This window comes from Nocardia sp. bgisy134 (assembly GCF_965341865.1).
Taxonomy (GTDB): Bacteria; Actinomycetota; Actinomycetes; order Mycobacteriales; family Mycobacteriaceae; genus Nocardia.
Genome location: NZ_CBDQZP010000017.1, coordinates 112,764 through 207,638 on the forward strand (window position 1 = coordinate 112,764; position 94,875 = coordinate 207,638).

Annotated in this window: 62 protein-coding genes, 4 tRNA genes and 2 pseudogenes (1 of these 68 cut by a window edge); 49 read left to right on the plus strand and 19 right to left on the minus strand. The window is 68.2% G+C overall.

What is annotated here, in order from left to right:
- Nucleotides 1-687, minus strand: the 5' portion of a protein-coding gene (locus tag ACRWNM_RS27135; protein WP_431970931.1) for an SDR family oxidoreductase. The gene continues 195 nt to the left of window position 1, outside the view; 687 of the gene's 882 nt are visible here — the first part of the coding sequence; its start codon is at nucleotides 685-687; its stop codon lies off the left edge, out of view.
- Nucleotides 688-773: 86 nt separating this feature from the next.
- Here ACRWNM_RS27135 and ACRWNM_RS27140 point away from each other — a divergent pair, with 86 nt between their 5' ends.
- Entirely contained in the window at nucleotides 774-1,346 is a 573-nt protein-coding gene (locus ACRWNM_RS27140) for a TetR/AcrR family transcriptional regulator (protein WP_431970932.1), read from the plus strand.
- A gap of 38 nt (nucleotides 1,347-1,384) precedes the next feature.
- Here the strand turns inward: ACRWNM_RS27140 and ACRWNM_RS27145 are convergent, their stop codons facing one another.
- Complete coding sequence (locus ACRWNM_RS27145; protein WP_431970933.1) at nucleotides 1,385-2,293, minus strand: CPBP family intramembrane glutamic endopeptidase; 909 nt, start codon at nucleotides 2,291-2,293, stop codon at nucleotides 1,385-1,387.
- A 568-nt stretch (nucleotides 2,294-2,861) separates the two neighbouring features.
- Here ACRWNM_RS27145 and ACRWNM_RS27150 point away from each other — a divergent pair.
- The 4 genes and pseudogenes from ACRWNM_RS27150 to ACRWNM_RS27165 all read left to right on the plus strand — a co-directional run.
- Nucleotides 2,862-3,276, plus strand: a pseudogene (locus ACRWNM_RS27150) (Tn3 family transposase); the annotation flags it as partial.
- Between the two features lie 198 nt (nucleotides 3,277-3,474).
- Nucleotides 3,475-4,929 (plus strand): ArnT family glycosyltransferase, encoded by a 1,455-nt coding sequence (locus ACRWNM_RS27155; protein WP_431970988.1) that lies wholly within the window; start codon nucleotides 3,475-3,477, stop codon nucleotides 4,927-4,929.
- A 1,393-nt stretch (nucleotides 4,930-6,322) separates the two neighbouring features.
- Nucleotides 6,323-6,493 (plus strand): hypothetical protein, encoded by a 171-nt coding sequence (locus ACRWNM_RS27160; protein ID WP_431970934.1) that lies wholly within the window; start codon nucleotides 6,323-6,325, stop codon nucleotides 6,491-6,493.
- A gap of 36 nt (nucleotides 6,494-6,529) precedes the next feature.
- Nucleotides 6,530-7,966 carry a CHAD domain-containing protein gene (locus tag ACRWNM_RS27165; protein WP_431970935.1) on the plus strand — a complete coding sequence of 479 codons (1,437 nt, stop codon included), beginning with the start codon at nucleotides 6,530-6,532 and terminating at the stop codon, nucleotides 7,964-7,966.
- Nucleotides 7,967-8,114: 148 nt separating this feature from the next.
- Here ACRWNM_RS27165 and ACRWNM_RS27170 read toward each other — a convergent pair.
- The 4 genes and pseudogenes from ACRWNM_RS27170 to ACRWNM_RS27185 all read right to left on the minus strand — a co-directional run.
- Nucleotides 8,115-8,417 (minus strand): annotated as a pseudogene (locus tag ACRWNM_RS27170) (ArsR/SmtB family transcription factor); the annotation flags it as partial.
- Between the two features lie 39 nt (nucleotides 8,418-8,456).
- A complete protein-coding gene (locus tag ACRWNM_RS27175) occupies nucleotides 8,457-9,119 on the minus strand; it encodes a recombinase family protein (RefSeq protein WP_431970936.1) in 663 nt (220 codons plus the stop codon).
- A 162-nt stretch (nucleotides 9,120-9,281) separates the two neighbouring features.
- On the minus strand, nucleotides 9,282-10,295 hold the full coding sequence (locus tag ACRWNM_RS27180) for an NADPH:quinone reductase (RefSeq protein WP_431970937.1): 1,014 nt from the start codon (nucleotides 10,293-10,295) through the stop codon (nucleotides 9,282-9,284).
- Nucleotides 10,292-11,209: an aldo/keto reductase gene (locus ACRWNM_RS27185; protein WP_431970989.1), complete on the minus strand. Its 918-nt coding sequence runs from the start codon at nucleotides 11,207-11,209 to the stop codon at nucleotides 10,292-10,294. Before ACRWNM_RS27185 ends, ACRWNM_RS27180 begins: the two co-directional genes overlap by 4 nt.
- Before the next feature lie 150 nt (nucleotides 11,210-11,359).
- Between ACRWNM_RS27185 and ACRWNM_RS27190 the strand changes: the two genes are divergently transcribed.
- The 4 genes from ACRWNM_RS27190 (at nucleotide 11,360) to ACRWNM_RS27205 (ending at nucleotide 15,054) form a co-directional block, all read left to right on the plus strand.
- Complete coding sequence (locus ACRWNM_RS27190; protein WP_431970938.1) at nucleotides 11,360-11,947, plus strand: TetR family transcriptional regulator; 588 nt, start codon at nucleotides 11,360-11,362, stop codon at nucleotides 11,945-11,947.
- A 283-nt stretch (nucleotides 11,948-12,230) separates the two neighbouring features.
- Nucleotides 12,231-14,246 (plus strand): recombinase family protein, encoded by a 2,016-nt coding sequence (locus ACRWNM_RS27195; RefSeq protein WP_431970939.1) that lies wholly within the window; start codon nucleotides 12,231-12,233, stop codon nucleotides 14,244-14,246.
- Between the two features lie 2 nt (nucleotides 14,247-14,248).
- A complete protein-coding gene (locus ACRWNM_RS27200; RefSeq protein WP_431970940.1) occupies nucleotides 14,249-14,590 on the plus strand; it encodes an AAA family ATPase in 342 nt (113 codons plus the stop codon).
- Nucleotides 14,591-14,727: 137 nt separating this feature from the next.
- On the plus strand, nucleotides 14,728-15,054 hold the full coding sequence (locus tag ACRWNM_RS27205) for an ATP-binding protein (RefSeq protein WP_431970941.1): 327 nt from the start codon (nucleotides 14,728-14,730) through the stop codon (nucleotides 15,052-15,054).
- A gap of 108 nt (nucleotides 15,055-15,162) precedes the next feature.
- On the opposite strand, the gene ACRWNM_RS27210 is transcribed toward ACRWNM_RS27205, so the two are convergent.
- The 4 genes from ACRWNM_RS27210 to ACRWNM_RS27225 all read right to left on the minus strand — a co-directional run bounded on the left by ACRWNM_RS27210 (nucleotide 15,163) and on the right by ACRWNM_RS27225 (nucleotide 17,598).
- A complete protein-coding gene (locus ACRWNM_RS27210; RefSeq protein ID WP_431970942.1) occupies nucleotides 15,163-16,803 on the minus strand; it encodes a pentapeptide repeat-containing protein in 1,641 nt (546 codons plus the stop codon).
- Between the two features lie 530 nt (nucleotides 16,804-17,333).
- Nucleotides 17,334-17,408: transfer RNA gene (locus tag ACRWNM_RS27215), tRNA-Val, on the minus strand.
- A gap of 1 nt (nucleotide 17,409) precedes the next feature.
- A tRNA-Cys gene (locus tag ACRWNM_RS27220) sits at nucleotides 17,410-17,480 on the minus strand.
- A gap of 45 nt (nucleotides 17,481-17,525) precedes the next feature.
- Nucleotides 17,526-17,598 (minus strand) — tRNA-Gly (locus ACRWNM_RS27225).
- 501 nt (nucleotides 17,599-18,099) lie between these two features.
- On the opposite strand from ACRWNM_RS27225, the gene ACRWNM_RS27230 reads away from it, so the two are divergent.
- A tRNA-Val gene (locus ACRWNM_RS27230) sits at nucleotides 18,100-18,171 on the plus strand.
- A 693-nt stretch (nucleotides 18,172-18,864) separates the two neighbouring features.
- Here the strand turns inward: ACRWNM_RS27230 and ACRWNM_RS27235 are convergent.
- Nucleotides 18,865-19,980 (minus strand): alpha/beta hydrolase family protein, encoded by a 1,116-nt coding sequence (locus ACRWNM_RS27235; RefSeq protein WP_431970990.1) that lies wholly within the window; start codon nucleotides 19,978-19,980, stop codon nucleotides 18,865-18,867.
- A gap of 114 nt (nucleotides 19,981-20,094) precedes the next feature.
- Here ACRWNM_RS27235 and ACRWNM_RS27240 point away from each other — a divergent pair, with 114 nt between their 5' ends.
- Nucleotides 20,095-20,991, plus strand: a complete 897-nt coding sequence (locus tag ACRWNM_RS27240; RefSeq protein WP_431970943.1) for a PaaX family transcriptional regulator C-terminal domain-containing protein — start codon at nucleotides 20,095-20,097, stop codon at nucleotides 20,989-20,991.
- On the opposite strand, the gene ACRWNM_RS27245 is transcribed toward ACRWNM_RS27240, so the two are convergent.
- Nucleotides 20,936-21,481, minus strand: a complete 546-nt coding sequence (locus ACRWNM_RS27245; protein WP_431970944.1) for a hypothetical protein — start codon at nucleotides 21,479-21,481, stop codon at nucleotides 20,936-20,938. The genes ACRWNM_RS27240 and ACRWNM_RS27245 overlap by 56 nt on opposite strands.
- Before the next feature lie 52 nt (nucleotides 21,482-21,533).
- Here ACRWNM_RS27245 and ACRWNM_RS27250 point away from each other — a divergent pair, with 52 nt between their 5' ends.
- The 18 genes from ACRWNM_RS27250 (at nucleotide 21,534) to ACRWNM_RS27335 (ending at nucleotide 68,163) form a co-directional block, all read left to right on the plus strand.
- Nucleotides 21,534-22,778, plus strand: coding sequence for a saccharopine dehydrogenase family protein (locus ACRWNM_RS27250; RefSeq protein WP_431970945.1), 1,245 nt, complete (start codon nucleotides 21,534-21,536; stop codon nucleotides 22,776-22,778).
- Nucleotides 22,771-23,124, plus strand: coding sequence for a hypothetical protein (locus ACRWNM_RS27255; protein WP_431970946.1), 354 nt, complete (start codon nucleotides 22,771-22,773; stop codon nucleotides 23,122-23,124). The genes ACRWNM_RS27250 and ACRWNM_RS27255 overlap by 8 nt, the downstream gene beginning before the upstream one ends.
- 358 nt (nucleotides 23,125-23,482) lie before the next feature.
- Nucleotides 23,483-24,244: an IS21-like element helper ATPase IstB gene (gene istB / locus ACRWNM_RS27260; RefSeq protein ID WP_431970991.1), complete on the plus strand. Its 762-nt coding sequence runs from the start codon at nucleotides 23,483-23,485 to the stop codon at nucleotides 24,242-24,244.
- Between the two features lie 630 nt (nucleotides 24,245-24,874).
- Complete coding sequence (locus ACRWNM_RS27265; RefSeq protein WP_431970947.1) at nucleotides 24,875-25,612, plus strand: IPT/TIG domain-containing protein; 738 nt, start codon at nucleotides 24,875-24,877, stop codon at nucleotides 25,610-25,612.
- A gap of 811 nt (nucleotides 25,613-26,423) precedes the next feature.
- Nucleotides 26,424-50,891 carry a non-ribosomal peptide synthase/polyketide synthase gene (locus ACRWNM_RS27270; protein ID WP_431970948.1) on the plus strand — a complete coding sequence of 8,156 codons (24,468 nt, stop codon included), beginning with the start codon at nucleotides 26,424-26,426 and terminating at the stop codon, nucleotides 50,889-50,891.
- Between the two features lie 405 nt (nucleotides 50,892-51,296).
- Nucleotides 51,297-52,769: a glyceraldehyde-3-phosphate dehydrogenase gene (locus ACRWNM_RS27275; RefSeq protein ID WP_431970949.1), complete on the plus strand. Its 1,473-nt coding sequence runs from the start codon at nucleotides 51,297-51,299 to the stop codon at nucleotides 52,767-52,769.
- A gap of 490 nt (nucleotides 52,770-53,259) precedes the next feature.
- Nucleotides 53,260-55,467 (plus strand): SulP family inorganic anion transporter, encoded by a 2,208-nt coding sequence (locus ACRWNM_RS27280; protein ID WP_431970950.1) that lies wholly within the window; start codon nucleotides 53,260-53,262, stop codon nucleotides 55,465-55,467.
- Between the two features lie 287 nt (nucleotides 55,468-55,754).
- Entirely contained in the window at nucleotides 55,755-57,989 is a 2,235-nt protein-coding gene (locus tag ACRWNM_RS27285; RefSeq protein WP_431970951.1) for a SulP family inorganic anion transporter, read from the plus strand.
- Between the two features lie 112 nt (nucleotides 57,990-58,101).
- Nucleotides 58,102-58,533, plus strand: a complete 432-nt coding sequence (locus tag ACRWNM_RS27290) for a TIGR02611 family protein (protein ID WP_431970952.1) — start codon at nucleotides 58,102-58,104, stop codon at nucleotides 58,531-58,533.
- The gene (locus tag ACRWNM_RS27295) at nucleotides 58,530-59,144 is read left to right on the plus strand and encodes a (2Fe-2S)-binding protein (protein WP_431970953.1); all 615 of its coding nucleotides are present in this window, start codon (nucleotides 58,530-58,532) and stop codon (nucleotides 59,142-59,144) included. Before ACRWNM_RS27290 ends, ACRWNM_RS27295 begins: the two co-directional genes overlap by 4 nt.
- A gap of 314 nt (nucleotides 59,145-59,458) precedes the next feature.
- Nucleotides 59,459-61,519 carry a threonine--tRNA ligase gene (gene thrS, locus ACRWNM_RS27300; RefSeq protein ID WP_431970954.1) on the plus strand — a complete coding sequence of 687 codons (2,061 nt, stop codon included), beginning with the start codon at nucleotides 59,459-59,461 and terminating at the stop codon, nucleotides 61,517-61,519.
- Nucleotides 61,516-62,097: an HIT family protein gene (locus tag ACRWNM_RS27305; RefSeq protein WP_431970955.1), complete on the plus strand. Its 582-nt coding sequence runs from the start codon at nucleotides 61,516-61,518 to the stop codon at nucleotides 62,095-62,097. Before thrS ends, ACRWNM_RS27305 begins: the two co-directional genes overlap by 4 nt.
- A 53-nt stretch (nucleotides 62,098-62,150) precedes the next feature.
- The gene (pgsA, locus tag ACRWNM_RS27310) at nucleotides 62,151-62,813 is read left to right on the plus strand and encodes a phosphatidylinositol phosphate synthase (RefSeq protein WP_431970956.1); all 663 of its coding nucleotides are present in this window, start codon (nucleotides 62,151-62,153) and stop codon (nucleotides 62,811-62,813) included.
- Between the two features lie 70 nt (nucleotides 62,814-62,883).
- On the plus strand, nucleotides 62,884-63,843 hold the full coding sequence (locus tag ACRWNM_RS27315) for a phosphatidylinositol mannoside acyltransferase (RefSeq protein WP_431970957.1): 960 nt from the start codon (nucleotides 62,884-62,886) through the stop codon (nucleotides 63,841-63,843).
- Complete coding sequence (locus ACRWNM_RS27320; RefSeq protein WP_431970958.1) at nucleotides 63,840-64,964, plus strand: glycosyltransferase family 4 protein; 1,125 nt, start codon at nucleotides 63,840-63,842, stop codon at nucleotides 64,962-64,964. The genes ACRWNM_RS27315 and ACRWNM_RS27320 overlap by 4 nt, the downstream gene beginning before the upstream one ends.
- A complete protein-coding gene (locus ACRWNM_RS27325) occupies nucleotides 64,964-66,007 on the plus strand; it encodes an NUDIX hydrolase (RefSeq protein ID WP_431970992.1) in 1,044 nt (347 codons plus the stop codon). The genes ACRWNM_RS27320 and ACRWNM_RS27325 overlap by 1 nt, the downstream gene beginning before the upstream one ends.
- A 457-nt stretch (nucleotides 66,008-66,464) precedes the next feature.
- Nucleotides 66,465-67,385: a pyridoxal 5'-phosphate synthase lyase subunit PdxS gene (gene pdxS / locus ACRWNM_RS27330; protein ID WP_431970959.1), complete on the plus strand. Its 921-nt coding sequence runs from the start codon at nucleotides 66,465-66,467 to the stop codon at nucleotides 67,383-67,385.
- A 280-nt stretch (nucleotides 67,386-67,665) separates the two neighbouring features.
- The gene (locus ACRWNM_RS27335; protein ID WP_431970960.1) at nucleotides 67,666-68,163 is read left to right on the plus strand and encodes a hypothetical protein; all 498 of its coding nucleotides are present in this window, start codon (nucleotides 67,666-67,668) and stop codon (nucleotides 68,161-68,163) included.
- Nucleotides 68,164-68,409: 246 nt separating this feature from the next.
- Here ACRWNM_RS27335 and ACRWNM_RS27340 read toward each other — a convergent pair whose 3' ends face one another.
- The gene (locus ACRWNM_RS27340) at nucleotides 68,410-69,021 is read right to left on the minus strand and encodes a hypothetical protein (protein ID WP_431970961.1); all 612 of its coding nucleotides are present in this window, start codon (nucleotides 69,019-69,021) and stop codon (nucleotides 68,410-68,412) included.
- Nucleotides 69,022-69,229: 208 nt separating this feature from the next.
- On the opposite strand from ACRWNM_RS27340, the gene ACRWNM_RS27345 reads away from it, so the two are divergent.
- The 4 genes from ACRWNM_RS27345 (at nucleotide 69,230) to ACRWNM_RS27360 (ending at nucleotide 72,615) form a co-directional block, all read left to right on the plus strand.
- Nucleotides 69,230-70,048, plus strand: coding sequence for an acyl-CoA thioesterase (locus tag ACRWNM_RS27345; protein WP_431970962.1), 819 nt, complete (start codon nucleotides 69,230-69,232; stop codon nucleotides 70,046-70,048).
- Between the two features lie 59 nt (nucleotides 70,049-70,107).
- Nucleotides 70,108-70,758 carry a pyridoxal 5'-phosphate synthase glutaminase subunit PdxT gene (pdxT, locus tag ACRWNM_RS27350; RefSeq protein ID WP_431970963.1) on the plus strand — a complete coding sequence of 217 codons (651 nt, stop codon included), beginning with the start codon at nucleotides 70,108-70,110 and terminating at the stop codon, nucleotides 70,756-70,758.
- Nucleotides 70,759-70,898: 140 nt separating this feature from the next.
- Nucleotides 70,899-71,732 (plus strand): C1 family peptidase, encoded by an 834-nt coding sequence (locus tag ACRWNM_RS27355; protein WP_431970964.1) that lies wholly within the window; start codon nucleotides 70,899-70,901, stop codon nucleotides 71,730-71,732.
- A 130-nt stretch (nucleotides 71,733-71,862) separates the two neighbouring features.
- On the plus strand, nucleotides 71,863-72,615 hold the full coding sequence (locus ACRWNM_RS27360) for a YebC/PmpR family DNA-binding transcriptional regulator (protein WP_431970965.1): 753 nt from the start codon (nucleotides 71,863-71,865) through the stop codon (nucleotides 72,613-72,615).
- A gap of 224 nt (nucleotides 72,616-72,839) precedes the next feature.
- Here ACRWNM_RS27360 and ACRWNM_RS27365 read toward each other — a convergent pair whose 3' ends face one another.
- Entirely contained in the window at nucleotides 72,840-73,046 is a 207-nt protein-coding gene (locus tag ACRWNM_RS27365; RefSeq protein WP_068066866.1) for a DUF5988 family protein, read from the minus strand.
- Nucleotides 73,047-73,120: 74 nt separating this feature from the next.
- On the opposite strand from ACRWNM_RS27365, the gene ACRWNM_RS27370 reads away from it, so the two are divergent.
- From ACRWNM_RS27370 to ACRWNM_RS27390, 5 genes are all read left to right on the plus strand, one after another.
- Nucleotides 73,121-73,627, plus strand: coding sequence for an O-acetyl-ADP-ribose deacetylase (locus tag ACRWNM_RS27370; RefSeq protein ID WP_431970966.1), 507 nt, complete (start codon nucleotides 73,121-73,123; stop codon nucleotides 73,625-73,627).
- 278 nt (nucleotides 73,628-73,905) lie between these two features.
- The gene (gene ruvC, locus ACRWNM_RS27375) at nucleotides 73,906-74,475 is read left to right on the plus strand and encodes a crossover junction endodeoxyribonuclease RuvC (protein WP_431970993.1); all 570 of its coding nucleotides are present in this window, start codon (nucleotides 73,906-73,908) and stop codon (nucleotides 74,473-74,475) included.
- Nucleotides 74,472-75,077, plus strand: a complete 606-nt coding sequence (gene ruvA / locus ACRWNM_RS27380; protein ID WP_431970967.1) for a Holliday junction branch migration protein RuvA — start codon at nucleotides 74,472-74,474, stop codon at nucleotides 75,075-75,077. Before ruvC ends, ruvA begins: the two co-directional genes overlap by 4 nt.
- A 6-nt stretch (nucleotides 75,078-75,083) precedes the next feature.
- A complete protein-coding gene (gene ruvB, locus ACRWNM_RS27385) occupies nucleotides 75,084-76,169 on the plus strand; it encodes a Holliday junction branch migration DNA helicase RuvB (RefSeq protein WP_431970968.1) in 1,086 nt (361 codons plus the stop codon).
- Between the two features lie 94 nt (nucleotides 76,170-76,263).
- Entirely contained in the window at nucleotides 76,264-76,779 is a 516-nt protein-coding gene (locus tag ACRWNM_RS27390) for a GtrA family protein (protein WP_431970969.1), read from the plus strand.
- A gap of 18 nt (nucleotides 76,780-76,797) precedes the next feature.
- Here the strand turns inward: ACRWNM_RS27390 and ACRWNM_RS27395 are convergent, their stop codons facing one another.
- Both ACRWNM_RS27395 and ACRWNM_RS27400 read right to left on the minus strand, forming a co-directional pair.
- Complete coding sequence (locus ACRWNM_RS27395; RefSeq protein ID WP_431970970.1) at nucleotides 76,798-77,364, minus strand: DivIVA domain-containing protein; 567 nt, start codon at nucleotides 77,362-77,364, stop codon at nucleotides 76,798-76,800.
- 169 nt (nucleotides 77,365-77,533) lie between these two features.
- Entirely contained in the window at nucleotides 77,534-78,184 is a 651-nt protein-coding gene (locus ACRWNM_RS27400; protein WP_431970971.1) for a TetR/AcrR family transcriptional regulator, read from the minus strand.
- Nucleotides 78,185-78,261: 77 nt separating this feature from the next.
- Here ACRWNM_RS27400 and ACRWNM_RS27405 point away from each other — a divergent pair, with 77 nt between their 5' ends.
- From ACRWNM_RS27405 to ACRWNM_RS27435, 7 genes are all read left to right on the plus strand, one after another.
- Nucleotides 78,262-79,752 carry a flavin-containing monooxygenase gene (locus tag ACRWNM_RS27405; RefSeq protein ID WP_431970972.1) on the plus strand — a complete coding sequence of 497 codons (1,491 nt, stop codon included), beginning with the start codon at nucleotides 78,262-78,264 and terminating at the stop codon, nucleotides 79,750-79,752.
- 242 nt (nucleotides 79,753-79,994) lie between these two features.
- Entirely contained in the window at nucleotides 79,995-80,345 is a 351-nt protein-coding gene (gene yajC / locus ACRWNM_RS27410; protein WP_431970973.1) for a preprotein translocase subunit YajC, read from the plus strand.
- Nucleotides 80,346-80,448: 103 nt separating this feature from the next.
- Nucleotides 80,449-82,170 (plus strand): protein translocase subunit SecD, encoded by a 1,722-nt coding sequence (secD, locus tag ACRWNM_RS27415; protein WP_431970974.1) that lies wholly within the window; start codon nucleotides 80,449-80,451, stop codon nucleotides 82,168-82,170.
- Nucleotides 82,167-83,399 carry a protein translocase subunit SecF gene (gene secF / locus ACRWNM_RS27420; protein ID WP_431970975.1) on the plus strand — a complete coding sequence of 411 codons (1,233 nt, stop codon included), beginning with the start codon at nucleotides 82,167-82,169 and terminating at the stop codon, nucleotides 83,397-83,399. The genes secD and secF overlap by 4 nt, the downstream gene beginning before the upstream one ends.
- Nucleotides 83,400-83,458: 59 nt before the next feature.
- Complete coding sequence (locus tag ACRWNM_RS27425) at nucleotides 83,459-85,147, plus strand: ABC transporter substrate-binding protein (protein ID WP_431970976.1); 1,689 nt, start codon at nucleotides 83,459-83,461, stop codon at nucleotides 85,145-85,147.
- A gap of 37 nt (nucleotides 85,148-85,184) precedes the next feature.
- Nucleotides 85,185-85,757, plus strand: a complete 573-nt coding sequence (locus ACRWNM_RS27430; protein WP_431970977.1) for an adenine phosphoribosyltransferase — start codon at nucleotides 85,185-85,187, stop codon at nucleotides 85,755-85,757.
- Nucleotides 85,758-85,990: 233 nt separating this feature from the next.
- Nucleotides 85,991-87,955: a CocE/NonD family hydrolase gene (locus ACRWNM_RS27435; RefSeq protein WP_431970994.1), complete on the plus strand. Its 1,965-nt coding sequence runs from the start codon at nucleotides 85,991-85,993 to the stop codon at nucleotides 87,953-87,955.
- Between the two features lie 170 nt (nucleotides 87,956-88,125).
- Here the strand turns inward: ACRWNM_RS27435 and ACRWNM_RS27440 are convergent, their stop codons facing one another.
- On the minus strand, nucleotides 88,126-88,566 hold the full coding sequence (locus ACRWNM_RS27440; protein WP_431970978.1) for a nuclear transport factor 2 family protein: 441 nt from the start codon (nucleotides 88,564-88,566) through the stop codon (nucleotides 88,126-88,128).
- 81 nt (nucleotides 88,567-88,647) lie between these two features.
- Between ACRWNM_RS27440 and ACRWNM_RS27445 the strand changes: the two genes are divergently transcribed.
- The 4 genes from ACRWNM_RS27445 (at nucleotide 88,648) to ACRWNM_RS27460 (ending at nucleotide 92,211) form a co-directional block, all read left to right on the plus strand.
- Nucleotides 88,648-89,148: a winged helix-turn-helix transcriptional regulator gene (locus tag ACRWNM_RS27445; RefSeq protein WP_431970979.1), complete on the plus strand. Its 501-nt coding sequence runs from the start codon at nucleotides 88,648-88,650 to the stop codon at nucleotides 89,146-89,148.
- A 201-nt stretch (nucleotides 89,149-89,349) separates the two neighbouring features.
- The gene (locus ACRWNM_RS27450) at nucleotides 89,350-90,969 is read left to right on the plus strand and encodes an ABC-F family ATP-binding cassette domain-containing protein (protein ID WP_431970980.1); all 1,620 of its coding nucleotides are present in this window, start codon (nucleotides 89,350-89,352) and stop codon (nucleotides 90,967-90,969) included.
- Nucleotides 90,970-91,092: 123 nt separating this feature from the next.
- Nucleotides 91,093-91,311: an excalibur calcium-binding domain-containing protein gene (locus ACRWNM_RS27455; protein ID WP_431970981.1), complete on the plus strand. Its 219-nt coding sequence runs from the start codon at nucleotides 91,093-91,095 to the stop codon at nucleotides 91,309-91,311.
- 108 nt (nucleotides 91,312-91,419) lie between these two features.
- Nucleotides 91,420-92,211, plus strand: coding sequence for a class I SAM-dependent methyltransferase (locus tag ACRWNM_RS27460; RefSeq protein ID WP_431970982.1), 792 nt, complete (start codon nucleotides 91,420-91,422; stop codon nucleotides 92,209-92,211).
- Between the two features lie 25 nt (nucleotides 92,212-92,236).
- Here ACRWNM_RS27460 and ACRWNM_RS27465 read toward each other — a convergent pair whose 3' ends face one another.
- The gene (locus tag ACRWNM_RS27465) at nucleotides 92,237-93,415 is read right to left on the minus strand and encodes an acyl-CoA dehydrogenase family protein (protein WP_431970983.1); all 1,179 of its coding nucleotides are present in this window, start codon (nucleotides 93,413-93,415) and stop codon (nucleotides 92,237-92,239) included.
- Nucleotides 93,412-94,791 (minus strand): FAD-binding oxidoreductase, encoded by a 1,380-nt coding sequence (locus ACRWNM_RS27470; RefSeq protein ID WP_431970984.1) that lies wholly within the window; start codon nucleotides 94,789-94,791, stop codon nucleotides 93,412-93,414. The genes ACRWNM_RS27465 and ACRWNM_RS27470 overlap by 4 nt, the downstream gene beginning before the upstream one ends.
- Between the last annotated feature and the right edge of the window lie 84 nt (nucleotides 94,792-94,875).

The window sequence follows — 94,875 nt, forward strand, 5'->3', positions numbered from 1 at the left end:
GGCGTCGCCGTTGTCGGCCACGGCGTGCCACGCGGTCCCGGCCGGTGCCTTCTCCAGGGCCAGCCGGAGGAGTACGGCCGCGTCGAGCGCATGCACGGCGGGCCAGCGCTGGGTGCCGTCGCCCGGGTAACCGGCCACTCCATTGCGGCGCGCGGCGTCGGTCAGCAGGCCGGCGAATCCGCCTTTGCCCTCGTTGTGCACCGTGCGCGGCATGCGGACGGCCGCGCTGCGGACGCCGCGTGAGGCCAGGTCCAGCACCGACATGACCGAGTGGCTGCGCCCGCCGACGAGTCCGTCGGTCGACAGCGGATCAGCCTCGGTGGAGACGCGGCCCGGCACGAGCGGCGTGCCCGAGACAGTGACGAACGGACGGTCGCTGTCGACGAGTTCCTGGCCCAGAGCCGCCAGAGCGGCGCTCTCCTCGGCGACCGCCTCCGCGACTGCGGCGTGGGTGCTGAAGTCGTGGGTGAAGGCCAGGTGGATCACGCCGTCGGACCGGGCGGCAGCCGCGCGGAGTATGGGCAGATCGGCAAGGTCGCCACGAATCGGCTCGGCACCGGCGGTCTCGAGGGCCGTCGCGGAGGAGTCGGAGCGGGCGAGCGCGAGGACGGTGTGACCGTTGTCGAGCAGTTCGGCAACGACAGCGGAGCCGATCAGGCCGGTTCCACCGGTGATGAAGACGTGCACGTTCTCTCCCTCGAAAGTGATGGGACTGTTGTCTCATCACCGTAGCAGAGTGATGAGACAACAGTCCCATCAATTACGATGACCCCATGGCGCGATGGGAACCTGGAGCACGTGAGCGGCTCGTCGTGGCTGCGGTGGATCTGTTCACCGAGCAGGGATACGACGCCACGACGGTGACGCAGATCGCCGAGCGCGCCGGAGTCACCAAGAGCACCTTCTTTCGGTACTTTCCCGACAAGCGCGACCTGCTGGTGGCCGGACAAGAAGCGCTGAGCCGGCTGCTGGCCGAGGGGATCGCCGCGGCACCCGAGAGAGCTACCCCGCTCGAGGCCGTCGCGGCCGGGCTCGAGCGCGCCTCGAGCGCGATGGGCCCGATGAACCGCGAACTCGGCCCCCGCCTGAAGGCCGCGATCGCCGCCAACGTCGAACTCCAGGAGCGCGACGCCCTCAAGAGCGTCGGTCTCGCGGCAGCCATGACCGACGCCCTGGTCGCCCGAGGTGTGCCGGACCCCCTCGCACACCTCGCGGGCGAGCTGGGCGTGCTCGCATTCAAACGGGGCTATGCCCAGTGGCTGGAAGCCGACCATGACGCCGCGCTGGCGCCGTACACCCTGGCCGCCCTGGAAGGCCTGCGAGCGGCGAGCCAGTCCCTCACCTGAGTGGATCCCACGTGCGGCGCCCGGGCCCCTGCGGCACCTCAGGGGCCGCAGTGCCGACCGGAGCGGCTTCGACGTCCGTGGAGTTCCAACTGCGCAGTCGCGCAGGCCTTACGCAGCAGGACGGCGGTGGGCACCAGGCAGACCAGCAGCGCGAACAGGCTGGTCTCCGGCCCGAATGCGCCGCCGGTCAGCAGGGAGGGCCCGGACAGTGTGGTTTGCAGCAGGCCGTGGGACGCGGTGCCCGAGCCGGACACCGTGACACCGAAGACACCGGCCTGGATGAAGTTCCAGCCGAAGTGCAGGCCGATCGGCAGCCACAGTGAGCGGGTCGCGACGTAGGCGGCGGCGGTCAGGGTTCCGCCGGTCACGGCGATCGAGAGCGTGCCCAGCAGCGTGGCGTCGACATTGACCAGGTGTGCCGCGCCGAACAGCAGCGCGGACACGACCAGCGCCACCACGGTGCCGGTACGTTCCTCCACGATGCGGAACACGATCCCGCGGAACAGGGTCTCCTCGGCGACCGCAACGGCTGCCATCGCGCCAGCGGTCGCGAGGAACCCGCCGACCGAGCCCCAGGACAGGCCCTGCCAGCCACCGAACGCCGCGATGAGCAGCATCACCGCGGTGAACAGGCCGGACCCCAGCAACATCCCACGCCACAACCAGGACCACGTGCCCGCGGTCGCGAGTTCGGGGACGCTCGGGCGCGACTCGACGGTTCGCGACAGCCAGCGGTAGCCGACCACCCCGGCGCCGGCCAGACCGATCCCCACCGGCAGCGCGAGCGCCGGGACGGGCGCGACGAGCCGGTCGATCCCGGCGTACGCCGCGATCACGCCGAGCAACACCAGCACCAGGACGGGGAACCGGAACCTGCGCAACCGGCGCCGGCCGGTGGACAGTTCAGCGTGGGGGAGCGCGCTGCCCGCACGATCTATGGGTCTCATGATTCCGATCCCTGTCTGCTGGAGGTTTTCGCAATGGCCACGGACGGCGCAACCGACAGTAGGCAGCCGGCGCCCGCCGTGACATCACGCTGGAGGGGGCGATGGCGGTAGCTCTGGAGGGGGACGACGACGGTGCCGGATAGCTTCAGAGGTGCGCAAGGTGTCGTCGAGTCACTCGGACTAGAACCGCTCGCTGTCTTCGAACCGCCGATGTCAGTCGTCCTGGCTGGGGGTGTCCGGGTCGCGCAGCGGCCGGCGGGGGTCTCGGAGTCGACGAAAATCCAACGAAGTTCGGGATGTGCACTGGTAGAGGGTGATTCGACAGTTCCGGGTGCGGCGTGGGGTGGTTGGTGCATGGCTTGGCTGCCGATGAGGTTGGTCGGGGTGCCGGAGGGCTGGGTTCGTGGCAACGCGGGTATTCGCGGACGAGGAGTTGCAGCGGCTTCGGGAATTCCCGGAGATCATGGGAGCCGCAGCGCGTCGAATTCTGCCGCCTGGTCCGCAAATCCGCTGATCCGGCCCACGCGCTGGCGGCCGCCACCGACGAATTGCACGAGGCCCTCGGCGAGCGAAGGAATACGGGGCACTGCGCAGAACGATCTACGCCGCGAGTACCTGTCGGATCCGGACTATCGGCGCAAGATCTCTCGCCAGCTCAACAAGCGCGAATCCCTGCACGCCTGGCGGCGCGACTTGCTCTACGCCCACGAAGGCATGATCCGCGCCCGGCATCTGGAGTCCCAGACCGAACAGGCATGGTGTTCGACCTTGGCCACCAACGCCGTGATCGCCTGGACCGCAGAGTATTACGGGCTGGCGGTGGAACAGATGCGCCAGGAAGGGCGGCGCATCGACGACGAGGTGCTCGCGCACGTTTCGCCTGGGCACAGCGAGAACATCAACTCTTCGGCGCGATCGAGGTCGACATCGACGCCGAACTGGGCCGGCTGGGCCCCACCGGCTACCGACCGCTCCGGGTCCGACGACACCTTGTTCTGATCGACGCTCGACGCCAACTGTGGGCCCGCGATCCCGAAGCGATTGGCGCAGGCCAGGTCTGGATTGTTTCCATTGCTTACCATTTCGCGGCTGGGCCGGTAGCGTCGGGCACCGTGACAGGGGTGGATATCGTCTCAGCTGAATCTCCTTCTACGACCGATGACCCGTGCCCGCCGTTCGCGGTGGGCACGGTCGCAGCAGTGGCGGTGGTCGCCGGGGTCGTGGCGGCATTGTCCGCGACGCGGTACGGCTACTACTACGACGAGCTGTATTTCATTGCCGCCGGGAAGCGGCCGTCGTTCGGATATGTCGACCAAGGTCCGCTGGTGCCGTTGCTGGCGCACGCGATGGACTGGTTGTTTCCCGGATCGTTTGCGGCATTGCGTATTCCGGCAGTCGCGGCGTCGGTAGCGGTGGTGGTGTTGGGCGCGGTCATCACCCGCGAGCTGGGTGGCGGGCGCGCAGCGCAGGCGCTGACAGCGACGGCTTGCGCGACGTCGGCGTTCGTCCTGGGCCAGGCGCAGACGTTGTCGACCAACGGCATCGACACCCTCTTGTGGGCAGTGCTGGCGTGGCTGCTGGTGCGTTGGGTGCGGACTCGTCACGACGCGCTGCTGCTGACAGCCGGGCTGGTGACCGCAGTGGCAGTGCAGGTCAAATGGCTTGTCCCGGTGTTCTGGATCGCGGTGATCATCGCCGCGGGCTGGTTGGGGCCGAGGGTGTTGTTGCGACGACCGGCACTGTGGTGGAGTGCGGGCATCGTGGTGTTGGCGGCGACGCCGGGCCTGATCTGGCAGGCTCGCCACGGCTGGCCGCACCTGGGGATGGGGTCGGTGGTCCGCGGCCAGACCGGTGGTTTCACCGGCACCTTGTGGTTCGTCCCGTTGACATTGCAATGGTGGGGGCTGCTGGGCGCGGTGGTCATCGCGTGCGGTGTGTGGCAGCTGCTTCGGTCGCCACGCCTTCGTCCCTACCGGTTCTTGGGTGTGGCGTTCCTGCTGACGGTGGCGGTCTTCGCGATCAGTGGCGGGCGCAGCGCCTACGGTGCCGGTGCCTACCCGATGGTGATGGCGGCCGGCGCCGTGGGACTGACCGCCGCGCGCAAGCGTTGGCTGACGATCGCCGCGGTACCGACGGTGGTGCTGTCGGTGCTGGCAGCCGTGGTGTATGCGACGCCGTGGCGGGCCGCGTCACAGTACACCCCCGCGCCCAATCGCGCTGCGGCGCTCAGCCCGTCGGCCTACAGCGAGCTCGGTTGGTCAGAACTGGTAGATGCGACGGCAGATGCCTACCGCACGTTGACACCGCAACAGCAACGCACCGCCGCAGTCGTCACAGAGTGGTACGTGCAGGCGGCCGCTCTCGATCACGGTCGGGCGGGTGCGGGTCTGCCGTCGGTTTTCAGTCCGAATCGCGGCTTCGGCTATTTCGGTGCCCCGCCGGACACAGCCGACACGGTTCTCTACGTCGGCAGTACCGACGCGGATCTGAGCCGCTGGTTCACTTCCGTTGTCCCAGTGCGCCGAATGGACTATCCGCTCGGGATTCCCGGCATCACCAGCGACATCACGATCTGGGAATGCACCGGCCCGAAGCAGCCGTGGTCGGTCATGTGGCCGACGATGCGCAGACTCTGATAATCAGGCCAACGGGTTGAGGGTGTCTCGGTAACGGTGCTGCGCTCAAATGGTCAGCGCATCACCGCTGCTGAGATGCTCAGCGTAGACCGATGCGGCCCAGGCGGCTTGCCTCGTCGGGTTGGTTGGAACTTGTGCTCCTATGGTGCCGAGGATGGTGAACCGCATATACGTCGTTGCTCCTGCAGGCGGCGGGCATACTCAGCGGCTTCAACGGGATCCAAGCTGCGCGGTGGTGTCACAAGGGCACCGCATTCGATAGGGCGCTCGATGGTCGACGAGCCGCCCGGGCCAGTCGACGGGCTACTGGAGCTGCAACCGATCAGCGCGATGGCTGCTCCTGACACCGCAAAGATGAGAATGTGCTCTGTTCCACCGGTCGAGGTGTGACCTCGCTGCCGATGCCCCCCGCGCTTCGCTCATGAAGCGACGCTATCTTCAGGCGATTGAAGCGGACGTCACCCGCCGGTATGAATCGCACCCCCTCCTGCGGAATGACGAGAAGAGGATCGCCCGTCGCCGAGGTGCGCGGCGTAAACCTCTGCGGGACTTCGGAAGCCGTGGATCTTCCGAGGCCGATGCGGGACGGGCCGGGACAGAAACCAAGGACAGCGGGGGACCAAATCGGGGAGGGAAGGGGGCGGGGCGGCGGCCGGTGCAGCGCTGCGGCAGGGCGCGAGCCCGCACGAAAATGTCAGCCGTCAGGCCGCACGAAAATGTCAGTGAGACACGCGCACTGGAGCGCCGCGGCGCCGTAGACAGTCCGGGCGTGAACAGTCAGCTGACCGGAGATTCCGGGGGCATCGAACGAAGCGTTAGATCGATGCCATCGGAACTACAGCCACTGGTGCCCGTGGGCAACCGATGTACCGATCATCTGGGCTCCGGGGATCTTCGCCATTGCGGCGAGACTGCGCTCGTTGTCGGCCCGCACCTCGGTGTGAAAGCTTCTGGCGTGCACCGCCACCGGGTGATCGATTGCGGCCAGCTTGGCGGCGGTTGGGCACGGTGATCGTGTCCAACCGGTCCATTCGACGTGGTCAGCTGACGCTTCGGTCCGGCAGGGCTCAGCCGCGGCCCAGACCGGCGCTCGTGCTCGGGCGGCCGGTGCCGCCGGTCGGCGTGTCAGCGTCCCCGTTCCACGGCCACCAGCGTCTTCCGTTCGTGGTCGACCCGGTAGGACTGCCCGCGCTTCAGTTGCTGCGGGTCGACGCTCAGGACCGCCAGACCGGCCGACGAGCGTGTCGTCGACTGGGGCTATGTCCCCGTCGACGACCTCGAGATCGCCCTGTCCGACGACGAGATCGACAAGGTTGTCCGCCGCGCTGACGGCCGCGGTTACACGCCGCTGTACCTCGCGGTTGATCATGTCGCCGAGCGCATCGGCGTGGACGTGGCTACGGTCCGCTCCTACCGGCACAAAGGGATGCTGCCGGAGCCGGATATGGAGCTGGGCGACCGGGTCGGCTGGCAGTGGCGCACCATCGAATCGTGGATCAAGACCCGCCGTGGCCAGGGCTGGGCTGCTGGGACCACCGCCGACGAGTCCGGCCGCCGACACTGACGGTTTTATGTGCTCTGAGCGGGGAACGCAGTATCGGTGAAGGACGAATTGGAACGTGAAAGCAAATGGGAGGTCGACCAGGTCTTCACTCTTCCGATGCTCGACGACTTCGTCCCCGATAGTCGCGTCGAGGAAACGTCGGTCGAACTCACCAGCACCTATTTCGACACCGCCGAGCACGATCTGCTCTCGCACAACGTCACCCTGCGCCGCCGTGAGGGCGAGGACGAATCGGGATGGCAGCTGAAGATCCCGCACCCACGCGGTCGCCTCGAACTACTCGCCCCGCTGTCGAAGGATCTGCCCGACGATCTCACCGAGATCGTCACCGGAGTCTGCCTGGGAAAGAAGCTGCGAGCGGTCACGCGGATCGACACCCAGCGCAGCCGGCACCGTGTCCTCGGGTCGGATGGTGAACTGATTGTCGAGGTCGATGACGACACCGTGCGAGCGACACCGGCCGACGGGCCCGCGAACGTCCTTGCCTGGCGCGAGGTCGAGATCGAACTGGGCCCGCATACGAACAAGGTCCCGACGGTGCTGGTGGACAGTCTCGCCGAGGCAGGCGCGCACTCGGCGCACTATCCGTCCAAACTCTCGCGCGCTATGCCCGACCGGTCCGAGCCCGCCGTCGGCGACTCCGCGGCGGAAGGTGCGATACGCGCATATCTCTGCACCCAGATCGACGCGATCTTCACCGGCGACGTAGAGCTGCGCCGGGGCCGGGATCCGATCCACGACACCCGCGTCGCGGCGCGACGACTGCGCAGCACGCTGCGGGTGTTCGGCAAGCTGTTGGATCCCCGCGCCGTCGGCGATACGGAGAACGAGCTGAGGTGGTTCGCGGGCCTGCTCGGCGAAGTACGTGACTGCCACGTCCAGCGTCGCCGCCTCGCCGACCGGCTCGAGAAGTTGCCGCCCGAACTCGTCTTGGGTCCGGTGGCGGCGCGTATCGACGCGACGTTGCTGGAGCGGCAGCTGCCGAGCCGCAACGCGCTCGCCGAGGCCATGAATACGCCCCGCTACCTGAAGTTGCTCGCAACCCTGCAGGCGTGGCAGTCGGAGCCGCCGTTCGGTCCTCGGATTCGTCGACGCGAACTGGTCACCCGCGCCCACAAAGCCGCGCGCAAAGCCGATCGCCGCCTCGCGACCGCCCTCGACGATCAGCGAATCGCGTCATTGCACCGCGCACGCAAAGCCGCCAAACGGGCCCGCTACGCCGCCGAATTGCATAAGCCGGTGCGAAAGTCCGGCCGCGCGAAGTCGAACATCGCGTTTTACAAGAAATTGCAACGCGTGCTCGGCGATTACAATGACGGCGTTGTATCGGCCGAATTCCTCTGGCGCACTGCGACATCCGCAGGCACGACCGTCGGCGAGAACGGCTTCACCTTCGGCCTGCTGTACGCCGATGAGAAGTATGCGGCCGAACGCGCACGGGAGAAGGTCGCCGAGATCGCCGCCGCACGATAGATATCGCGGGCGCGCAGAGGGTGTGACCGCCAACGCGATGCACCGCTGATCGTGATTGTTCGGCAGCGGCGAATCAGATTGTCGCAGTCCGGTTCCCGTCGGGTGTCTTTTTGCCGCAATCAGCGTTCTCGCAGAAGATCGACGTCGCTCACTCCGGATCCGTCAAGTCCAGTCCGAGGTGTTCGATGTGGTAGACGGCTTCGTCGAGCAGTAGCGCGACGTGATTGTCGTACAGGCTGTAGATCACGCTGCGTCCGTTGCGTGTGCCGGTGACCAGGCCCATGGCCCGTAACAGCCGAAGTTGATGCGATATGGCGGATTGTTCCATCTCGACCGCCTCGACCAGGTCGCCGACCGAGCACGGCCCGTGCCGTAGCCGCGTCAGTATCCGCAGCCGACTCGGCGTCGCCAGCGCTTGCAGCGTCGCAGCGACGGTCGCCGCCGAGTCCGCAGAAGGATCTAGGTCAACTCGTCACGGAAGCAGACATCATCAGGTAAGCAACTGCTGGTCACCCCTGCTGAGCTCAGGCAGATGCTTGTAGATCGTCGAGCGCGAGACACCGAGCAGCCGGGCCACCGACGAAACGGTCTCCTCCGGCCGAGTCAAGATCGCGCGGGCCTGTCGGATCTGTTCGGCGCTCATAGCTGGCGGCCGGCCGAGTCGTTGCCCGCGGGCGCGGGCAGCAGCCAGGCCCTCGTTGGTGCCTTGGACAATCAGCTCACGGATGAACTCGGCCAGGGCGGCGAAGACGTGGAAGACCAGCCGACCGCCGGGGGTGGTGGTGTCGAGGGCTTCGTGCAGGCTACGGAATCCGATGCCGCGCTTGCGGAGTCCAGCCACGATCGAGATCAGGTCCTGTAGGGATCGGCCGAGCCGATCCAGCGACGGCACGACGAGGGTGTCGCCGGGACGCAGGTACTCCAGGCACGCCACCAGCTCTTCGCGCTCGGCGTTCTTCCCGGACTTCTTGTCGGTGAAGATCCGCTGGCACCCGGCAGCGGTGAGCGCGTGGATCTGACGATCCAGGTTCTGATCCTTGGTGGAGACACGGCCGTAGCCGACCAGGGCGCCGCCTCCACCGATCGGATCGAGGGCGTCGCCGTCGAGAGTGAGCGGAGCGGGGATGTCGAGATCACCTGCAGCGGTGGCCATGTCACGGAGTGTATGAGAAAGGGCGGACAAGAATTGTTGGACACCAATCTTTTTCGACATGTTTTATCGACACATGACCGGTTCGTGCGACCTGGGTGTGACTCGCAGCGATATGTGGCGGTGTTCTCGCACCGTTGGATGGCGCGCCGATGACGAGGACCGTCACGACGTGACGTCGACCAGGACCTTGCCGACCGCGCCGCCTTCGACTGCCCGATGGGCATCCGCGATGCGGTGGAGGGGAAAGCGGACCAGGGGCAGGCCGTGTTGCTCGCCGACCGGCAGGGCGCCGTCGCGGACGGCGGCGGAGACGTCTGCGACGGCAGCGGCGCGGACGTCAGGACCGGCGGTGTAGAGCACTATGAACTGCAGGCGGGTGTTGCGCACCATGTTCTGCGCAACGTTCAGTTCGACCGGTTTGCCGCCGTCGTTGGCGTAGATCGAGATCGTGCCGCGCGGACGCAGCACGGCCAGGTCCAGGGGGAGGTTCGTGCCGAGTGCTACCTCGGCGACGATGTCCACGCCGTCAGCAGCGATCGCGCGAATCTCGGCGGCCGGGTCGCCCTCGCGGTAGTTGACCACGTGGTGGGCCCCGGCGGCGGCGGCCAGCCGGGCCTTCTCGGTGTTGCTGACTGTGCTGATCACGGTGGCACCGGCCCAGCGGGCGAGCTGGATCACCGCGTGCCCGACCGCCCCGGCCCCGCCCGCAGCGAGTACCACCTTGTCCGCCAGTGCGCCGGGCCGCAGCCGGCGCGGCCCGTCTTCGGCGACGGTGAGTGCGCGGTGCGCGGTCAGTGCGGGAACACCGAGGGCTGCGCCGACATCGAAACTGGCCTCGTCCGGCAGTGGCACGGCCTGCCCGGCCGGTACGACGGTGAATTCCGCGGCGGTGCCGGTGGGCCGGCCCGCTGCGGCCATGAACAGCCACACCCGCTGGCCGACCACACTCGTATCGCCCCTTTCGCCGACGGCGTCGATCACACCGGCGCCGTCGAGGTGCGGCGTGATCTCCGGGAACGCCATGGCCTGGCCGGCGCGGGCCTGCCAGTCGGTGGGGTTGACCCCGGACACGGCCACTCGGACGCGGACCTCGCCGGGGCCGGGCACGGGCGGTTCGCGGTCGACCAGGTGGAGAACGTCTGGACCTCCGTTGTCGCGGTAGACCACGGCCTTCACGACGCCGCGCCGATCGCGACGTTGTTGGAGCGGGACTCGACGGCGTCGAGGAAGGCCAGTGTGTGCGCGTCGAAGGTGATCTCGCCGACCGCCATATTGACCTCCATGTGGGCGGGGTCGACGGTGCCGGGAATGAGCAGGATATTCGGCGCATGGTGCAGCAGCCAAGCGAGAGCGACCTGGGATGGGGTCACCTCCAGGGATTCGGCCACGGCGTGCACAGCTGGCTCGTCACCGACCTTCGGCAAGCTCGGGAATCCTCCGCCGAGCGGGAAGAACGGCACCCACGCGATGCCCTCGGCCATGCACAGTCGCAGCGTGTCCTCGTCGTCACGGGAAACGAGGCTGTAGGCGTTCTGCACGCAGGCGATGCCAGCCGGCAGGGCGCGGCGCAGGCCGTCGAGGGTGACGCTACTCAGGCCGATTGCGCCGATCTTGCCCTCGTCACGCAGGGCGGTCATGGTCGCCAGCTGGTCGTCGAGGTCGACTACCTGGTCGCCTTCCGGACGCAGTCCGGGGCCGGTATCCAGGCGTCGCAGGTTGACCACCGGGAGTTGGTCGAGGCCAAGGCTGCGCAGGTTGTCCTCGACGCTGGCCCGCAGCTGTTCGGGCCGCTGCGCGATCCGTAGCGGCACAGGCCCGACCGGGTTGGGGTCGGCGCCGATTTTGGTGACGACCAGCACGTCGTCCTCGGGGCGCAGGGCCTGGCGGATCACGGTGTTGGCGAAGCTGAAGCCATAGAACTCGGCGGTGTCGACATGATTGACGCCCAGCTCGACGGCACGCCGGAGCAAGGCGACGGCCTCGTCGTGGCGGTCATGCAGCCGCGAGAGTTGGGCCGCGCCGTAGCCGATCCGAAACACGGAGCGACCGGCAATGGAAGCAGTGGATGTGTTGATGACGAGTCTCCTCAGTCGGTGGTAGTGCGATACCCCACCTTATAGAATTGTAATGACAGATTTCAATAATTGTCAGTCATGCGAGAATATTGACCGATGACTCGTCGCGACATAGGTCCGCGACGCTGGTGACGCGACCAGCCGACAAGGAGACAAGGAGACCCGATGCGCGGGGAGCCGCTCGACGCGGAGACGATTGTGTCGGCCACCGAGGAGCTGCTGCGCCGACACGGTCCGGACAAGACGACGGTGCTCGACGTCGCACGGCAGCTGGGCGTGAGCCACGGCAGCGTGTACCGGCACTTCGCATCCAAGGCCGCGCTCCGCGAGGCCGTGATCCGGCGCTGGCTCGACCAGGTGCGGAACGAACTCGCCATCATTGCGCAGAACTCCGAACTGCCTCCGGCCGAGCGGTTGCGAGCACTGCTCACCACCATGTTCGCCATGAAGTGGGCGAAAGCCGGGGCGGACCCGGAGCTGTTCGCCACCTTCCGAGTGCTGGCGGTCGAGCACAGCGCCGTGTCCAGCGACCATGTCGGCTTTCTGGTCGCCCAACTGCGGGACATCATCATCGACGGTGTCGCCGCCGGCGACTTCGTTACGGACGAACCGGAGATGATCGCACGGGCCGTCCTGAACGCGACGAGCCGCTTCCATGATCCGAAACACGCTGCGGAATGGGACTTTCCCGAGACCGAAGCCGAATCCGCTGCGGTCGTCTCACTTGTCCTCGATGGCCTCCGGGCCCGGTGACGTCCCCAAAGTGACGTTGGTCCGCAGTGACGGGGCAGCTGCTGCCCTGAACTAGAGGTGCCTGACGCGCAGACCGTCCTGCAATCGGCTACTTATGGAGGTTCACGTCAACGGGTGAGAAAGTGCGACGGTTCGGACAACTGCCATCAGCGTCCGGATACGAACGTCACGAGACACTCTGGGGTGCTGAAGATTCCCGCAGGTCGGATGCCGCCGAATCTGTAAAGGTTGCCGTGTACGCGGCAATGTCAACATGTCGGGGGTTCGCAATACACTGCGCCGCATGCGAATCGGCTATGGACGGGTCTCGACCCGCGATCAGCATCCGGAGGCCCAGCACGACGCACTCACCGCGGCCGGCTGCGAGCAGATCTTCCTCGACAAGGCGTCGGGGAAGCTGGCCTCGCGGCCTGAGCTGAGCAAGGCGCTGCTGGTGGCCAACCGGCCCGAAGACCAACTGGTGGTAACCAAACTCGACCGGCTCGGCCGCTCCCTCGAGCACCTGATCGAACTGTCGAAGACCCTGCAGGACCGCGGTGTGGATCTGGTGGTCCTCGACCAAGGCATCGACACCTCCACCGCTGTCGGGCGCATGTTCTTCCAGATCCTCGGCGCCATCGCCGAATTCGAGCACGCCCTGATGTCCGAACGCACCCGTGACGGCCTGGCCGCCGCCCGCGCCCGCGGCCGCACCGGCGGACAGAAACCCAAACTCGGACCCCGACAGGTGGATCTGGCGCGGCAGATGTACGACGAGCGCGGCAAGCGCCGCTACACCGTCGAGCAGATCGCGGCCGAGTTCGGTGTCACCCGCCCACCATTTACCGGCATCTCACCGCTGCCACAGCGAAAATGGAGGCGTGACTGCGGTCGGGTTGGCCGAACTGACCGACGCGGCTCGTCGGCAGGCGATGAGCCGCTTCGAGGTACTGCGGCCTCATATCGAGGACGGGGTTCCACTGATCCGCGCGGCGGGACAGGCGGGCGTGCCGCCCGGACCGCGCAGCGGTGGCTGCAGCGCTACCGAACTGCCGGCCTGGCCGGGCTTGCCCCGGCCCGACGACGGGCGACCGGCCGGCGCACCGACCCGGAGTTGGTGCGGCTGATCGAGGGCATGGCGCTGCACCGACCGTGCCCGTCGCTGGCGACGATCACCCGCCGCGCCGCGCGCGTCGCCGCGGCACAGGGGTGGAAACCGGTGTCCTACAACACTGTCCGATCGATCGTCACCGCGATCGACCCGGCGATGACGACCCTGGCACACGACGGCGCCGCCGCCTTCCGCGACACCTGCGAACTGGTCTACCGCCGCCGCGCCGACCACCCGAACGCGATGTGGCAGGTCGACCACACCCAGCTCGACATCCTCATCGACGACAGCGGGACTGCGAAGCGGCCCTGGCTGACAGCGGTCCTCGACGACTGCTCGCGGGCAGTGCCCGGCTACACCGTCACCCTGGGCGCACCCTCGGCGTTGAACACATCCCTGGCACTGCGCCAAGCGATCTGGACCAAACCCGATCCCACGTGGCCGATGTGCGGGATTCCCGAGATCCTCTACGTCGATCACGGCGGCGACTTCGTCAGCGATCATCTCGCTCAGGTCGCCGCCGACCTGAAGTTCCAGATCGTGCACTCGGCCGTGCCGCGACCCCAGGGACGCGGGAAGGTCGAGCGGTTCTTCGGCAGCATCAACACCGAACTGCTGACCGAGCTGCCCGGCCACCTCGTGGGCGGCAAGCCGGTTACCCCGCCGGCGCTGTCGCTGCGTCAGCTCGACGAGGCGATCGGGGCGTTCATCACCACCTATCACCGGCGCGTCCACTCCGAAATCGGTGTCACTCCACAGGATTGCTGGGTCGGACACGGCTGGTTGCCGCGCCTGCCCGAGGCCCTCGAGCAGCTCGATCTGCTGCTGGTGCGGGTCGCCGCAGCGCGTGTCGTGCACCGCGACGGCCTCCACTTCCAGGGTCTGCGCTACCTGCATCCCGCCTTGGCCGCCTACGTCCGCGAATCGGTCACCATCCGCTACGACCCGCGCGACATCACCGAGATCCGGGTCTTCCACAAAAACCGGTTCCTGTGTAAGGCCGTCAGCCCCGACCACACCGGAGACACCATCGGGCTCAAAGACATTCAGGCCGCCCGCCGCGCCTATCGACGCCGGATCCGCGACCAGATCAACGAACGCATCGCTGTGGTCACCGACTACCTGCCCGCACCCGATTGCCCGCCTGTGCCATCGAAACCGGCGAAACCTCCTCCAGCACCGCCGCTGCGCGCCTACCGCGAGGACTGACTATGCCCGCGCCACGGAACTGGCCGTTCATCGCCACCAAGGAACACCGCCGCTTCGTCGAGTTCGCCGACACCGTCAGACGCGACCGGACCATCGGAATCTGCTACGGCGCAGCAGGAATCGGGAAGACACTCTCGGCAACCCGCTACGCACGCTGGGACAAGGCCGAACACCTGCTCACCAGCTGGGGGTCGCGCGAGGAATCCGACAAAGACGTCTACGCCGCCCTGTCCCGCTCGCGCACCGTGTTCTACACACCCACCGTCGCCGGACCCCTGCGCGAACTACGCGACGACATCAACAGCTCTACAGCCGCGTCAACATCTGCATCGACCAGCATGTAGCCCCCGGCCGGCGCGTACACGAGACGGTCGACTACATCGAGCTGGTCGTCATCGACGAGTCCGAACGCTCGGCCAACGCCATCGAACACCTGCGTGACCGCTACGACCGCGGGGATCACGGGCTGCTGTTCATCGGCATGACCGGCATCGAGAAGACCTTCTCCCGCTACCCGCAGCTCTACAGCCGCGTCGGATTCGCCCACCACTACCGGCCCCTGTCCGGTGAAGAACTCACCTTCGTACTGTCCCGGCACTGGCACAAACTCGGCCTCGAACTCGACCCCGACGACTTCACCGACGCACAGGCCGTCGCCGCGGTCGCCCGCATCACCGGCGGCAATTTCCGCCTCCTGCAACGACTCTTCGCTCAGATCCACCGCGTCATGAAGATCAACGAGCTTCACACCGTCACAGCGGACGTCGTCGAAACCGCCCGCAGCACCCTCGTCATCGGCGCCAGCTGACAATGCGAGAACACCGCCATCTTCCGCTGCGAGTCACAACCTTGGCCAACCGACACGTGCCCGGGGTGTCCAAGAACCGAACGATTCTCAACACCCCTTCGGCGGGAGCTACATCGAAGTCGCCAGCGCTGGCGGCCAGTCCGTCGGCTCGATGTTCGCGGGCTTACCATCACCGTTCTCGCCCCAGTCGAACTCGGGAGGCGGCGGACCCCACTGTCTTGGGGTGGTGAAGACAACTCGTCCCGAACCGAAATCAGTGGACTGGAAACCTGTCTGGCCCGCGAACACAACACCTTCGAACGAAGTGCCGTCGCTGAACGAGGCCGCGACGAATGAGGTCTCGCCGTTGAGCGTGGCGTCGTCGAATCGAGCGTTGCCGCTGAACGTGGCGTTGATGAACCATGCGCTGCGGCTGAACGTGGCGTTGGCGAACGAGGTGTCGCGGCGGAAGCTGGCGTTGGCGAACGAGGCGTTGCCGCTGAACGTGGCGTCGCGGAAGGAGGCGTCGCGAAACGAGGCGTTGCCGAACGAGGCGTCGTCGCCGCGGAACTTGGCATGTTCGAACCAGATGTCGCCCTTGAACATGGCCTCACCGAACGCGGCGTTGCCGCTGAACGTGGCGCCGCGGAAAGAGGCGTTGCCGAACGAGGCGTCGCTGAATGAGGCGTCGCTGCGGAACGTGGCGTCGCTGAACGAGGCGTCGCTGAATGTGGCGTTGCGGAACGAGGCGTCGCTGAACGTGGCGTGGCTGAACCAGGCGTAGCCGCTGAACGTGGTGTAGTCGAACGTGGCGCCGCCGCTGAACGTGGCCTGGTTGAACGTGGCGCCGCCGCTGAACGTGGTGTAGCCGAGCCAGGCGTGTCCGCTGAACGTGGCGTTGGCGAACGTGGCGCCGCCGCTGAACGTGGCCTGGTTGAACGTGGCGCCGCCGCTGAACGTGGTGTAGCCGAACCAGGCGTGGTCGCTGAACGTGGCCTCGTCGAACGAGGCGTAGCCGCTGAACGTAGCCTTTTCGAACCGAACGGAGCCGACGAACACAGCGTGGTTGAAGTCGACGTCTTCGAGGTGGGCGGTGCGAAAGTCGAAGTTGCTTGTCGACCAGCGGTATTCGGCATCAGGGCGCAGGTGGTCTGCGATGACGCGGACGATGGTTGCGCGCACCTCATGGTCGTTCTGCCGGTACTCGAAGTGGTCCTCGTCTTCTCCAGCATCTCCTCCGACTATGCGTTTCTGCACGTGTTTGGTCTGGTGGTTGCCGCCGAGTTCGGGGCTGTAGGGCAGCCGCAAGTAGCCGCACAAAACGTCGATGCACTGCTGGCGGTGTAGCCCGTCGGATTCGTCGGCGACACCGGCCATCGCGTACACCCCGGCGATGCGAACCGCGACATCGGTGGCACCGAGTTGGGCGGCCGCGGCGCCGAAGCGTTCGACGAACCGGCTCTGCTCGAGATCACGCTGGCGCCGGTAGGCGATGACCAACGCGACCACACCACCGACTCCGGCGACGACGGTCAACGCGACCCGGGTGACGTCGATCTCGGCTGCGGCCTTGCTCGCGTCTACCGGGGTGATCCAGCGCAGGAACCCGTAGGCGGCGAAGGCCACGACCAGCCCGGCGGCCAGCGCAAGACCGACCGCGGGAAACAACCGGATCCGACCCGCCCAGCGACCCGCGCCCTTGCTGCTGGTGTCCATCCGCGCCCGCAGCGCGGTCGACTTCGTACGTGCTTGCGCGCCAATGACGCTCACCCACCCGAGCATCGCTCGATTCTGCTCGAAACCGCGCTATCCCACCCGCTAGTTCGCACTCTCCAGGCGGGCCTCTCCGGGACACCAGTGGCTGAAAATCGATCGATTCTCAACATCCGGTGCCACCGGCAACTACTCATTTGGAGGCAAACCCGGAGGTCCGGGGCCTGTTACGGGTCATCGCTCTCGCCCACCCGGCGCTCAGCGAAACGACCGACCGAACCGACGGGGCCAGGCCCAGTAGGTGATCGACATTGCGGGTCGACACCACCTGCTGGCCCTGGGCGTGTGTCGGGTCAGCCTCCGGCTCCCTGGTAGGAACGTGGAGCTTGTCGGCCGGGTTCTTCGCGCTGCGCGCGTCGCTGATGGCCGTAGCAGGCTCCAGCTGGCGGTGTTGCTGGTGGCGGTGGGCCATAGGTTTCGGTGGCGCCGAAGGGCAATGCCTTGCGTGCTGGGGGGTGTTTGGGCGTACTCGCTGGGCACAAACAAAATCAGACCCGGTGGAAACCGGGTCTGACCTCGTGAGACGGTGGTGCGCGATACTGGGATTGAACCAGTGACCTCTTCCGTGTCAGGGAAGCGCTCTCCCGCTGAGCTAATCGCGCGAGGTGGAGACGGGAATCGAACCCGTGTGCACGGCTTTGCAGGCCGTTGCCTCACCACTCGGCCACTCCACCGCGCAAAGGGGGAAGGCTGTTTACACTGCCTGGCCCTACCTCTCGAGCGGATGACGGGATTCGAACCCGCGACCCTCACCTTGGCAAGGTGATGCGCTACCAGCTGCGCTACATCCGCATTTGCATCTCGGGGGCTTTCGTTCTGGCCTCCTCGGTGCGAGACAGAACATTAGCCGACGCCCGGTGAAAGGTACAAATCCGCTGGTAGAACGCCTGGAAACGGCGAAGTTGCGAGTGTGGCGGGTGCGGCCGGTGGGGTGTGGGGGACTGGGGAGGTGTGTGCGCCGCGTTCCGAACGCTCCCACCGACGGTCATCGCGAGTGTCATCGGGCGGGCCGGAGCTCTCCAGGTGCCTGCCGACTCGCGGCTGTCGGTTCGAAGGGCGGCGGGCCTCTACCGGGCGGCGAGAATTCCCTTCGGGACGGACACTCGGGATTCGGTCGGTCGCCTCGACGTAGAGCCGCGGGGGCGGTACGGGGCCGCGCCAAGTCTCACGAGTCTCATCCGCAACACGACGAATCGGTGCTGTCCAGGTGGCGATTTGGTGGCTGACCGGTAGAGCGTGCTAATGTTCCATCTCGTTCGGACGGCACCGAGTCGCCGCTCGAACGGAGAGTTCGGTCTCATAGCTCAGCGGGAGAGCGTCCGCCTCACACGCGGAAGGTCGCTGGTTCGATCCCAGCTGGGACCACTCGAAAAGAAGGCCCTCTACCAGGTGATTGCTGGTAGAGGGCCTTTCTTTATCTCGGTCACTGTATCCAAGCCTGTATCCCATCCGCCATTTTTGAGGTTCGGCACTCGCTCGTCCATTGGTATCGCGCATGGCGGCGGCTCGGCGGCAAGGGGGAGACATGATCTTCACCACAACACAGGGGTTGGGGGCGGGTTGTGCCAACCGATCCCGGCAGGCGCTCCAGCTTGCGGCCATGCTGACCGAACGCACGGGAACCGAGGTCGCGCTCGACTATGACGACAGCGTCCACATCCGTGTCCGTGCACGGCACACCGACGGACCGACAGATGATCACGCTCGCCGGCCGCGTCCCATTCCTCGACATCGGCCAGATGTGTTTTGCCCGCTGGGAGCGGGCCGCCGCCGCGTGCGGCGTGGGCGTATGCGACGGCGTATCCGAAGTTGCGCTCGACCCAGGTGGGGATGGTGTGGCGAAGCCCGTGTGTGGTGATGTGTTTCGCCTGCGCTGGTGCACCCTCATCCGGCGGTGCGCAGAGTCGCCTCCCGTCGGTCCCTCGGGCACGGTTGGCCGAAACGGAAACCGCGTCGCCGCAAGGGATCTGGTTCGCGCGCTCGACAGTACGCCACGAGTAGCCATGCACCCCATGGGATCTCGATGGAGGTTCGCCGACCCTCGCGACACGGCGGCCTTCACGACTCGTGGTACGCCTGGCCCAGCTCCACGGAGGCCCACTGGCTTCGAGCCCCTCGGATTCGAGGACATGTCACCGAGGGGTGCCCTCGGGATTGATGGATGCTCGCCAGTTCACGCGCAGGCATGTGTGTCTTGGATGAAGCGGCGTTGGTCGGCCAGAAACCCTCCGCGAACAGTTTGCGTGGTGCGGCGAGCGCGATGAGGTAGGGCTTCACCGCACTGTCCTCGATGCTTTTGCGTACCAGCGAGTGTCGTGCGTCGCTGTAGCGTCGCACCTGAAGCTGGTCCGGCCGGGCGAGTTGCGCCCGATAGGTGCGTTCGGTGTCGGCGATGTCGACGTTGAGGTCGTGCTCGGCCAGTATCAGCAGTACCGGGATCCGTACTTGCGCCAGGTCGGCGGTGGCGTCGGCGGTGTAGTTCTTCTGGATGAACCGCCAGCGGTTGGCTGTGAGCCCGGTTACGCCCGCGGCTTCGGCTTCCGGGAAAGTCGCGGCCCGCTCGAGCAAGGTCAGCGTGTGCTCCCGCCGGGTGAGTGCGTCGTCGACCTCTGCTCGGGTGGCGCCACGCTCGCGGAGTTCGGCAAGCGTGTTGTACCGGCCCTGCTGTAGCCAGTTGACCGCGGGGGAGACCGCGATCATGAACCGCAACCGGGAATCCTGTGCGGCGACCTCGGGCAGTACCCAGCCGGCTTGGCTGGCGCCCCACAGTCCGATCCGGTCTGGATCGATCCGCGTTCGCATGCGTGCCCATTCGATGGCCGCGAGCGTTTCCGCGGCCCGGTCGGCCATGCTCTGGTCGAGCCAATTGCCCTGCGCCCCATTGATTCCCGGCTTGCCCCAGGACAACGAGGCGTATCCGGCGGCGGCGAACGACTCCCATATCGGCCGATAGAACGTCTCGCCGGTGGCACCCCTGGGCCCGTCGCCGTGCACGAACACCACCAGACCGAAGGGGCCCTCGCCGTGCCCGGGGAGAGCGAGTACGCCTTGTAGTGGTTGCCGCGCACCCGGGATGGTGACGCGCTCCTCTCGCAGGTCGTAGGTGTGCTGATACACCACCCCCCTGCCTGCCGTCGCGCACGCCGCGACGACGGCCAGGATCGACATCAGGATGCGGATGGACTTCCGTCGGTGCGACTGCATCACCCCACCGTAGCGTTCAAATCAGAAACTATCGTTGTAGAGTTGAACGAATAGCCGGGGTTGCTGCTGCGAGAGGGAGAGAACGTGGACGTCGAGGTCGATATACCGACCAGGGTGCTTGTCGAAAGCATGATCCGGGAGGATGCGACCATCGACGCGGCCGAGCTCTATGCGGTGGCGAACGCCCTCGGCATGACCGATCAGCAGGTGCGCCTGCACATTCGGCGACTCGTCGCCGAGGGGCAACTCGTGCAGCAGGGGCGCGGCCGTCGCGCGTCGCTGCGGGTCGATGCGGAGATCCGCGGCGCGGTCGAACCGAACGTCGAGTTCATCCGCTTCATGTACGACCAGGACCGTGGCGCCGCGCCCTGGGATGGGAACTGGCATCTGGTCGCGTTCGCCATTCCCGAGGTCGAGCGGCAGGCGCGGGACGCAATGCGCGATGGCATCGTCCACCTCGGCGGCGCGGCCATTCAAGGCGGGCTCTATGTCTCGCCGAATCCGTGGGAACCCTACATCGAGGCATTGGTCGACGAACTCGGTGTCGGCGGCTACACGACCCGCCTCACCACCACGAATCTCCGCATGGGCGAGCTCGATTCGCCGCGGGAGATCGTCGCCCGGCTGTGGCCGCTGGAGGAGATCGCCGCGCGCCATGACCGGCTGCTCGGTGTCGCCCGGGCCCGGCTCGATCGACTCACCGGTCCGCGGGAGCTGTCCTCATCGGAGATCCTCACCGTAGCCATCGAACTCGCCGCCGAGTTCACCAGGGCCACCGACCCCGACCCGCTGCTGCCGCCGGAGTTGGTGCCGCAACCGTGGCCCGGCGTGCACGCCCGCGCGGTGGTAGCCGAATGCTGGGCACAGCTGCTGCGCCGGCAATCATCGCAGGATCGGCTGCGCCTCTTCCGGCTCTATGCCGAGGTCATCGGAGACGTGGTCGAGGACGCGGGCCGAGAGGCCGGCGGCGCGCAACGGTAGCCGTCTGCTGGGCGACCAGCGTCATCGCTGCCAGGGCAATGGTCGCGACGCCCAGCGCGAACCAGAATCCCACCCAGGTCGGTGGAATCGGCAGTAGTGCCACGGTCGCACCCCCGACCGCGAAAGCGCCCAGGCGAATACGGCGTTCGCCTCGCACCTGCTCGCGCAGCCGGGCCGAAGCGGGCATTCCCGACCGTCTCAGCCCCTGTGCTATCAGCTCACGCCAGCAGTGCAACCTCAGCATCAGCGCGCGCACCAGCATGGCCAGCCCGAGCAACTGCGCCCAGTCCGGTACCGCGGCGGCGGCCGGGGTCATGTAGGGCAGCGTCACCGAACCGATGACGATGCCGCACCACGCCTCTCGTGCGACAAGCCTGCGGATCGGCCACGACGGGTCGTGATCGTGTGCGCCGCAGTGATCTTCGAACCGACCGACCGAGAGGCGGGCGCCCATGTGTTCCTCCGGGGGTGTGATACCGAATGTGATCATGATACATTCGTTCGTATCAAAAACGATCGTTTGTATTTTGATAGGAGGTGCCATGCGAGTTCTCGCACTGGGCGGGTCCGGGGCAATGGGAGCGGCGGCCGTCCGAGCTGCCATCACCCTGCCCGCCGTGACCGAAGTCGTTGTGGCCGATCGCGACCTCGCCGCGGCGCAAGCGCTGGCCCAGGCGTTGGCCGGACACGGTGCTGTCGTCCGCGCGCGCCGGGTGGATGTGACCGAGTCCGACGATCTGCACGGCGCGCTGGGCGACGCCGACGTGGTGCTCAATACGGTCGGGCCGTATTACCGCTTCGGCTTGTCGATACTGGCGGCGGCGATCCGGACGCGGACGCACTATCTCGACATCTGCGACGACTGGGAGCCGACGTTGCGGATGCTCGAACTCGACGCCGCGGCCCGCGGCGCCGGGGTGTGCGCGATCATCGGCATGGGAGCCAGCCCCGGGGTGAGCAACCTGCTCGCGGCCCGAGCCGCCCGAGACCTCGATCGCGTCGAAAACGCTTACACCGCATGGCCCGTCGACGTTCCCGAGGCGCTAAACACCGCCGAAACGCTGGGCGCGGGAGGCGAACCATCGGCTGCCGCGGTGCACTGGATGCAGCAGATCAGCGGCGCCATCACCGTCGTCCGCGGCGGCCTCCTGACCGAGGAAGCGCCCTTACGCGCGGTCACCTTGGCCCTACCCGGCCGGCGCCGCGGCACCGCCTACACCGTGGGACACCCCGAACCGGTCACCCTGCACCGATCCCTCGCGCCCTCCGGGGACGCCGCAAACCTCATGGTCGTCACGCCGGGCACCGCGGCCTACCTGGATGTGCTGCGCACCGACATCGACAAAGGCAGACTCACCAACGAATCCGCGGCGAGGGAGCTGGCCGAGCCCAGCTTGCGGCGGACGCTTCGAGCCATACCCCGCGCCACCACGTTCGGCTCGCACGGCACCCTGCCGCCGTTCTTCGCCGCGGTCACCGGTAGCGCGGGAGGCGAACACCGCACGGTCCTAGCCCATCTCACCCATACCGCCGAAATCGCCCGATTCACCGCCGATATGGCCCGATTCACCGGAATCCCCCTGGCACTGGGCCTCGCCCAGCTCCTCGACGGCACCGCACAAGCGCCCGGAGTCCATCCACCGGAAGCGGTCATCGACCCCAACCGCTTCTTCGCCGACCTCGGCGCCCGCATCGGCTCGACCGCGAATGTGGTCAGCGTCGAACAGGCGCCCAGCGCCGCCCTCGCGGACAGCGGCAAGCCTGACCGAAGAGCTCGCCATGGATGATGCGATCGACTTCGACGCCCAGGAGATTCACCACATGCGCTCGAACAACACGCAATGCTTCACTCGTGGCGCCGGTATCGCGGTCGCCGCGGCCGTGGCCGTCGTGATCGGTTTCGGAGTTCACAGCGCCACAACCGACGACTATGTCGACATCGCAGCCCATCATGGTGCCGTCGACGACTCGGCCTGGGCGACAATGCCGGGCGCTGGTGTCCGTCGGCAGGTGCCGCGTTCCGAACCGTCCACGAAACCCGGCGGCAACTCCGGGCAGTCGAAGTGGCATCGAGTACCGCGCCCCGACGGCAGAGGATGGACCGTCTGTCCCGCCAGAGCCAAGTGGTGCTGAATCCACGCGCACGAGCAGTAGTACGGCCTGTTCATCAACCGTGACAGCGTTTGCTCACGAATCTCGACGGGGGCGTTGCGGAGTCACGGATTCGCGGCAGAACCTGCGGTTATAGTGGAATTACGGGTCGCGGGGTGAGGGGAGCCTGCCGGTGTCTGACATGTCGAAAGTTGAACTGTACGCGGCGATCCGCCAGGATCTTCGCGCCGGAATGTCCATGCGTGCGATCGAGCGCAAGCACAGGGTCGGGTGGCGTACGGTGGCCAACGCGACGGAGTCGGTGTGGCCTGAGCCGCGTAAGGAGTATCCGCCGCGACCGCAGAAGCTGGATCCCTACAAGCCGTTCATCGACGATGTGCTGCGCGCCGATCTGGATGTGCCTCGTAGGCAACAACACACGGCGACCCGGATCTATCACCGTTTGCTCGAGGAGCACGGCATGAGGGACGTGTCGTATCAGCGAGTCAGTGCCTATGTCCGCGAACGGAGACCACAGCTACAGACGGAACAGCTGACAGCCCGCCGCCGCTCCGAATGGCTCGTCAAGGCCGCGGGGTTCCCTCGCTCCAAAACGTTGCGCGACTTCGATTTCGGTGCCAACCCGAGTGTCGACCCTGCCGTGATCCGTACTCTCGCTACCTGCGAATGGGTCAAGGACGGGCAGCCGTTGTGCCTGATCGGTGACTCCGGCACCGGGAAGTCCCATCTGCTCATCGCGTTGGGCACCGAGGCGGCGAAGGCCGGATACCGCGTCAGGTACACCCTGGCTGCCAGGCTGGTCAACAAACTGATCGAGGCCGTCGACAACAAACGGCTCACCAACACCATCGCCCGCTACAGCGGCGTCGACCTCCTCTGCATCGACGAACTCGGCTACACAGAGCTGGACCGACGCGGCGCCGAATTGCTGTTTCAGGTATTGACCGAACGTGAGGAGGGGAAGTCGGTCGCGATCGTCTCCAACCGCACCTTCGCCGACTGGTCGGCAACATTCACCGACGCGGGGCTCTGCGCCGCCATCATCGACCGACTTACCTTCGGCGGCAACATCATCGAGACCGGCACTCACAGCTATCGCGGTGCCCGTGCCAAGGCAACCGAACCCACCGACCCCCGCTGACCGACCGATCCCCCCGACTCGCACCGCACCTGCCGCTGCGCTGCTCGGCAAATGGCTCGCCGGCGCCCCGCTTCGGACCCATCGGAGGGCCCGGACCGTATGTGAGAAACAAACGTTCCGGATTCGGAAATGGTGTGCATCGCCCATGTTGTCGCAGGTTGTCGATAACTCGAGCCGAAGTGCTGTCGAAATTGGTGATAAAACGCCGTTGGAATTCACGATAAATTGACGTTGGAAATCGTGAAAACTACCCGGAAACCATCGCTGACCTGCTCGTACTCGCGGCTCGCATTCGGGACGGATTCTTGCGCTCCGATTTTCTCAGGCGTATGTTGGGGATGGTTTTATTCCAAGTCGAATTTCTGCGAGGGGAAATGTAGCCAATTCCAAAACAATGGCGAGAGTGGCGGCGTGAACCTGGCGACGCCTCCTGCTCGAAATGCAACTGCGTCACCGTACCGGTGAGCCGCATTACCGACCGCTGGCAACGTCATCGGCAGTACCGCTATGGCAGCGGTCGGGCTCTCGTGCCACTGCCCGGGACCGGCTCCCGGCAGCGTCACACTCTGCCCCGGCCCACTGCCTCAGGGTCGGACCGGGCTCTGATCGACTCTCGAAGGAAAGATACTCATGCCCACCATCACTTCCCTCTCTCCGACCTCCGGGCCTGCGTCGGGGAATACCAGTGTCACGATTACCGGCACCGGGTTCGTCCCTATCGTCACCAGCGTGAAGTTCGGTACGGTGGCGGCCAGCTTCACGGTGGACTCCTCCACGCAGATCACGGCTATCGCCCCTCCCGGGTCGGGTACGGTGCAGGTCACCGTCACCACATCCTCGGGGGGAACCAGTAACGGCGTGTCCTACACCTATCTTCCGGTTCCTTCCCTGACCAGTGTGAGTCCCACACAGGGGCCGACCACCGGCGGGAACACGGTCACCCTCACCGGCACCAATCTGACAGGCGTCACCGCAGTCAGCTTCGGTGGCACGGCCGCAACCTCATTCACGGTCGACTCGGACACGCAGATCACTGCTGTCGCGCCCGCCGGAACCGGCATCGTGCAGATCACGGTCACCGCCCCGGGCGGAACCAGCAACGGGGTGACCTACACCTATGTCGTCGTGCCCACCATCACGTCCCTCTCTCCGGCTACGGGGCCCGCCTCGGGCGGCAACAGCGTCACGATCACCGGCACCGGGTTCACCGGCCCCCTCACGGTGCGGTTCGGCTCCACCGCCACTACCTTCACCGTGGATTCCAGCACGCAACTCACCGCGATCGCGCCTCCGGGGACGGGCACGGTGCAGGTCACCGTCACCGGCTCGGGTGGAACCAGCAATGGGGTGTCCTACACCTACGTCTGATCGGGCGTCCGGGTGACCGGCGCCCGCGCACCGGCTGACGCCGAACCATCGTCCCGGGCAGGCACGCGTTCCCTGCCCGGGACGATGGTTCGGCAGCGCTTCGCCCTGGCACTGCACGCCTGGCTGCGACGATCGCCCTGCGCGACCGATCAACCCGCCGCTGGGAGTCCAAAACCCTACGCCTGCAACCATTCTTGTCACCGGCCGAACTCGCATGGCACGCCCGCGGCACCCACCTGCGCCTGTCCCGGCATGCTCCCCGCACCAGCCTGCTGATCACCGCACCCGACCGCCTGCCGCAGGGCCGACTCGCACGACTCTCCTGCAACCCGCGAAAGGACGTACCCCCGCGCCCGTGGAACCCGGCAGACACCTGCGGAGCGGGCCACCCTGTGTTGCCCGCCGGTCGCCGATCAGCCGCCGGAAACCGATCCGAACCCGACCACGCACTGCCGAAGGCCCGGCGAAAGATCGGAAGTAAGTGCTGCGAAGTCGCTAGACTGCGCGAGATTGCTGTTTGCATGTGAGCCCGCGTTGCTTCACCAGATGTTCGAGATGTCCGATTTCAGATTTCGAGATGCTGGGAGACGTCAATGAGTGGGAGCTTGGGGATTCGTCGCACGACCGTCGGCGTCCGAGTGATTCCGGGTGCGGACGAGGTGAGCCGCACGCTGTGCTGATCGGCGCGTTCCAGACCAGAGATTTGGGCGCTGCTTCGACGTAGACGAAGTGCATATACAGGCGATTTCGAGCACGGGCAGGGGCGGGGTCCGCCGTGTTCTATGCCTCCGAGTCCGAGCGAGAGGTTTAGATGAACCCAAAGTCAGCCGAAACTGCCGACCAGCTGGATCTGATTCCGCTCTCGAGGGCGCAGTACGGCATGTGGCTCGCGGACAACCTGTCGGGGGGGCCGACGGTGAACATCGCACATTACATCGAAATCGCGGGGCCGATCGACCACGACGTATTCACCAAGGCGGTGAACGACGCCAGCCGCGAAACCGAATCTCTCGTCGTCCGGGTGGTCGAGTCGAACGGCGTCCCCTATCAATTCGTCGACCGCAGCATCACCTACAACGAGTCCATTCTCGACGTCAGCGGCGAGGACGACCCGTTCGCCGCGGCAATGGAATGGATGCGGCGCGATTACAACACCAAGGCTGTCGATTTGAGCCGTGACCGGCTCACCGCGACGCGGCTGATCCGGCTCGCCGAAGATCGGTACCTGTGGTACGGGCGTGCCCATCACCTCATCGTCGATGGCTACGCCGCGTTCAACGTCATCACCCGGATGGCCGAGCACTACAACGCCTTGCTCGAAGGCAGGCCGCCCGTGCCGTCGGAGGCGGCCGGATTGCGCGACATCGTCGAGGCGGAGCGCGCCTATCGCGTCAGCTCGCGGTTCGAGACCGACAAGGCGTACTGGCTCGACAAGGTTGCCGATCTTCCGACGCCGCCGAGCCTGTCCGGTCGCACAGCCCGGTGGAGCAAGGTCGATCATGTCGCGGGCCAGCAGCTTCCGTCGCAATTGTCCACCATGCTCGACCGTTTCTCCGACGACCTGCACGCATCGCCCGCGCAAGTGGTCATCGCGGCCTTCGCCGCGTTCCTCGCCAGAATGACCGGTACCGACGACGTGGTGTTGTCGATGCCGGTCAGCGCTCGTGTGACGAAAGCCCTGCGCAATTCTGCCGCGATGCTGGCGAATATGGTGCCGATTCGGTTCACCGTGGACGCGACGACCACTGTGGAGCAAGTGATCCGCGCGTCGGTGTCCGAACTCGTCTCCGGGATGCGGCATCAGCTCTACAGGTTCGAGGATCTGCGTCGCGATTCGAATGCGTTGGACGCATCCGCGACCTCGTTCGGACCGATTGTCAATATCCTCTTCTTCGACTCGGAGATCCGCCTCGGGTCGGCCGTCGGCCGTTACCGCGCACTGACGTCGGGCGCATTGGATGATCTGCAGCTGAATCTGTACCGTTCCGGGGCCGACGCGCCGCTGCTGATCGAACTGCACGGGAATGCGAATTTGTACAGCCAGGACGAACTCGATGCGCACGCAGGTCGGTTCATCGCCTTCCTGCATCGTTTGATGGATTCGCCCATCGAAACCCCTCTGGTCGAGATCCCGCTCGTGGACCCCGCCGAAGAGGCGCGCATCGTCGGGCAGCTCGCCGGTCGTGACGGCGCAACGAGCACAGCGACGCTCGTAGATTTGCTGACGCGGCAGGCCGCCGCCACACCCTCCGCGGTGGCCGTCGGATCGGGTGAGACCGCCCTGACCTATCGCGAGCTCGACGAGCGATCCAACCGGTTCGCCCGTACGCTCATCGCCCTCGGAGCGGGTCCGGAATCACTGATAGCCATCGCGATGCCACGGGACGCCGATCTCATCGTCGTTGCGCTGGCCGTCCTGAAGTCGGGTGCGGGGTATTTGCCCTTGGACGTCGCGCATCCGGCCGATCGGCTGGAATATGTGCTGAACGATGCCGATCCGATCGCCGTCGTGACGACCCGCGGTATGCGCGAGCACGTGCCGGGCGATCCCGGTCGTGTGGTGCTGTTCGACGGCGCGGCCTGCGACGAATCGGCGGCGCCGATCACGGACGCCGATCGGCCGAGCCCACTGTGCCCCGACAACGTCGCCTACGTCATCTACACCTCCGGATCGACAGGCAGGCCGAAAGGCGTGGCGATCACCCATCGCGCCGTCGCGACCTACCTGGTGAACGCGTGCGCCGAGATCGGCGTCCGGACCGGAGACGTGTGGACGTTGTTCCATTCGTTCGCGTTCGACTACTCGGTGTGGGAGATCTTCGGCGCATTGGTCAGCGGCGGCCGGGTGGTCGTCGTGGACAGCCTCACCACTCGCTCGCCGGACGATGTCGTGCGCTTGGTGGCACTGGAGAAGGTGACCGTCTTCAACCAGACGCCCTCCGCGTTCCACCAATTCGCCGCGGCACGACAGCGTTACGCGGACGCCGGTGAGCCCGACGGTGAGCTGTCGATGCGACTGGTCGTTCTCTCGGGCGAACGTCTCGACCCGGCGGCGCTGGCGGACTGGTACGAACACAACCCGAAGCTGCCTGTGTTGGCCAACAGCTACGGCATCACCGAAACCACTGTCTTCGTCACCTATCTCGGCCTGACACCGCAGATCGCGATGCCGGGCGCGCCGAGCACGATCGGCCCGGCGCTGCCGGGGCTGCGCGCGTATGTCCTGGACGAACGATTACGTCCGGCGCCACTGGGCGCCTGGGGTGAGATCTATGTCGCCGGAACGCAACTCGCCCGCGGCTATCTCCACCGGCCTTCACTCACCGCCGGACGTTTCGTGGCCAACCCCTTCGGCAAGCCGGGCGAGCGACTCTATCGCAGCGGCGATGTCGCGCGCTGGAACCACACGGGCGAGCTGGAATACCGTGGCCGTGGCGATCAGCAAGTGCAGCTGCGCGGGTTCCGCATCGAGCTGGACGAGATACGTAACGCGCTGCTGACCCACAGCGCAGTCTCAGCGACAGTCGTTGTCGTGCATCTGCCCGGCACGGAGGCGGCGCGGCTCGTTGCCTATGTCGTGCCCATCGGCGAAATCGCCGGTGGGGCCGACACCCTGCGCGCGCATGTCGCGACGATCCTGCCGGAATACATGGTCCCCGCCGTCGTCGTGGTGTTGCCCGAGTTGCCGCTGACCGTCAACGGCAAGGTCGACCATCGGGCGCTGCCCGAGCCTGTCTTCGATTCGGCCGCGGCGTACGTCGCGCCGAGCACGGTGATGGAGGAGACGATCGCGGACGTCTTCGCCGAGGTGCTGGGCTTGGAGCGGGTAGGCGTGCTGGACAACTTCTTCGAAGCGGGTGGTAATTCGCTCACCGCGACCAGCGCCGCCGTACGGATCGCCGAGCTGACCCGATCCGATCTGTCGGTCCGGGATCTGTTCGGCAAGCCGACCGTCGTCGAACTCGCCGCGCTCATCGACGCCGAGCACCGCCCCGGCCGCCTCGCGTTGCGCGCGCAGCCACGCGTCGAGCCGATCCCGCTGTCGCCGGCGCAGAACCGAATGTGGCTGATCAATCAGGTCGATCCGGCCTCGGCGGCGTACAACATTCCACTGGTGGTGCAGCTGACCGGCCGTCTCGACGTCGCTGCGCTGCGCACGGCCCTGACGGATGTGATCGATCGGCACGAGTCCCTGCGGACCGTCTATCCCGTCGTGAACGGAGAAGGGACACAGGTCGTTCTGCCTGCCGAGGACGTTGTCGCCGGTCTCGATCTGTCACCCGAACCGATCGACTCCGCCGACCTCGCGCAGCGGCTCCGTGACCTGGCGTCGATCGGATCCGACGTGCGTACGAGTCCGCCGATCCGGGTCACGCTGCTCGCGTCCGCGGACCGGCATCGGCATGTCCTGGTCATCGTCTTGCACCATATCTGCTGCGACGGATCGTCCCTCGGACCGCTCGCGGCCGATGTCGTGACGGCCTACGAAGCGAGGTCGGAAGGAAAGAAGCCGGCCTGGCAGCCCCTGACGGTGCAATATGCCGACTACAGCATCTGGCACCGCAACTTGCTCGGTGACGAGAACGATCCGGAGTCCGTGGCGGCACGCCAGTTGCGTTTCTGGGCAAAGCAGTTGGCGGGGATGCCGCCGTTGCTGGAGCTGCCCGCCGACCGTCCGCGCCCTGCGCACCAGTCCATGCGCGGCGACGTCGCCGACACCGTGATACCGGCCGAGACCTTCGCCGGGATCGAGCGGTTGGCTCGCACGGCCAACGTCACTACTTTCATGGTCGTCCATGCCGCCCTGGCGGTTCTGCTGGCCCGGCTGTCGGGCTCGAAGGACATCACCATCGGGACGCCGGTCGCGGGCCGCGGCGAGCGTGCGCTGGAACCGCTCATCGGCATGTTCGTGAATACCGTGCCGCTGCGCACCGAGGTGCGTTCCGGCGAATCCTTCACCGCCTTTCTGGCGCGGGTGAAAGATGTCGATCTCGATGCCTTTGCCAACAGCGACCTGCCCTACGAACGCGTGGTGGAGGAAATCGATCCCCAGCGGTCGACCGCGTACGAACCGCTGTGCCAGGTGTACCTCGCCTTCGAGAACATGGACCGCCCGAGCCTGGAGCTCCCCGACCTCACCGTCGAGATCCTGGATCCCGGGCCGCAACCGGCGAAGGTGGACATCATCGTCACCGTCGCCGAAAACACCGCCGCGGGAGGCGATGTCGCACTGCGGATCGACTACGCCACGGATCTGTTCGATCGGGCGACGGTCGAGGAGCTGGCCGCGCGGCTGAATCGGGTCCTCGAGGCGGTCGTGTCCGATCCGCAGGTCCGGGTGGGTGGTGTGAATGTGCTGTCGGGGGTCGAGCGGGCAGGGTTGCTGCCCGCGTCGGGTGGCCGTGCCGAGGCGCCGCGGGTGTTGGCGGAGTTGTTGTCGGTACGGGATCTGGGCGCGGCGGCGGTGGTCTCGGGTGATCGCACGGTGTCGTACGCGGAGTTGGATGCTTGGTCGAACCGTCTTGCCCGGCAATTGATCGGGTGGGGTGTAGGCCCGGGTGATCAGGTCGCGTTGGCGATGGCGCGGTCGGTGGAGTTCGTGGTGGCGATATGGGCGGTGACCAAGGCGGGCGCGGCGTTCGTGCCGGTGGATCCGCGAAATCCGGCCGATCGGGTCGCGCTCATGGTGGCCGATGCCGACGCGCGGGTGGGGATCACCGTCGAGGCTTCGCAGCACCTGCTTCCGGACTCGGTCCGGCGGTTGGTGCTCGACGAGCCCGACACCACGGTCTGCATCGCGTCACGGTCCTCGGCGACGGTGACGGATGCGGACCGGGTGCGGCCCTGCCGTATCTCGGACACGGCGTACGTGCTGCACACCTCGGGGTCGACGGGGACGCCGAAGGGTGTCGCAGTCACCCACCAGGGGTTGGCGAATTTCGCGGCCGAGCAGCGGGAGCGCTATCGGGTCGACGGTTCCTCGCGGGTGTTGCAGCTGGCGGCGCCGGGCTTCGACGCGGTGGTGCTGGAGTTGCTGATGGCTCATGCGAACGGCGCGGCGTTGGTGGTGTCGCCGCCGGAAGTCTTCGCAGGGCGCGACTTGGCGGAATTGGTTCGGGCGCAGCGGGTGTCCCACGCGTTCGTGACGCCGAGCGTGCTGGCGACCATGTCGCCGGACGGTTTGGATTCACTGCGGGTGCTGGTGGCCGGTGGGGAGGCGGTGTCGGCGGAGACGGTCTCCGTCTGGGGACCCGGTCGGCAGCTGTTCAATGGGTACGGGCCGACCGAGACCACGATCATGGTCGCGATCAGCGACCCGCTGTGTGTCGGGGAGCGAGTCACCCTCGGTGGCCCGATTCGTGGTGTCGAGGCCGTGGTCCTGGATACCGGCCTGCAGCCCGTGCCGGTCGGAGTGACCGGACAGCTGTATGTGTCCGGAGTGCAGCTGGCCCGCGGATACCTCGACCGGCCGGTCGCCACGGCCACCGCGTTCGTCGCCAATCCGTACGGTCCCCCCGGTACCCGTATGTACCGGACCGGCGACTTGGCCCGCTGGACACCGGAGGAAACGCTCGAATACCTCGGTCGCACCGACTTCCAGGTCAAGATCCGGGGTCAGCGCATCGAACTCGGCGAAATCGAGGCCGTCCTCGCCGCGCACCCCGCCGTGGCGGTGGCGGTGACGGTGGGCGTCGAGACCGACGGTGGATCGAGACTGGCCGCCTACGTCGTGCCTGCGATCGAGACCGTCGATACCGCGGAGCTGCTGAGGTACGCCGCGCAACGCCTGCCCTCGCACATGGTCCCGGACACGGTGATGCTGCTCGACACGCTGCCGCTGTCGTCGGTGGGCAAGATCGACCGTGCGGCCTTGCCCGAACCGGTATTCGCCGCTGGCATCGTCGAATTCGTCGCACCGCGAGACGCTGCCGAGCAGATCGTCGTCGACGTCTGTGCCGCGGTGCTGGGGCTCGAGCACGTCGGCGTCCTCGACAGCTTCTTCGATCTGGGCGGCAACTCGTTGTCGGCCACTCGGGTGGCGGCGCAACTGAGCGTCGCGTTCGGTGTCGATGTCTCGTTGCGCGCGGTCTTCGATGCGCCGACCATCGCCGCCTTGGCGGAGAATCTCCGGACCAGCGACACGGCGGGACGGGAACCTCTTGCGCCGCAAGAGCGCCCGGTCCGAATCCCGCTGTCGCCCGCGCAGGCGCGCATGTGGTTCCTCAATCAGTTCGATACGAGCTCGGCGCTGTACAACATTCCGATGGTCGTCCACATGTCGGGAGAACTCGACGTCGCCGCCATGCGCGCGACGATCGCGGATGTGCTCGACCGGCACGAATCCCTGCGAACCGTCTACCCGGACAGCGACAGCGGACCGCACCAGGTGGTCGTGTCGGTGGAGACGGCACTGCCCCGGCTGGAGCCGTTGCCGGTCGCGGCGAGCGACGTCGAGGCACACATTGCCGCGGAGGTGGCCGCTGGGTTCGATGTCACGGCCGAGGTTCCGTTCCGGATCACCTTGCTGCGCAGCGCACCCGACGACCACACCCTGGTCCTCGTCGTCCATCACATCAGCTTCGACGGGTCGTCGCTCGCGCCGCTCGCCGCAGACCTGATGACCGCGTACAAAGCCCGCGTCCGGCAACAGGAACCGCCGTGGGCGCCGTTGCCTGTGCAATACGCGGATTACGCTCTGTGGCAACGCGCAATGCTCGGCACCGAGAGCGATCCGCACAGCCAGACCGTCGCCCAAATCGACTACTGGCGCGCGGCTCTCGCCGATGTGCCCGAGGTGCTCGACCTGCCCACCGATCGCCCGCGGCCGGCGAAACAGTCGTTCCGTGGTGCGACGGTGTCGACGAAGGTGCCCGCGGAACTCCATCGTGAGGTGGTCGCGTTGGCCCGCCGCCACGATGCGACGGTCTTCATGGTGATGCACGCGGCGTACGCTGCGCTGCTGGCGCGGCTTTCGGGAAGCGGTGATATCGCGGTCGGCACACCGATCGCCGGTCGCGGCGAGCCCGGACTCGATGCCCTGGTCGGAATGTTCGTCAATACGCTGGTATTGCGGACACGCATCGAGCCCGCCGCGTCCTTCCTCCGGATACTCGATCAGGTCCGGGCCACCGATCTGGCCGCCTTCGAGAACGCCGACATCCCGTTCGAGCGGCTCGTCGAGGTGCTGAATCCGCCACGTACGACAGCGCATGCGCCGTTGACGCAAGTCGGATTCTCGTTCCAGAACATCGAGATCCCGACCGTGGCGTTCGAGGGCCTGACGGTTTCGGCCCGGATGGCTGATTCGAGCGTCGCCAAGTACGACCTGCATCTGAATCTCGTCGACGCGCTGGAGCCGGACGGTGAACCGGGCGACATGGAAGTCGAATTCGCTTATGCGACAGATCTGTTCGACGAAGCGACGATCACCTCGATCTTCGACCGTTACTTGCAGCTGCTACAAGCGATCGTCGCTGATCCCGCCCGCGCTGTCGGTGATATCGATCTACTGACCGCGAACGAGGCGCGCGAGCTGATGGCGCGGTCGACCGGGGAGACGACCCGTCCTTCGTCCGCGACGATCGCCCACCTGTTCACCGCGCAGGCAGCGGCGACCCCGGGGAACACCGCCGTGATCGATGCCGAGGGTGGCGACCGGATCGGTTACCGAGAATTCGCGGCGAGGGTGAATTCGCTGGCGCGTGTGCTGATCGGACGGGGGATCGGTCCGGGAACCGTTGTTGCCGTTGCGATGCGTCGATCCGTTGACCTGCTGACCACGCTGTACGCGATCCACGCGGCGGGCGCGGCCTATCTGCCGCTGGATCCGGATCACCCGGTCGATCGGGTGCGCGCGGTCCTCACCGACGCGATGCCGACTGCCGTCCTCACCCGAGCGGTCGACAGGGCGAATGTGCCCGATGGCGTTCCGGTGTGGACGTTCGAGCAGCTCGGTACCGAGCACGCGGATACGTCGGAGGTGACAGACGCCGACCGGATCCGGGCTTTGCGCCCGGACGATCTGGCGTATGTCATCTACACCTCCGGCTCGACGGGTGTGCCGAAGGGCGTGGCGGTAACGCATGCGGCGGTGGTGAATCAACTGCGGTGGCTGCGCGACCACTACGGGTTCGGCGGCGACGATGTCATGCTGTTGCGCACGCCGTTCACCTTCGACCTGTCCGTCTGGGAGCTGTTTTCCGCATTGACCTGCGGCGCGGCGTTGGTTGTCGCGGGTTCCGACGCGCATGTCGATCCCGCCGCCGTGGCCCGGCTGATGGCCGAATATCGCGTCACGACCGTGGATTTCGTGCCGTCGTTGCTCTCCGCATTCCTCGAGCAGGCTGCCGAACACGAATTCCCGGACCTGCGGCGGGTGCTGTGCATCGGCGAGGCGCTGCCTGCCGACACCGTCCGTCGCTTCCGGGATCTCGGCGCGGCGCGCATCGACAATCTGTACGGGCCGACGGAGGCCGCGGTCAGCGTCACCTCGCACCGCATCGACGCGCTCGACGGCGGCGCAGTGCCGATTGGCATTCCCGAGGCGAATGTGGTGGTGCGCGTTCTGGATTCGCGACTGCGTCCCGTTCCCGTCGGGGTGACCGGTGAGCTGTACCTCGGCGGCGTCCAGCTGGCTCGCGGCTACCACGGACGGCCGGGTCTGACGGTGGCGACGTTCGTCGCCGATCCTTTGTCCGGTGCGAGCGGTTCCCGGCTGTACCGCACCGGCGACCTGGTCCGCTGGGGCGCGGATGGCAGCCTGCGCTATGTCGGCCGCGCCGACACCCAGGTGAAGATTCGCGGTCTGCGGATCGAACTCGGTGACATCGAAGCCGCGTTGGTCGCCCACGAGCAGGTGAACGCGACCGTCGTGCAGGTGCGCACCGATCGCGGCGAGCAACGCTTGGTGGCCTACGTGGTGGCCACCGAGGCGTTGGATGTCAAGGGAGTCAGGGGCTTTCTGCTCGAACGGCTGCCGGCGTATATGGTGCCGTCTTCGCTGATCCGGATCGACGCGATCCCGGTCACGGCCAACGGCAAGGTCGACTACCGAGCGTTGCCGGCGCCGGACCCGGGAAACCAGGAATCCGAGTACCGCGCGCCGCAGGGACTCGTCGAGCAGACAGTCGCCGGGATCTTCGCCGAACTGCTCGATCGCCCGGAGATCGGCGCGGACGACAACTTCTTCGACCTGGGCGGAAATTCGCTCGTCGCGACGCGCGCGCTGAGCCGGATCGGCGAGGTCGTCGGCGTGGCCGTACCGGTGCAGGTGATATTCGAGGCGCCCACCGTTGCCGACCTTGCCGAACGTATCTCGCGGCTGCGTGCGGTACCGAATCTGCCCGAGCCCGCTCCGAAGCAGCGCCCGGACCGCGTTCCGCTGTCGCAGGCACAGGCGCGGATGTGGTTCCTCAACCAGTTCGATCCGGATTCACCCGGATACGTTGTACCGCTGGCGATCCGGCTCGACGGTGTGCTCGACATCGATGCGCTCGCCGCGGCTGTCGGCGATGTCGTCGAGCGGCACGAGAGCCTGCGCACCATGTATCCGGCGGTCGACGGCACGCCCACACAGGTTGTGCTCGACGCGGCCGACGTTGTCGCGACCTGGGACCTCACGCCGCAGCCGGTCGGCGAGCGCGAGCTGTCGGACCGGTTGGCCGAGTTCTCGGGTGCCGGATTCGACGTGTCGAAGGGCGTGCCACTGCGCATTGCGCTGTATCAGCTGTCGGACCAGGCGTGGGTGGTCGCGTTGGCCGTCCATCACATCAGTTGCGACGGCTTTTCGGTGGCGCCGCTGGCCGCCGATATCGTGACGGCCTATCGTGCGCGGTCCAGCGGTAACCCGCCGGACTGGGCTCCGCTGGCCGTCCAGTTCGCCGATTACGCCCTCTGGCAGCGCGAGGTGCTCGGCTCGGCGGACGACCCGGACTCGTACCTGGCCCGCGACGTCGGCTATTGGCGCACTCAGCTCGCGGGCATCCCCGATGTGATCGAATTGCCGACCGATCGGCCGCGACCGATCGTGCAGACGCAACGTGGCGCGGTCGAACATGTCACGATCCCCGGTGAGTTGCAGGGCAGGGTCGAGGCGCTGGCGCGGCGAGCGGGCGCGACGACGTTCATGGTCGTGCACACGGCGCTGGCGGTGTTGCTGTCGAGGCTTTCGGGCAGCGGCGACATCACCATCGGTGTGCCCTATGCGGGCCGCGGTCACCGATCGCTCGACAACCTTGTCGGGATGTTCGTCAATACCTTGGTGATGCGCACCCGGGTCACGGTGGATCAATCGTTCTCCAGCTTGCTGAACCAGGTGCGGCGCACGGACATCGAGGCCTTCGACCATGCCACCGTCCCCTTCGAGCAGGTGGTGGAGGCCGTGAATCCCGCCCGGTCGACGGCCCATACGCCGTTGTTCCAGGTCATGCTCGCCTACCAGAACATCGCGCAGGCGCGTGTCGAACTTCCGGGTCTCACCGTCGAGAACGTGGATCCGGGCGACAGTGCCGCGATCTACGACCTGCTGCTGATGATGACGGAGGGGCACGGCACCCACAACGAGCCGACCGGCATGACGCTGCGCCTGACGTATGCCGCGGACCTTTTCGATCAGGACTCCGTCCGGCGTTTCGCCGAACAATTCGTGCGCGTACTCGACGCTGCCGCGACCGACGCCGATGCGGCGGTCGGCGGGATGGAGTTGCTCGATGCCGCGGAGCGGCACTTGGTGCTGGAGCAATGGAACGCCGCCGCCGTTCCCGCCGCGGCAGTCCGGACACTGGTCGACGCCTTCGACGAACAGGTCACCCGCACCCCGGATGCTCCGGCGATTCGCGTCTCGGACGGCACCGTGTCGACCTATCGGGATTTCGACACCCGCGTCAACCGTGTCGCCCGATGGCTCATCGCGCGCGGGGCTGGCCCGGAAACTGTTGTGGCGGTCTGCATTCGGCGATCGGTCGAGCAAATCACGGCGCTGTATGCGGTGGTGAAGGCGGGGGCGGCGTTCCTTCCGATAGATCCGGATACTCCAAGCGCGCGAATTGCCGGCGTGCTGAACGCGGCGCGGCCGTTGATGGTGCTCACCACATCCGCGGACGGCGACGAACTTCCGGAGGGGTTCGAGACCGCGCGGATCGATCGAGTGGACCTGGCAGGTCTTGCCGATGCCCCGATCACCGATTCGGAGCGCCGCGCGCCGCTGCGGCCGACCAATGTGGCCTACGTCCTGTTCACCTCCGGCTCCACCGGCGTTCCCAAAGGCGTCGCGCTGACCCATGCCGCGACCGTGAGCCAATTGGCGTGGGCACAGCGGGAGTGGCCACACGACGCGTCCGACACGGTCCTGTACAAGACTCCGATCACGTTCGACATCGCGGTATGGGAGTTGTTCTGGCCGTTGCAGACCGGTGCGCAGATCGTGGTCGCCGAACACGACGGGCACCGCGACCCGGCGTACCTCGCGGGCGTCATCGCGCGACACCGGATCAGTACCGTGCACTTCGTCCCCTCGATGCTGGACGTTCTCCTCGAAACCACCGCCGGCACGGAGCTGTCGTCGATCCGGCGAGTACTCGTTGCCGGTGAGGCGCTGGCGCAGCGCACCGTCGACGCGGCGGCGCGCGTGTTCGCGAAGGCCGAGGTGGTGAACTGGTACGGCCCGGCCGAGGCGGAAGTCGTCACGGCTGCACGCTGTGTGCCGGATGTGACGACCCGCGCGATGGTCCCGATCGGCACACCGGTGTCCGGCATGCGGGTCTACGTTCTGGACTCGCGGCTGCGGCCGGTGCCGGTGGGTGTGGTCGGCGACCTGTACATCTCGGGTGTCCAGCTGGCCCGCGGTTATCACGCTCGTGCCGATCTCACCTGCGGTGTCTTCGTGGCGCACCCGTTCGGCGCGGCGGGCGAGCGGCTCTATCGCACCGGTGATCTCGTCCGGTGGACGAAAGCCGGCGAGCTGGAGTACCTGGGCCGCAGTGATTTCCAGGTCAAGGTCCGCGGTCAGCGGGTCGAACCGGGTGATGTCGAAGCGGCGCTGTCCGCGCTCCCGGATGTCGCACGCGCCGTCGCGGTCGCCACGGCGGAACACATCGTCGGATACGCGACGCTCGTACCCGGTGCGGTGACCGATGGGCGCGCGATTCGCGACCAGCTCACCCGTGCACTGCCGTCGTACCTGGTTCCGGCCGCCGTACAGGTGCTCGATGCGATGCCGCTGACACCGAACGGCAAGCTCGATCGAGCCGCCTTGCCGCAGCCGGTCTTCGACGACGGCGAGGAATTCGTGCCGCCGCGCACCGAATACGAAGCGGCCCTTGCCGAAATCGTCGCCGAGATCACGGATATCGACCGAGTGAGCGTGACGGCGAACGTTTTCGAGATCGGGGTCAACTCGCTGACCGCCGCCCGCATCGCGGCGAGGGCCGCCGCGGCGCTCGGTATCGAGGTCGGCATCCGCGACATCTTCGACGAGCCGACGATCGCCGGATTGGCCGAATGCCTCGGCGAGCGAACCGGTTCGGCGGTGGTTCCGCTCGCCGCCCGGCCACGTCCGGCGGCGGTCCCGTTGGCGGCGGCGCAACGACGGATGTGGTTCCTCAACCAGTTCGACACCGCTTCGGCGGCGTACAACATCTGCCTCGCGGCCCGGTTGACGGGCCGGCTGAAGGTAGCCGCGTTGCGGGCGGCATTGCTCGATGTGGTGTCCCGGCACGAGCCGCTGCGCACGGTGTATCCCGCTGTCGACGGCGAGCCGTGCCAGGTCGTGCAGGACGTTGCGGCGGTGGCCAGGGACCTGGTGCCGGATCCGGAGCCGGTCGCCGACGAGGCGGAGCTGGCCGACCGGATCCGGCAGGCCGTCGGGACGGGTTTCGATGTCGCGGAATCGGCGCCCGTGCGGACACGGCTGTACCGCACCGGCGCCGACGAGCATGTGATCGTGCTCGTGGTCCATCACATCGCCGCCGACGGCTCATCGATGGCGCCGCTGGCCCGCGATGTCTTCGCCGCCTACGAAGCGCGGGTGAACGGCGAAGCGCCGCAATGGGAACCACTGGACGTCCAGTACGCCGACTACGCGCTGTGGCAGCGCGAGATGCTCGGCGCCGAGGACGATCCGGCGTCGCTGATCGCGCGGCAGATCGTCTACTGGACCGAGGTTCTCGACGAGGCCCCGGAGCTGCTCGAACTGCCGACCGATCGGCCACGGCCTGCCGCCATGTCGATGGCCGGTGGCAGCGTTCCCTTCGCGATCTCGGCGGGGCTGCACGACGACATCGTGCGGCTGGCACACCGTGAGGGCGTCACCGTGTTCGTCGTGCTGCACACGGCGTTGGCGATCCTGTTGGCGCGCACCGCGCACAGCGAGGACATCGCGGTCGGCACCCCGGTCGCCGGTCGAGGCGACCAGGCGCTGGACGATCTGGTCGGCATGTTCGTCAACACCGTGGTGTTGCGCACGCGTGTCCGCGAGAACCGGTCGTTCCGGGAACTTCTGGTGGAGGTCCGCGACGTGGACCTCGAGGCCCTCGCGCACGCCGATGTGTCCTACGAACGGCTGGTCGATGTCCTCGACCGCCCCCGATCGACGGCGTATACGCCGCTGTATCAGGTGATGTTCGGGTTGCAGAACATGCGTGCGGCCCGGTTCGAGCTGCCCGGTATCGATGTCGAACTGCTCGACCCCGGACTGGCACAGGCCAAAACCGACCTCACCGTGCTGATGACCGAACGCGTCGACGGCCGGCGGCCTGCCGGAATCGATGGCGAGATCACCTATGCGACAGACCTGTTCGTCGCATCGACCGCGGAATCGCTCGCCGAGCGGTTCGTGCGGGTCCTCGAAGCGGTCGCCGCCGACCCGGCGCGCGCGGTGGGCGACATCGATCTGCTCAGTGCGAGGGAGGCCGAACGGCTGGTCCCGGCACATGGTGGGAAGACCACGTCGCCGTGCCTGCTGCCCGAACTGCTGGCCGCGGCCGTGGCAGCGGATCCGGCGGCGGTCGCCCTGATCGGGGAGACCGAGACCCTCACCTACGCCGAGCTCGATCGCCGGTCGAGCCAGCTCGCCGGGCACCTGCTCGCCCGAGGGGTCGGACCGGGGGTGTTCACCGCGCTGGCCGTGCCGAGGTCGGTCGACTACCACGTCGCCATGTGGGCGATAGCGAAGACCGGCGCCACCTTCGTCCCCGTGGATCTGCGATATCCCGTGGAGCGGATCGCGCACATGGTGAACGATTCCGGTGTCACCGTGGGGATCACCATTGCGGCCGTACAAGAGTCGCTGCCGGGAGATGTCGGATGGGTCGTGCTCGACGATCCCGATGCGGCCGCCGAGATCGCCGCACAGCCGGGCCACGCTGTCACGGATGCGGAGCGCGCACGGGCACTACAGATTCGGGACGCGGCGTATCTGGTCTACACGTCCGGTTCGACCGGAACACCGAAAGGTGTCGTGGTGACGCACGAGGGCTTGGCCGGATTCGCGGCCGAGCAGCGGGCGCGCTATCGCGTGGACGCCACGTCGCGTGTACTGCAAGTGGCGGCGCCCGCCTTCGACGCGGTGCTGCTCGAAGCATTGATGGCGTGTGCGGCAGGCGCTTGCCTGGTCGTGTCGCCGCCGGAGGTGTTCGGCGGCCCGGATCTGGCCGCACTGGTCGGCGCGCATGGGGTGACCCACGCGTTCCTGACACCCAGCGTGCTGGCGACGGTGTCACTCGCGGACTTCGCCTCGGTGCGGGTGCTGGCGGTCGGCGGCGAGATGGTGTCGGCTGACCTGATCGCCGCCTGGGCGCCGGGACGGCAATTGCACAACATCTACGGCCCGACGGAGACGACGATCGTGGTCACGATCAGCGATCCGGTACAGCCGTCCGATGTGATCACCATCGGCGGTCCGATCCGTGGTGTCGAGGCTGTGGTGCTGGACGCGCGGTTGCGTCCTGTGCCCGTGGGGGTGACCGGGGAGCTGTACCTTTCCGGTGCCGCATTGGCGCGCGGCTACCTGAATCGCCCTGCCGCGACAGCGGGTGCGTTCGTCGCGGATCCGTACGGTGCGCCGGGGTCGCGGATGTATCGCACCGGCGATACCGTTCGCTGGACCGCGCAGGGCGCGCTGGAATACGTCGGCCGCATCGACTTCCAGGTCAAGATTCGTGGCCAGCGCATCGAACTCGGCGAGATCGACGCCGCGCTGCTCTCCCATCCGAAGGTGGCCGCTGCTGTCACCGTGAGCAGAACGGGGCCCGGCGGGCAACCGATGCTCGCCGCATACATCGTGGCGGAAGCCGCGGAAGTCGTCGAGTCGAGCGCCGTGTCGGAGCACGTCGCCGCCGTCTTGCCTGCCTACATGGTGCCGTCGACGATCACCGTGCTCGACCACATGCCCCTCGCCTCGACTGGCAAGGTGGACCGAAAAGCGTTGCCGGAACCCGTCTTCGAGGTCGATGGCGACGACGCCGTCGCCGCGGCGACCGACCTGGAACGCACCATCGCCGCCGCCTTCGCGGACGTGCTCGGCATCGGGTCGGTGGGCGTGACGACCTCGTTCTTCGCGCTCGGCGGTGACTCGATCATGTCGATCCAGTTGGCATCGCGGCTGAAGACATCGGGTGTCATCGTGACGGCTCGGGACATTTTCGAGCGCAAGACCGTTCGGGGACTCGCACAGGTGGCCGAGGCCGCGGAACGAGTGTCGCTCGCGGAGCTGCCGGGCGGTGGCGTGGGCGAAATCCCCTTCACGCCGATCGTGTCCTGGTTCGTCGAGCGGCTCGGGGCAGCCGATCGGTTCGCGCAGTCGATGCTGACGCGCTTGCCGCGGGACGCACGAGTCGATGACGTGATCGCGACCGTGCGTGCGGTGCTGGAACAGCACGACATGCTGCGCTCGCGGCTGCGCGAACGATGCATGGAGGTGCTTCCCGTCGGCACTGCCGATGCCGCGGGCTCGGTGTTCGTGCGAACCTTCGGGGCGCACGAGGCGCCGGGCAGCGCCGGTTTCACCGCCGTGGTGGAAGCGGCGCTGACCGACGCGTCCGACCGACTCGATCCCGCCGAGGGCCGGATGCTGCAGGTCGCGTGCCTGCTTCCGGAATCGGGTGTCGAGGCCGATGCCCGTGCCCTCATCGTGATTCATCACCTGGCTGTCGACGGGGTGTCGTGGCGGATCCTGCTGCCCGACTTCGTCACCGCCTGGCAGCAGATCAGCCAGGGGCGGGCGGTCGAGTTGCCTGCCCAGGGCACATCCATGCGGCGGTGGGCACACGCGTCGATCGCCGCGGCGGCAGGCCGGGGTGACGAGTTCGAGCTGTGGCAGCGGATGAGTGCGGCAGCCGATCCGCAACTCGGGAGCGCGGAATGGGATCCCGCCGTCGACACCCAGGCGACGGTGCGGCATCTGACGGTGTCCATCCCGGCCGAAGTGACCTCGGCGTTGCTGGACGCGGTGCCGCGAGCCGTGCGCGGCAGCGTCGACGATGCGCTGCTGGCCGCTCTGGCGGTCGCGCTGGTCGGTTGGCGCAGGCGCCGCGGCATCACGCACCCGGGCGCGAAAGTCCTCCTGGAAGGACACGGCCGCGAAGAGGAGATCGCCGCAGGAGCAGATGTCTCGCGCACCGTGGGCTGGTTCACCAGCACGTACCCGGTCGCGCTCGACCTCAGTGGAATCGATGACACGGACCTCCGCGCGGCAGCGAAGTCCGTCAAAGACCAGCTGCGCGAGATCCCCGACAAGGGCATCGGTTACGGCCTGCTGCGCTATCTGAACACCGACACGGCCGACCGGCTCGCGTCGGCGCCCCAGCCGCAGATCAGTTTCAACAATCTCGGCCGCGCCGGCGTCGACCTCACCTCGCTGTCGGATATCGCGTGGGTCCCGACCGACGAGCAGTTCGATCGGCGGGCCGCCTTCGATCCGGATATGCCTGCCGCAGCGGTGATCACGATCGACGTGAACATCGTGGACACCGAGGCCGGACCCGAGCTGTCGGCACATGTCGGCTACGCCTCGCGGTTGCTCGAACACGAAGAGGTGGCCGAACTCGTCGGCGGATGGGTCGACGCCGTCACCGAGATCGCCGCCATGGCTCGTGCGGACGACGAATGGGGATTGTCGCGGGCAGATGTTCCACTGGTCGACCTCACACAGCGCGATCTGGACACCTTCGCCGACCGGTACGGTCGACTCGGCGAGGTCTGGTCGCTGGCGCCGCTGCAGGCGGGTCTGCTGTTCCACGTCGAATTCGCGGCGGGCGAACTCGACGTCTACACGGCGCAATCGGTCCTCGGTCTCACCGGCGTGGTCGACGAGAATCGGCTCGAGCGTGCCGCGAAAGCCTTGCTCGTGCGGCATCCCAACCTGCGGGCCGCGTTCACGCGAACGGCCGACGGCGTTCCCGTGCAGGTTGTTCCCGCCGCCACAACGGTGTGCTGGCGCAGCGTCGAACACTGCGGCAGCACAAGGGAATTGGATGAGCTGATCGACGCCGAGCGGGCGGTCGTCTTCGATCCCGCCGACCCGCCGCTGTTGCGGTTCCTGCTCGTCGCCGTGGGGCCGCACGACTTCCGGCTGGTGTTGACCGCGCACCATCTTCTGCTGGACGGCTGGTCGTTGCCGCTGCTGTGGCGTGAGTTGATCGGTTTGTACGCCGTGGCCGCACAGCCGGAACTGCTTCCCCCGGCGACCTCGTACCGCGACTACTTGGAATGGCTGGGCCGGCGTGATCGCGCTACCAGCGCCGAGGTGTGGCGGGACGCGCTGCGAGATATCAGCGAGCCCTCGCTGGTCGCCGATCCACAGACGGCGACGACCGCGGACATCCCGATCGATCTGCCGATCGTCCTCGATCGTGCCGCGACGGCAGAGTTGGTGACGTTCGCGCGGGCGCGAGCGGTGACGATGGCGACGATCGTGCAGTTCGCCTGGTCCGTGGTGCTGGGCAATCTGCTCGGTGTCGAACGGGTGACCTTCGGCAGCACGGTATCCGGCCGTCCCGCTGAACTGCCGGGCGTCGAGTCGACGATCGGTCTGTTCATCAATACGATTCCGGTCGCCGCCGATGTCCGGCGGGATCTGACCATCGAGGACGCGCTGCGTCGACTGCAGGCGGACAACACCCGTCTGCTCGACCACCACTACCTCGAACTGTCACAGATCATGCTGGCCGCGGGCAGCAGCCAGCTGTTCGACACTCTGGTCGTCTTCGAGTCGTATCCGGTCGACAGCAGTGGCCTCGGCGAGGCCGATGTCGACGGTATGCGGGTGGTCTCGGCGGATGGCCGCGACGCGGCGCATTACCCGATCACCGTGCAGGCGCACCACACCGACGAGTTGCAAGTCCGGCTCCGCTACCAGCGGGCCCGCGTCGACGACGTGACAGCGGCTGGTCTCGCGGCCCGTTTCGACACCGTGCTGCGTGCGGTGACGACCGATCCGAGCAGGCGGCTCGGTGCGATCGATCTGTTGTCCGCGGGCGAGCGGTGCGCGCTCGTGCCCCGCTCAGGTGGCAGCGCCATGGCGCCGTGCCTCGTAGCGGACCTGCTGTCCTCGGGCGTTGCGGTCGATCCCGAGGCGGCGGCCGTTGTTTCCGGTGGGCGTACCGTGTCCTACGCGGAATTGGATGCCTGGTCCAACCGAGTGGCGCGGCAGTTGATCGCGTGGGGCGTAGGCCCGGGGGATCAGGTCGCGCTGGCGATGCCGCGGTCGGCGGAATTCGTGGTCGGCCTGTGGGCGGTGACCAAGGCGGGCGCGGCGTTCGTGCCCGTCGATTCGCGGAATCCGGCCGAGCGCGTCGCGCTCATGGTGGCGGATGCCGAGGTGCGGGTTGCGGTCACGGTCGAGGCACTGCGGGATCTGCTGCCCGGCACGGTGCGCCCGATGGTCCTCGATGATCCGGACACCGCGACGTCGATCGCCTCGCGATCGGCGGCCGCCGTGACCGACGCCGAGCGCGTGCGCACACCGGACGTCCGGGACGTGGCCTACGTGATCTACACCTCCGGCTCGACCGGAATGCCGAAGGGGGTCGCGGTCACCCACGAGGGGCTGGCGAGTTTCGCGGCCGTGCAGCGAGACCGGTTCGGTGTGGACACTGGTTCGCGAGTGCTGCAGGCCGCCGCTCCCGGCTTCGATGCGATGCTCATCGATGTGCTGCTGGCCCACACCGCAGGCGCTGTGCTCCTGGTGCCGCCGCCGGCGGTGTTCGGCGGCGACGAGCTGGCAGAACTGATTCGCGCACAGCGGATTTCGCATGCGTTCGTCACGCCCAGTGTGCTGGCGACGATGTCGCCGACCGGTATGGATTCGCTGCGGGTGCTGATGGCCGGTGGGGAGGCGGTGACACCGGAAACGGTCGCGATGTGGGCGCCGGGCCGGACCTTGTTGAACGGGTACGGCCCGACCGAAACGACGGTTCTCGCGTGTATCAGTGCCGCGCTGCGACCGGATGGTGCGGTGACCATCGGCGGGCCGAGCCGTGGAGTCGAGGCTGTCGTCCTGGATGCGTGGTTGCGGCCGGTGCCGGTCGGGGTGGTGGGGGAGTTGTACCTCGCGGGTGTGCAGCTGGCGCGAGGATATGTGAACTGGGCATCGGCGACGGCAGGCTCGTTCGTGGCGAATCCGTTCGGTGCGGCGGGTTCGCGCATGTACCGCACCGGCGACCTCGCCCGCTGGACACCGGAGCACACCCTGGAACACCTCGGACGGCGCGATTTCCAGGTGAAGATCCGCGGTCAGCGCATCGAACTCGGTGAGATCGAAGCTGTTCTGGCCGAGTATCCCGGGATCGAGCACGCGGTCGTCATGCTGCGGAAGGACCAGCGCGGCCTGGATCGACTCGTCGGCTACCTCGTCACCGACGAGGACGTGGATCCGAACGAGGTTCGGGCCGCCGCGCGGTTGCGACTGCCCGCGCACATGGTGCCCGACGTGTTCACGATGCTCGCCGAGCTGCCCCTCACAACGACCGGCAAACTCGACCGCCTGGCGCTTCCCGCCCCGGAATTCGCGGACCGTCGGGAATGGGTCGCTCCGAGCACCGACGCCGAGCGGCGCATCGCGGAGGTGTTCGGAAGCGTCCTGGGCATCGACAGCGTAGGGGCGACGGACAGCTTCTTCGACCTCGGAGGCGACTCGCTGTCGGCGACACGGGCGGCCGCGCAATCGAGCACGGCACTGGGAGTGCGTATCGGGGTCCGAGACCTGTTCGAGAAACCTGTGGTCGCCGAACTCGCCTCCTGCCTGGATACTTTCGACCGCGACTCCCGACTGCCGCTGACGCCGCGACTCCGGCCGCCGCTCGTGCCGCTGTCACCGGCGCAGCAGCGGATGTGGTTCCTCAATCAGTTCGACACCACGGTCGGTGCGTACAACATCCCGCTGGTGATCCGGCTGCGCGGAGAACTCGACATAGCCGCGCTGCGGCACGCGTGTTCACTGGTCATCGACCGGCACGAGTCGCTGCGGACCAAGTTCCCGATGGCCGACGGACAGCCGTGTCAGGTTGCCGTCGGCGTCGACGAGGTCGCCTCGGTACCGACGCCCGTCCGGGTCGACGAGAAGCATGTGAGGGAACGAGCGATCGCCGTGGTCTCGACGGGTTTCGATGTGCGACAGGCGCCCCCGTTGCGTATCGAATTGTTCGCTGTCGATGACCGGGACCACGTTCTGGTCATCTGCGTGCACCACATCTGCGCCGACGGCCAGTCGATGATGCCGCTCGCGCGGGATGTGGCACTGGCGTACGAGGCGAGTAGACAAGGGACAGCACCGATGTGGCCGGTCCTTCCGGTCCAGTACGCGGATTACGCGCTGTGGCAACGAGAGATGCTCGGCTCGGCGGACGATCCGGACTCGGTCATGTCCCGGCAGTTGCGATTCTGGAAAGACACCCTCGACGGATTGCCCGAGCTGCTCGAATTGCCGACCGACCTGCCCCGGCCACTCGTCGCGTCCATGCGCGGCCGCGCCGTCGATTTCGAGCTTCCCGCCGAACTGCACGAACGGATTGTCGCTGTCGCGCGCGCCGCGAACGCGACGGTCTTCATGGTCCTGCACGCCGCGTTGACCGTCCTGCTGTCCAGGTCGGCCTGCGTCGACGACATCGCGATCGGCACCCCGGTGGCCGGCCGTGGCGAGCGTCAGCTCGATGATCTGATCGGCATGTTCGTCAACACGCTGGTCTTGCGGTCGCGGGTGCGGCCCGGACAGCCGTTCGCCGAATTGCTCGCCGCGACCCGTGACACGGACCTGGCGGCGTTCGAGCATGCGGATGTTCCCTTCGAGCAAGTCGTGGAAGCGATGAATCCGCCCCGGTCGACTGCGCATCTTCCGCTGTACCAGGTGACGCTCGACGTCCAGAACCTGAGCAAGGCCGCGTTGGAACTGCCGGGGATCGGCATCGAGCCGATGGAAGACGGTTTCGAGCAGGCACAGGCCGACTTGAGCATGAAATTGGTCGAGCGGTTCGGTGACCGAGGCCGTCCGGATGGCATGGCGGGTCGGCTCACCTTCGCCACCGATCTCTTCGTCGAAGAGACGATGACTCGGTTCGCGGACGCTTACGTACGAATTCTGGAGGAGGTGACCGCGAATCCGGCGGGCGCGGTCGGCGATATCGAGATCGTCGATCCGATACAGCGCCGCGAATTGCTCGACTCGGCGGGCGAAGACGGCGTCGTGGTCGCGGACGTGACGCTCGTCGACCTGTTCGCTGCCCGAGTCCTGGCCCAGCCGAACGCGGTCGCGGTCTCCGACGGTGCGTCACAGTTGACCTATGCGGAGCTGGATCGGCAGGCCACCCATCTCGCCGCGCGGCTGAGCGAGCAGGGCGTGGGGCCGGAATCACTGGTGGCAGTGGCGTTACCGCGCTCGATCGAATTGGTCGTTGGCCTGCTCGCGGTGATGCGAGCGGGCGCCGGGTATCTGCCACTGGACGTGGCATATCCGCCGGACCGATTGCGGTTCGTGCTCGACGACGCACGCCCGGCCGCCGTGCTGACATCGGTCGAGTTGGCATCGGCGGTGCCGGAGTACGCCGCGCCGGTGTTGCTCGTCGAGGATGGTTCGGACGCGACAGCAGCGGGCGGCTGCGATCCGGTGGCGCCGAACCCGCGGCCGGACAACGTGGCCTATGTGATCTACACCTCGGGATCGACGGGCCGCCCCAAAGGGGTGACGGTCAGCCATCGCGACGCGGTCACGTTGTTCGCCAACACGGCCGAACGCTTCGACTTCGGCCCGGACGACGTGTGGACGATGTTCCATTCCTACGCCTTCGATTTCGCGGTGTGGGAAATGTGGGGCGCGCTGCTGTCCGGCGGCAGGCTGGTCGTCGTCGACTACCACACATCCCGGTCGCCGGAGGCGTTCGTGGATCTCGTGGCGCGAGAGCGCGTGACGGTGTTGAGCCAGACACCGTCGGCGTTCTACGGGTTCGCCGCGGCAGAGCGCGAGTATCGCGAATCCGGCTGCACCGCTGGCGAACTCACGCTGCGTTACGTCGTATTCGGCGGCGAGGCACTGGATGCGTCCCGGTTGACCGGATGGTTTGCGGCGCACGAGCCCGGATCGCCGCGATTGATCAACATGTACGGGATCACCGAGACGACAGTGCATGTCACGTTCACCGAGATCGATCGGACGGACGCGGCCGGGATCGGGACACCGCTTCCGGGGTTGCGCGTATACGTGCTCGACGACCGGCTGCGCCCGGCGCCGATCGGCGCCGCCGGAGAGATCTATGTGGCCGGTGGGCAATTGTCGCGGGGCTACCTGGGAGCCCCTGCTGTGACGGCGGGACGATTCGTGGCGAATCCCTTCGACCCGCACGGTGCCCGGTTGTATCGGTCCGGGGATGTGGGCCGGTGGCGAAAGACCGCCACTGGGCTCGAGTTGAACTACGTCGGCCGGGCTGACGCGCAGGTGCAGTTGCGTGGTTACCGCATCGAGCTGGGCGAGGTGGAGTCGGCGCTGCTCCGGCACCGGCAGGTGACGCGGGCCGCCGCGGCGGTGCACCGGCACGCCAGCGGCGTCGATCAGTTGATCGGTTACGTCGTGGGCGTCGACGGCCGGGAGATCGATCCGGGCCAGGTCCGGGAGGCCGCTGCCGAGATGCTGACTAGCTACATGGTGCCGTCGACAGTGATGGTGTTGCCCGATCTGCCGTTGACCGTCAACGGCAAGCTCGATCGAAACGCCTTGCCTGCTCCCGATTTCGAGGTATCGGTGGACGAGTTCGTCGCGCCGCGGACGCATACCGAGAAAGCGATCAGCGACGTATACGCGCGGGTCTTGGGCGTCACGCGGGTCGGGATCTCGGAGGGGTTCTTCGACCTGGGCGGCAATTCGCTGCTGGCCACGATGGTGGTGACCGAACTGCGTGCTCGCGGTGTGACGATCGCGTTGCCATGGATGTTCGACGATGCGACACCGAAGGCGCTGGCGCGCAGGGTCGATGAGGCCGAGGGCGGCTCCGGTCTGGAGGTACTGCTTCCGCTGCGTGCCGGCGGATCGAAGCCCGCCCTCTTCGCTGTGCACCCCGCCGGGGGATTGGCGTGGTTCTACGGCGGCGTGGTCGAACATGTGGACAAGGATCGACCGGTATACGGCTTGCAGGATCCGCATGTCGTGGCGGGCGAACCACGTGCGGATTCCGTGAACGAATTGGCCGAGCGGTATGTGGCCGAGATTCGCCGGATACAGCCGAGCGGGCCGTACCACTTGCTCGGCTGGTCGCTGGGCGGGCAGATCGCGCACGAGATGGCAGTGCAGCTTCAGCGCGATGGTGAGCTCGTCGGAACGCTGGCCCTGCTGGATTCCTCCGCCGACGCCTCGGATCCGACGGCAGCTGCGACGATCACCACCGGGGACGAGCCCGCGCCGGGAGAGTTGATGGCGGACCTACTCGGCGGTTGGCGAGAACTGTTCGACCTCGGTGACGGGGTGCAGGCGGACACGCACGAACAGGCGTGGGCGGTCATCCGGGACCAGGTGGTCGGCACCGGGCTGTTCACCGCCGAACAGGCGGACCGCGTGATGGAGAGTTTCGAGACCGCGAGCAAGATCGCGGCCGATCACCGGCCAGAAGTTTTCGACGGAGAGGTGGTGTTCTTCACCGCAGGCAAAGACCGCATGGACGACGGCGCTCTCGTGCGGACATGGCGCCCGTACGTCACCGGCAACATGCACAACACGATCGTCGACGCACGCCACCTCGAGCTGAGCCACCCGCATGCCATGGTCGTCGTCGGCCCGGTCCTGGAAAGGTTCATGAACGAATACTGATCACTGTCCAGCGGGATCCGGCTCGACGTCGGCGTGACGGTCGTCTCGCCGAGCTGGGCCGTGGCCCGGATGCGATGGGCGAGACAATGCACTGGTGGTCCGCATCGCTGTGACAATCGCTACTCTGTCATGCCGCGCGATGAAGGCTCGAACTCGCACGTGCGGCGGTGACCGACGGAACTACCGCCAGCCCGTCGATGTCGTTCCGCTCGGAATTGCTTTGGGCAGGACTCGATTGGCGCGTCCCTGTCCACGCGACGCGCCGGCGAGCAGAGCTCGAACCAGACGTGTGACCGAGCGGCGCAACCACCCGGCGACCTCACGAGTGGGGATCCGCCCTCTGTGATTTCCAGGCCCTCATTAGCATCGTTGCGGCGAAGAGACCGAGAAATCCGAGGACGTGTGTTGACTACCGAACAACTTGACCGCTGGAATGCTCAGGAAGCCGCTGCGGAGGCGATGATTCCCATCATCGGCACGTTGTATCGGGCGAAGGGTGTGACGATCCTGCTGCACAGCCGTTCGCTGGTGAACAAGTCGGTGATCAGCATCCTGCGGACGCACCGCTTCGCGCGGCAGATCGAGGGCGAAGAGTTGTCGGTGGACGAGACCCTTCCCTTCCTGCGAGTGCTCAGCGAGCTGGATCTGGGGCCGTGCAAGATCGACATCGGTCAGCTGGTCATGGCGTATCGCGCCGACGATCGCGGACTGTCGATCCGCGAGTTCGCCGAAACGGTCCTGGTCGACGTGACAAACGGCAACAAGGAGTCGCAGGGCCCGAGGGATGTCGTCCTCTATGGCTTCGGCCGCATCGGTCGTCTGGTCGCTCGCCTGCTCATCGAGAAGGTCGGTTCCGGCAACGGGCTGAACCTGCGCGCCGTGGTGGTGCGCAAGGGAGGCGAGGGCGACCTGGTCAAGCGCGCGTCGCTGCTGCGCAGGGATTCGGTGCACGGCCAGTTCAACGGCACCATCAAGGTCGACGCCGACAACAACACGATCATCGCGAACGGGAACGTGATCAAGTTCATCTACAGCGATGATCCGACGACGATCGACTACACCGAGTACGGTATCGACGACGCGATCCTGATCGACAACACCGGTAAGTGGCGCGATCGCGACGGCCTGTCACAGCACCTGCGCCCCGGCATCGCGAAGGTCGTCCTCACCGCGCCCGGCAAGGGCGACGTGCCGAACATCGTGCACGGCGTCAACCACCGCGACCAGGACCTGTCGCAGCAGATCTTCTCGTGCGCCTCGTGCACGACCAACGCGATCGTTCCGCCGCTCAAGGCCATGGACGACGAGTACGGCATCGTCCGCGGTCACGTGGAGACGGTCCACTCGTTCACCAACGACCAGAACCTGCTGGACAACTACCACAAGGCCGACCGCCGCGGTCGGTCCGCGCCGTTCAACCTCGTGCTCACCGAAACCGGCGCCGCGTCCGCGGTCGCGAAGGCGATGCCGGACTTCAAGGCGAAGATCACCGGCAACTCGATCCGCGTTCCCACCCCCGACGTGTCGGTCGCGATTCTGAACCTGCAGCTCGAGCGGGAGACGACGAAGAGCGACGTGCTCGAGTACCTGCGTCAGGTTTCGCTCTCCGGGCCGTTGAGCCGCAACCTCGACTACACCGCCGCCACCGACGTGGTCTCCAGCGATTTCATCGGATCGCGCGCCGCGGCGATCATCGACGCCAATGCCACGATCGTCGAGGGCGACACCGCGATCCTGTACGTCTGGTACGACAACGAATTCGGCTACTCGTGCCAGGTGGTGCGGACGGTGCAGTACATCTCGGGCATCGAGTACCCGACCTACCCGCAGGCCGCCGTCGACAACGCTCCTGCGCTGGCCGCGGCCGACGCCCGGTAACTCGCCCAGCCGCAACGCTCGGCCGACGCGTCCGTCGGCCGAGCGTTGCGGCTCGGCGCGCCTGCGCCCCTTGGCGAATCGAGTTCGCAACATCACCGCACGGGTTCTGTCCGCGGCGAATCGTGCGGACCATCCGGCAGGACCTGCTGCGCGAGGACCAATTCCGCAGACCGGCGGTCACCCCGGTCCGCCCGTGCCGTTTCGCGGGTTCCGACGCCCGCCGCAACTGTGACTTGCATCACGTTTTGATAGCAGTTGCCCCATCTGCACCGTATAACTTTCCACGCGCTTTGCGAAGTCTTTACTCTTAGGGTGACCTGTGCGCCTGAGGTCGCCGCTTCACCCGCTGGATCCACAGCGTCGCTGAACCCGCTCGCTCCGCGCTTCACCGAGTCGCTCCACCAAGCTTCGCCCGCCGCTCGCTTTCGATGCCAGTGCATGTTGCCCCGATGAACCGGATCGGCTGCCGCCGAGACGGCGAAGGAGAACTATGTCGACCGACACCGATCCCGCACCACGGACGTCGCAGCTCGCCCGCGTTCTACACCACGATGTCCCCGCCTCCGTCGTGGTTTTCCTTGTCGCCCTTCCTCTTTCGCTAGGCATCGCGGTCGCGTCCGGCGCGCCCGTCGCGGCGGGTCTGATCGCGGCGGTGGTCGGGGGCGTGGTGGCCGGGCTGCTCGGCGGCTCGGCAGTCCAGGTCAGCGGGCCGACCGCGAGCCTCACCGTGGTGGTCGCCGAGAGCGTCCACCATTTCGGCTGGGCGGCAACCTGTTTCATCACCGTAGGGGCGGGTGTGTTGCAGATCTTGTTCGGGCTCAGCCGGATCGCGCGCGGAGCACTGGCTATCGCCCCGGTGGTGGTGCACGGGATGCTGGCGGGCATCGGCGTGATCATCGCGCTGCAGCAGGTGCACGTGCTGCTAGGCGGCGCGTCGCTGAGTTCGCCGTTCCAGAGCCTGATCCAGCTACCGCACCAGCTGATGTCGGTGCACCAAGGCGACCTGTGCGCGGGTCTGGTGGTGATCGCGATCCTGATCGTGTGGCGCTTCCTGCCGCGCCGGGTGCGCACGGTGCCCGGCCCGCTGGTGGCGGTGGTGGCGGCGACGGTGCTTTCGCTGCTGCTGCACAGCCACGTGGATCGAATCGTGTTGAGCGGCTCGATGTTCGACGCCATCGGTCTGCCCGCGATCCCCGCGAGCGGCTGGTTCGCGGTGGCCGTCACGATGATCACGATCGCGCTCATCGCCAGCGTCGAGACGCTGCTCTCGGCGATGGCGGTGGACAAGGTGCGGCTGGGCAACCGGACCGACCTCGACCGCGAACTGATCGGGCAGGGCGCGGCGAACGTGACCTCCGGCCTGCTCGGCGGCCTGCCGATCGCCGCGGTGATCGTGCGCAGCATCACCAATGCCCATGCGGGCGCCCAGACCAGGGCCGCGACCGTTCTGCACGGACTCTGGGTGCTGGTCTTCGCGGTGGCGCTGGCCGGGCTCGTGCAGCAGATTCCCAAGGCGGCGCTGGCCGGTCTGCTCATCCTGATCGGCGTGCAACTGATCAAGCTGGCGCACATCCGGTTGGCCGTGCGCAACGGCGACCTGGCCGTCTACCTGGCGACGGTGCTCGGGGTGGTGTTCCTGAATCTGTTGCAGGGCATGGCGATCGGGCTCGCGCTGTCGGTCGCGCTGCTGCTGTGGCGGGTGGTCAGGGTGACGATCGTGGCCGAGCCGGTGGCGCACGCGCGGCGCTGGGTGGTCACCATCGACGGCACCTGCACTTTCCTCGCGCTCCCGAAGCTCACCGCGGAGCTGGCCAAGGTGCCCCCCGGCGTCCCGGTGACGGTCGAGATGACGGTCGACTTCCTCGACCACGCCTCCTACGAGCTGATCACCGACTGGGCGCGGCAGCGCGAAGAGCACGGCGCCGCAGTCGATTTCGCTGAGATCGGCGCCGCGCGGATGGCGGCGGTGGTGCACGGCCCGCCCGAGCGCGGCCACGCGCGCAAGGTGCTCGAGGAGGTGATCGGTCCGTGGCGGCGCACCGGCAGCCGGGTGGACCGGATCGCCGCCGGCATCGTGGCCTATCACCGCGGCCACGCGCACCTCATGCGCCCGCACCTGGACGGCCTGCGCAACCGCCACGACGCGGACTCGTTCTTCCTGACCTGCGCCGACGCCAGGATCGTGCCCAACGTCATCACCAACAGCGGCCCCGGCGACCTGTTCACCGTGCGCAACGTGGGCAATCTTGCGCCGGTCGGCGGCACCGACGTCTCGGTCGAAGCCGCGCTGGTCTACGCGCTCGAACAGCTGGACGTGCGCGCGGTGGTGGTGTGCGGGCACTCCGGCTGCGGCGCGATGGAGGCGCTGCACCGGGAGGTGCAGGCCGGGCCGGGGCTGGGGGACTGGCTGGCGCATGCCAGGCCGACGCTGGAGCGATTCCGGCTCGGGCATCCGGTCGGCGAGGCCGCGGCGCTGGCCGGGTTCGGCGAGGTCGATCAGCTGGGCATGGTGAATGTGGCGGTGCAGTTGGAGACGCTGCGCGCCTATCCCGCCGTGCGCCGCGGGATCGAGCAGCGCGGGGTGGTGGTGTCCGGCCTGTTCTTCGATATCGCGACCGCACGGGTCATCGAGGTGCGGGTGGACGGAATCGCGGAGTTCGACGATGCGGGCAGCCATCCCGCGGCCGAGCCGGTCTGAGTCAGCGGAGCGGATTACGAACGGAAGGGGCTGTGCGACGGCGTATTTGGATGAAGTTGTGAACGATTTCACACCGAAATCGCGATATAGAAAGTGACACTTTCATCGCAGTTCTCAGGCTTTGCTAAGTCTTTACCAATACCCTTGACCAGGTTTACATCTCGGCCCGGTGCCGTGTCGGGAACTGCTTCACCGCGAGATGCCGGTTCGCGGTCTATTGCCCTGCTGGACATGTTGATCGTCAACCGACCTCGGCGCCTCGGCGTCGAGTCGGCGAAGGAGAAGTCATGGCTGTCGAGAGCGATCTCGCTCCACCGCTGTCCCCACCCGCGCAGGGCCGAGGCCCTGGCGCTCTGTCCGATCGTCTGAGATCCGTCTTGCGCCACGATCTACCTGCGTCGATCGTGGTCTTCCTGGTCGCGCTGCCGCTGTCGCTCGGCATCGCCCTCGCCTCCGGCGCGCCCGTCGCCGCCGGCCTCATCGCCGCCGTGATCGGCGGCATCGTCGCGGGTACCCTCGGCGGCTCGGTCCTGCAGGTCAGCGGTCCGGCCGCGGGCCTGACCGTCGTGGTCGCCGAGTCCATCGACAAGTTCGGCTGGCGGGTCACCTGTTTCATCGTGGTCGCCGCGGGTGTGCTGCAGATCATCTTCGGGCTCAGCCGCATCGCGCGCGCAGCACTCGCTGTCGCGCCCGTCGTGGTGCACGCGATGCTCGCGGGCATCGGTATCACCATCGCGCTGCAGCAGATCCACGTGCTGCTCGGCGGGGCGTCGCACAGCTCGGCCTGGAACAACCTCGTCGAGCTGCCCGGTCAGCTGATCTCGCTGCACGGCGGCGACGCGCTGGTCGGCGCCGTGGTGATCGCGGTGATGCTCGGCTGGCGGTTCGCGCCGGAGAAGATCCGGGTCGTGCCCGGCCCGCTGGTGGCGGTGTTCCTCGGCACGCTGCTGTCGATGGTGCTGCCGACCGAGGTCGAGCGCATCGTGCTCGACGGCTCGCTGTTCGACGCCGTCGGATTGCCGCAGATCCCGGACGGCGGCTGGTCCGCGGTGGCGATCATGGTGCTCACCATCGCGCTGATCGCCAGCGTGGAGAGCCTGCTCTCCGCCGTCGCCGTCGACAAGATGCACACCGGACGTCGCACCAACTTCGACCGTGAGCTGATCGGGCAGGGTTCGGCCAATGTGTTGTCCGGCCTGCTCGGCGGCCTGCCGGTCACCGGTGTCATCGTGCGCAGCGCCACCAATGTCCACGCCGGCGCCCGCGGCCGTGCCTCGGCGATCATGCACGGCGTCTGGGTCCTGCTGTTCTCGGTGGCGCTGGCCGCTGTCGTGCAGCAGATTCCGAAGGCCGCGCTGGCGGGCCTGCTGATCGTGATCGGCATCCAGCTGGTCAAGCTCGCCCACATCAAGCTGGCCCGCCGCACCGGCGACCTGCTGGTCTACGCGGCGACGATCCTCGGCGTGGTCTTCCTGAACCTGCTCGAGGGCGTGATGATCGGTCTCGCGCTGGCCTTCGGCCTGCTGCTGTGGCGAGTGGTGCGGGTGGCGATCACCGCCAAGCAGATCCCGCAGTCGCAGCGCTGGCTGGTCACCATCGACGGTTCCTGCACCTTCCTCGCGCTGCCGAAGCTGTCCGCCGAGCTGGCCAAGGTGCCCGCGGGCGCCGATGTGACGGTCGAGATGACCGTCGACTTCCTCGACCACGCCGCGTTCGAGGCCATCGAGGAGTGGGTGCGTCACCAGGAACACGGCGGCGGCAGCGTCGAGTTCGTGGAGATCGGCAGCGTGCGGATGGCCGACGCGCTGTCCGGACCGCCCGCGCGCGGTTTCGGTCGCGCGGTATGGGACGAGATTCTCGGGCCGTGGCGGCACGAGGACGAACACCCCAACCCGCTCGCCGCGGGCGTCGCGGCCTTCCACCGCAGCCACGCGCACGTGGTGCGGCCGCACCTGGACGGGCTGGCCGACCGGCAGGATCCGGACTCGTTCTTCCTGACCTGCTCCGACTCCCGCATCGTGCCCAATGTCATCACCAACAGCGGCCCCGGTGATCTGTTCACCGTCCGCAACGTCGGCAACCTGGTGCCGGAGGCGGGTGACGCCTCGGTGGAGGCGGCGCTGGTGTTCGCGCTCGAGGAGCTCGACGTGCGTTCGGTGGTCGTCTGCGGTCACTCGTCCTGCGGCGCCATGAAGGCGCTGTACTCGGGCGCGGACACCGGTCCCGGCATCGGGCCGTGGCTGGCGCACGCGCATCCGAGCCTGGACAGGTTCCGTGCCGGTCATCCGGTGGCCGAGGCCGCCCGCGTCGCGGGTTACGGCGAGGTGGACCAGCTGAGCATGGTGAATGTCGCGCTGCAGCTGGAGACGCTGCACCGGCACCCGGCGGTGCACAGGGCGGTGCTCGCGCGCGGCGTCCGTGTCTCGGGTCTGTTCTTCGACATCGCCAACGCGCGGGTCATCGAGGTGACGGTCGACGGGCTGGCCCACATCGATGACGCGGCCGTGCCCGCGCTGGTCTGATCGATACGCAGGGACGACCCGTGGGAGCCGCCTCGGTTCCCGCGGGTTTTCTCCGTGTTTGCCAGCGTGCGATCGCGATGCCAGGTGCCGGCGTTCTCGTACGCTGGCTGATGTGAGTGCCGAGCTGGACCAGAGACCGACCGACGAGCCGACCGGGTGGCGCGCCTTCCGCACCGGAGTCGCCAACCGGCCTACGCTGAACCTCGCCTACCGGATCGGTGTGGCGGTGATCGGCGTTCTGGTGCTGACACTCGGCATCCTGGCGATCCCGTACCCCGGTCCCGGCTGGGCGATCGTGTTCGCCGGACTCGGCATCCTCGCCACCGAATTCGCCTGGGCGCGCCGGGCGCTGGCCTGGCTGCGGGACAGGTACCGGCAGGGTATGGCCTGGTATGCCTCGCTGGGCGTGGCCATGCGGGCGACCGCGGCAATAGCCACTGTGTTGCTGGTGGTCGCGACGCTCTGGGTTCTCGGCACGTTCGGATTGGTCGGCGGCTGGATCGGAGTCGAATCGGAATGGTTGCGCAGTCCCCTGGCGTGGTGAGCACGGTCCCCGGCACGACGCTCACGCGGCCGGACTGGCTGACCGCGCGGATCGCGGAGATGGGCCGGTCCTGGGGTACCTCCTCGCCGCGTATCGCGGGCACGCTGTGGTGGTGCATGGTCGCCTCCGCGCTGGTGGAGCCGCTGGCGCGCGCCGCGGCGACGGGGCCGCCGCGGGAACCGGCGCTCGATCGCATCGACTGCGAGATCCGCCCCGACGGCGGCGTCGAGCGCGTCCGGATCGCCGCCTGTGACGCACCCGACGCCGCGCGGTCCGCGGCTGTCCTGCGGGAGACCCTGGCCGTGGTGATCCCGGCCGTGGCCGCCGTGTCCGGGGCAGGCGTGCCCGCGCTGTGGGCGATCGTCGCCGACGCGATGGGCAACCGCGCCCTGGACGCGGGCGACGGCGAAGCGGGAGCCGAGCTGGCCGCGCTGGTGGGCGGGAAGCTGCCCGCGCCGCGCTTCGTGACGATCGGCGGCCGCACCTTCGTCCGCCGGATCTCCTGCTGCCTCGTCTTCGAGATCCCGGGCTGCGAGATGTGCACGAGCTGCCCCAAACGCCCCGTCGCCGAACGCGAGGCGCTGCTCGCGAAGCTCGCCGCGGAGTCCTGATCCGGTCCGCTCGCGGCGGCGATATTCGAGTTGCGCGCGCACGGATGTGCTGCAAGATGGGTGCCGACACGCCGACAACGAGCTACCCCACGGCGACACCAGGTTTCGCGAGCACACCGACCCCGCACCGGATACGCCCAGAACCCGGCGGGGAACACGGCCACCGGCTCGTGCGGCCAGGCCCGAGGCGCTCGCGACCGGCGCGAATCGCGCGTCGGCGGGACCGCTAGCATTGGTCGCGCCGGAGCGATTGCCGCCCGGTGCCGCCGCGCGGGAACAGGCCCGCCCACGTAAACGCCAAGGAGAGCGCAGCCGTGACCACCTCAGCCCCGATAAGCCCAGCCACCCTCGTCCGGGTGCAGGCCGGGACTACGGCGGGCGCCGCGGTGCGCGAGGCGGGTCTGCCGACCAAGGGACCCGATACCGTCGTCGTGGTGCGCGACGCCGAGGGCGCGCTCAAGGACCTGTCCTGGATTCCGGACACCGACGTCGAGGTCGAGGCGGTCGCCGCGAACACCGAGGACGGCCGTAGCGTGATCAGGCACTCCGCCGCGCACGTGCTCGCCCAGGCCGTGCAGCAGGAGTTCCCCGAAGCCAAGCTCGGCATCGGCCCGCCCATCAAGGACGGCTTCTACTACGACTTCCGGGTCGACCGCCCGTTCACTCCCGAGGATCTGGCCAAGCTGGAATCCCGGATGAAGAAGATCGTCAAAGGCGCGCAGCGCTTTTCGCGTCGCGTGGTGGAGATCGACGAGGCCCGCGTCGAGCTGGCAGGGGAGCCGTTCAAGCTCGAGCTGATCAGCGACAAGTCCGGCATCGACGACCCCGAGGTCATGGAGGTCGGCGGCAAAGAGCTGACCGTCTACGACAACCTGGATCCGCGCACCGGCGAGAAGATCTGGGGCGACCTGTGCCGCGGCCCGCACATCCCCACCACCAAGTTCATCCCGGCCTTCAAGCTGACCCGCAGCTCGGCCGCCTACTGGCGCGGCGACCAGAACCGCGAGGACCTGCAGCGCATCTACGGCACCGCCTGGGAATCCCCGGAGGCCATGGACGAGCACCTGCACCTGCTCGCCGAGGCCGAGCGCCGCGATCACCGCAAGCTCGGCCTGGAACTGGACCTGTTCAGCTTCCCCGACGAACTCGGCTCCGGCCTCCCGGTGTTCCACCCCAAGGGCGGCATCATCCGCAAGGAGCTCGAGGAGTACTCGCGCCGCCGCCACGTGGCCGCGGGCTACGAGTTCGTGAACACCCCGCACATCACCAAGGGTCATTTGTTCGAGGTCTCCGGCCACCTGGACTGGTACAAGGACGGCATGTTCCCGGCCATGCACCTGGACGCGGAGCTCAACGAGGACGGCACCGTCCGCAAGCCCGGCCAGGACTACTACGTCAAGCCGATGAACTGCCCGATGCACAACCTGATCTTCCGCGCCCGCGGCCGGTCGTATCGGGAGCTGCCGCTGCGGCTGTTCGAGTTCGGCTCGGTCTACCGCTACGAGAAGTCGGGCGTGGTGCACGGCCTGACCCGGGTGCGCGGCATGACCCAGGACGACGCGCACATCTACTGCACCAAGGAGCAGATGCACGCGGAGCTGACCGACACGCTGCGCTTCGTGCTCGATCTGCTCAAGGACTACGGCCTGGACGACTTCTACCTGGAACTGTCCACCAAGGACCCGGAGAAGTCCGTCGGCTCCGACGAGATCTGGGAGGAGGCCACCGAGACCCTCTCCAAGGTCGCCTCGGCCTCCGGCCTGGAACTGGTGCCCGATCCGGGCGGGGCGGCGTTCTACGGTCCGAAGATCTCGGTGCAGGCCAAGGACGCGCTCGGCCGCACCTGGCAGATGTCGACCATTCAGCTCGACTTCAACCTGCCCGAGCGCTTCAACCTGGAATACACCGCCTCCGACGGCACCAAGCAGCGGCCGGTGATGATCCACCGCGCGCTGTTCGGCTCCATCGAACGCTTCTTCGGCGTGCTCACCGAGCACTACGCGGGCGCCTTCCCCGCCTGGCTCTCGCCGGTGCAGGTCGTCGGCATCCCGGTCGCGGAAGCCTTTGCGCCGCACCTGGATCGGGTGATCGAGCTGCTGCACGACCAGGGCATCCGCGCCCAGGTGGACCGCAGTGACGACCGGATGCAGAAGAAGATCTTCAACAACACCGCGCAGAAGGTGCCGTTCATGCTGCTCGCAGGCGAGCGCGACGTGAACGCGGGCGCGGTGAGCTTCCGCTTCCGGGACGGCACCCAGGTCAACGGGGTGCCGGTCGCCGACGCGGTGGCCACCGTCGTGGCGTGGATCGCGCGCCGCGAGAACACCTCGCCCACTGCCGAGGGGTTCGAGATCGTGTCGGCGGGCCGGGCATGACCGCGGACGGGCTGTACGGCTTGGACGACACGGAGCAGGGGAACATCGTGGACATCGGCGCGGGCGACCCCGATCGGCTGCAACGAATCTGGACCCCGTACCGGATGTCGTACATCACCGAGGCCGCGGGATCCCGTCCGACGGACGCCACCGGACACCCGTTCACCGACATTCCCAAGATGTCCGACGAGGACGGCCTGATCGTCGCCCGCGGTGAGCTGGTGTACGCGGTGCTCAACCTGTACCCGTACAACCCCGGGCACATGATGGTGGTGCCGTACCGCAGGGTGGCCAACCTGGAGGACCTCACCGAGGCCGAGAGCGCCGAGCTGATGGCGTTCACGCAGCGGGCCATCCGGGTGATGAAGAGCGTCTCGCGCCCGCACGGCTTCAACGTCGGGCTCAATCTCGGCGGCATCGCGGGCGGCTCGCTGGCCGACCACCTGCACCAGCACATCGTGCCGCGCTGGGGCGGCGACGCGAACTTCATCACCGTGGTCGGCGGGGTCAAGGTGATGCCGCAGTTGCTGCGCGAGACCAGAGCCCTGCTCGCCGCCGCGTGGAAGGAGACGGAGTGAACCACCGTCGCGCTGCGTCGTTCGTCCGAACCGACCGGGCGCGGGTGTAGCCGGTGCTGAGCTTCTTCGGCCGCGAGACGTTCGCCAAGGCCACCGCTCCGCTGGGCAAGGCGCTGGTGCGCACCGGCCTGACGCCGGACGCCGTCACCCTGATCGGCACGGCCGCCTCGATCACCGCCGCGGTCACGCTCTTCCCGACCGGTCACCTGTTCTGGGGAACGATGGTGATCTGGTTGTTCGTCATGTTCGACATGCTCGACGGCGCCATGGCGCGCGCCCGCGGCGGCGGCACGAAATACGGTGCGGTGCTGGACGCCACCTGCGACCGGGTCGCCGACGGCGCGATCTTCGGCGGCCTGGCCTGGTGGGCGGTGTACCACGAGCACAGCAAGTGGCTGTTCTTCGCCACCCTGGTGGTACTGGTGACCTCGCAGGTGATCTCCTACGCCAAGGCGCGCGCCGAGGCGAGCGGCCTGTCCGCCGACGGCGGCATCATCGAGCGCCCCGACCGGCTGATCATCGTGCTCGTCGGCGCGGGCCTCACCGGGCTCGGCGGTCACTGGGGAATCGAGTGGCTCACCTGGGCGGTGCACGTGGCCATGTGGATCCTCGCGGTGCTCAGCATCGTGACGGTGTTCCAGCGGGTGCTCGCGGTGCGCAATTCGCCCGGCGCGCGCGAGGTGATCCCGCCCGCCGCGCCGCAGGAGGCGCGGTGAGCGCGCCGGAAGTCCGCGCACTGGTCCAGGTTTTCGGTCGTATCGTCGGTGGTGTGGGATCGGGGGAGCGGTGAGTATCGCGGAACGGTTGAGCGACGCCGGATACGCGACGGGCTGGCGACTGGTCCGTGCGCTTCCGGAGGGCGCGGCGCGCAGGCTGTTCGACTGGGGCGGCGAACGCGCGGCGCGCAACGGCGGCCCGATCCAGTTGCGGCGCAATCTGGCCCGCGTGCTCGACGTGCCGCCGGAGCAGGTGCCCGACGACCTGATCCGGGCGAGCATGCGCTCCTACGCGCGGTACTGGCGCGAGGCGTTCCGGCTGCCGACGATGGATCATGCGGCGCTGGGCAAGTCGGCGCGGCTGCCGGTGGACGGACTGGAGCACCTGGACGCGGCGCTGGCCGAGGGGCGCGGCGTGATCTTGGTGCTGCCGCATTCGGGGAACTGGGACATGGCCGGGATGTGGTGTGTCCAGAACTACGGCGGTCTGACCACGATCGCCGAGCGCCTGAAGCCGGAGTCGCTGTTCGAGCGCTTCGTCGCCTACCGGGAGAGCCTCGGTTTCGAGGTGTTCCCGCTGACCGGGGGCGAGCAGCCGCCGTTCGGCGTGCTGGCGGATCGCCTGCGCGACAACAAGATCGTCTGCCTGATGGGCGAGCGCGATCTCACCGGTCGCGGAGTGCCGGTCACCTTCTTCGGTGAGCGCACCTGGCTGCCCGCGGGGGCGGCCAAGCTGGCCGTCGAGACCGGCGCCGCGCTCGTGCCGGTGCACGCCTGGTTCACCGTCGCCGACGACGACGTGGAGGCCTGGGGCCTGAAATGCGAAGAGCCGGTGGATGTCTCGGGTGGCGTGGCGGCGGCGACGCAGCTGCTTGCGGACCGTTTCGCCGCCAACATCGCCGCGCACCCGGCCGACTGGCACATGCTGCAACCGCTGTGGGAGAGCGATCTGTCCGAGGAACGCCGGGCCAGGATCGCCGCAGCGCAGACCGAGCTGGCGGCACAGAACGGCAGAGACGAGGCCTCGTGAAGATCGGCATGGTCTGCCCGTACTCGTTCGACGTGCCCGGCGGTGTGCAGGCGCATGTGGTGGACCTGGCCAGGGTGCTCATCGAGCGCGGGCACCGGGTGAGCGTGCTCGCGCCCGCCTCGGAGGGCACCGCGCTGCCGGAGTTCGTGGTCTCGGCCGGACGCGCGGTGGCGATTCCCTACAACGGCTCGGTGGCCCGGCTCTCTTTCGGGCCCATGGCCTACACCAGGATCCGCCGCTGGATCGACGGCAACGATTTCGACGTGCTGCACATCCACGAGCCCAACGCGCCGAGCCTGTCCATGCTCGCGCTCAAGATCGCCGAGGGCCCGATCGTCGCGACGTTCCACACCTCGACCACGAAATCCTTGGTGCTCAGCACTTTTCAGGGCGTGCTGCGGCCGTACCACGAGAAGATCAGCGGCCGGATCGCGGTCTCGGAGCTGGCCAGGCGCTGGCAGGTGGAGGCGCTCGGCTCCGACGCGGTGGAGATTCCCAACGGCGTCGACGTCACCGCCTTCGCGCGTGCGCCGATGCTGCCCGGTTACCCGCGGGCGGGCGGTACGGTGCTGTTCCTCGGCCGGTACGACGAACCGCGCAAAGGCATGGACGTGCTGCTCGGCGCGCTGCCGGAGCTGGTGCGCCGCCACCCCGACGTGGAGATCCTGATCGTCGGGCGCGGTGACGAGGAGCGACTGCGCCGCGAGGCCGGGCCGAACGCCGGGCACCTGCGCTTTCTCGGCCAGGTCTCCGACGAGGAGAAGGCCTCGGCCATGCGCAGCGCCGACGTCTACGTGGCGCCGAACCTCGGCGGCGAGAGCTTCGGCATCATCCTGATCGAAGCCATGGCCGCGGGCACCGCCGTGGTGGCCAGCGAACTCGACGCGTTCCGCCGGGTACTGCGCGACGGAACCGCGGGCGTGCTCGTCCCCGTCGGCGATTCGGCTCGGCTTGCGGCCGCGCTGAACTCCGTGCTGACCGACGAGGTGCGCAGGGAATCGCTGGTGCACACCGCGAATCAGGTGGTCGGCGAATACGACTGGCCCGTGGTGGCCGAGCAGATCCTGCGCGTGTACGAGACCGTCACCATCGGCGACATCCGGGTGCGTGCCGCCGGATGATCACCTTCTCGGCCACAACGGTCCTCGTTCTCGCACTCGTCGCGGCCATCGTCGTCGCGATCGGCCTGTGGGCCTACTCCACGGCGAACCGGCTGGACCGGCTGCACGTGCGCTCCGACCAGTCCTGGCAGGCGCTGGACTCGGCGCTGGCGCGGCGGGCGGTGGTCGCCCGCGCGGTGGCGATGGCGATCGCGGGCCCGGTCTCCGATCCGGCGCTCGCCGACCAGGCCAAACGCCTGTCCGGCCTGGCCGATCGGGCCGAACGCGCCGGACGCGCGGAGCGCGAGACGGTGGAGAACCAGCTTTCCTCGGCGCTGTCGGCCGTCGATATCGCGCAACTGCGCCCGCAGCTGGTCGCCGAGCTCGCCGACGCGGAGGCCAGGGTGCTGATCGCCCGGCGCTTCCACAACGACGCGGTCCGCGACACGCTCGCGCTGCGCACCCGCCGTCCGGTGCGCCTGCTGCACCTGGGCGGCACCGCGCCGCTGCCCACGTATTTCGAGATCACCGAGCGCGCGACTCCCGCCGCGTCGACCGGTCTCTCGGTGGACACCATCCGGACGTCGGCGCGGATCGTGCTGCTCGACGAGCAGAACCGGGTGCTGCTGATGCGCGGTAACGATCCGAAGACCCCGCAGGTCTCGTTCTGGTTCACCATCGGCGGCGGGGTGGAGCCGGGGGAGACGCTGCGCGCCGCCGCCGTGCGCGAACTGTGGGAGGAGACCGGGCACCGCGCCGATACGGAGAGCCTGCGCGGTCCGATCTGGCGGCGCGTCGCGGTGTTCCCGTTCGACGGGCAGCTGATCCGCGCCGAGGAGCTGTTCTTCGCGCTGCGGGTGCGCGGTTTCACGCCCGACCCGGGCAGCCCCACCGTGATCGAGCGTCGATCCATCACCGGGCACCGGTGGTGCGCACCCGCCGACATCGCCGCCATCGACCGGTCCGGCGAGACCGTCTACCCCTACCACCTCGACGAACTGCTCCCGGAGGCCGCCACGATCGCGGCCGGATCCGACGATCCCGAGGTCCGTTCCATCCGCTGAGCCCACTTGACGCGCCTGTGATCTGCTTCACGATCGTGATAGCTTCGTGACTGGATCGCGCCCCGGCGGGTATCCGGATTCGGTGCTCCTCGACGGTGCGGAGCGTTTCCTGTCTGGTGTTGGAGGTAGCTAGTTCATGTCGTATCTGCTGTTCGATTTCCTTTTGCCGATCGTCGGTCCGGCGGCCGCCGAGTACTGGGCACAGCTGCTGGTGGTGAACCCGATCTGAGTCCGGTGGACCCGGCGATTCCGTGAGTGCGCCGGCTCGCTCGGCAGCGGAGGGTTCGCCGGGATCCGGCGGGTGATCCCCGGCGGACATGGCGTACGTCACGTCGCGCCCAGCTGGACCCCGAGCCGATCTCGGCACCAGTCCAGTGGCCCTCGACTGGCTATCAAGTGGCTTTCTCGACCCACTTAGAATGAGGTCGTTTCGTTCCGCGCGACTTGATAGGCGCACATGACTCAGGAGTTTGCCGTGACCACGCCCGAGACCACCAACACCGTCGGCACCGCCCGCGTCAAGCGCGGCATGGCCGAGATGCTCAAGGGCGGGGTGATCATGGACGTCGTCACCCCCGAGCAGGCCAAGATCGCCGAGGACGCGGGCGCGGTGGCGGTCATGGCGCTGGAGCGGGTGCCCGCCGACATCCGCGCCCAGGGCGGCGTGTCCCGGATGAGCGACCCCGACATGATCGAGGGCATCATCAGCGCCGTCTCCATCCCGGTCATGGCGAAGGCCCGCATCGGCCACTTCGTGGAGGCGCAGATCCTGCAGAGCCTCGGCGTCGACTACATCGACGAGTCCGAGGTGCTCACCCCCGCCGACTACACCAACCACATCGACAAGTGGAACTTCACCGTTCCGTTCGTCTGTGGCGCCACCAACCTGGGCGAGGCGCTGCGCCGCATCACCGAGGGCGCGGCCATGATCCGCTCGAAGGGCGAGGCGGGCACCGGCGACGTGTCGAACGCGACCACCCACATGCGCCAGATCCGCCAGGAGCTCCGCAAGCTCGCCGCGCTGCCCGCCGACGAGCTCTACGTCGCGGCCAAGGAGCTGCAGGCCCCCTACGAGCTGGTCCGCGAGGTCGCCGAGACCGGCAAGCTGCCCGTCGTGCTGTTCACCGCGGGCGGCATCGCCACCCCGGCCGACGCCGCCATGATGATGCAACTCGGCGCCGAGGGCGTGTTCGTCGGCTCGGGCATCTTCAAGTCCGGCAACCCGGCGCAGCGCGCCGCCGCCATCGTCAAGGCCACCACCTTCTACGACGACCCCGACGTGCTGGCGAAGGTCTCGCGTGGTCTCGGCGAGGCCATGGTCGGCATCAACGTCGAGGAGATCGCGCAGCCGCACCGGCTCGCCGAACGCGGCTGGTGAGGCGTACCTCCGCCTCCGCTCCGGTCGTGCGCGGACATTCGACGGACTCCGTCCGGTAGCGCTGATCGGGGCCGCGGCACCTGCCGCACTTGCCTTTTCGTCACGCCCGGTCCCAGGCTGCAGCCTGGGACCGGGCGTTTTGGTTCGCGCGTCTTTGGACTCTTCGGCCCGCCACAACGCGATCTCAGAGTTCCCACAGAGCCGCTGAGTAGGTTTCGATGCACGGCGAACTGCACGGGTCGCCGGTGACGTCGTCCGATTCGAACGCAAAGGACCTGAGTTGAAGCTTCGCAAGACCGGAAGAGTCGCGATCGCAGGCCTGGCCGTCGCGGCCGCGCTGAGCATGACGGCGTGCGGCAGCGACGACAAGAGCGAGGATGCCAAGCCGGTCCGCACCACCACCAGCGCCAAGGCCAGTGCCGCGGCGAACGTGCCGCCGGTGCCGAGCGTGGAGCAGTTGAACACGCAACTGCAGCGGGCGCTCGATCCGGCGGTGCCGAACCAAGAGAAGCTGGCGATGATTCAGGGCGCCGAGGCCGATCCCGAGCTGCCGGGCCGGCTCGCGGAGGCCTACGGGCAGACCGGTGCGAGTGTCGTGGTGACCGAGGTGACCGCCTTCGGCGACACCATCAACGCCAAGGCCAAGATCGTGCTCAACGGTCAGGAGAACATCGCGGACGTGCCGTTCGTCGCCGAGAACGGCACCTGGAAGGTCCAGAAGGCGTGGGCTTGCGGAATGCTGACCAACCTCGGTCAGCAGTCGGCCGCCTGCGCCTGACAGCGCTGATCCGCCCGAGCGCGGATCGTGCCGCACACGTCTCGGCGGACGAGTGGCACACAAGGTCGGGGGTGGCGGAAGCTCCGCTACCGCTGTGTGTGCCACTCGTCGAACATCGCCGAATCCCCAGTCCGCCAACGACACCCGGTCGCGTCTCGCGGCCGGGTGTTCGCTTTCCGTCCCGGCGCGGCGCGGGAATCCAGCCGTCTCGCCATGCGGCGCAACGAGTTCTGCGGACCACCCAGGTCAGGTGCGGCTCAGTGCGGGGCGGTCGGGATGGTCCCAGCGCGCCGAAAACGTGGGGATCTCGGGATTCTCGCGGTCGTAGCGCAGCAGGGCCGGGATGGTCCAGTGCTCGTCCGGCGGCGTCCGGCGGCGCAGCGCCGCTTCGCTGAGGTCGAGGCGCACCGTCAGGTCGAAGGCGAGATCGCGGCCGAGGAGCATGGGTCCGGCGAGGAACAGCACCAGATCGGCGGGGGCGGCGCGGACGGCGGTGCGGGCCGACCGGTCGGCGGCCTCGTCCCACAGCGCGGGCAGCCAGCGGCCGTGCTCGCGCAACGCGCCGACGACCTCGCGGCGGACCGCGTCGTAGTCGAACCACGCTGTGCGGTAGGAGTATTCGTCCTCGCGTCCGAACTCCATGCGCAGCGAGGCGGGACGCACGTAGTCGTGCAGGGAGACCACCTCGGCGGACCGGCCCGTTCCGCGCAGTCGTTCGGCGGCGCGCCGCGCGAACGCGACGGGCTGTGCGGCGTCGGCCGCGTCGACGGCGATCAGACGGCGGCCGGGCAGCGCCCCGACCCGGTCGACGAGCAGGTCGGCGAGGCCGTCCTGGGTGATCGGCACGAACTGCGGCACCGCTCCATCACAGCAGACCCGCCGCGGGGATGCTCCGCGCCCTCCGCGCGGCCACGATCGCCCGCGCGGAGGTCGCCGCGGCGAAGGCGCTCGGTGGTGTGACCGGCGCGACATCCCCGGCGCCGCCCGCGAATTCCGGGCGTCCGCTCGCGCGACTGGACCGGTGGCCGAACGGGGGGAATCGGACGCCCCGGGTTAACCTCAGCGCATGGCGACAATCGAAGAGGCATTGGAGATCGAACGCCTGGAGCGGGACATCTTCCGTGGCGCGTCCACGAAGACCCAGCTGGCTCGCACCTTCGGCGGTCAGGTCGCCGGGCAGGCCCTGGTATCGGCCGTGCGCACGGTGGAGCCGCGGTTCCAGGTGCATTCGCTGCACGGGTACTTCCTGCGTCCGGGCAATCCGCAGGAACCCACCGTGTACCTGGTGGAGCGGATCCGCGACGGCCGGTCCTTCTGCACCCGCCGGGTCACCGGCGTGCAGGACGGCGCGGCGATCTTCACCATGTCGGCTTCGTTCCACGTCGGCGACGAGGGCCCGGAGCACCAGGACGTGATGCCCGAGGTGGCGGGGCCGGAGAACCTGCCCGACGCGCAGACCTCGATGAGCCCGGAACGGCTGTGGGCGATGCGCGAATGGGAGCACTGGGACATCCGCACCGTGCCGCCGGAGTCGGTGTCGCGCCGCGACGGCGTGGTCTCCCAGCAGCAGGTGTGGTTCCGCTACCGGCACCCGCTGCCCGACGACCCGCTGTTCCACGTGTGCACGCTCGCCTACATGAGCGATATGACGCTGCTCGGCTCCTCCAAGGTCACCCACCCCGACGAGCCGACCCAGGACGCGTCGCTGGATCACGCGATGTGGTTCCTGCGCCCGTTCCGCGCCGACGACTGGCTGCTCTACGACCAGGCCTCGCCCTCGGCCGGTTTCGGTCGCGCGCTCACCGGAGGCAGGATCTTCAACCGCGAGGGCACACTGGTCGCCGCGGTCGTCCAGGAGGGACTGATCCGTACCCCGCGGACGTGAGGGCAGGCGACGGCGACCGTGAGCGCGCCCACAGCGGCCGGGCTCGTAAGCTCGGCGACGTGAACGCATCATCGGTCGCCGCACCCGCAACGGAGGCGCGGCAGACGTCGTCTCGGCCCACCATCGGCGTTCTTGCTCTGCAAGGCGATGTGCGCGAACACGTCTCGGCGCTCGAGCACTGCGGCGCGCAACCGGTGCTGGTGCGGCGGGCCTCCGAGCTGGCCGCCGTGGACGGGCTGGTGCTGCCCGGCGGCGAGTCGACCGCGATCAGCAAGCTGCTGGAGGCCTTCGAGCTGCTCGAACCGCTGCGCGCGCGGCTGCGCGAAGGCATGCCCGCCTTCGGTTCCTGCGCGGGCATGATCCTGCTCGCCTCGGAGGTGCTCGACACCCGTCCGGACGCGCAGCATCTGTCCGGCATCGATATGACGGTGCGCCGCAACGCCTTCGGACGCCAGGTCGACTCCTTCGAGACCGACCTGGACTTCGCGGGCCTGGACGACGGCCCGGTGCGCGCGGTGTTCATTCGCGCGCCGTGGGTCGAGCGGGCGGGTGAGGGCGTCGAGGTGCTGGCGACGGTGCCCTCCGGTCCGTTTGCCGGTCGCATCGTCGCGGTGCGCCAGGGCAAGGTGCTCGCCACCTCCTTCCACCCCGAGGTGACCGGTGACCTGCGGGTGCACCGCATGTTCGTCGAGTTGGTCCGCGCTGCGTAGTTCGCGCGGGCAGCGCGGGCGAAACGGGTAACCGAGTACTCGCGTTTCGGCGCGACGGGCGGTGAATCATCGCTTCCATCCGGGCGATCCCGACCGACCCGGACGTGGTGGCGACACCACCCGACGAACGAAGCGCGAACATGACCGAAGTCATCCCCGCACCCAGTGCGGGCAAGCAACAACCGGTGCCCGCAGAGGCCCGGATCTGCAATCTGGTCCCGTCCCGCGACACCGAGCGGGATTGGACGTTCGCCGACGCCGTGGCCGTCGGCGCGCTGGGCGCCGTCGGCGCGCTGCCGTCCTCGGTGGACCTGCGCCGCGACTGGTGGACCATCGGCGATCAGGAGGACACCGGGTCCTGCGTCGGCTGGGCAACCGGCGACGGACTGATGCGCTACCACATGGTGACCGCGACCAAACTGAGCAGCGACCGCCGCGTCTCGCCGCGGTTCGTGTGGATGGCCTCCAAGGAGACCGACGCCTTCTTCCAGCGGCCGGAGACCTTCATCGAGGGCGCGGGCACCGAGCTGAAGGCGGCCGTCGAGGTCTGCAAGAAGTACGGCGCGGTCGAGGAGTCGTGGCTGCCGTTCCACATCCAGACCAAGATGTACCGCGGCCAGGAGAACACCTTCTGGGCGCATGCGGCCACGCTGCGCATCGCCTCGTATTTCAACGTCGGCAAGAACCTCAAGCAATGGCGGACTGTGCTGGCCGACGGTCGCCCGATCCTCGCCGGGTTCATGGTCGACGACACCTGGGACAGCGCCACCGACAACGGCGGCTTCCTGGAGGAATTCGCGCCGGGCACCGAACGCGGCGGGCACGCCGTGGCCATTGTGGGCTACCTGCCCAGCGGGCACTTCATCGTCCGCAACAGCTGGGGCACCGCCTGGGGCGACAAGGGCTTCGCCTACGCGTCGCCGAAATACATCGAGGGCGCCTTCTTCCCCGAGGCGTACGTGGTCTCGCTCTGAGTTCTGGGCGCGCCGGGCGGGACGGGCGAGTCCTGCCCCGGTCGCACGAGGGAATGGGGGCCGAAGCCGTGCCGACGGCGTCTACTAGGCTGGTGGAGTTGTCCGTAAACCGACCCGAAGGAAGTAGGGAATGAGCGGCCACTCCAAATGGGCCACCACCAAGCACAAGAAGGCCGCGATCGACGCGAAGCGGGGCAAGCTCTTCGCGAAGCTGATCAAGAACATCGAGGTGGCGGCCCGCACGGGTGGCGGTGATCCGGACGGCAACCCGACGCTGTACGACGCCATTCAGAAGGCCAAGAAGTCGTCGGTCCCCAACGACAACATCGAGCGTGCCCGCAAGCGCGGCGGCGGCGAAGAGGCCGGCGGCGCCGACTGGCAGACCATCATGTACGAGGGCTACGGCCCCAACGGCGTCGCGGTGCTCGTCGAGTGCCTCACCGACAACCGCAACCGCGCCGCGGGCGAGGTGCGCGTCGCGATGACCCGCAACGGCGGCAACATGGCCGACCCGGGCTCGGTGGCCTACCTGTTCCATCGCAAGGGCGTCATCACCCTGGAGAAGAACGGCCTGTCCGAGGACGACGTGCTGATGGCCGTGCTGGACGCGGGCGCCGAGGAGGTCAACGACCTCGGCGAGTCGTTCGAGGTCATCAGCGATCCGAGCGATCTGATCGACGTGCGCAAGGCGCTGCAGGCGGCCGGGATCGACTACGACTCCGCCGAGTCCGGCTTCCAGCCCTCGGTGTCGGTCGCGGTCGACGCCGACGGGGCGCGCAAGGTGTTCAAGCTGGTCGACGCGCTCGAAGACAGCGACGACGTGCAGAACGTCTACACCAACGTGGACATCTCCGACGAGGTCCTCGCGCAGCTGGACGACTGATCCGTCACGACGACGAGCCCCGGCCGGGAACGCGGCCGGGGCTCGCCCGTTTCCGGGGTCGGCCGACCTGCTCGCGGTAGTACTCGGCCATCGACGGAATTCGGCAGACGGCGTCGGCGCATCACTCGATCGGGCGCGTCGGGTCGTCCACATCGGCGCGCCGGATGCGACCGCGCGGTACCCACGGGCGACCGATCGGGATCGCCACGCGGGGCACCCCGGGGCTATTCGGCCACTTTCGTGCGGTCACACCATTCGTAGACGGTCAGGGGACCCGACTCGGTGTCGGCCTGCCGCTGGGTGACCTTGAAGTGTTCGTAACCGCCCTTGAAGGGGATTTTGAGCTCGATCCCCGGCGGGGTGATGGGAACGATCCGCTCCGGCAAGTCCGCGGGCCCGCCTTCGAGGATGGCTTTCGCACCGTTGCTCATCAACCGATGGTAGTTCCGGGAACGCCGCGGCCTCGGTATTTTCGCGGGACCGCACGGCGCGGGAGAATCATCGCATGGTCTCCCTCGAGTTCGTGCGCGGCGACATCACCGAGCAGGCGGTCGACGCGGTGGTGAACGCGGCCAACTCCTCGTTGCTCGGCGGTGGCGGCGTCGACGGCGCCATTCATCGCAAGGGCGGTCCCGAGATCCTGGCCGCGTGTCGCGACCTGCGCGCGTCGCGCTACGGCAAGGGCCTGCCCACCGGCAAGGCGGTGGCCACGACCGCGGGCCGGTTGCCCGCCCGCTGGGTCGTGCACACGGTCGGCCCGGTCTGGTCGGCGGGTGAGGATCGTTCCGAGCTGCTGGCCTCCTGCTACCGCGAATCCCTGCGCGTCGCCGATGAACTCGGGGCCCGCACTGTCGCCTTCCCCGCCATCTCCACGGGCATCTACGGCTGGCCGATCGAGGACGGCGCACGCATCGCGGTCGAGACCGTGCGCGCGGCCGAGACCGCGGTGTGGACCGTGCGCTTCGTGCTCTTCGACGAACGCGCCTACACGGCGTTCGCCGCGCAGGCCTAGGCGGTTCTCCACCTTCGCTCCGGCCGTGCGCGGGCTGGAGACGGGCTGCGCCCAGCAGCGCTTGTCAGCCGCCTCGCTCCGGCTGTCGGGGCTCTCGGCGGACGGGTCGGCAGCGCCCGCGGTGTGTCCCTGGCACTGGCTCCCGCTGTGCCCGGGCTGCTGGGCAGACGGCGCCCGCAGCGTCGTCCACGGGGTCACGAATCGTGTCGCTGGTGACCGGGAGCGCCGCGCTCCGTTAGACTCTCGAACAGTTGTTCGTGTCTGGGAGAGGGGAATTCGTGCGGGTGATGGGCGTCGACCCCGGGCTCACCCGGTGCGGCCTCAGCATCGTGGAGGGTGGGCTCGGCCGCAAAGTCACCGCGCTCGACGTCGATGTGGTGCGCACCCCCGCGGACATGGATCTGGCGCAGCGGCTGATGCGCGTCGCCGACGCTGCCGAGCACTGGATGGACACCCACCGGCCCGCCGCGGTCGCGATCGAGCGGGTGTTCGCCCAGCACAACGTGCGCACCGCCATGGGCACCGCCCAGGCGGGCGGCGTGATCGCGCTGGCCGCGGCGCGGCGCGGAATCCCGGTGGCCTTCCACACGCCGAGCGAGGTGAAGGCCGCGGTCACCGGCAACGGCACCGCCGACAAGGCGCAGGTGACCGCGATGGTCACCCGCATCCTCGGGCTGCGGGTGGCGCCCAAACCGGCGGACGCGGCTGATGCGCTGGCATTGGCGATCTGTCATTGTTGGCGGGCGCCGCTGCTGGAGCGGATGGCCGAGGCCGAGGCCAAGGCGGCCGAGGCACGGCGGCGCTACACCGAACGGCTGGCGGAACAACGGAAGGCGGTGCGCGGGTGATCGCGTCGGTACGCGGCGAGGTGCTGGAGATCGCACTCGATCACACGGTGGTCGAGGCGGCGGGCGTCGGCTACCGGCTCAACGCGACCCCCTCGACGCTGGCCGCGCTGACCCGCGGCGAGGAAACGCGCCTCTACACGGCGATGATCGTGCGCGAGGACTCGATGACGCTGTACGGCTTCGCCGACACCGAGGCGCGCGACCTGTTCGGCCTGCTGCAGACGGTCTCCGGCGTCGGGCCGCGCCTGGCCATGGCCGTGCTCGCGGTGCTCGAGCCGGAGGCGCTGCGCAAGGCGCTGGCCGAGAGCAATGTCGCGGCGCTGACCAGGGTGCCCGGCATCGGCAAGCGCGGCGCCGAGCGCATGGTGGTGGAACTGCGCGACAAGGTGAACCTCGTCCCGGTGCAGGCGGGCCCGCCGGGCAGCGCTCCCGCTCCGGTGCTCACCCCCGTGCGCGAGCAGGTCGTCGAGGCGCTGACCGGGCTGGGTTTCCCGGCCAAACAGGCCGAACAGGCGGTCGACACCGTGCTGGCCGACCAGCCCGCCGCGGGCACCTCCACCGCACTGCGCGCCGCGCTCTCGCTGCTCGGCAAGAACCGATAGGCCACGATGGACCACGACGACACCGGCGCGGCCGAATCCCCGGTCAGCGCAAGCTATCTGAAGTCCGACGGTGAGATCGAGGCGAGCCTGCGGCCGAAGTCGCTCGACGACTTCATCGGCCAGCCCCGGGTCCGCGAACAGCTCGCCCTGGTGCTGCGCGGCGCCAAGCAGCGCGGCGGTACCCCCGATCATGTGCTGCTTTCGGGCCCACCGGGGCTCGGCAAGACCAGCATGGCGATGATCATCGCCGGTGAACTCGGCACCGCGCTGCGCATCACCTCCGGTCCGGCGCTGGAGCGGGCGGGCGATCTGGCCGCCATGCTCAGCAACCTGGTCGAGGGCGACGTGCTGTTCATCGACGAGATCCACCGCATCGCCCGCCCCGCGGAGGAGATGCTCTATCTGGCCATGGAGGACTACCGCGTCGACGTGGTGGTCGGCAAGGGGCCGGGCGCGACCTCCATCCCGCTCGACATCGCCCCCTTCACCCTGGTCGGGGCCACCACCCGCTCCGGCGCGCTGACCGGCCCGCTGCGCGACCGCTTCGGCTTCACCGGTCACATGGACTTCTACGAGCCCGACGAGCTGCTGCTGATCCTTCAGCGCTCGGCGCACATCCTCGGCGTCGGCATCGAGACCGACGCGGCCGCCGAGATCGCGGGCAGGTCGCGCGGCACGCCGCGCATCGCGAACCGGTTGCTGCGCCGGGTCCGCGACTACGCCGAAGTGCGCGCCGACGGACTGGTCACCCGTCCCATCGCGCAGGCCGCGCTCGAGGTCTACGACGTGGACTCCCTCGGTCTCGACCGCCTGGACCGCGCGGTCCTCGGCGCACTGGTCCGCAGCTTCAACGGCGGCCCGGTGGGCGTCTCGACCCTCGCGGTCGCGGTGGGTGAGGAGGCCGCCACCGTCGAGGAGGTCTGCGAACCGTTCCTGGTGCGCGCGGGCATGGTGGCGCGGACGCCGCGCGGGCGCGTGGCGACGGCCGCGGCCTGGGAGCACCTGGGCTTGGTGCCGCCGCCCGACCTGGTGTTCGGCTCGATCGAAGTCCGTGGCAGAGAACCGCATCCGACCCTGGACCTTTTCGACTGATCGGCGGGGGCGAACATCAGGTGAACGCCTTGTCTCGCCGATGCCGGGATCCGCGCGATCGGCGGGCTCGGACCCGCACCGATAGAGTCGGGACATGACGGTGGTTCAATCCGTGCTCGACCACATCCCCGAGCCGTATCGCAGCAAGGCGATCGAGCACCGGGAACTGCTCAAGTTCGCGACGGTCGGCGCCATCACGTGGTTCATCGACACGGGCGTCGTCTACGCCACCAAACTGACGGTGCTCGGCGAGAAGCCGCTCACCGCCCGCCTGCTCGGCGTGCTGATCGCCACCATCGCGTCCTACATCCTCAACCGCGAGTGGTCGTTTCGCACCAGGGGCGGGCGTCAGCGCCACCACGAGGCCGCGCTGTTCTTCGCGGTGAGCGCGCTCGGCATCGGCGTCACGATGATCCCGCAGGCGATCTCGCTGTACGTGCTGGATCTGCGGGTGCCGCACGTGGGACCGGTGACCCAGGCGGTGGCCAACTTCATCACCGGTCAGATCCTCGGCGTGCTGCTCGCCATGGCCTTCCGCTTCTGGGCGCTGCGCCGCTTCGTCTTCCCCGACGACCTGCGCGAGGCCGAATTGCACAGCATCCAGGGCTGATTCGACCGTCGGCGTCCGTCAGTGGCGCGCTTTCTCGAGCGCGGTGACCACCAGATCGAGGAACGCGTCGACCTCGTCGCGCTGGTATCCGCGGCTGCCGAGGCGCGCCTCGGTGAAGCGGACCGCGCGCACGTCGCCGACCGTGAGACAGCCGGGCCCGCCGTGCGCGAGGGAGGCCGCCACCAGGTCGAGGAAGGCGTCCACCTCCTCCTCGTGGTAGCCGCGGCGGCCGACGGGAGACTGAGTGAACCGCATGCGGTGCACGTCGTCGGGAGTGAGCAGGGGAGCGGGACCGGGTCCGGTGCCGCCCGCGGGCACCGGCCGCGTGCCGTTCTGGCGGTGTTCGAGCTCGGCGCGCACCCGGTCCAGGAATTCGTCCACCTGATCGGCCTGGTAGCCGCGCCCGCCGAAACGGGGCGTGCCGAAGACGACGTGGCGGATGTCGTCGGCGGTGAGTGCGCCCTGACCGTCGAGGGTGGCGGCGACCAATTCCATGAACGCGTCGACCTCGTCGGCGTGATAGCCGCGATGGCCGACCGACGGCATGGCGAAATGGATTCGGCTCACGTCCTCGGGGGTCATCATCCGCGACATTGTGTCAGGGTCACCGACCGGATCCGGCCGAATGCCGGTATTTCGAACTGTACGGTCTCGTCCGAACCCGTCTCTTCCAAACACGAACGCCCCCATGCGAACCACTGCCTGCTTGTGCACCCACACTGTAGTCGCCGGGAGCGTTTCGCACGGGCGGTCGTCAGTCCTTGCGCACGCCGTCGATGAGCAGCCGCCGGACCGCCTGGTTCAGGCCGCGGATGGCCGCTTCGTCCGGGTCGCGCATGCCGTGGATGACGCCGGCGAGCAGCATGCCCGTCACCGCGCGCGCGGTGTTGGCGGTGTCCAGGTCGGCGCGCAGGTAACCCCGCTCGACGCCGTGTTCCAGGTAGCCCGCGGTGAGCGCGTCCGCCGTGTCGAGCAGGCCGTAGAGCCGGGCGGTGAGCTCGTCGTCGATCCCGGTGGCGTGGAACAGCAGCAGCTGCGGGATGCGCCGCTCCTCGAGCAGGATGCGCGACAGCGCCGTGCCGATGCGCTCGAGCTGGGCGCGGTACTCGTCCAGTGAGCCCGCCGCGTCCGGTGCGTTCTGGGTGCCCAGCGCGTCGATGATGCGGGCGGACAGGTCGTCGATGACGTGATCGATGATGTCGCGCTTGTTGGCGAAGTATCGGTAGAAGGTGCCGTGGCCGATACCGAGCTCGCTGGCGATGTCGGCGATGCCGGTGGCGTGATAGCCCTTCTCGGCGAAGCAGACGAACGCCGTGTCGATGATCTCCTGCCGCAATTCGGCCTTGCGTCGCTGCAGCGCGTTTCCGGCCGCCGACCGGGGCGCACGGGTGGATGGCTTCGTCACCCTGGCAATGATACTGTCGTCACAAACGGAATGATGTGTCATTCCGTGACAACTGATTCACATCTTGGAGGTTCGACGTGGCGCCTCAATACGACGCCGTGGTGGTCGGTGCGGGATTCGGTGGCATGGGGGCGAGTATCGAGCTCGACCGGCTCGGCCTGAGCAATTACGTGATCCTGGAACGCGAGAACGATCTCGGCGGCACCTGGCACGTCAACCGCTACCCCGGCCTCGCGGTCGACATCGCCTCGGTGACCTACTCGTATTCCTTCGAGCCCAACCCCTACTGGTCGCGGTTGTTCGCCCCAGGCAAGGAGCTGAAGAAGTACGCCGAGCACATCGCCGACAAGTACGGCCTGCGTCGCAGGATGCGCTTCGGCGTCGTGGTGGACGGCGCGCGCTGGGACGAGGAGCGGCAGCACTGGGTGGTCTCGATCGCGGGCGGCGAAACCGTCACCAGCCGCTACCTGCTCACCGCCACGGGATTCCTCTCCCAGCCCTACACCCCGCCGTTCCCCGGCATCGAATCCTTCGCGGGCAAGATCATCCACACCACCGCGTGGGACGACGACTTCGATCTGACCGGTCGCCGCGCCGCGATCATCGGAACGGGCGCCACCGCCGTGCAGCTGGTGCCCGAGGTGGCCGAGAAGGCCGCCGCGCTCACCGTCTTCCAGCGCACCCCGATCTGGGTCGTGCCCAAAATCGACGCGCCGATCCCGGCGCCGGTGCAGAAACTGTTCGCCAGGGTGCCCGCTACCCAGAAGGCCGCGCGCCTGGTCAACACCTCGATGCTGGAGGCGCTGATGGTGGTCGGCGTGCTGCACTTCAAGCAGGCCAAGGCGATGAACAAGGGCGCGGGACTGCTCGCCAAGGCACACCTGCGCGCACAGGTGCGCGACAAGCGGACCCGCGAGCAGCTCACCCCGCACTACGACTTCGGCTGCAAGCGCCCCACCTTCTCCAACCACTACTTCAAGACCTTCAACCAGCCGCACGTGCGGCTCGAGACGAACTCGATCGACCACGTCGAGGCCGACGGCATCGTCACCGCCGACGGGCACAAGACCGAGATCGACACGCTGATCCTCGCCACCGGCTTCAACCTGTGGGACGTGAACTTCCCGGCCGTGGAGATCATCGGCCGTGACGGGGTGAACCTCGGAAAGTTCTGGCGGGACAACCGTTTCCAGGCCTACGAGGGCATCACGGTGCCGAAGTTCCCGAACTTCGTGAGCCTCAACAGCCCGTACTCCTACAGCGGTCTGTCCTACTTCACCACCATCGAGGCGCAGATGAAGCACATGGGCAGGCTGTTCGGCGAGCTGTTCCGCCGTGGTGAGACCACCTTCGAGGTGACCGAGGCGGCCAACGCCCGCTTCCTCGACACCGTCACCGACAAGCTCGGGGCCTCGGTGTTCTACGGCGGTGATTGCTCGACGGCCCGCAGCTACTACTTCAATCAGCACGGCGAGGCCGCGCTGCTGCGTCCGAACAGCACCGTCAGCACGCATCGCAAGGCGGTGAGCTTCCCGCTCGACGACTACGTCTACGGCGCGTCCGCCTGATCCGATCCCACCGCCCCGTGACCGGGAACAACCTGGTCGCGGGGCCTTTTTTTCGGCCGGATGGCGCCCTCGGCCCGCCGCGCGAACCGCGGTTCGGGACGCCCGCGGACGTGCCGTACGCCGCACGAGTCGGCGCGAGTGGCGCACGTCAAGGGTGTGCGGGTGTGGCAGTGCCGACAACAGCTGGCAGACTGTGGTGGTACTTGTCCATCCCACCCACAAGACAGGGACTGACTTCGACGATGGATTTTCTGTTTCCGCTGCTACTGGTAGCCCTGCTCGTGCCGATGTTCCTCGGTATCCGCCGCCAGAAGCGGGAGGCCGAGAAGGTCACGGCCATGCAGGAGGACCTGAAGATCGGCGACGCGGTAGTCACCACGTCGGGTCTGTGGGGCACCGTTGTCGACCTCGACGACGACACCGTCGACCTCGAGATCGCGGAGGATGTCGTGACCACCTGGTTGCGGCAGGCGATTCGTGAGGTCCGTACCGTCGACGAGGCGACCGCCGACGAGACCGGTACCGACGAGACCCCGGCGGTACCCGCCGAGGAATCGCCCGAGCAGACCGAGACCCGGCTGACCAAGGACTGACGTCGGCTGCGCCACGCCCGCGCGCCGGACGCCCGTGCGTTCGGCAGCACACGCGTGTGCGCGCCTGATCCACCCTCGACTTCCCGCCTAGGAGATACGAACTGTGCCACCTTCCCAGGGATCGGCGCATCCGCTCAGGTTGCTCGGCGTATACGCCGCGCTGCTTGCCGTGATCTATGCGTTGGTGTTCTTCACCGGTGACAAGGCCCCGACCCCCAAGCTCGGCATCGATCTGCAGGGCGGCACACGGGTCACGCTGACCGCTCGCACGCCGGACGGCAGCAAGCCGAGCCAGGACAGCCTGCACAAGGCGCAGGAGATCATCGAGAACCGCGTCAACGGTCTCGGCGTCTCCGGCTCCGAGGTGGCCATCGAGGGCGACAACATCGTGATCACGGTGCCGGGCGACGACGGCCAGCAGGCGCGTGCGCTCGCCACCACCGCCAAGCTCTACATCCGTCCGGTCCTGCAGGCCGTGCCCAAGGGCGCGACCACGCCGCAGGCGCCGCCCGCGCAGCTGCCCGCGCCGGATGCCGGACAGCCCGCCCCCGCGCCTGCTCCGGCCGAGGCTCCCGTGCCGGAAGCGCCCGCACCGGCAGCTCCCGCACTGGAAGCGCCCGTCGAAGAGGCGCCCGCGCCGCAGCAGCGGGTCTTCCCCGCGCAGGCGCCGACCCAGCCCGCGGACCCGAATCAGACTCCGCAGGAAGAGGCGCAGGGCGAGATCGCGGCGGCCAAGGCGACCAGGCAGAGCACCGACCCGGCCACTCAGCAGGCCGCGATGCTCGCGCTGGACTGCACCAAGCCGGACCCGCTCGCGGGCAACGACGACCCGAGCCTGCCGCTGGTCGCCTGCTCGCAGGACGGCACCGAGGTCTTCCTGCTGGACAAGAGCCGCATCGACGGCCAGGAGATCGACAACGCGATCGCCAATCTCGATCAGCAGCAGTCGCGCTGGGTGGTCGACCTGAAGTTCAAGTCGACCGGTAGCGACGCGTGGGCCGACCTGACCCGCGAGTACCTGTACAAGCGCGTCGCATTCACCCTCGACTCCAAGGTGTTCAGCGCGCCGCAGGTGCAGGCGGGTCCGCAGCTCGGCGGCACCACCCAGATCTCCGGCTCCTTCACCGCCAAGTCCGCCAAGGAACTGGCGAACACGCTGAAGTACGGTTCGCTGCCGCTGTCGTTCCAGACCTCCGAGGCCGAGACCGTCTCGGCGACCCTCGGCCTCTCCTCGCTGCGCGCGGGCCTGCTCGCGGGCGCGGTGGGCCTGGTCGTGGTGCTGCTGTACTGCCTCGCCTACTACCGCATGCTCGGCTTCCTGACGGGTCTGTCGCTGATCGCGTCCGGTTTCGCCGTGTACGGGATCATGGTGCTGCTCGGGCGGTGGATCGGCTTCACCCTCGACTTGGCGGGCATCGCCGGTCTGATCATCGGTATCGGCATGACCGCCGACTCGTTCGTCGTGTTCTTCGAACGCATCAAGGACGAGATACGCGAGGGCCGCAGCTTCCGTTCGGCCGTGCCGCGCGGCTGGCAGCGGGCCCGCCGCACGATTCTGTCCGGTAACGCGGTGAGCTTCATCGCCGCCGCGGTGCTCTACTGGCTCGCGGCCGGACAGGTCAAGGGCTTCGCGTTCACGCTCGGCCTGACCACCGTCCTCGACGTGGTGGTCGTGTTCCTGGTCACCGCGCCGCTGGTGCTGCTGGCCTCGCGGAGCGCGTTCTGGTCGAAACCGTCGGTCAACGGGCTCGGCGCGATCCAAGAGGTCGCGCGCGAGCGCCGGGCCGCTGAAGCCGCAGTCGCAGAAGGCGTGAGGACGCGATGACCAACAGCCAGACCAGCCCCTCGCTGCGCAAGGACGCCGAGCGGCCGTTCGACTCTTTCGTCCCCGGACCGAACGTGCCCAAGCACGGCTTCTTCAACCGGCTCTACACCGGAACCGGCGCGATCGACGTCATCGGCCGCAGGCGGATGTGGTACGGCATCACCGCCGTCATCGTGCTGATCGCGCTGGCCAGCATCCTGTTCCGCGGGTTCAACTTCGGCATCGACTTCGAGGGCGGCTCGCGCGTCCAGTTCCCGGCGGGCGACGCCAGCACCTCCCAGGTGGAGCAGGTGTACCGCGACGCGATCGGCACGGACCCGGTCTCCGTGCAGACCGTCGGCACCGGGGCGAGCGCGACGATGCTGATCCGCTCCGAGGCGCTGGACGCCCGGCAGATCGACACGCTCAACTCCGCCTTGTTCGCCGAGTTCAAGCCCAAGGACAAGGACGGCAACCCGAGCCGCGCCGCGATCAGCACCTCGGACGTCAGCGAGACCTGGGGCAGCCAGATCACCGAGAAGGCTCTGCGGGCGCTCGCGGTGTTCCTGGTGATCGTCTCGATCTACATCGCCGTCCGCTTCGAACGCGACATGGCGATCGCCGCGCTGGCCGCGCTGGTCTTCGACGTCCTGGTCACCGCGGGCGTGTACTCGCTGATCGGTTTCGAGGTCACCCCGGCGACCGTCATCGGCATCCTGACGATTCTGGGCTTCTCGCTCTACGACTCGGTCGTGGTGTTCGACAAGGTCGAGGAGAACACCAGGGGCATCCTGCATCTGAGCCGCCGCACCTACGGCGAACAGGCCAACCTCGCGATCAACCAGACGCTGATGCGGTCGATCAACACCGCGCTCATCGGCATCCTGCCCATCGTGGGCCTGATGGTGATCGCGGTGTGGATGCTCGGCGTCGGCACGCTGAAGGACCTGGCGCTGGTGCAGCTGGTCGGCCTGCTGGTCGGCACCTACTCGTCGATCTTCTTCGCCACCCCGCTGCTGGTCTCGATCAAGGAGCGCTGGGGCCCGGTGGCGGCGCACACCAAGAAGGTGCAGTCCAAGCGCTCCGGCATCGCCGCGGCGCGGGCAGGCGCGGCGGCCGAGCAGCGCGCGGTCGCCGCGAGCGGTCGGCAGGAACTGGCCGACGCCCCGGCGCGGCGCTACCGGGAGAGCGACCAGTCCCCGCGGCCGGGAGCCCGGCCGTCCGGAAAGCGGAACAAGAAGAGGCACTGACAACCGACGGTAGGGGGTTTCGTTCCATGCGACAGCCACGCAGCGTTGCGGTGCGTCTGATGGGAGCGGTCGCCGTGGGCGCCCTGGCCGCCGGATCGGTGGCCGGGTGCTCCGGGCAGAACCAGGTGCCCTCCATCGGCTACGCCGTCGATGCCGTGATCGCCAGCTACAACGGCGGCAGCACGCTCGGCGCGAGCAGCGGCTCGGCGGCGGTGTTCCAGCGGGTGCTCACCGGGTTCTTCTACACCGGACCCGACGGGCAGCAGGTCGCCGACACCGATTTCGGCACCGCCAAGGAGGTGCCGGGCGAGTCCCAGACCATCCAGTACCGGCTGAACCCCGACGGCGTGTACTCCGACGGGGTGCCCACCTCCTGCGACGATCTGGTGCTGACCTGGGCCGCGCACAGCGGGCGATTCACCAAACCCGGTCCGGGCGGCGTCGTTCCGCTCTTCGACGCCGCCGACACCGCGGGCTATTCGGATATCGAGCGGGTCGACTGCCAGCCGGGATCCAAGGACGCCACCGTGGTGTTCCGTCCGGACCGGCGGTTCCTCTCGTGGCGCGACCTGTTCACCGCGGGCGAGGTGATGCCCGCGCACGTCGCCGCGCGGGCGGCCAACGTGCCGAATGTGGTGTCGGCCTTGCAATCCGGTGATCCCGGCGCCGTGCAGCGGCTGGCCGATTTCTGGAACACCGGCTGGACCATCGGTTCCGACAGCCTCGACCTCTCGCGGTTCCCGTCCTCGGGCCCGTACCGGATCGAATCCTTCAGCCAGAAGGACGGTCTGGTGTTGATCGCCAACGAACGCTGGTGGGGCAACAAGGCCGAGACCGGACGCATCGTGGTGTTCGACAAGACCGCCGATCTCAAGGCCAAGGTCTCCGACAACGCCGTGAGCGTGGTCGACGTCGGCGCGAACTCGGTGAAAGACCTCGATCTGGGCGGCTTCTCGTCGAAGACGGTGCCAGGCCGCGGCGCCGAGCAACTGGTGCTCGCCACCGCGGGCGTGTTCGGTTCGGTGGACGCGCGCCGCGCCTTCGCGCTGTGCGTGCCGCGCCAGGCGCTGTTCGACACGCTGGGCAAGGCCGCCGACGTGCCGGGCACCGGCCTCGGCGCCGGGCCGCTGAACTCCCGTATCACGCAGCAGGATTCGCTGTACTACGCCGCGACGACCGGCGCTGCCGAACGGTATCGCGGCACCGACATTCCCGCGGCCACCGCCACGCTCGCCGGCGCGCGCGCGGCGAATCCGACGATCCGTATCGGTTACCTCGCGCCCGACGAGCGGCGCGCGAAGACCGTGCAGATGATCGCCGAGGCGTGCCGGTCGGCCGGCATCACCGTGGTGGACGCGGGCGCGCCCGACTTCCGCCCCACCCAGCTCGGCGAGGGGCGCGTCGACGCCGTCCTGGCGAGCACGGCGGCGGCGCCCGGCCCGTCCGGTTCGCTGACCGGAGTGGCGGCGACCAGTGCATTGCGCACCGGCAACGGTCTCGATTTCGGGCGATTCGGAAACGGCCGCTACGATGCGATCACCGATCAGCTTGCGGCCGACGACAACTCGGCCGCGCAGCTGGGTCTGCTGACCGAGGCCGAGAACCTGTTGTGGTCGGAGATGCCGAGCATTCCATTGTTCGCCACTCCGCGCACGATCGCCTTCGGCAACGGTCTGCACAACGGTGTGGCCGGTCCCACCCAGGGCGGTACCGGCTGGAACATGGACCGCTGGGTGTTGCGGCGGTGACAGGTGTATGTGGGTGAGTGATCATGGAGAGGTGTCGATGAGTAAGCACGCGGCGATCGAGTCCGACGAGATTGTCGCCGAGCGGACGGCCATGGCGGCCGAGCTGGTCGAACGCCTGACCCGCTGGCGCGACGATTTCCCGACCCCCGGTGTCCGCTTCGCCGACCTCACGCCTGTCTTCGCCGATCCCGAGGGCTTCCGCGCGGTGATCGACTGCCTCGCCGCCTGCGCGCCGGACGCCGACCTGGTCGCCGGGGTGGACGCCAGGGGCTTCCTGCTCGGCGCGGGCGTCGCCGCCACCCTCGGCACCGGCGTGCTCGCCGTCCGCAAGGCGGGCAAGCTGCCGCCGCCCGTGCTGAAGCGCGAGTACAGCCTCGAGTACGGCACCGCCGCCCTGGAGATCCCGGCCGACGGCGTCGACCTGAGGGGTCGCCGGGTGCTGCTGCTCGACGACGTGCTCGCCACCGGCGGCACGCTGGCCGCCGCCGCGGACCTCTTCCTGTCGGCGGGCGCGGAGATCGTCTCGGCCGCGGTCGTGCTCGAGCTGAGCTTCCTGGAAGGCCGGAGCCGTCAGGGGGAGTACCCGCTGGCCTCCATCGTCCGTATCTGATTGTCCGGCGGCCGCTTCCGGTCGTTGACGTGGCATGTTTCGACGTGCCGAGCGGCCCGTAGGTCCCACATTCTCCGGTAGCGAATTGCTATCGTCTCGGTCGTTGTCGAGTGACCGGTGATGATGGAGAGGGCAGGGTGGCCAGGACACTGCAGCCGAGTGCGCTGTCGGGTTCGATGATCAGGTCTTTGGTGGGCGCGGTCGCGGTCGTGCTAGCGGTGACCGTCATCGGGATGTACCACCCGTCCCGCGAGCAGCCGCCGGATCTGACCGCTCTCACCGAGCAGTGGACCGCACTACACGACGGCCCGCAGCCGTACTCCGACGTGAACATCCAGTGGGACGTTCCCATTCAGATGAGCGACGGCGTCGTCCTCAAGGCCAACGTCTACCGTCCCGCGCAGACCGGCGGCCCGGTGGAGACGCGGCCACTGCCGACGATCGTGAACCTGACCCCCTACACCAAGCTCATGACGAACCTGATCGATTCGGCGCTGGCAGTGCCTCGCATGCAGCAGCTCACGGTGGACCTGGCGCGGCGGGTCAACGTCTCGGGCACGCCGATCACCGGATTCGCCGATCTGCTGCACGCGTTCGACGGCGGGACGGTGCAGACCGTGCTCGGCATCGATCGCAATCTCATCCGCAGCGGCTACAACCTCGTCGTGGTCGACGTCCGCGGCACCGGTTTCTCGCAGGGCGCCTGGGACACCCTCGGCGCCCGCGAACAGCTCGACACCCGCGAGGTGATCGACTGGGCCGCCACCCAACCCTGGTCCGACGGCAAGGTCGCGATGAGCGGCGGGTCCTACGCGGGCATCAACCAGTTGCGGGCCGCCGAGGACGCGCCTGCGCCGCTGAAGGCGATCTTCCCGGTGGAACCGGGCAGCGATCTGATGCGCGACGTGGTCGCGCCGGGCGGCGGCATCGGCACCACCTTCCTGCCGCTGTGGCTCAGCAACGTCAATCAGCTCAAGCTGATCCCCGACGTGTCCTCGATGCTCGAGGGCACGTTCGACTGGGCGTGGTTCCACGAGCGAATGTCGGACCCGACCACCAACTTCGATCTGCTCGCCCAGGCACTGCTGACGCCGTCGCTGGATCGCGTCCCACCGGCGCTGGCCGACGCGCTCGACGCCGACAGCCCGTTCCGGCAGGGCATCCTCGGCCATCCGGAGCGGGTGAACGTCCCGGCCTTCGTCTACGGCGGCTGGCACGACATCTTCGCCAACAGCGCCACCAACCTGTTCAACGCGATGCCACTGCCCGACAACCAGAAGAAGCTCGTCGTCGGCAACACTTATCACGCCAATCCCGGCGCGGGAACCGGTGTGCCCGGCGCCCCGGCCCGGCTGGACGTCTTGCAGCGCGCGTGGTTCGACAGGTGGCTCAAGGACATCGACAACGGCATCGACGGATACGGCCCGATCGTGATGTGGGAGCAGGGCGGCGGCTGGATCACCTTGGGAGGCTTTCCGCAGCCGGGTATCGTGCATCGCCGCGTCTACCTGTCGGCGCAGGCCAGCGGCGCCGCCGAGGACGTGGTGCACGACGGCTCACTGACGTCGACCAGCCCCGCCGGGGCGGACGTGCTCACCGTCGCGCCGGGTCTCACCACGATCTGCTCTCGCGACACCGCCCAGGCCTCGGCGGGCCTCACGTCGTTCCTGGACATGTGCACCAAGGACGCCAGGATCGCCGAACGCAACGCCCTCACCTTCACCAGCGCGGCCGTCGCCGAGCCGACCGTGATCTCTGGGCCGATCAACGTGCACCTCAACACGGTGCACGACGCCACCGACGGCTACTGGAGCGTCACCGTCAACGACGTCGCGCCCGACGGTACCTCGGTGGTCCTGTCCACCGGCCAGTTGACCGCCTCGATGCGGGCCGTCGACGAGGCCAAGAGCACCCGCTCGCCCTCCGGCGACTACACCGCGCCGTTCAACCCGATCACCCTGGACAGCATGCTCCAGGTGGTGCCCGGTGAACCGGTCGCGCTCGATATCGCCGTCATTCCCACCCAGGCGGTCCTGCAGCCGGGCCACCGGCTGCGGGTCGCCGTCTTCGCGGGCAACTCGCCGAAAGGACTCCCGTTCCGGCCGATGCTCAACAACACCGAGCTCAAGCCCCAGTATCTGAGCATCGATCCGAACGCGCCCAGCTTCGTCAACCTGCCCACCGATCGGCCGCTCTAGGCGTACCTCCGCCTTCGCTCCGGCCATGCGCGGTCTGTCGACGGATTCCGTCCGGCGGTGTCGATCGTGCGTACCTTCGGCCGTCGCTCCGGCTATGCGCGGGCTGAGGACGGACTGTGTCCGGCTGCGCCTGTTCGGCGAACCTCCTGCCCGCGCTCCGGCGGCGCGCCTCAGGCTGTCGCGCCGACCGCGGCGGGCGGCTGGGCGGCCCGCGCCCGGCGCATCAATCCGGGGTGGCAAAGCAGGCCGGGGCCGAGCTTCGCTGCCAGGAAGCTCAGTGCGAGCCAGGGGCGCAGGTGCGGATCGAGCCTGCGGATGCGGCCGTCCTCGGCGAGTTCGAGGACCATGGCCTCGGTCATCCGGAACGGTCCGACCTTCGCCTCGGCCAGCAGCACCCGGTGCGCGCCGTCGCCGAGCCGCGCGGTCCAGCGCAGTCCGGATATGCCGCGGTAGACCACCGTGAGCAGGACGCGCAGGTCGTCGTGTCCGCGGAAGACTAGGGCGCCCGAGATCGGCGAGTGCAGCTCGGCGTCCGGGGCGAGCGTCTCCATCAGCGCGTCGATATCGGCGGTCTCGGTCGCCGCACAGAACTGATCCACCACATCCGGCATGTCCACGCACCCTTCCGTTCGGTTGTCCGGTAGCCAACGTAATCAAGTCACTTGTTTTTTGCAACGGACTAGAATGACGGGGTGGCCAAGGCTGACCTATCCGAGATCGTCTGCTCGATCGCCCGCACGCTCGACGCGGTGGGGGAGCGGTGGACCCCGCTGATCCTGCGCGACCTGTTCGTCGGGATGACGCGCTTCGAGGACCTCCGGCGCGATCTCGGCATCGCCTCGAACGTGCTCGCCGCCCGCCTGGAGACGCTGCGGGCGCACGGCATCGTCGAATCGCGGGTCTACCAGACGAATCCGGTGCGGCGGGAGTATCTGCTCACCGACAAGGGGCGCGATCTCTATCCCGTGCTGGCCACGCTGATCGCCTGGGGGGACAAGTGGAGCGCGGGACCGGAAGGGCCGCCGGTGATCTCTGTTCACCGCCCGTGCGGGCAGCATGCCTCGGGTGTGGTGGTGTGCGAGGAATGCGGCGAACCGCTCACGGCCGAGACGGTGAGCTGGCAGCCGGGCCCCGGTGCGCGGCGGGGCCAGGGGACGATGCTGGTGGGTGATTTCATCGGGGCCGCCGAGTGATTCGCCGATCGGGCGGGTGGCCCGCGGGGCGCCCGGCGTCGCGGGTGTGAGCGAAATTGCACTGGCACGATCGCCCGGTCTGTGTCTAACCTGGAACGGTCTTGTCCCCGTCGATCGGAGCATGTGTTGATTTCTTGAGGTTTCGCTTCCGGGCGGCCCGCGTACGCGCGCCGCGTTCCGTCGCAACCTCAGGGGTTCCGCATGACCTTTCTTTCTCTTTCCGATCTCACGTTCTCCTGGCCGGACGGCACTCCGGTGTTCGAAGGACTCGGCGCGGTGTTCCCGGCCGCGCACATCGGCGTGGTCGGCGTCAACGGCGCCGGGAAATCCACCCTGCTGCGCCTGATCGCGGGGGAGCTCGCGCCCGCCCGCGGATCGGTGGCGGTGACCGGACATCTCGGCTACCTCCGCCAGGATCTCGGGCTGGCGGACGGTCAGCGGGTCGACGCCGTGCTCGGCATCGACCGAGTGCGAAAGGCCCTGCACCGCATCGAATCCGGTGACGGCGACGAGCGCGACTTCGAGACCGTCGGCGCCGCTTGGGATGTCGAGGAGCGAGCCGTCGCACTGCTCGGCCGGCTGGGTCTGCACTACGTCGCGGATTCGGTCGAGGGGCTCGACCGTCGTCTGGACACCCTGTCCGGCGGCGAGACCGTGCTGCTCGGGCTGGTGGCCGAGTTGCTCGCCGAACCCGACGTGCTGTTGCTCGACGAGCCGACCAACAACCTGGATCACGTGGCGCGCGAACGCCTCTACGAGGTGATCGGGCAGTTCTCCGGGACGGTGATCACGGTCAGCCATGATCGTGAACTGCTCGAACGGATGACTGCGATCGCGGAGCTGCGCGCGGGCGAGCTGCGGCTTTTCGGCGGGAACTTCGGCGAGTACGAGCGCATCGTCGAGGCCGAACAACAGGCGGCGCGGTCGGCGGTGCGGGAGGCGCGCAACGACGTGCGAAGGCAGACACAGGAACTGGCCGAGACGCGGATCAAACTCGACCGCAGGCAGCGCTACGGCAAGAAACAGGCCGACAACATGCCGAAGATCCTGGCCGGAGCGCGCAAGCGCGCGGCGCAGGTGTCGGCGGGCAAGCTGCGCAACACCCACATCGAACGGTTGGACACCGCCAAGGAACAGCTCCAGCAGGCGGCGGAACTCGTCCGCGACGACAAGGAGATCCGCATCGACCTGCCCGGCACCCGGCTCTACCCGGGGCAGGAGGTGCTCGCGCTGGACGAGGTGACGCTGGCCTGCGGGCCGACGGTGACGCTGCGAATCTCGGGGCCGGAGCGGATCGCGCTGACCGGACGCAACGGGATCGGGAAATCGACGCTGCTGCGCCGGATCGCGGCGGCACCGCCTTCGGTGACGTGGCGGATGCTGCCGCAACGGCTCGACCTGTTCGACGAGAGTCGCTCGGTGTTCGAGAACGTGTCCGCCGCCGCGCCGCACGCGACGCCGTTGCAGGTCCGTTCCCGCTTGGCGCGCTTCCTGTTTCGCGGCGGCGACGCCGACGTCGCGGCGGGGGCGCTGTCGGGTGGTGAGCGATTGCGCGCCGCGCTCGCCATGCTGCTGCTGGCCGATCCCGCGCCGAGACTGTTGCTCCTCGACGAGCCGACCAACAACCTCGATCTGCCCAGCCTGCACCATCTGACCCAGGCGCTGGCCGGATTCGAGGGCGCGCTGATCGTGGTGAGCCACGACCCGCGTTTCCTCGACGACATCGGGGTGACCCGGCGGCTCGAACTCACCGAGGACGGGTTGGCCGACGCCGACCGGATCGCCGACGAGGACGCGCCGGACGTCGGCCCGGCGGTCTGACGTGGGCGTCTTGCGCGCGCCGGCTTTCGGCTGGCAAAATGTGCGGGTCGTCCGATTGGAGACGAAAAGTACTGTCGGGCAGACGCTTCCGCGGTCCGCCCTGGGATGAAGGGGGTCGACCCGGTGCAGTTCGCCCGACGCCTCGCCACCACGATCTTCGCCGCCGCCGCTCTGGTCGCGCTGGGCTCCGCCGCCGCGGGAACGGCCCAATCGGAGCCGTACTACAAGAACTGCACCGAGGTCCGCGCGGCGGGCAAGGCTCCTCTCCACAAGGGCGACCCGGGTTACGCCGAGCACCTGGACCGCGACGGCGACGGCATCGCCTGCGAACCGCAGCGTTGATCTCCGCGCCCCGGCGGGCCGGGAGCTCGAGGTCACCGCGGGCTCGCGGACCGCGCGAACGGCCGCGAGGGAGGGGTCTCGCCGAGCCTCCGGTCGTAGGATCGGTGGATGGCGGACGATCGACGGCCGCGCTTCCCCGGCCTGGAGTACGCGGAGGCCGCCGCGCACCATCGCGCGGTGGACGACTGGTTCCTGGCGCGGGTCCGGCCCGAGGACGCGGACACCGTGGTCGACCTCGGCTGCGGCAGCGGTGAGTTCACGGCCGCGCTCGCGGAGCTGGCGCCGCGCGGCCGGGTGATCGGGGTCGATCAGGATCCGTCCATGCTCTCGGCCGCGGACCGGTACTCGGCGCCGAATCTGGAGTTCGTGCGTGCCCCGGCCACCGAGTTCGATCGGTGCCTGGAGGCGGGCGTGGCCGATCTGGTGGTCAGTCGATCGATGCTGCACTGGCTCCCGGTCGCCGACTATCCGGCGGTGTTCGGCGCGGTATATCGCACGCTGCGTCCCGGCGGCTGGTATCACTCGGAATCCGGCGGCGCCGGGAACCTGGCGGGTCTGGCGGCGGTGTTCGAGCGGATCGCCGCCGCCAACGGACTGCGCCCGCCCGAGCCGTACCCGGACGCGGGCACCGTGTTCGACATACTGCGAGCCACCGGATTCGACATCCCCGGCGACGGCGTGCGCACGGTCGCCCAGCTGCGCCCGTTCACCCGCGCCCAGCTCGCCGACATGCTGCGCACGACGGCGTCCGCCGTGCTCACCCGGCAGGCCGATCCGTCCGACGCCCACCGGCTGGTCGAGGAGCTTGTCGGGGCCACCGACGAGCTCCTCCGCCCGGATGGCACCTACGACCAGACCTTCGTTCGTCTCGACATCCTCGTGCGACGCCCGACGGACTGACGCTCGCACCCGGGGCGGACGGCGTTCAGCCGACCAGCCCGAGGCAGAGCTTGAACGACGGCGTGCCGCCCATCAGGTACGCGCCCGCGGACTGGAGAATGCGGTCCTGAGCGACGATGTGCTGGCACATGGTGTTGGTGTCGCGCAGCCAGCGGTCCAGCGGCGAGGGCCGGTAAATGGCGGCCGTCTGGCGCAGGTCGTAGAGGCGGCCGACGATGGTGCGGGCGGTGCGGAAGGCGTGCAGTCGGGAGAGGGGCAGCGCGGCGCGCTCGGTCGGAGTCAGCTCGTCGAGCGTGCCTCCCGCGCCGAGGATTTCCCACTGGCGCCGCAGCGCCGTGTAGACGCCGGAGCGGGCGGCGTGCAGGTCGGCCTCGCATTCGGCGATGGTCACCTGGACGCGGTAATCGTCTGCCTTGGCGGCGGATTCGGCGCGCGCGTAGTCCAGCGCGGCGCGCGCGACGCCCAACGGGACCGCGGGCATGTTGCGCATGTGCACCTCGGGCTGGCCGAGCGGGCCGAAACCGTGTCGCACGGAAGCGAACTCGAGCGTGTGCTCCTCCGGGACGAACACCTCGGCGATGCGGTAATCGCAGCTGCCGCTGCCCGCCAGGCCCGTGGTGTGCCAGGTGTCGATGACCTCCACCTGCGCGCGCGGCACCATGAACAGTCGCGAATCCGGTGCGCCCGAGGCGTCGCGTTCGGGCTCGCCGTCGCGAACGACGAACGCGCCCGACACCACCCAGTCGGCGTGGGTGATGCCGCTGCCGAACTGCCAGCGGCCGCTGAGCCGGAAGCCGCCGGGGACGCGCTCGGCGCGGCCGGTCGGGAACAGCAGGCCCGCGGTCACCATGTCCAGGCTCGGGAACATCTCTTTGGCGACCGGCTCATCGAGGAACCGGGCGTACAGGCCGGTGTCGGAGCCGATCATGGCGCACCAGCCGACCGAGGCGTCGCCGTAGGCCAGCGCCTCGACCACCTCGGTCTGCTCGATCGAGGTCAGTTCGGGGCCGCCCCAGCCGCGCGCGAACGCCATGCGGAAGACGCCCGCGTCGCGCAGCAGCTCGACGATGTCGGCGGGCAGCCTGCGCGCGGCCTCGATCTCCTCGGCGCGCTCGCGCAGCTGCGGCGCCAGCGCCTGGGCGCGGGCCAGGATCTCGGCGCCGGAGCCGAGCGGGGTGGTGCGGGGTTCATCGACGAGTGTCATCCGCGGATCTCCTTGCTGAGCGGGGTGATCGCCTGGGGGAAACGGAAGAAGCCGTCCGGGTCGTACCGGTGCTCGAGCCGCGCCAGGCGGTGGTGGTTGGGTCCGTAGTAGGCGGACAAGTCGGTGAGGGCGGGGTCGGTGAAGTTCACGTAGGCGGCGTCGGTGGCGTAGCCGCCCATCTCCTCGTAGAGCCCGTCGAGCCATTCGAGGTTGCACCACACCGTCTGCGCCGAGTCGGTCTCGCTCCACGAGGTGTCCATGGAGACCAGGAACAGCGTGTCGCGGTGCGGGAAGGCGGTGTCGCCGACGGGGATTCGGTTGATCGCGCCGCCCCAGGTGAACAGCGCGACGCCCGCGCCGTCCGGGTTGGCGCTGCCGGGCCAGCGATCGATGGCGTCGATCACGACGTCGATCCCCGCCTCGGTCAGCGGTTTCGGCGTGCACCGGGTGCGCACCGCGAAGGGGTCGCCCGAGGTCTCGTGGTGCAGGAAATCCTTGGCCTGCCAGTAGTCGCGATCGGCGATGTCGACTCGCCGCGGCGTGGCGGCAGCGAGCGCCGGTTCCAGCAGTTCGCGCAATTCCGACGCGGGACCGAGGTGTTGGCCGATCACCGAGACCACGCCCGGGTTGTCGCCCGAACGGCTCGCGCCGATACGCGCCGCGAACTCGTCGGGCGCGGCCGCCATGATCTCCTGCATGACCGCCAGCACGCGCCGCGCGTCGCGCCATTCCCACAGCAGCAGGCAGGTCGAGCTGGACACGGTGGGCCGAGCCTGGAATGTGAACGACGTGTTCACCCCGAGGTTTCCGCCGCCGCCACCGCGGCAGGCCCAGAACAGGTCGGCGTTCTCGCGCGCGTCGCAGCGCAGCGTGCTGCCGTCGGCCAGCACGATCTCGGTCTGCACCAGCGCGTCCGCGGTGAGCCCGAACGCGCGCGACACCGCGGCCACGCCGCCGCCGAGCACCAGCCCGCCGATCCCGACCTGATTCGAATTGCCCAGCGGCACAGCTAGATCGTGCTCCTGTAGCGCGGCGTACACCGCGCCGTTGGTGGCGCCGCCGCCGACGGTCACCAGCCCGTTCGCCGCGTCGACCCGCACACCGCCGAGGCCGCGCAGGTCGAGCACCAGCCCGGTGCCGACCGAATGCCCGGCGTAGCTGTGCCCGCCGCCGCGGGCCACCAGCGGCACCTCGGCGTCGCGCGCCCACCGGATGGCCCGCGCGACGTCGGCGGCGTCGCGCACCGACAGCACCGCGCGCGGCCGAATGTCGGCGTACCGCTTGTTGAACGGGACGCTCGCCGCCGCGAAGCCGTCGTCGCCGGGGTAGCGCACCGTTCCCGCGTCCAAGCGGTCGAGACTCGTGAAGTCGGTCATCGGCTCGCCTCCGACGAGGTTGTGCGGCCGTAGCCGTCCCCGGAGACGAAGTCCGCCGTACCGGGGGGGGGGGGCGGGGCCGGG

Bases quoted from the DNA above. Each gene is read 5' to 3' on its own strand.
- ACRWNM_RS27140 (WP_431970932.1), top strand. From the start codon at position 774: ATGGCGCGATGGGAACCTGGAGCACGTGAGCGGCTCGTCGTGGCTGCG.
- ACRWNM_RS27145 (WP_431970933.1), bottom strand. From the start codon at position 2,293: ATGAGACCCATAGATCGTGCGGGCAGCGCGCTCCCCCACGCTGAACTG.
- ACRWNM_RS27175 (WP_431970936.1), bottom strand. From the start codon at position 9,119: ATGGCCACCGCTGCAGGTGATCTCGACATCCCCGCTCCGCTCACTCTC.
- ACRWNM_RS27190 (WP_431970938.1), top strand. From the start codon at position 11,360: ATGCGCGGGGAGCCGCTCGACGCGGAGACGATTGTGTCGGCCACCGAG.
- ACRWNM_RS27195 (WP_431970939.1), top strand. From the start codon at position 12,231: ATGCGAATCGGCTATGGACGGGTCTCGACCCGCGATCAGCATCCGGAG.
- ACRWNM_RS27200 (WP_431970940.1), top strand. From the start codon at position 14,249: ATGCCCGCGCCACGGAACTGGCCGTTCATCGCCACCAAGGAACACCGC.
- ACRWNM_RS27205 (WP_431970941.1), top strand. From the start codon at position 14,728: ATGACCGGCATCGAGAAGACCTTCTCCCGCTACCCGCAGCTCTACAGC.
- ACRWNM_RS27245 (WP_431970944.1), bottom strand. From the start codon at position 21,481: ATGATCACATTCGGTATCACACCCCCGGAGGAACACATGGGCGCCCGC.
- ACRWNM_RS27250 (WP_431970945.1), top strand. From the start codon at position 21,534: ATGCGAGTTCTCGCACTGGGCGGGTCCGGGGCAATGGGAGCGGCGGCC.
- ACRWNM_RS27255 (WP_431970946.1), top strand. From the start codon at position 22,771: ATGGATGATGCGATCGACTTCGACGCCCAGGAGATTCACCACATGCGC.
- ACRWNM_RS27265 (WP_431970947.1), top strand. From the start codon at position 24,875: ATGCCCACCATCACTTCCCTCTCTCCGACCTCCGGGCCTGCGTCGGGG.
- ACRWNM_RS27270 (WP_431970948.1), top strand. From the start codon at position 26,424: ATGAACCCAAAGTCAGCCGAAACTGCCGACCAGCTGGATCTGATTCCG.
- ACRWNM_RS27280 (WP_431970950.1), top strand. From the start codon at position 53,260: ATGTCGACCGACACCGATCCCGCACCACGGACGTCGCAGCTCGCCCGC.
- ACRWNM_RS27285 (WP_431970951.1), top strand. From the start codon at position 55,755: ATGGCTGTCGAGAGCGATCTCGCTCCACCGCTGTCCCCACCCGCGCAG.
- ACRWNM_RS27305 (WP_431970955.1), top strand. From the start codon at position 61,516: ATGACCGCGGACGGGCTGTACGGCTTGGACGACACGGAGCAGGGGAAC.
- pdxS (WP_431970959.1), top strand. From the start codon at position 66,465: ATGACTCAGGAGTTTGCCGTGACCACGCCCGAGACCACCAACACCGTC.
- ACRWNM_RS27345 (WP_431970962.1), top strand. From the start codon at position 69,230: ATGGCGACAATCGAAGAGGCATTGGAGATCGAACGCCTGGAGCGGGAC.
- ACRWNM_RS27355 (WP_431970964.1), top strand. From the start codon at position 70,899: ATGACCGAAGTCATCCCCGCACCCAGTGCGGGCAAGCAACAACCGGTG.
- ACRWNM_RS27360 (WP_431970965.1), top strand. From the start codon at position 71,863: ATGAGCGGCCACTCCAAATGGGCCACCACCAAGCACAAGAAGGCCGCG.
- ACRWNM_RS27365 (WP_068066866.1), bottom strand. From the start codon at position 73,046: ATGAGCAACGGTGCGAAAGCCATCCTCGAAGGCGGGCCCGCGGACTTG.
- ACRWNM_RS27370 (WP_431970966.1), top strand. From the start codon at position 73,121: ATGGTCTCCCTCGAGTTCGTGCGCGGCGACATCACCGAGCAGGCGGTC.
- ruvB (WP_431970968.1), top strand. From the start codon at position 75,084: ATGGACCACGACGACACCGGCGCGGCCGAATCCCCGGTCAGCGCAAGC.
- ACRWNM_RS27390 (WP_431970969.1), top strand. From the start codon at position 76,264: ATGACGGTGGTTCAATCCGTGCTCGACCACATCCCCGAGCCGTATCGC.
- ACRWNM_RS27395 (WP_431970970.1), bottom strand. From the start codon at position 77,364: ATGATGACCCCCGAGGACGTGAGCCGAATCCATTTCGCCATGCCGTCG.
- yajC (WP_431970973.1), top strand. From the start codon at position 79,995: ATGGATTTTCTGTTTCCGCTGCTACTGGTAGCCCTGCTCGTGCCGATG.
- secF (WP_431970975.1), top strand. From the start codon at position 82,167: ATGACCAACAGCCAGACCAGCCCCTCGCTGCGCAAGGACGCCGAGCGG.
- ACRWNM_RS27425 (WP_431970976.1), top strand. From the start codon at position 83,459: ATGGGAGCGGTCGCCGTGGGCGCCCTGGCCGCCGGATCGGTGGCCGGG.
- ACRWNM_RS27430 (WP_431970977.1), top strand. From the start codon at position 85,185: ATGAGTAAGCACGCGGCGATCGAGTCCGACGAGATTGTCGCCGAGCGG.
- ACRWNM_RS27435 (WP_431970994.1), top strand. From the start codon at position 85,991: ATGTACCACCCGTCCCGCGAGCAGCCGCCGGATCTGACCGCTCTCACC.
- ACRWNM_RS27440 (WP_431970978.1), bottom strand. From the start codon at position 88,566: ATGCCGGATGTGGTGGATCAGTTCTGTGCGGCGACCGAGACCGCCGAT.
- ACRWNM_RS27450 (WP_431970980.1), top strand. From the start codon at position 89,350: ATGACCTTTCTTTCTCTTTCCGATCTCACGTTCTCCTGGCCGGACGGC.
- ACRWNM_RS27460 (WP_431970982.1), top strand. From the start codon at position 91,420: ATGGCGGACGATCGACGGCCGCGCTTCCCCGGCCTGGAGTACGCGGAG.
- ACRWNM_RS27465 (WP_431970983.1), bottom strand. From the start codon at position 93,415: ATGACACTCGTCGATGAACCCCGCACCACCCCGCTCGGCTCCGGCGCC.
- ACRWNM_RS27470 (WP_431970984.1), bottom strand. From the start codon at position 94,791: ATGACCGACTTCACGAGTCTCGACCGCTTGGACGCGGGAACGGTGCGC.